This window comes from Acinetobacter sp. YH12105 (assembly GCF_013419095.1).
GTDB lineage: Bacteria > Pseudomonadota > Gammaproteobacteria > Pseudomonadales > Moraxellaceae > Acinetobacter > Acinetobacter pseudolwoffii.
In genome coordinates this window covers 1-98,809 of record NZ_VPAU01000013.1, presented here as the reverse complement: position 1 = coordinate 98,809, position 98,809 = coordinate 1, and the positions used below count along the sequence as shown (strand labels likewise).

92 protein-coding genes and 3 pseudogenes are annotated in these 98,809 nt (G+C 44.3%); 67 read left to right on the top strand and 28 right to left on the bottom strand.

The annotated features are described in order from the left end of the window. Positions 1 to 364: 364 nt before the first annotated feature. The 7 genes from FTU44_RS10650 (at position 365) to hisC (ending at position 7,413) form a co-directional block, all read left to right on the top strand. Complete coding sequence (locus FTU44_RS10650; protein WP_180050651.1) at positions 365 to 1,816, top strand: RNA polymerase factor sigma-54; 1,452 nt, start codon at positions 365 to 367, stop codon at positions 1,814 to 1,816. A 183-nt stretch (positions 1,817 to 1,999) separates the two neighbouring features. Further along, positions 2,000 to 2,332 (top strand): ribosome hibernation-promoting factor, HPF/YfiA family, encoded by a 333-nt coding sequence (gene hpf / locus FTU44_RS10645; RefSeq protein WP_005172527.1) that lies wholly within the window; start codon positions 2,000 to 2,002, stop codon positions 2,330 to 2,332. Between the two features lie 133 nt (positions 2,333 to 2,465). Then, positions 2,466 to 2,717 (top strand): BolA family iron metabolism protein IbaG, encoded by a 252-nt coding sequence (gene ibaG / locus FTU44_RS10640; RefSeq protein WP_004730742.1) that lies wholly within the window; start codon positions 2,466 to 2,468, stop codon positions 2,715 to 2,717. A 7-nt stretch (positions 2,718 to 2,724) separates the two neighbouring features. Further along, complete coding sequence (gene murA, locus FTU44_RS10635) at positions 2,725 to 3,981, top strand: UDP-N-acetylglucosamine 1-carboxyvinyltransferase (protein ID WP_005172524.1); 1,257 nt, start codon at positions 2,725 to 2,727, stop codon at positions 3,979 to 3,981. After that, positions 3,981 to 4,682: an ATP phosphoribosyltransferase gene (hisG, locus tag FTU44_RS10630; RefSeq protein ID WP_004646025.1), complete on the top strand. Its 702-nt coding sequence runs from the start codon at positions 3,981 to 3,983 to the stop codon at positions 4,680 to 4,682. Before murA ends, hisG begins: the two co-directional genes overlap by 1 nt. Before the next feature lie 186 nt (positions 4,683 to 4,868). Continuing rightward, the gene (hisD, locus tag FTU44_RS10625; RefSeq protein WP_081273097.1) at positions 4,869 to 6,170 is read left to right on the top strand and encodes a histidinol dehydrogenase; all 1,302 of its coding nucleotides are present in this window, start codon (positions 4,869 to 4,871) and stop codon (positions 6,168 to 6,170) included. Positions 6,171 to 6,321: 151 nt separating this feature from the next. Next, positions 6,322 to 7,413, top strand: coding sequence for a histidinol-phosphate transaminase (gene hisC, locus FTU44_RS10620; RefSeq protein ID WP_005095854.1), 1,092 nt, complete (start codon positions 6,322 to 6,324; stop codon positions 7,411 to 7,413). Positions 7,414 to 7,532: 119 nt separating this feature from the next. On the opposite strand, the gene FTU44_RS10615 is transcribed toward hisC, so the two are convergent. Further along, on the bottom strand, positions 7,533 to 8,864 hold the full coding sequence (locus FTU44_RS10615; RefSeq protein WP_180050649.1) for an anthranilate synthase component I family protein: 1,332 nt from the start codon (positions 8,862 to 8,864) through the stop codon (positions 7,533 to 7,535). A gap of 260 nt (positions 8,865 to 9,124) precedes the next feature. Here FTU44_RS10615 and FTU44_RS10610 point away from each other — a divergent pair, with 260 nt between their 5' ends. The 6 genes from FTU44_RS10610 (at position 9,125) to FTU44_RS10585 (ending at position 17,294) form a co-directional block, all read left to right on the top strand. Beyond that, positions 9,125 to 10,171, top strand: coding sequence for a DUF6160 family protein (locus FTU44_RS10610; RefSeq protein ID WP_005172505.1), 1,047 nt, complete (start codon positions 9,125 to 9,127; stop codon positions 10,169 to 10,171). A gap of 188 nt (positions 10,172 to 10,359) precedes the next feature. Continuing rightward, the gene (locus tag FTU44_RS10605) at positions 10,360 to 11,193 is read left to right on the top strand and encodes a C39 family peptidase (protein ID WP_005095859.1); all 834 of its coding nucleotides are present in this window, start codon (positions 10,360 to 10,362) and stop codon (positions 11,191 to 11,193) included. Between the two features lie 34 nt (positions 11,194 to 11,227). Beyond that, positions 11,228 to 12,433, top strand: coding sequence for a hypothetical protein (locus FTU44_RS10600; RefSeq protein WP_074384085.1), 1,206 nt, complete (start codon positions 11,228 to 11,230; stop codon positions 12,431 to 12,433). A 12-nt stretch (positions 12,434 to 12,445) separates the two neighbouring features. Then, on the top strand, positions 12,446 to 14,110 hold the full coding sequence (locus FTU44_RS10595; RefSeq protein ID WP_005095864.1) for an OmpP1/FadL family transporter: 1,665 nt from the start codon (positions 12,446 to 12,448) through the stop codon (positions 14,108 to 14,110). Between the two features lie 7 nt (positions 14,111 to 14,117). After that, entirely contained in the window at positions 14,118 to 15,341 is a 1,224-nt protein-coding gene (gene filE / locus FTU44_RS10590) for a putative pilus assembly protein FilE (RefSeq protein ID WP_180050648.1), read from the top strand. Between the two features lie 21 nt (positions 15,342 to 15,362). Next, complete coding sequence (locus tag FTU44_RS10585) at positions 15,363 to 17,294, top strand: hypothetical protein (protein WP_005172495.1); 1,932 nt, start codon at positions 15,363 to 15,365, stop codon at positions 17,292 to 17,294. 66 nt (positions 17,295 to 17,360) lie between these two features. Here FTU44_RS10585 and FTU44_RS10580 read toward each other — a convergent pair whose 3' ends face one another. Further along, positions 17,361 to 17,909: an NUDIX hydrolase gene (locus tag FTU44_RS10580; protein WP_167381261.1), complete on the bottom strand. Its 549-nt coding sequence runs from the start codon at positions 17,907 to 17,909 to the stop codon at positions 17,361 to 17,363. Positions 17,910 to 18,032: 123 nt separating this feature from the next. On the opposite strand from FTU44_RS10580, the gene FTU44_RS10575 reads away from it, so the two are divergent. The 7 genes from FTU44_RS10575 to fghA all read left to right on the top strand — a co-directional run bounded on the left by FTU44_RS10575 (position 18,033) and on the right by fghA (position 24,036). Next, positions 18,033 to 18,641 carry a CoA pyrophosphatase gene (locus FTU44_RS10575; RefSeq protein ID WP_005095870.1) on the top strand — a complete coding sequence of 203 codons (609 nt, stop codon included), beginning with the start codon at positions 18,033 to 18,035 and terminating at the stop codon, positions 18,639 to 18,641. 21 nt (positions 18,642 to 18,662) lie between these two features. Then, positions 18,663 to 19,193 (top strand): gamma carbonic anhydrase family protein, encoded by a 531-nt coding sequence (locus FTU44_RS10570; protein ID WP_180050646.1) that lies wholly within the window; start codon positions 18,663 to 18,665, stop codon positions 19,191 to 19,193. A gap of 136 nt (positions 19,194 to 19,329) precedes the next feature. Continuing rightward, positions 19,330 to 19,995, top strand: coding sequence for a tRNA (adenosine(37)-N6)-threonylcarbamoyltransferase complex dimerization subunit type 1 TsaB (tsaB, locus tag FTU44_RS10565; RefSeq protein ID WP_180050644.1), 666 nt, complete (start codon positions 19,330 to 19,332; stop codon positions 19,993 to 19,995). A 16-nt stretch (positions 19,996 to 20,011) separates the two neighbouring features. After that, complete coding sequence (locus tag FTU44_RS10560) at positions 20,012 to 20,836, top strand: undecaprenyl-diphosphate phosphatase (protein ID WP_005095875.1); 825 nt, start codon at positions 20,012 to 20,014, stop codon at positions 20,834 to 20,836. After that, positions 20,830 to 21,651, top strand: coding sequence for a class I SAM-dependent methyltransferase (locus FTU44_RS10555; protein ID WP_218949991.1), 822 nt, complete (start codon positions 20,830 to 20,832; stop codon positions 21,649 to 21,651). The genes FTU44_RS10560 and FTU44_RS10555 overlap by 7 nt, the downstream gene beginning before the upstream one ends. Positions 21,652 to 21,772: 121 nt before the next feature. Next, positions 21,773 to 23,155 carry a C13 family peptidase gene (locus tag FTU44_RS10550; protein ID WP_180050642.1) on the top strand — a complete coding sequence of 461 codons (1,383 nt, stop codon included), beginning with the start codon at positions 21,773 to 21,775 and terminating at the stop codon, positions 23,153 to 23,155. Positions 23,156 to 23,199: 44 nt separating this feature from the next. After that, entirely contained in the window at positions 23,200 to 24,036 is an 837-nt protein-coding gene (fghA, locus tag FTU44_RS10545) for an S-formylglutathione hydrolase (RefSeq protein WP_100355870.1), read from the top strand. Between the two features lie 62 nt (positions 24,037 to 24,098). Here the strand turns inward: fghA and FTU44_RS10540 are convergent, their stop codons facing one another. Continuing rightward, the gene (locus FTU44_RS10540) at positions 24,099 to 24,377 is read right to left on the bottom strand and encodes a DUF2218 domain-containing protein (RefSeq protein WP_005095882.1); all 279 of its coding nucleotides are present in this window, start codon (positions 24,375 to 24,377) and stop codon (positions 24,099 to 24,101) included. Positions 24,378 to 24,548: 171 nt separating this feature from the next. On the opposite strand from FTU44_RS10540, the gene rpe reads away from it, so the two are divergent. The 4 genes and pseudogenes from rpe to FTU44_RS10520 all read left to right on the top strand — a co-directional run bounded on the left by rpe (position 24,549) and on the right by FTU44_RS10520 (position 27,434). Next, positions 24,549 to 25,235, top strand: coding sequence for a ribulose-phosphate 3-epimerase (rpe, locus tag FTU44_RS10535; RefSeq protein ID WP_180050639.1), 687 nt, complete (start codon positions 24,549 to 24,551; stop codon positions 25,233 to 25,235). Positions 25,236 to 25,864: 629 nt separating this feature from the next. Then, on the top strand, positions 25,865 to 26,182 hold the full coding sequence (gene sugE / locus FTU44_RS10530; protein WP_005095886.1) for a quaternary ammonium compound efflux SMR transporter SugE: 318 nt from the start codon (positions 25,865 to 25,867) through the stop codon (positions 26,180 to 26,182). 74 nt (positions 26,183 to 26,256) lie between these two features. Further along, positions 26,257 to 26,739, top strand: coding sequence for a methylated-DNA--[protein]-cysteine S-methyltransferase (locus tag FTU44_RS10525; protein ID WP_005095887.1), 483 nt, complete (start codon positions 26,257 to 26,259; stop codon positions 26,737 to 26,739). Between the two features lie 33 nt (positions 26,740 to 26,772). After that, a pseudogene (locus tag FTU44_RS10520) lies at positions 26,773 to 27,434 on the top strand (nuclease-related domain-containing protein). 52 nt (positions 27,435 to 27,486) lie between these two features. Here FTU44_RS10520 and FTU44_RS10515 read toward each other — a convergent pair. The 3 genes from FTU44_RS10515 to paaZ all read right to left on the bottom strand — a co-directional run bounded on the left by FTU44_RS10515 (position 27,487) and on the right by paaZ (position 32,355). Next, complete coding sequence (locus FTU44_RS10515; protein ID WP_180050636.1) at positions 27,487 to 28,422, bottom strand: tRNA-dihydrouridine synthase; 936 nt, start codon at positions 28,420 to 28,422, stop codon at positions 27,487 to 27,489. 187 nt (positions 28,423 to 28,609) lie between these two features. Next, a complete protein-coding gene (locus FTU44_RS10510; RefSeq protein ID WP_005172468.1) occupies positions 28,610 to 30,049 on the bottom strand; it encodes an MFS transporter in 1,440 nt (479 codons plus the stop codon). A 194-nt stretch (positions 30,050 to 30,243) separates the two neighbouring features. After that, positions 30,244 to 32,355 (bottom strand): phenylacetic acid degradation bifunctional protein PaaZ, encoded by a 2,112-nt coding sequence (gene paaZ / locus FTU44_RS10505; protein ID WP_180050633.1) that lies wholly within the window; start codon positions 32,353 to 32,355, stop codon positions 30,244 to 30,246. A gap of 261 nt (positions 32,356 to 32,616) precedes the next feature. Between paaZ and paaA the strand changes: the two genes are divergently transcribed. The 12 genes from paaA to FTU44_RS10445 all read left to right on the top strand — a co-directional run bounded on the left by paaA (position 32,617) and on the right by FTU44_RS10445 (position 43,686). Beyond that, positions 32,617 to 33,561, top strand: coding sequence for a 1,2-phenylacetyl-CoA epoxidase subunit PaaA (gene paaA, locus FTU44_RS10500; protein ID WP_100328957.1), 945 nt, complete (start codon positions 32,617 to 32,619; stop codon positions 33,559 to 33,561). A gap of 31 nt (positions 33,562 to 33,592) precedes the next feature. After that, positions 33,593 to 33,883 carry a 1,2-phenylacetyl-CoA epoxidase subunit PaaB gene (gene paaB / locus FTU44_RS10495; RefSeq protein ID WP_004279183.1) on the top strand — a complete coding sequence of 97 codons (291 nt, stop codon included), beginning with the start codon at positions 33,593 to 33,595 and terminating at the stop codon, positions 33,881 to 33,883. Between the two features lie 17 nt (positions 33,884 to 33,900). After that, complete coding sequence (gene paaC, locus FTU44_RS10490; RefSeq protein ID WP_180050631.1) at positions 33,901 to 34,656, top strand: 1,2-phenylacetyl-CoA epoxidase subunit PaaC; 756 nt, start codon at positions 33,901 to 33,903, stop codon at positions 34,654 to 34,656. 28 nt (positions 34,657 to 34,684) lie between these two features. Next, positions 34,685 to 35,185, top strand: a complete 501-nt coding sequence (gene paaD / locus FTU44_RS10485) for a 1,2-phenylacetyl-CoA epoxidase subunit PaaD (protein ID WP_005247163.1) — start codon at positions 34,685 to 34,687, stop codon at positions 35,183 to 35,185. Between the two features lie 75 nt (positions 35,186 to 35,260). After that, a complete protein-coding gene (locus FTU44_RS10480; protein WP_180050628.1) occupies positions 35,261 to 36,319 on the top strand; it encodes a 2Fe-2S iron-sulfur cluster-binding protein in 1,059 nt (352 codons plus the stop codon). A gap of 40 nt (positions 36,320 to 36,359) precedes the next feature. Further along, entirely contained in the window at positions 36,360 to 37,130 is a 771-nt protein-coding gene (locus FTU44_RS10475) for an enoyl-CoA hydratase-related protein (RefSeq protein ID WP_180050625.1), read from the top strand. After that, positions 37,130 to 37,921 (top strand): 2-(1,2-epoxy-1,2-dihydrophenyl)acetyl-CoA isomerase PaaG, encoded by a 792-nt coding sequence (paaG, locus tag FTU44_RS10470; RefSeq protein ID WP_180050622.1) that lies wholly within the window; start codon positions 37,130 to 37,132, stop codon positions 37,919 to 37,921. The genes FTU44_RS10475 and paaG overlap by 1 nt, the downstream gene beginning before the upstream one ends. A gap of 3 nt (positions 37,922 to 37,924) precedes the next feature. Continuing rightward, complete coding sequence (locus FTU44_RS10465) at positions 37,925 to 39,478, top strand: 3-hydroxyacyl-CoA dehydrogenase (protein ID WP_180050619.1); 1,554 nt, start codon at positions 37,925 to 37,927, stop codon at positions 39,476 to 39,478. Positions 39,479 to 39,489: 11 nt separating this feature from the next. Next, positions 39,490 to 40,701 carry a 3-oxoadipyl-CoA thiolase gene (gene pcaF / locus FTU44_RS10460; protein ID WP_180050616.1) on the top strand — a complete coding sequence of 404 codons (1,212 nt, stop codon included), beginning with the start codon at positions 39,490 to 39,492 and terminating at the stop codon, positions 40,699 to 40,701. Between the two features lie 59 nt (positions 40,702 to 40,760). Further along, on the top strand, positions 40,761 to 42,053 hold the full coding sequence (paaK, locus tag FTU44_RS10455; protein ID WP_159138559.1) for a phenylacetate--CoA ligase PaaK: 1,293 nt from the start codon (positions 40,761 to 40,763) through the stop codon (positions 42,051 to 42,053). 63 nt (positions 42,054 to 42,116) lie between these two features. Continuing rightward, positions 42,117 to 43,055, top strand: a complete 939-nt coding sequence (locus tag FTU44_RS10450) for a PaaX family transcriptional regulator C-terminal domain-containing protein (protein WP_180050613.1) — start codon at positions 42,117 to 42,119, stop codon at positions 43,053 to 43,055. A 31-nt stretch (positions 43,056 to 43,086) separates the two neighbouring features. After that, a complete protein-coding gene (locus FTU44_RS10445; RefSeq protein ID WP_180050611.1) occupies positions 43,087 to 43,686 on the top strand; it encodes a DapH/DapD/GlmU-related protein in 600 nt (199 codons plus the stop codon). A 55-nt stretch (positions 43,687 to 43,741) separates the two neighbouring features. On the opposite strand, the gene FTU44_RS10440 is transcribed toward FTU44_RS10445, so the two are convergent. Together FTU44_RS10440 and FTU44_RS10435 are read right to left on the bottom strand one after the other, a co-directional pair. After that, a complete protein-coding gene (locus FTU44_RS10440; RefSeq protein ID WP_180040319.1) occupies positions 43,742 to 44,218 on the bottom strand; it encodes a hypothetical protein in 477 nt (158 codons plus the stop codon). 102 nt (positions 44,219 to 44,320) lie between these two features. After that, positions 44,321 to 44,713: pseudogene (locus tag FTU44_RS10435) on the bottom strand (inner membrane protein YpjD); the annotation flags it as partial. On the opposite strand from FTU44_RS10435, the pseudogene FTU44_RS15300 reads away from it, so the two are divergent. After that, positions 44,702 to 44,968, top strand: a pseudogene (locus FTU44_RS15300) (class I SAM-dependent methyltransferase); the annotation flags it as partial. The pseudogenes FTU44_RS10435 and FTU44_RS15300 sit on opposite strands and share 12 nt — an antisense overlap. Positions 44,969 to 45,028: 60 nt before the next feature. Here the strand turns inward: FTU44_RS15300 and FTU44_RS10425 are convergent. After that, entirely contained in the window at positions 45,029 to 45,838 is an 810-nt protein-coding gene (locus tag FTU44_RS10425; RefSeq protein WP_180050608.1) for an inner membrane protein YpjD, read from the bottom strand. 138 nt (positions 45,839 to 45,976) lie between these two features. Here FTU44_RS10425 and ffh point away from each other — a divergent pair, with 138 nt between their 5' ends. The 3 genes from ffh to FTU44_RS10410 all read left to right on the top strand — a co-directional run bounded on the left by ffh (position 45,977) and on the right by FTU44_RS10410 (position 48,849). After that, positions 45,977 to 47,383 (top strand): signal recognition particle protein, encoded by a 1,407-nt coding sequence (gene ffh, locus FTU44_RS10420; RefSeq protein WP_005095929.1) that lies wholly within the window; start codon positions 45,977 to 45,979, stop codon positions 47,381 to 47,383. 150 nt (positions 47,384 to 47,533) lie between these two features. Then, positions 47,534 to 48,106 carry an alpha/beta hydrolase gene (locus FTU44_RS10415; RefSeq protein ID WP_005095930.1) on the top strand — a complete coding sequence of 191 codons (573 nt, stop codon included), beginning with the start codon at positions 47,534 to 47,536 and terminating at the stop codon, positions 48,104 to 48,106. Between the two features lie 137 nt (positions 48,107 to 48,243). Then, the gene (locus FTU44_RS10410) at positions 48,244 to 48,849 is read left to right on the top strand and encodes an alpha/beta hydrolase (RefSeq protein ID WP_180050605.1); all 606 of its coding nucleotides are present in this window, start codon (positions 48,244 to 48,246) and stop codon (positions 48,847 to 48,849) included. On the opposite strand, the gene FTU44_RS10405 is transcribed toward FTU44_RS10410, so the two are convergent. Continuing rightward, a complete protein-coding gene (locus FTU44_RS10405) occupies positions 48,800 to 49,543 on the bottom strand; it encodes a type III pantothenate kinase (protein WP_180040317.1) in 744 nt (247 codons plus the stop codon). The two genes, FTU44_RS10410 and FTU44_RS10405, sit on opposite strands and share 50 nt — an antisense overlap. Positions 49,544 to 49,556: 13 nt before the next feature. Beyond that, positions 49,557 to 50,312: a biotin--[acetyl-CoA-carboxylase] ligase gene (locus FTU44_RS10400; RefSeq protein ID WP_180050602.1), complete on the bottom strand. Its 756-nt coding sequence runs from the start codon at positions 50,310 to 50,312 to the stop codon at positions 49,557 to 49,559. Between the two features lie 27 nt (positions 50,313 to 50,339). Here FTU44_RS10400 and FTU44_RS10395 point away from each other — a divergent pair, with 27 nt between their 5' ends. The 5 genes from FTU44_RS10395 (at position 50,340) to ligA (ending at position 58,644) form a co-directional block, all read left to right on the top strand. Next, positions 50,340 to 51,143 (top strand): sulfite exporter TauE/SafE family protein, encoded by an 804-nt coding sequence (locus tag FTU44_RS10395; protein WP_005172427.1) that lies wholly within the window; start codon positions 50,340 to 50,342, stop codon positions 51,141 to 51,143. A gap of 199 nt (positions 51,144 to 51,342) precedes the next feature. Then, positions 51,343 to 52,038, top strand: coding sequence for a GntR family transcriptional regulator (locus FTU44_RS10390; RefSeq protein WP_005095938.1), 696 nt, complete (start codon positions 51,343 to 51,345; stop codon positions 52,036 to 52,038). Positions 52,039 to 52,049: 11 nt separating this feature from the next. After that, positions 52,050 to 55,502 carry a chromosome segregation protein SMC gene (smc, locus tag FTU44_RS10385; protein ID WP_180050655.1) on the top strand — a complete coding sequence of 1,151 codons (3,453 nt, stop codon included), beginning with the start codon at positions 52,050 to 52,052 and terminating at the stop codon, positions 55,500 to 55,502. Between the two features lies 1 nt (position 55,503). After that, complete coding sequence (locus FTU44_RS10380) at positions 55,504 to 56,496, top strand: cell division protein ZipA C-terminal FtsZ-binding domain-containing protein (protein ID WP_180050599.1); 993 nt, start codon at positions 55,504 to 55,506, stop codon at positions 56,494 to 56,496. 108 nt (positions 56,497 to 56,604) lie between these two features. Continuing rightward, complete coding sequence (ligA, locus tag FTU44_RS10375) at positions 56,605 to 58,644, top strand: NAD-dependent DNA ligase LigA (protein ID WP_180050596.1); 2,040 nt, start codon at positions 56,605 to 56,607, stop codon at positions 58,642 to 58,644. Positions 58,645 to 59,059: 415 nt separating this feature from the next. On the opposite strand, the gene FTU44_RS10370 is transcribed toward ligA, so the two are convergent. Continuing rightward, entirely contained in the window at positions 59,060 to 60,127 is a 1,068-nt protein-coding gene (locus FTU44_RS10370) for an aldehyde reductase (protein ID WP_180050593.1), read from the bottom strand. 342 nt (positions 60,128 to 60,469) lie between these two features. Between FTU44_RS10370 and bfr the strand changes: the two genes are divergently transcribed. Further along, on the top strand, positions 60,470 to 60,934 hold the full coding sequence (gene bfr, locus FTU44_RS10365; protein WP_180050590.1) for a bacterioferritin: 465 nt from the start codon (positions 60,470 to 60,472) through the stop codon (positions 60,932 to 60,934). A 55-nt stretch (positions 60,935 to 60,989) separates the two neighbouring features. Here bfr and FTU44_RS10360 read toward each other — a convergent pair whose 3' ends face one another. The 5 genes from FTU44_RS10360 to FTU44_RS10340 form a co-directional block, all read right to left on the bottom strand. Then, positions 60,990 to 61,409 carry a biopolymer transporter ExbD gene (locus FTU44_RS10360; RefSeq protein WP_180050586.1) on the bottom strand — a complete coding sequence of 140 codons (420 nt, stop codon included), beginning with the start codon at positions 61,407 to 61,409 and terminating at the stop codon, positions 60,990 to 60,992. Between the two features lie 21 nt (positions 61,410 to 61,430). Beyond that, positions 61,431 to 61,856, bottom strand: a complete 426-nt coding sequence (locus FTU44_RS10355) for a biopolymer transporter ExbD (RefSeq protein WP_180050584.1) — start codon at positions 61,854 to 61,856, stop codon at positions 61,431 to 61,433. A gap of 16 nt (positions 61,857 to 61,872) precedes the next feature. After that, positions 61,873 to 62,772 carry a MotA/TolQ/ExbB proton channel family protein gene (locus FTU44_RS10350; protein ID WP_159516618.1) on the bottom strand — a complete coding sequence of 300 codons (900 nt, stop codon included), beginning with the start codon at positions 62,770 to 62,772 and terminating at the stop codon, positions 61,873 to 61,875. Between the two features lie 36 nt (positions 62,773 to 62,808). Then, positions 62,809 to 63,510: an energy transducer TonB gene (locus FTU44_RS10345; RefSeq protein ID WP_180050581.1), complete on the bottom strand. Its 702-nt coding sequence runs from the start codon at positions 63,508 to 63,510 to the stop codon at positions 62,809 to 62,811. 150 nt (positions 63,511 to 63,660) lie between these two features. Then, positions 63,661 to 66,327, bottom strand: coding sequence for a TonB-dependent receptor (locus tag FTU44_RS10340; protein ID WP_180050578.1), 2,667 nt, complete (start codon positions 66,325 to 66,327; stop codon positions 63,661 to 63,663). A 744-nt stretch (positions 66,328 to 67,071) separates the two neighbouring features. Between FTU44_RS10340 and FTU44_RS10335 the strand changes: the two genes are divergently transcribed. The 6 genes from FTU44_RS10335 to FTU44_RS10310 are packed head-to-tail and all read left to right on the top strand — an operon-like array spanning position 67,072 to position 76,538. Further along, positions 67,072 to 68,829 carry an ABC transporter substrate-binding protein gene (locus tag FTU44_RS10335; RefSeq protein ID WP_180050576.1) on the top strand — a complete coding sequence of 586 codons (1,758 nt, stop codon included), beginning with the start codon at positions 67,072 to 67,074 and terminating at the stop codon, positions 68,827 to 68,829. 22 nt (positions 68,830 to 68,851) lie between these two features. After that, positions 68,852 to 70,654: an ABC transporter substrate-binding protein gene (locus FTU44_RS10330; RefSeq protein ID WP_180050573.1), complete on the top strand. Its 1,803-nt coding sequence runs from the start codon at positions 68,852 to 68,854 to the stop codon at positions 70,652 to 70,654. Between the two features lie 20 nt (positions 70,655 to 70,674). Further along, positions 70,675 to 72,681, top strand: a complete 2,007-nt coding sequence (locus FTU44_RS10325; RefSeq protein WP_064097001.1) for a M3 family metallopeptidase — start codon at positions 70,675 to 70,677, stop codon at positions 72,679 to 72,681. 12 nt (positions 72,682 to 72,693) lie between these two features. Further along, positions 72,694 to 73,632 carry an ABC transporter permease gene (locus tag FTU44_RS10320; RefSeq protein WP_180050570.1) on the top strand — a complete coding sequence of 313 codons (939 nt, stop codon included), beginning with the start codon at positions 72,694 to 72,696 and terminating at the stop codon, positions 73,630 to 73,632. A 7-nt stretch (positions 73,633 to 73,639) separates the two neighbouring features. After that, complete coding sequence (locus FTU44_RS10315; protein ID WP_005172399.1) at positions 73,640 to 74,791, top strand: ABC transporter permease; 1,152 nt, start codon at positions 73,640 to 73,642, stop codon at positions 74,789 to 74,791. 10 nt (positions 74,792 to 74,801) lie between these two features. After that, on the top strand, positions 74,802 to 76,538 hold the full coding sequence (locus FTU44_RS10310) for an ABC transporter ATP-binding protein (RefSeq protein WP_180050568.1): 1,737 nt from the start codon (positions 74,802 to 74,804) through the stop codon (positions 76,536 to 76,538). A 54-nt stretch (positions 76,539 to 76,592) separates the two neighbouring features. On the opposite strand, the gene rluB is transcribed toward FTU44_RS10310, so the two are convergent. The 6 genes from rluB to FTU44_RS10280 all read right to left on the bottom strand — a co-directional run bounded on the left by rluB (position 76,593) and on the right by FTU44_RS10280 (position 81,111). Continuing rightward, positions 76,593 to 77,684, bottom strand: coding sequence for a 23S rRNA pseudouridine(2605) synthase RluB (gene rluB / locus FTU44_RS10305; protein ID WP_074384125.1), 1,092 nt, complete (start codon positions 77,682 to 77,684; stop codon positions 76,593 to 76,595). Between the two features lie 41 nt (positions 77,685 to 77,725). After that, positions 77,726 to 78,316: an SMC-Scp complex subunit ScpB gene (scpB, locus tag FTU44_RS10300; protein ID WP_005095975.1), complete on the bottom strand. Its 591-nt coding sequence runs from the start codon at positions 78,314 to 78,316 to the stop codon at positions 77,726 to 77,728. Continuing rightward, positions 78,313 to 79,107, bottom strand: a complete 795-nt coding sequence (locus tag FTU44_RS10295; RefSeq protein ID WP_180040302.1) for a ScpA family protein — start codon at positions 79,105 to 79,107, stop codon at positions 78,313 to 78,315. The genes scpB and FTU44_RS10295 overlap by 4 nt, the downstream gene beginning before the upstream one ends. Before the next feature lie 310 nt (positions 79,108 to 79,417). Beyond that, entirely contained in the window at positions 79,418 to 79,702 is a 285-nt protein-coding gene (locus FTU44_RS10290) for a hypothetical protein (protein WP_180050566.1), read from the bottom strand. A 41-nt stretch (positions 79,703 to 79,743) separates the two neighbouring features. Beyond that, positions 79,744 to 80,361, bottom strand: coding sequence for an L-threonylcarbamoyladenylate synthase (locus FTU44_RS10285; protein WP_005095982.1), 618 nt, complete (start codon positions 80,359 to 80,361; stop codon positions 79,744 to 79,746). Positions 80,362 to 80,448: 87 nt separating this feature from the next. Next, positions 80,449 to 81,111, bottom strand: coding sequence for an elongation factor P hydroxylase (locus FTU44_RS10280; RefSeq protein ID WP_180050653.1), 663 nt, complete (start codon positions 81,109 to 81,111; stop codon positions 80,449 to 80,451). 97 nt (positions 81,112 to 81,208) lie between these two features. On the opposite strand from FTU44_RS10280, the gene FTU44_RS10275 reads away from it, so the two are divergent. The 6 genes from FTU44_RS10275 to lysM all read left to right on the top strand — a co-directional run bounded on the left by FTU44_RS10275 (position 81,209) and on the right by lysM (position 84,970). Then, complete coding sequence (locus FTU44_RS10275) at positions 81,209 to 81,766, top strand: DUF177 domain-containing protein (RefSeq protein ID WP_005095985.1); 558 nt, start codon at positions 81,209 to 81,211, stop codon at positions 81,764 to 81,766. A 77-nt stretch (positions 81,767 to 81,843) separates the two neighbouring features. After that, entirely contained in the window at positions 81,844 to 82,026 is a 183-nt protein-coding gene (gene rpmF, locus FTU44_RS10270) for a 50S ribosomal protein L32 (RefSeq protein ID WP_004279227.1), read from the top strand. A 223-nt stretch (positions 82,027 to 82,249) separates the two neighbouring features. Continuing rightward, positions 82,250 to 83,236 carry an ACP S-malonyltransferase gene (fabD, locus tag FTU44_RS10265; protein ID WP_180050563.1) on the top strand — a complete coding sequence of 329 codons (987 nt, stop codon included), beginning with the start codon at positions 82,250 to 82,252 and terminating at the stop codon, positions 83,234 to 83,236. Then, complete coding sequence (fabG, locus tag FTU44_RS10260; protein WP_004646100.1) at positions 83,233 to 83,967, top strand: 3-oxoacyl-ACP reductase FabG; 735 nt, start codon at positions 83,233 to 83,235, stop codon at positions 83,965 to 83,967. Before fabD ends, fabG begins: the two co-directional genes overlap by 4 nt. Before the next feature lie 83 nt (positions 83,968 to 84,050). Continuing rightward, the gene (acpP, locus tag FTU44_RS10255) at positions 84,051 to 84,287 is read left to right on the top strand and encodes an acyl carrier protein (RefSeq protein WP_004646101.1); all 237 of its coding nucleotides are present in this window, start codon (positions 84,051 to 84,053) and stop codon (positions 84,285 to 84,287) included. 185 nt (positions 84,288 to 84,472) lie between these two features. Further along, positions 84,473 to 84,970, top strand: a complete 498-nt coding sequence (gene lysM, locus FTU44_RS10250) for a peptidoglycan-binding protein LysM (protein ID WP_005095992.1) — start codon at positions 84,473 to 84,475, stop codon at positions 84,968 to 84,970. A 110-nt stretch (positions 84,971 to 85,080) separates the two neighbouring features. On the opposite strand, the gene FTU44_RS10245 is transcribed toward lysM, so the two are convergent. Next, a complete protein-coding gene (locus FTU44_RS10245) occupies positions 85,081 to 85,548 on the bottom strand; it encodes an Lrp/AsnC ligand binding domain-containing protein (protein WP_180050560.1) in 468 nt (155 codons plus the stop codon). Positions 85,549 to 85,686: 138 nt separating this feature from the next. On the opposite strand from FTU44_RS10245, the gene FTU44_RS10240 reads away from it, so the two are divergent. The 4 genes from FTU44_RS10240 (at position 85,687) to FTU44_RS10225 (ending at position 90,082) form a co-directional block, all read left to right on the top strand. Then, complete coding sequence (locus FTU44_RS10240; RefSeq protein ID WP_100328927.1) at positions 85,687 to 86,946, top strand: D-amino acid dehydrogenase; 1,260 nt, start codon at positions 85,687 to 85,689, stop codon at positions 86,944 to 86,946. 23 nt (positions 86,947 to 86,969) lie between these two features. Continuing rightward, a complete protein-coding gene (gene alr, locus FTU44_RS10235; protein ID WP_180050557.1) occupies positions 86,970 to 88,082 on the top strand; it encodes an alanine racemase in 1,113 nt (370 codons plus the stop codon). A gap of 45 nt (positions 88,083 to 88,127) precedes the next feature. Next, a complete protein-coding gene (locus FTU44_RS10230) occupies positions 88,128 to 88,490 on the top strand; it encodes a RidA family protein (protein WP_159138579.1) in 363 nt (120 codons plus the stop codon). Between the two features lie 152 nt (positions 88,491 to 88,642). Continuing rightward, positions 88,643 to 90,082 (top strand): amino acid permease, encoded by a 1,440-nt coding sequence (locus FTU44_RS10225; protein WP_180050555.1) that lies wholly within the window; start codon positions 88,643 to 88,645, stop codon positions 90,080 to 90,082. A gap of 111 nt (positions 90,083 to 90,193) precedes the next feature. Here FTU44_RS10225 and FTU44_RS10220 read toward each other — a convergent pair whose 3' ends face one another. From FTU44_RS10220 to FTU44_RS10205, 4 genes are all read right to left on the bottom strand, one after another. Then, positions 90,194 to 90,823 (bottom strand): hypothetical protein, encoded by a 630-nt coding sequence (locus tag FTU44_RS10220; RefSeq protein WP_180050552.1) that lies wholly within the window; start codon positions 90,821 to 90,823, stop codon positions 90,194 to 90,196. A 53-nt stretch (positions 90,824 to 90,876) separates the two neighbouring features. Beyond that, complete coding sequence (locus FTU44_RS10215) at positions 90,877 to 91,317, bottom strand: hypothetical protein (protein ID WP_180050550.1); 441 nt, start codon at positions 91,315 to 91,317, stop codon at positions 90,877 to 90,879. 348 nt (positions 91,318 to 91,665) lie between these two features. Beyond that, positions 91,666 to 92,118 carry a protoporphyrinogen oxidase HemJ gene (hemJ, locus tag FTU44_RS10210; protein WP_100328923.1) on the bottom strand — a complete coding sequence of 151 codons (453 nt, stop codon included), beginning with the start codon at positions 92,116 to 92,118 and terminating at the stop codon, positions 91,666 to 91,668. A 23-nt stretch (positions 92,119 to 92,141) separates the two neighbouring features. Next, complete coding sequence (locus FTU44_RS10205; RefSeq protein ID WP_005096011.1) at positions 92,142 to 93,371, bottom strand: beta-ketoacyl synthase N-terminal-like domain-containing protein; 1,230 nt, start codon at positions 93,369 to 93,371, stop codon at positions 92,142 to 92,144. A 275-nt stretch (positions 93,372 to 93,646) separates the two neighbouring features. On the opposite strand from FTU44_RS10205, the gene FTU44_RS10200 reads away from it, so the two are divergent. The 5 genes from FTU44_RS10200 to FTU44_RS10180 form a co-directional block, all read left to right on the top strand. Continuing rightward, a complete protein-coding gene (locus FTU44_RS10200; RefSeq protein WP_100534694.1) occupies positions 93,647 to 95,149 on the top strand; it encodes an EcsC family protein in 1,503 nt (500 codons plus the stop codon). Between the two features lie 154 nt (positions 95,150 to 95,303). After that, positions 95,304 to 95,678 (top strand): 30S ribosomal protein S12, encoded by a 375-nt coding sequence (rpsL, locus tag FTU44_RS10195; RefSeq protein ID WP_002050319.1) that lies wholly within the window; start codon positions 95,304 to 95,306, stop codon positions 95,676 to 95,678. Between the two features lie 178 nt (positions 95,679 to 95,856). Next, positions 95,857 to 96,327 (top strand): 30S ribosomal protein S7, encoded by a 471-nt coding sequence (gene rpsG, locus FTU44_RS10190; RefSeq protein ID WP_004279240.1) that lies wholly within the window; start codon positions 95,857 to 95,859, stop codon positions 96,325 to 96,327. 128 nt (positions 96,328 to 96,455) lie between these two features. Further along, the gene (fusA, locus tag FTU44_RS10185) at positions 96,456 to 98,591 is read left to right on the top strand and encodes an elongation factor G (protein ID WP_005096016.1); all 2,136 of its coding nucleotides are present in this window, start codon (positions 96,456 to 96,458) and stop codon (positions 98,589 to 98,591) included. A gap of 92 nt (positions 98,592 to 98,683) precedes the next feature. After that, positions 98,684 to 98,809, top strand: a 126-nt coding sequence (locus tag FTU44_RS10180) for a GTP-binding protein (protein WP_227518531.1), incomplete at its 3' end; no start/stop codon positions are given.

The window sequence follows — 98,809 nt, the reverse complement described above, 5'->3', positions numbered from 1 at the left end:
CCGAACTCAGAAGTGAAACCTCTTTGCGCTGATGGTAGTGTGGGGTTACCCATGTGAGAGTAAGTCATCGCCAGCTCATTATTCGAAACACCCCCTGCTTATGCAGGGGGTGTTTTTTTGTGTGTGGAATTTATAGCAAAATTAAAAAGTAAAAATAATATTCTGAATTTACTCAAAATACCCCTTAGCGGAATCGTTAATGGGTATTTTTTGTTCTTGTAAATCAAATATTTGAGAATTATTAATTTGGGAAATATAAGAATTTGAAAGCCAGTTCGTATGTTTTTTGGTAAAACTGTGTTATAAAAATTAAAACGGCATAAAAATTGCTTATAGAACAAGATTTTTAATTAAGGGGGTTATAATGAGATTATCAGTGGGCTTAAAAATTGCGAACTCGCTGTCATTAACTCCACAATTGCAGCAAGCAATTCGGCTATTACAATTATCGAGTCTGGAACTGGAACAAGAAGTTCAACTGCAACTTGATAGTAACCCTCTATTAGAAAAAGTTGAAGAACAGATTACCCTTGAACGCTTATCGACACTTGAATCAAATAATGAACACAAAGACCTAACTAATGAACTCAATGCGGATCACCTTCCCGATGACCTACCTGTAGATACCGATTGGGATGATGTCTATACTCATCAACCTACCAGCTTAGGTGCGGCTGAATTCGAAGAGCGCGAAGACAATCGTCAAGGGCATCAGAGCTTACAGGAATATATGCTTGAGCAAATTAACCTGTTAAATTTTTCACAGCTTGATAAATTGATCGCTTATTGCATTGTCGATTCCCTGGATGACAAAGGCTTTTTAGATGCTGAGCTGACTGAAATTACTGCATCGGTACAACATCTTCTATCCTTGATGGGGAGTGAGGAGGAAATTGAAGATGATGAAGTTGCGGTCGTATTAAAGCATATTCAGCGTTTAGATCCGGTGGGTGTAGGGTCTAGAAGTTTGGCAGAATGTCTGTTGGTTCAGCTTGATCATTTACCTGCCTCAACGCCTTGCCGAAATGATGCAATCAAGCTTCTACAACATTATGAATTACTGATTAGTAATGAACTTCCTAAACTGATTAAACAAACCGGGCTAAATCCAGAGCAGTTACGCTATGCGGTAGATTTATTAAAAACTCTGAAACCTCACCCGGGCTTGGAATTTGAAAATAAAGAATCGGATTATCAGATGCCAGATGTTGTGGTCATGAAAAAGAATAACGCTTGGCATGTCAATTTAAATCCGGATGTACTGCCAAAATTACGCGTCAATCCTTTCTATGCCAAAATGATTCGTCGTGCAGATCAAAGTGACGATAATCAATATTTACGTAACCAGATGCTAGAAGCAAAAAATTTCATTAAAAGCGTTGATGAGCGGCATAAAACATTATTAAAAGTGGCAACCTGTATTGTCGAACATCAGAAAATGTTCTTGGAAATTGGCGCTGAAGGGATGAAACCTTTGGTTTTAAGAGATATTGCCGAAGAAGTAGAATTGCATGAATCGACCGTATCTCGTGTGACCACCAATAAATATATGCTGACGCCGCGCGGCTTATTTGAATTAAAATATTTCTTCTCGAGTCATGTGGGTACGACTTCAGGTGGAGAGGCTTCATCTACAGCCATTCGTGCCAAGATCAAAAAACTGGTTTCTGAAGAAAATGCCCGTAAGCCTTTGTCTGATAATGCAATCGCCAATATATTGAAAAATGAAGGGATTGATGTGGCACGACGGACGGTGGCGAAATATCGTGAATCGTTACATATTCCTTCATCTTCTGAGCGAAAGGTCTTGATCTAAAATTTAAAATCTGGCTATTCTAAAGATTCATTATGACAGCATAATGAATCTTTTTTCTTTTGAGGAACAGTGAAAATGATTTGAATCAGTGCTTAAAATACGATTTTTGAGTTATAAGTTTCTGTATTTAAATTATTTTATATTGTGACTCTTCTAATCCTAACGAAGGTGAGGGATAGAACTATGCAAATAACAATTCGTGGACATCATTTATCTATTACGCCAGCAATTGAAGAACGTATAAAAACCAAATTTTCACAAATGACCAAGCATCTTGATCAGGTGAATAGTATGCAAGTAAAACTCTCTAAAGATCATCAAATTGATAAACGCTCCAGAAAAGGCAGTAGTAATCATATCGCAGAAGCGATTATCCGATTGCCGGGCATCGAGTTTTTTGCCCATGCCACAGCAGATGATATGTATACTTCCATTAAACTTCTGACAGAAAAATTAAAACGCCAGATCGATCGATATCGGGAAATACATTTACAGCAGCATGCTTTGGCTTTGTAAAGGACAAATGATGAAAAAGAGGTTTTAAAAGCCTCTTTTTTTTATATATATAATGTATGGATCCATGAATTATTTTTGCTATTTATAGTAAAATGGCTCGTTTTACACCCTTAGTCCTATAAGAGGTCTTGTGATGAATAATGAACAGCTCGCTGAAATTTTAGAAGCCGCTTTTCCCGAGGCGGATGTTGCTGTGAGTGGTCAGGGCGGAAAATTTGATCTCCGTATTGTGGATGATCAATTTGAAGGTAAGCGTCCAGTTGCACGTCAACAAGCTGTTTATGCTCCTCTCAATGCCCATATTGCCAGTGGTGCAGTTCACGCAGTGACAATTCGAGCAATGACAAAAGAAGAATGGCGCAAAGCAAGCTTATTTGGAGCTTAATAAATTAATGGATAAATTTTTAATTCAGGGCGGTATCAAGCTCGAAGGTGAAGTGCGTATTTCTGGTGCTAAGAATGCCGCGCTTCCATTATTAGCAGCAATGATTCTTGCCGATACGCCAATTACGCTCAAAAATGTTCCTGATCTGAAAGATGTGAATACATTGGTGAAGCTGATTGCCGGTCTTGGGATCACCATGACTTATGAAGGCGATACCGTTACTGCGGATACCTCGACATTAGATAACCAGTTTGCACCATATGAGCTCGTGAAAACCATGCGTGCTTCTATTTTAGTGCTTGGTCCTTTATTGGCGCGCTATGGTAGTGCAAAAGTGTCTTTGCCGGGTGGCTGTGCAATTGGTTCACGTCCTGTTGATCAGCATTTAAAAGCGTTGGAAGCTTTGGGTGCAGAAATTGAAGTTGAAGCAGGCTATGTGCATGCCAAAGTCGATGGCCGTCTTAAAGGTGGCGAAGTCGTTTTCGATATGGTGACTGTCGGTGGTACAGAAAATATTCTGATGGCTGCAGTCTTGGCCGATGGTGTGACCACAATTCGCAATGCAGCACGTGAGCCTGAAATCACTGATCTTGCGCAAATGCTGATCAAGATGGGGGCCAAAATTGAAGGTTTGGATACCGATACGTTAATCGTGACTGGTGTTGAAAGTCTGCATGGCTGTGAATATGCAGTGGTGGCTGACCGGATTGAAACGGGTTCATATCTGGCGGCGGCTGCAATCACAGGTGGTCGTATCAAAACCACACACACCGATCCATCTCTCATGGAAGCTGTGCTGGATAAATTTGAAGAAATGGGCGCAGAAGTCACTCGTGGCGACGACTGGATTGAGTTAGATATGCTGGGTAAACGTCCGAAAGCCGTGAGCTTCCAGACCTTGCCACATCCAGAATTTCCAACTGATATGCAAGCCCAGATCATGGCTGTAAATGCCATTGCTGCAGGCTTTGCGACAATTTCAGAAACGATTTTTGAAAACCGTTTTATGCATGTTCCTGAGTTGGCCCGTATGGGGGCAAACATTCAGGTCGAAGGTAATGATGCTGTCGTAACTGGGGTAGAAAAACTTTCTGCCGCACCCGTAATGGCAACAGATTTACGTGCTTCTTTCTCTTTGGTACTGGCAGCACTTGCCGCTGAAGGTGAAACACTGATTGACCGTATTTATCACATTGACCGCGGTTATGAAAATGTAGAAGCAAAGTTACAAAGTTTAGGTGCCCAAATTAAGCGAGTAAATTAATGAGCGATATGAGAAACGATGATCCAAACTTTGACGTAATGGGCAATTTTGATCATGGTTTAACTTTGGCATTAAGTAAGGGTCGTATCTTAAAAGAAACATTGCCACTGCTTGAAACAGCAGGGATTAATTTACTGGAAGATCCGGATAAATCACGTAAACTGATTTTCCCCACTACGCATAAACAGGTTCGTATTTTAATTTTACGTGCTTCTGATGTGCCGACTTATGTAGAAAATGGTGCAGCCGATATTGGTGTAGCGGGTAAAGATGTATTGATGGAACATGGTGCGCAAAATGTCTATGAACCATTAGACCTGAAAATTGCGGTTTGTAAATTGATGACAGCTGGTAAAGTCGGGATGCAGCGTCCTAAAGGTCGTTTGAAAATTGCGACCAAGTACGTGAATTTAACCCGGCAATACTATGCCAGCTTGGGTGAGCAAGTCGATGTGATCAAGTTGTATGGTTCAATGGAACTTGCACCATTGGTCGGTCTGGGCGATTACATTGTCGATGTGGTCGATACTGGTAATACCTTACGTGCCAATGGTTTAGAGCCACTTGAAGAAATCTGTAAAGTCTCTTCACGTTTAATCGTCAATAAAGCCAGCTTCAAACGTAAGCAAGCCTTGTTAAATCCGATTCTGGCTCAGCTTGAAAAAGCAGTCGAAGAACGCGAAAAGGCAAAACAGGCTTAAAATTGATTGCTTAAGAAACCGCCCAATCCGGGCGGTTTCTTATTTCTCTATATATCAGATTCTATTTAAATCCTTTCATCAATTTTACCCAAAGCTATTTTCAATAAAACTCATAGAGCTAGAGCACTATGTCTGCCGACAAAAGCCTAGAAAACAGGTAAACTAAAGCCTTCGAATTCAAACCTGATGGGTAAATTGATGCGACGTTTATCGACCCAAGATCAAAACTTCAAGCAAGCATTTGCTGACTTGTTGGCTTTTGAGACTGTGAATGATCCTGAACTTTTAAAAACTGTAGATCAAATTATTGCTGATGTTCGTCAGCATGGTGATGCACATGTTCTTAAACTCACTCAACAGTTCGATCGACATCCGGCGCATCAATTTTCAGAGCTAGAACTGACACAAGAGCAGCTCAAAGCTGCCTTTGAAGGTTTAACGACTGAAGTTCGTGAAGCACTGGAATTAGCTGCAGCGCGTGTGCGTGAGTTTCACCAGGCCCAAAAACAAGATGGCTGGACTTATGTCGATGCTTTGGGGAATACGCTCGGTCAGAAAGTGACTCCACTGGATCGTGTCGGGATTTATGTGCCGGGTGGTCTGGCATCTTATCCATCCTCAGTACTGATGAATGCAGTGCCTGCACATGTGGCGGGTGTCCCTGAAATTATTATGGTGGTGCCTGCCCCGAATGGTGAACTCAATCCATTGGTATTGGCTGCTGCATATTTGGCTGGCGTAACACGTGTCTTTACGATTGGTGGTGCACAAGCCGTTGCAGCACTCGCATATGGTACAGAAACCGTACCACCTGTCGATAAAATTACTGGTCCAGGTAACCGGTTTGTGGCTGCAGCAAAACGTGCGGTGTTTGGTCAGGTCGGTATCGATATGATTGCAGGCCCTTCTGAGATTCTGGTCTATGCCGAAGGCGAGAATAACGCTGAATGGTTGGCGATGGACTTATTGTCACAGGCTGAACATGACACTGTGGCACAAGCCGTTTTCATTACACCTGATGAAGCACTTTTAGATGCTGTTGAAAAGTGGATTGAAAAACACTTAGAAGCATTACCGAAAGCAGATATTGCACGTACTTCAATTGAGAACCGGGGTGCTTTGGTATTGGTAAAAGACCGTGCTGAAGGTGCTGAGCTGATTAACCAAGTGGCGCCAGAACATCTCATGCTATGTTTAGATGAAGCACAAGAGATGGCAGAAGATATTCGCCATGCAGGCGCGATTTTCATGGGTCGTTACACCCCTGAAGCGATTGGTGATTATTGTGCCGGGCCAAACCATGTCTTGCCAACTTCAGGTACAGCACGTTTTTCATCACCGCTGGGGGTTTATGATTTCCAGAAGCGATCAAGCCTGATCATGTGTTCACAAGAGGGTGTTAAAACCTTGGCGAAAACAGCAGATATTTTGGCACAGCAGGAAAATCTGGATGCGCATGCGAGATCGGCGCGTTATCGTTACCAGTAATTAAAAATATAAAACCTCTCCCTAACTCTCTCCTACTAAGGAGAGGGGAAATATTATAAAGAATGAATATTCCTCTCTCTGAATGAGCTTTAAGCATTGTTTTAAAGTGAATGTAAGAGAGGTTAGGAGAGGGAACTTTGAGAATTTAAAAATGAATATCACCACAGAACAAATGCGTTTTTGGAGTCCTGACGTACGTGAATTAGAACCGTATACGCCGGGTGAACAGCCAAAAATCCAGAATATTTTAAAACTGAATACCAATGAAAATCCGTATCCGCCATCGCCTAAAGTGGTTGCGGCAGTGCAGCAGGTATTGGCCAATTCAGCTGATGTGCTGCGTCTTTATCCTGACCCTGATGCATCTGAACTTAAACAGGCCATTGCGAAACAGCAACATGTGCCTGTAGAGACGGTTTTTGTCGGGAATGGTTCGGATGAAGTTTTAGCGCACATTTTTAAAGCATTCTTTGTTCAAGAACAGCCATTGCTTTATCCAGACATCACCTATAGTTTCTATCCGGTATATAGTCAGTTCTTTGGGGTAAAAACCAAAATTTTACCACTCAATGATGACTTTGAAATTGTGGTAGATGATTATAAACAAGCCAATGGCGGCATTATCATCACTAATCCGAATGCGCCAACCAGTATTGATCTTGGTTTGGTTGCGATTGAAGAAATTCTGCAAGCCAATCCAGATTCAGTGGTGGTGATTGATGAAGCCTATGTCGACTTTGGCGCTGAATCGGCAGTCAAGCTGGTTGAGAAATACGAAAACCTAGTGGTATGTCAAACTACATCGAAGTCGCGTTCTCTTGCAGGATTACGTGTGGGTTTTGCCATTGCTCAGCCACATTTAATTGCAGCACTTGAAGCAGTCAAAAACAGTTTCAACTCTTATCCGATGGATCGTTTTGCGATTGCGGCAGCGGTGGCTTCTTTTGAAGATCAGGAATACTTTGAGGCACAAAATCAGAAAGTCATTGCCAGTCGTGAAAAGTTGGTAGCTCAGCTGAATGAGCTTGGTTTTAAGGTATTACCTTCGAGTGCAAACTTTATTTTTGCCACATTCGTATCTAAAGATGCAGGTGAACTCGCGAGTGAGTTACGTGAGCGTGGTATTATCGTGCGTTATTTCAACAAACCTCGTATTAATCAATTCTTACGTATTACGATTGGTACAGATGAGCAAAATCAGCGTTTAGTAGATACGCTAAAAAATGAGATTTTGTGTAATTAAAATCCTTTCTAGCCTCCCGTTTTAAAGGGAGGCATTCTCACCTTTATTAAAGGTGAGAAGCATTGCTTCGCAAGGGGTGGATTTGTAGTAAAAAGCGAACCTTAAAATTCACTTTTTAGTTATTCAGGCTGATACCAGGTATTTAACAGATCCAGCATCGCTGAAACCTTATCAAAGCATTCTTGATATTCCGCATCACAATCTGAAGAAATGGTAATACCACCACCGGCCCATAAAGAAATATCTTCCTGATACTTTTGAATCGAGCGAATCAGAATATTCCAGGAGCCAGTGCCATCGAAATTGAAATAGCCCATAGAACCACAGTAAGCACCACGTGGTGTACCCTCAAGTTCTTCAATAATCTGCATGGCCCGAATTTTGGGTGCGCCTGTAATCGAGCCACCTGGAAGAGCAGACATGAGTACTTCAAAAGGATTGATATCTGCTTTTAAAGTCGCTTCAACTTCACTGACCATATGATGAACTTGATTGAAGCTTTCAATACTAAATAATTTCGGTGTTTTGACCGAGCCCGTTTCGGCATAAACACTTAAATCATTACGTAATAAATCCACAATCATGACATTTTCTGCCTGATCTTTTTCTGAGGCTTTTAGGGTCTGTCTGGATTGTTCATCGAGCACTGGATCAGTAAAACGGGGCATTGTGCCTTTAATCGGTTTGGTAATAATTTTTCGCTTCGTTTCAAAATCAATGAACAACTCGGGTGAGCAGCTTAATAATTCAAAATCACCAATACGCAAATAACCCGCATAAGGCGCTTCGGTTAATGTCCAGAAGGCTTGGGCGGTTGCTAAGAGGGAACCTTGTGCACGACCATTAAATTCTTGTGTCAGATTAATCTGATAGCAGTCACCTGCAATAATATAATCCTGAATTTTCTGAAATGCCTTGCTGTAGACCGTTTTGGTCCAGCGTGAAGTACAAGGGCTTATTAACTGAAACGTCGGACGAATTTTATTTTGATTAAGTAAGTTCTGAATATAATCGAAGATCTGCTCTGCCTGTGGATCATCACTATAGAACATCCATCCCTCAGAGCTTAGTTTAATATAGGAAGAAAATTGACCGATAAATAAACCAGGTTGAGAGCGGTCCGGATACTGAATATATTGCTGAGCCGCATAATCATAGCCAATAAAACCGACATAACCTCCATGAAATCCATTCTTGTGAGGATTTCTTAATGCATCAATTTCCAAACTAAACTCAGATGATCTGGGTTGATATTGTTCAATTTCCACTCTTTGAAACGACTGAATATGTGATTGCTGCACAATAAAATATTCTTGAGCACAGCAGGCAATAAAAGGCTGACCATTATTATTTAAATACACCAGATGCCCCAATGTCTTTAATGCGGATAATACATCTGCAACCAGAGGTGATTTAAATTTTAAGGGGCGATGATAGAGAGCTTCGGTCATTCAGTTAAGCAGAGTTCAATATGACTCGCTATTTTATATCAAGAAGACAGGAAAATATTTTTAAATCATCAAATACCGTTTATCGGTAAGCATTGGATTGCGACCAACAACAGTTGATCAAATGATTGCTCGGAGATAACTTAGTTCTGCAAGCAAATTACTCAAGGAAAGATGTTTTGCGTTGTCAGAAAATAAAAAATACAGCGTGAACATTGAGTGATTCACAACCAAAAAAAATACTACTCTTGGGAGAGTAAACAATGAAAAAATTCACAAAATTAGTTCTGGCGACTTCAGTTGCATTTAGTGCCAATGCGATGGCGATGCAAGCTATGGATGAAGCATCTCTAAGCGAAACAACGGGTCAAAGCGGCATTACTATCGGGATCGGTATTTCAAAAATCGCTATTGAAAAGTTATTTATTCATGATAATGACGGTTTAGCTGTTGATAAAGGTGGGACAGGTACGGCAGGTGCAATCGTTATTCGCGGTACGACTGATGTAGCTCCTGATGCCGCTGCTCTTGCTAATCCGACTACTGCAACTCATGGTGTAGTAATTGGTGCTAACTATGATGATGGTGGTGCTTACTTACTTCAATCTCGTAATCTTGCTGACTTGGTGATTGATTCAGATGCTGGTGCAGGGGGGGCTAATCCTTTCATTAATATTGCAGCACAAGTATCAGGTCTTGATATCAAGATCGGTCGAATTGGTGTAACTGCATCTGGCGTAAAAGGTGTAGGTGATAATGTAGATACAATTCGTCGAGGTGGAGGTGCGGTTATAAATGATATCCTCAGTGGTTTAGAAGTTAAAACAGGTGTGATGGATGCAAATATCCAATTAGGTGCCGCACCTCAAGGTGCGATGATCAAACTGAATACTAAAATGGTTGGTGGCCTAGAAATTAAAAATCTAGGTATTCTGGATAATTCAACTAAAGGTGTAACTGTGGGACTTTCAGGTACAACTCCAGTAACTACACGTGAATCTGGTGAGATCTTCATTGAAAGTATTAAAATTGCAGATTCGAAGTCTAATGATTTAACGATTAGCCAAAACATTTCAGTATTTAATGATGCTTATGTAGGCACATCTAATACTGTGGGTAAAGCAGCACATATTCGTATTGTAAGTAATGATACGGGTGCTAAAGATCAATACATTCAAGGTATTCATTTAGGTAATCGTAACGCAACGTCATCAATTGGCGATATGGAAGTTCAAGGTTTGCAAACTTTCTACTCTCCAGCTCCGCTTACTTATACAAAAGGTGCAATCATTACCATTTCTGGCCACTAACATTTACTTTATAAAAGCGCGTGTTTACACGCGCTTTTTTTATGACTGAATCATTTATCCAAAAAATAAAAAAAATGCTGTATTTTTTTGAAAAAGAAGGTATCTTTCTAGTTACAAGGAAGTAGAGTGAATGCTCTATAAAAAGAAAAATAGGCGTATCATGCCCATTATAAGAAAAGTTAATAATTATGTTAGAGATCGCGTTGGGCTCGGCATTGATGTATTACGCTGCCAAAGAAGCTCTGGATATCAAAAAACAGCCAAATGGCGCTGTGCACTATACTGAAGTTCTTGATTCAAGAAATGACTCTTTTGTGCGTATGCACCGTGAAGCTGTACAAGTAAAGCCTGCACTTCTGGATCAATTTCAGGGCATTGTACGTCAAGCCTATGACTATAGTTGTGGTTCAGCAGCCCTTACCACCCTACTCAATGGTTATATCGGTACACAGCTAGATGAACAGCAAGTCATGAATGGACTGATGAAATTCGGCGAAACCGATAAAATTATTGAACGCCGCAGTTTCTCTTTACTTGATATGAAGCGCTTTGTCTCGGCTTTAGGGCTAGAAAGCGGAGGCTATCGAGGAGAGTTCAAAGATTTAGTTAATCAAGATCAGCCTGCTATTGTTCCAATTTCTTATGCCGGATTCAAACATTTCGTAGTTTATAAAGGCTATAAAAATGGCCGGGTGTATGTCGCAGATCCAGCACTCGGTAATATCAGTTTTGACGAGCGGCGTTTTCAGGATGTTTGGGAAAATAATACATTATTCCTGATTAATGTCCCTGAACAATATCGTAAAAACTTTCTGGCATTGAAAGAAGCCGACATGCGCCATGTGGAAGATGCCACGATTAATCGTTATGCCTTGGTCGACATGCAGTATCCACAGTTCTATATGGATAAAATTGCCGATAAAGCCTCGACGATCCGTATGGACCGTAATCGTAATATAGAATCAGAAAAATTTGGAGAATATCAATATAATTTCCTGAGATTGTATTACAAGAATAAATAAAATGAAAAATAGTAATAAAAATTAAAATGGTGAAATGGATATGAACAGTAAATGGATGAACAAGACGTTCTTGGCACTGAGCATTCAAATGGTTATGGGCGTTGCATTTGCTGCAGAAGAGCCGACACTGGGTGAATACGAAACGGTTGATGAGGAAGTTATTGTTGAAACTGCTGTACCTGTACAGGCCCAGACTGAGCAAGTGGAAACACAGGCTGCACAAGAGCCGGAACTCGGTGGATATGAAACAGCTGAAGAAGCAGTGAGTGAAACTGCCGCACCGGTAGAGGCTCAGACTAAACAAGTAGCAGATGCATCCCAAGCTTTACAGAAACAGGAAGGTGATGCTACCCAGGCAGCTAATCTGGAAGAAGTATTTACTTCAAATGAACGTCAGTACTCACTCATTAAAAAAGGTGATATTTCATCATATTACGATATCGATTATACCTACTATCGTGACACTCAACTTGATATTGAAATGGCTCAGGGTCAACTATATCAACTTCGTGTACAAGAGAATGCCACGCATAGTTTGACCAATACTTTCACATTCCAATATGGGGTGAAAGATAACCTGACCTTAACTGCATCCTTGCCTTTAGTGGCCAAGACCGACTTGTTAAAAGACACTTCGACTGCCGGACTAGGTGATATCAGTGTTGGGGCACGCTGGGAACCATTTCCATTAAAAGCTGGCCGTTTACCTTTAATTTTATTTGGTAATTTATCAACAAAAACGGGCGACAGTCCTTATGAAATCAATGCAGCGACAGATCTGGCAGCAGGGAAGGGCTATTACTCAGCAGGAGTGGGTGCCAGTACACGTAAATACATCGATCCGGTCGTGCTGTTTGCCTCCGTTTCTGCAAACTATGGTTTTAAAGAATCAGGCCTGAACCAGCGTCGCGGTTATCGCATTATTGAAGAGTTTGAACCGGGGATTAGTGGGGGTTTTGCATTCGGTTTCGCATACTCATTTAACTATGACGTTTCGATGACCATGTCCTATCAGCAAAGCTTTAATACGGGAGCTGAGTTTAGCTATAACACAGGAGAAAGCTACTCTGCCGCGGATCAGACCAGTTCCACCTTGGCAATTTCATTAGGGGTGCGAGTCTCTCCAGAAACGATTGTAAATGGTACCGTCGGCTTAGGGCTGACCGAAGATGCGCCTGATGTTTCGTTGGGGTTGTCATTCCCGCTTGATATTTTAGGTTTTGGTAAAAAAATCAGTTAATAGGGGTGTCGTATGAAAAACATTCGACTTAGCCCGTTATTAACAGGAATTATTCTTGCGGGCTGTTCAAGTTATACCTTTGCACAATTGGGAACCAACCTTTCGGTTGATTTACGTGCATTGTCCATGGGGAATGCAGTTACGGCGGATCCCCCGGGAGTCAATGCCATTCACTTTAACCCGGCTGCTCTAACTAAAATTGATGGTTTGCAAACCGAACAGCAGATTATTGTGGCGAATTTTGATATCCAGCGGGAGTTTACAGTGCCGGCTGGATATAACGTATTTGGCTATTCTGATGACCCTATCGTCTGTAATGATGGACCGGAAGTTTCATCTGATTTATGTACTGATTTTAAAGGGCCGGTCAGTGGTGATGTGGAATATGTCAGCCTGTATGTCCCTTTTCTGAAAAAGATGGTGGATTTAGGCGAAGGTCTCCCTTTGGCTGCGCCCACCATGGGGATTGCTTATAACCCGCCTGGATCTAAAGCGACCTATGCAACAGCGGTATATGCGCCTTTAGTCGCTGGTTTCGGTCATGAAGATGGTAATCCGGCAAACTTTATGGGCCAGCAAGTTGCTTTGGAGCGGATTACTTACCTGTCTCCATCGATTGGTTATGAGGTCAATGACCAACTGTCCATTGGTGCTTCTGTCGGAATGTCCTATCAAGCCATTGGGATGAAAACAGATTTACGTTTCCCGAATGAGCTAATCGGGATGTTGCGTATGATCGATGAAGTTGTCTGTACACCATTTAAAGAAAACTCCGACATTATTACCGATATTCTGTTGCTGGGGATCTGTAATGCGGATGAGGGAATGAACCCATTTGGCAAGTTTGGTCAGATGCAACTGGAGCTTGAACAGAATTTAAGTCCAAGCTATAACCTCGGGATATTGTGGGAGCCACGCGAAGATTTCAGTTTTGGTATGGTCTACCAAAGTGCGGCAAAAATGCGCTTAAAAGGTAAATATCATATTGATAATGCCAAAGCACCACAGGAAATGATCAAGGGTTTAATGACTTCACCGACGGGTCAGATTCTGGCAGCAATTCTTGGGTTTCCTAATTATATTCCATCCAGTGAGTCTGGTTTGGTGTCGATGGATTTTGAATATCCGGCGCATTTTCAGGCAGGTATCAAATATAAAGTCATGCCAGATTTGCAGGTAAATTTTGATATTGGCTGGACAGACTACAAGGTTTGGGATGAGTTTAAGTTCGAGTTTGACCGTACCATTTCAGCCTTAAAAATTGCCAAAATCTTGTCTGCTAATGTCACTGATTCCACGTTGGCTTTGCCGATGGGATTCGAATCGCCGTGGAATTTCGGAATCGGGATGGAGTATTCCGCCACCGACCGTTTAAAACTTCGCGCAGGTTATGAGCCACGAACCAGCGCTATTCCAAAAAATAAGCGCAATACGATGGTTCCTATTAATGGTGCACAGCTATTTGGATTAGGTGTGGGTTATCGTTTTGATGCAGATACTGATTTGGATCTCTCGATTGGTTTCTTGCGCAGTAAAGATCAAATTCCAGCAAATACCAGTAGTTTAGCCAACCAGACCGGCGTGAATAACCTGTTATTAAACCCATATGCAGGTTTAAACGTGAAAACAGATACCAAGATTACCATTTTAGGTTTGAACTATCGCACTCGTTGGTAAGGAAGAAATGATCAAGACAGAAAAAATTGGATTGAAAGTGGTACTGGCATTAAGTCTGGTACCCTTATCTTTTTATACAAGCGCCAGAGAATTTATTACTATTATCGGTCCAGATGGGCGACCATTAGTCGTGCCACGTAATCATAACCCACAGAAAAAAACAGAAGAAAAATCTCTAGCATCGAAAAAAATAGCAGTTGCAGTGGTTCAGTCACCTCCTGTAAAGCAAAACTTAGAAACAGTATCAGCCCTAGAAAATAGACCAGCAGAACTTAAGTCAGACCATAATCTGGTTGTACAACCAGTACAACCAGTACAACCAGTACAACCAGTACAACCAGTACAACCAGTACAACCAGTACAACCAGTACAACCAGTACAACCAGTACAACCAGTACAACCAGTACAACCAGTACAACCGCAGATTGTGAAAGAACTGACAGAATCTAAGCCATTAATAAGATCTGAAACCCAATTGACTCAAATGCCTAAGGCCATGACACCCGCTTCAAGCCCGATGCTACAGAAAACCGGATTCAGTCAGATTGAAGGCGTGGACTATGTAGACAGTGAATATCTTGAGAATAAAGAATTTAATCTAGAAGGCAGGAAACGTTTCTACAGTATGCCCGAGGGCGTGGTAGATAAAAATATCGGCTTTACCCGAATCCAGACCATTGAGCGTGAAAAAGGGCTTGGTCAATCAGTATTAACATCCTTATTTAAAACGCCTACACTGGATACAGGTCCAGTGGTGCTGGCACAAAGTTATTACCGTATTTCACAAGCTGAAACTAGAGAGAGTTTGGGAAAACAGTGCTTTAATGACAAAAAAATCAAAAAAGCCAAACAGATCAGCCTTAAAAAAGAAGTCAATTTATGGCCTCGTGCGCCTTTGAAATCAGACGAGTTTGATTTTGAAGTCGTGCAATTACAGTCTGATATCAAGAATATTCAGATTAACTCTTATGCTTCACGCCAAAAAAATCCTACTTATTATTGGCCTTTTGTGGTCTTTTTAGACAATAGAGGCTGTGTTATGGAAGGAGCGGGTGGTTTTAAAAACCAGGAAGGACAAGCAAATATTATTCAACATGAGCGTATTGAAGGCATTATTCAGATCCCTGCGCAAAGTGAGTATGTGTTATTGACGCCTTTAGCCTCAGCAATCGATGTTGAAGACAAGATGCTCACTAATTATGGACAACTAAAATTAGTCGCCATTCGATAAGGACTATTCGAGTATAACAAGATGAAAAATAAAATATTATATCCATTTGCTTTAACTACACTTTTGGCTGCACTCGCAGGATGTGGTGGGGAGAGTGCCAATGTGATTCCAGAAAAAAATAATGAAGCCACGACCAATGGAACCTGTACAGCAGGGACAGATAATTGTGTGGAATGGGGGCTTGAATATCCGCTGGATGGCTTGAATTTTAATTGTAGTGGCGATAAAGAAAATACCTTCATTACTCTATTTGATAGTAATGCTGGCGTGGCATCCGGAACCTGTCAAAAGACGGATGAGGTTGAATTTTATATTCAGAGTTTTAGTTCAAGCAAAATTACTCTCGGCAAACTTAAGCTGAGCGATTATGCCACCTTTAGTACCCAGACTCAGCTCCCACGTTTAAGTGTGGTCGATATTGCAAAAGGAATTACTGGACGTCAGGTAAATAACTTAGATCAGAATGATCCTACAGTTCAGGTTGCCATGCGTCTGGTGAAAATTCTGCAAGCTCTGGCGATACAAGAAGGCCGTATTGTGAATCCAACGGATGTGCAGCCTTTGTATATTACCGAAGAAATGCGTAAAGACTTGGCTAAAGTGAGTGGAAATATCAGTCTGACGGATGCTAGCTTCGCCACAAAAATTAAGGATTTTATCGATGTTGACCAGATTTCTGATGAAGCTGCTTTTGCTACAGTGAAAAAACTGGTAACCATTGCCAATGCCGCGGTTTATCAGCCGGAATTTTCACTATTTTCAACCTCTGGTGTGATTGGTAGCATCCAGTCGGGTTCAGATGGACTGGTGGGATGCAATAAAACACCTTGTGATATTAAAGATCAGACTACCAAACATCTATTTGGTCATTTTATGCTAATCACAGACCGTCAGGGTTATACCTTTGGCAGTGGCCTGCAATGGCGTGATAGCCAGTTAAAACTGCCCGCAAAAAATCTATCTTCACTGGGTGGAATTAATGCTGAACTCATTCGTAATGTGAAACCTGCACAAATGACGGCCGATCCGCAAAGTTCATGGATTCATCCTACCAGCAAAACGATTACTGCACCTTATCGTTTAAATGTCGCAAATAACGCTACGCCACTTGAACTGTATCGGGGTAGTTTGCTGAATGATTATGTAATTGCGGGTAAAGAAGCTTTCTATAAGATGGTCACTGGAAAAACACAGCTGGATGCATCTGATCAAGCCAGTTTAGGGGCATGGCGTCTGGATGCAGATGGTGATCAATATAATGGAAGTATTGATTTATATAAAATTTTCCCAATCAGCTATCTGGATCGTGCGGTATTTAAAACAGAGCAGAATGTAGCCAGTGGGGAGAAGTATATCTTCCCGATGTATGCCAATCTGGAGTTTAAGTTTAGTGATACAACGGTCAGTCCAGTCACTTTGGGGATTGTGATTGATAGTAATGGTGATGTGCGAACCAATATGCAATCTGAGAATAATCTTGCGACCGACCCAATAACAGGCTGTGAGGGCGATGTGCTTGATAACAATTTATTATTGAATGGCGTACAGCAATACCGGCTTGGAACTTTAGGCCGTGCATTTGTTCGAGATAAATCGGTTTCGATGCGTCTGATTTTGGCCAATGTAAAATTAGGGGATTTGAATGGTGCATTGGTTGGGGTCGATTCACGCATCCAGTCTTCACCAAATTCAAATGATTCGATTGTGATTGGCGGTGCTCTGCTGAATTTGTCCAATGTACTGGATACTGCTGCCGGTCAGAATGGGCGGGTCACCTTCCTGAATTCGGTCGGAGACGGCGTGCAATGGGCCAATACCTATGCCAGTTTCCAGAAAATTTATAACAATAATAATGAGGATGAAACGCCTGACGATATTGGTCTGGCCAAACGAAGCGGTGGGTCTGTTGAGTTTAAACTTGCAGATTGTTATCGCGTCAAAGCTAAAGCGTAATGTCCCATAAATAAAAAAATCCCATCTGCGTATGGGATTTTTTTATGCGCGCTCAATCTATTGGATTTAACCGGTATGATCCAGACGCGAACCTAAGGTTTCTAAATGCATCGGGAAAATATTATTTTTACGGTCTGCAAAATAATGTCTTAGTGTATGTTCTACACTTGGGAAAGCCAGCTCGGTCCACGGAATATCTGCTTCATCGAATAAACGTGCTTCGATGGTTTCCTCACCAGCACCAAATTTTCCATCAATCAGATTGGCTTTGAACAGCACATAAATCTGGCCAATACGCGGAATGTTATACATACAGTACAACTGCTCAATCTCCACTTCGGCTTCAGCTTCTTCACGGGTTTCCCGTGCAGCACCTTGCTCCATGGTTTCAAACAGTTCCATATAGCCGGCAGGTAAAGTCCATAAACCGTAACGCGGTTCAATGGCGCGGCGGCACAGCAGGACTTTATTGTCCCAGAGTACCAGCGCGCCACAAATGACTTTTGGATTAATATAATGAATAGAGCCACATGAATTACACACGCTGCGGATTTGTTGGTCGCCCAAAGGAATTTTTTCGGTCGTTTTATGTCCACAATTCACACAGAAGTTCATATTCATCATCAATGATAAAAGTAAGCTCAGGATAACTGAAAAATCAAAATTTGGCATCATTTCTATCCCGCTGAATCAAAAATCAGCTATGATGAAATTATGATCATGGCTAGGGCTGAAAGAATGGATGCGCGTGAGTTGACACAAAAGTTGCAGCAACGATTACGCTTTTCCAGGCGTATTCGATCTGCGCATGCTGCCGTGTTGATTGCGATCACCGATGAAGCTGATCCCAAAGTATTGCTGACCCGCCGTTCGGCCTATTTGAATAATCATGCCGGAGAGGTTTCGTTTCCGGGTGGCAAGCGCGATCCACAAGATACCAGCAATATTGTCGTGGCTTTAAGAGAAGCCTATGAGGAAACGGCATTAAATCCCTTTGATGTGCAGCTGATGGGGGACTTGCCCATGCAGAAAGCCCGTAATGGCATGCTGGTTAAGCCGATTGTCGGGCTGATTCCGCCGCAAGTGCAGCTGATTCCGCAACCAACGGAAATCGACCGGATTTTCTTTGCCTCATTGCAACATTTGCTTGAAGCCACGCCCACACCTTATGAAGTCCGCTTTGCCCAGCAATCTTTATATTTTCCAAGTATGCGGGTAGAAAATGAAGTGGTCTGGGGATTGACGGCACGTATGCTGATTTCTTTGTTCCAGTATGGATTGGATTATAAAAAAGACTGGCCATTCCTGCTCAATTCACCAAGTTTTAAACGCTCCAAATTTTTTTAACCATTGAACAGGATTTTATCAATGTTGTATAAATTTCAGGGACACACACCGACTGCTACACAGCAGCCATGGGATGGCTGGGTCGCACCAACTGCAACAGTAATTGGACAAGTCGAACTCGGGCAGCAGGTCAGCATCTGGTTTGGTGCCGTGGTACGGGCAGATAACAGTAAAATCAAACTGGGTGATTTCAGCAATGTGCAGGAAAATGCCGTGCTGCATACCGATGCCGGTATTGAGATGCAAATTGGAAATTATGTCACCATCGGACATCAGGCCATGTTACATGGCTGTACCATTGGTGATAACAGCCTGATCGGGATTCAGGCGGTGATTCTGAATCATGCGGTGATTGGTAGGAATTGTATTATTGGTGCCAATGCCCTGATTCCTGAAGGCAAGATCATTCCGGATAATTCGGTGGTGATGGGTTCACCGGGCAAAGTGGTGAAAACGCTGGATCAAGACAGTATTCAAAAGCTGAAAATGAGTGCCCTGCACTATGCCGGGCATTTTCAGAAATTTCAGGATCTGGAACAAATTCAGCTTTAATACGATGTTCTAAAAAATCATGATAAGCCTAGAATTTTCTAGGCATTTTTGTATCTGTTTCGGGAAAATCTCGCGTAGCGGATATGAGTGGAGTATTATATCCGCGTTTTTTATATTCTCTGAATTAAGGTTGTGCATGAAAGTGCTGGCATTGGAGACTGCCAATGAGCAGTGTTCCGTCTCTGTGATCGATGATACTCAAGAACTATTTTTTCAGCTTGATGCGCGCGCCAAGGCACAAACGCAAACGATTCTCCCAATGATTGAACAAGGTCTGCAAGATCTTGGATTGACGATTGGCGATTTAACCGCGATTGCTTTTAGTCGTGGTCCGGGTTCTTTTAGCGGCGTGCGGATTAATGCCGCAGTCACGCAGGCGCTGGCCTGGTCAAATGATGTGCCGGTGATTCCGGTGTCGACTTTACAGGCCTTGGCGCAGGCGGCCTACCGTGTACATGGTTTAAGCGAAGTTTCTGCCGTCTTAGATGCACGCATGAGCGAAGTTTATATCGCGAGCTATCAACTGGATGCAGAGGGGATCATGCAGCCGGTCGATGAAGAACAATTATTAAGTTATGTCGAAGGCAGTCAGGCTGTTCGGTTTACGCCGGTGGGCTCTGGTGCTGAGCTGGTACAAACTGAAGCTTCAATGTATAAAAATGTGCATGCGACCGCACAGGATATTGCCAGCATCGCACGTGCAGCAGCACACACAGAAAACTGGGTCAGTGCAGAATTGGCGCTGCCGGTCTATTTACGTGATAACGCGTGGAAAAAAATTCCTGAACAAGGCAAAGCATAATTAATTAGGATAAAGCATGGATCTTTTACTGCTACTCAAAGCGGCAATCATGGGTATTATCGAAGGTATTACCGAATTTTTGCCGATTTCCAGTACTGGCCATTTAATTTTGGCATCAGAATTAATGAATTTCTGGACCAAGGAAAAGAGTGATGTATTCGTCATTGCCATTCAAATGGGTGCCATTGCAGCGGTAATTTATGAATATTGGGCCCGTCTTTGGGGAGCAGCAACCGGAATTGTCAGCGGTGAGCCACAGGGTCGTCGCTTAGGGATTGGCCTGATTTTGGCCTCGATTCCAATTATATTGATTGGACTGACCTTGGGGCAAACGGTCAAACAGTTTCTGTTTAATGATATTGCCATTGCCATTGGTTTGATTGTGGGTGGCCTGATCATTATCTGGATTGAAAAACATCCGCCTCAAGTTCGTGCACATGAAGTTGAAGATCTCAGTATTAAAGATGCCATCTGGATTGGTTTGATTCAGGTCTTGTCCTTGATTCCGGGAACCTCCCGTTCAGGTGCGACCATTATCGGTGCGATGTTTCTGGGTGTATCACGTAAGGCCGCGACTGAATTCTCATTCTTTCTGGGTATTCCGGTCATTATTGGTGCCGGCCTGCTAGACCTTTATCAAAGTTATGATGTGCTAAATACTACTGAAGACTGGGCCGTGATCGGGGTCGGTCTTCTGGTTTCTTTTATTTCGGCATTGTTACTCATCCGCGCGCTGGTGGCCTATGTCGCTAAACGCGACTTTATGATCTTTGCCTGGTATCGTATTGCTTCGGGTCTGCTGATTTTATTATTTGCCTATACAGGTTGGAAATTATGGTAAGCGCGATTCGCTTATATGCCGAATCTGACGATCAAGAGAAAGCACAGCACTTCGGGGCTGTGCTTTCTTCTCGTGGGGTGCAGGTCGAAATTGAAACGGTTGAAAAACTTAATGCACGTTTCTTTCGTCTGAATCCTGAACTGGCCTTATGTGTAGATGAGAATGGACTTTGGCTTTGTGCCCATGGCATGAAAATGCAACCAGACTGGCAAGCCGAGACCGGACGCTTAAAACGTGCTTCTTTAAAATCTGAAATGATTGCACGTGCCTGTCATTTAGCCGAGAAACCGAGCTTGATCGATGCCACCGCGGGTCTGGGACATGACAGTTTATTGATGGCGCATTTAGGTGCCCAAGTCACGCTGGTCGAACGACATCCCATATTATTTACTTTACTTGAAGATACCCATACCCGTGCACAATCTGATGCATTCCTGAGTCAAGTCGTATCACGGATTCAACTGGTCTTTTCTGATTCAGCCGATTATCTGAAGCAGCAAGCCGAGCAGCATCGAACTGTAGATGTGGTCTATCTGGATCCGATGTTCCCGCAGCGGGATCAGAACCAGCAGGCGGTTAAGAAACAGGCGCAAGTCAAAAAACAGATGCAGCTCTTGCACATGCTTTTGCCTGAAGATGGCGAAATGGATCTGGGAGATAACCTGTTGGAATTGGCGCAAAAAATTGCCAAACGTGTGGTGGTCAAACGTCCACGTCTGGCGGTGTTTTTGGCAGAAAAACAACCTCATCATCAATGGCAGGGTGATGCCTGCCGTTTTGATGCATATTTTCAGCATGAACTTGTGGCTGAATAAGATAATTGTTTCAATATTAAGCAAGGATTTGTTGTATATTTAACAGTTGGCATTGATAAAACCGTTATCAAGCATAAACTTATTCAGCACCTTAGCGAGCCACTGATCTCCTTGAAATTCTATGACCGACTTTAAACCCTCCATTAATTTTTGGCACGATTTTAAGAGCAACCAAATTGCCGGGATGTGGTTATTTCTGGGATCTCGGCGTTCATTGCAACTGGTTCGTCCATCGATCATGCAATTGGTGTTCTGGGGGATTCTGGGTGGTTGTGCCAACAGCCTATTTAGCTGGCTCAGTTCAGGCCGTATGGGAGATTTTAACTCTCAAGGTCTGATTAGTTATGCACTTTGGCCTTTTATTGCGCTGATTGTGGGTATCTTTCTGTCGCAACGGATCAATAACCTGCGTTTGATGCTGGTGCCGGCATTGTTATGGTTGGTTTTAGATACCCATATCATGCTGTTCCAGTGCCTGATTCAATATCTGGGCGATCTGGACTATCTGCCTTATATCCTCTATGACTATATTCCGACCCTGTTTGTCATGTTATTTGTCTGGCAAAGTCTGGCTGTGGTCTGGGTAATTTCACGTGAATTAAAATGGCCGTGGTGGGAACGTGCGCTGATTATGCTGGCGACCTTGTTTACGCTGGTGGTCTGGCAAATTTCAGTCAAAGATCAACCGATCTGGAAAGTCGAAGAAATTCCACCGAGCTTTGCCGAAGATGCATTTTATGCGCAGCCAATTTTGCTGAATAAAGCCCTGGAAAATATCGAATACGGTGAATTTGCCCAATCGCACTGGTATTTTATGGGCGTGGCTGGCGCAAGTTATCAGGATGTATTTCATTCTGAAATCGAGCGGATTAAAGAGCAGTTTGATACCCGTTTTGGCACTTATGGCCGTTCTATTGCTTTGGTCAATCATCCGGCGACACGTACCACCCTGCCGATTGCCTCCAAGACCAGTATGGAACTGGCATTGCGCCGTATGGGCCAGCAGATGAACCGTGAAAGTGATGTGTTATTTTTATATATGACCTCTCATGGTCTGCCAAATGTGTTTGAAATGGAAAATGCGCCGCTGGATTTGGCCCAGGTCGATCCAAAATGGTTACGTGAAACACTGGATGCAGCAGGCATTCGCTGGCGTGTGATTGTGATCTCGGCCTGTTTTTCCGGCAGCTTTGCTTCGGCCCTGCAGAATGACAATACCCTGGTGGTTACGGCTTCGGCAGCTGACCGTCAGTCTTTTGGCTGCTCCAATGAAGCGGATTATACCTATTTTGGCCGTGCATTCTTTGATGAAGCGATGCGTGAAAATAGCAGTCTGCAAGCCGCGTTCGAACAGGCCAGAGATACCGTAGCAAAATGGGAATCAGCGCAAGGCTTCGAGCCTTCAGAACCGCAATGGGTGATTGGCAAGAATATGCAATTGATGTTGCCACAGCTGGAACAACGTTTATTTCCGCAAACCAGTACAATGACACAATCACCTTAGATCAATGTCATCAGCAGATATGCTGCAATCATAAGGAATATGCCATGGAACTCGTACAGAACAATAGGAGCTTTGAAGGTGAACAGCGGATTTATCGCTTTGATTCGAAAGCACTGAAAACATCGACCAAATTTGGCATTTATCTGCCGCCTCAAGCCCTAGAAGGTCATAGCTGTCCGGCATTGTTTTATCTGGCAGGCTTGACCTGTACCGAGGAAACCTTTGCGATTAAGGCACATGCGCAGCGTCTGGCAGCACAATTGGGCCTGATTTTAATCACACCGGATACATCGCCACGCGGTGAAGCTGTGGCAGAAGGCGATCACTGGGATATCGGTCAGGGAGCAGGTTTTTATATCAATGCCACCGAAGCGCCGTGGGCTGAACATTATCAGATGGAAAGCTTCATCGTCGATGAACTCTATGCACTGGTCACAGAAGAGTTTGTGATTCAGCCGGGCAAGATCGGCATATTCGGTCACAGTATGGGCGGACATGGTGCATTGACTCTGGCTTTTAAATATCCAGAAAAATTTAGTTCAGTTTCGGCTTTTGCACCGATCTGTGCACCAAGCCAATGTCCTTGGGGAGACAAAGCTTTCTCGAATTATCTGGGTGAAAACCGTGAAGAATGGCTCAAGCATGATGCGACTGCACTGGTTAAAGAGAAAGGGGCTTTATTCGCTGACATCCTGATTGATCAGGGTTTTTCAGACCAGTTCTATAGCCAGCTGAATCCGGCGCTGTTCCAGCAGGCCTGTGATGCCGTGAACCAGCCGCTGACCTTGCGTGAACATCAGGGTTATGATCATGGCTATTACTTTATTCAAAGTTTTATGGATGACCATCTACAGTTTCATGCGGTACAGCTTCAGCCTTAAATTTAACATTATTCATATAAAAAAGCCCTACTAGATATAAGATCATCAGGGCTTTTTATCGCTTATCTTTGCCAGTCTGCTGTTAAATCTTCCTGTCCCATGCGAATGAGATGATCCAGAACCACATTTTCCAGTTTATCGAAATCGGTAGATTCATCGCTACTTTGGATGGTCACCAGCAAGTGCTCAGTCTGAGGAATTAACATCAGCTCTGCACTCGGAAAATGAATCAGGAACTGCTGGTCTGTTTCTTCGATGGTAAACTTATGCTTCCAGTGATTGGCCAGGCGTTTGGCAAGGCGCTGCGCCTGTTGAGTCTGGATCTGGGCGGTACTTTGCATTCTTACTCCTCTAAACTTTTTATCCTTGTCAGGACTTTAAACCAAATTGAAAGGCATTCATAAGCCTTAAAGCGTTACACAGCGTTTTATTCTTGCAACATCAAGGTCACAGTAGCCGGACTGGATTTGTTATAATGAGAAAAATCCAATTTTAGCTAGCCAGGTTCTCCCATGTCCAAGCCATATTTAATTGCACCTTCAATTTTATCTGCCGATTTCGCCCGATTAGGTGAAGAAGTCGAGAACGTCTTGGCAGCAGGGGCAGATGTTGTTCATTTTGATGTGATGGATAATCATTATGTACCGAATCTGACTTTTGGTGCAGGCGTTTGTAAGGCATTGAAAAACTATGGGATCAAAGCCCCGATTGATGTGCATTTGATGGTGAAACCGGTAGATCGTATGATCGGGGATTTCCTTGAAGCAGGTGCCGATATCATTACCTTCCACCCGGAAGCATCTGACCATATTGACCGTTCTTTACAGTTGATCAAATCGGGTGGTGCAAAAGCCGGTTTAGTCTTTAACCCGGCCACACCGCTGCATTATCTGGATTATGTATTAGATAAAGTAGATCAAATTCTGTTGATGAGTGTAAACCCGGGTTTTGGTGGACAGAAATTCATTCCGATGACTTTGGATAAACTGCGTCAGGCCCGTAAACTGATCGATGCTTCAGGGCGTGATATTCAGCTGGAAATCGATGGCGGTGTTACCCCAAGCAATATTCGTGCAATTGCCGAAGCGGGGGCGGATATGTTTGTCGCTGGATCTGCTATTTTTGGCAAGCCGGATTATAAAGCTGTAATTGATGAAATGCGTGCAGAATTAGCCAAAGTCGGTCAGGTTCAACTCTAATCGCTAAAAAGTAGTATGCACATAAATATGTGGATAACTTTATGGATAAGTGTGTAGATATCCATGTGGGTAACCATATGGATATGTTGTGTAAAATGTAATCATTTGTAGCCAGATTGATTATGCCTTAGACGAAATTTGTATAAAAAGAGCTCAAATCTGGTTCTTTTTATACCTTACAACCCCTCTTGTTTAGGGGTCGTTTATTCATCACAGGTTCATAATCATGTTAAATAAAAAGTGATCAATAGGTCTTAAAATTGTATTTCATTGTGTAATCTCTTTGCTCGTTATTTAAATTTAATGGATGTGTATAACTTGATATGCTGCACTTATTTTTGTGAAATTGTTGTTGCTGAATTTGCCTGATCATAGGGGCTATTTCTGAATGATCATTTTGAATATCTACCATAATAACAGCAGCGACAAATGTCTTGAAGATTTGAGTAAGATCAGGTTAAGTTGCATCTCTAAGAGTCATGTTTTGTAAAAATAATCAGGTGTGCGTAATCTGGTTTTATAAAATTTTTTATAGGTAGGAGGAACGACCTCCCTTGTCTATTTCATGCTGAAATGCACAGGAAAAATCGTCAGGACGGCCTGATTCTTAGATAAAAGAGGAGGGCTGCATGGCCTGGATTGCACTTATATTCGCAGGTGTTTTTGAAATCGTTTGGGCATATTCCATGAAGTTGTCCGAAGGATTTACCCGATTAACGCCAAGTATCATCACCATTTTCTTTATGATTCTCAGCTTTGCCTTACTGGCCTATGCCATGCGTACTTTGCCATTAGGCACAGCTTACGTGATCTGGACCGGAATCGGGGCTGTGGGTTCATTTCTGATCGGGATTTTAGTTCTGGGTGAGCCGACATCGGCCATGCGTATGCTGGCTGCAGTATTGATTATTTCCGGTCTGGTGCTGATGAAAGTATCTTCTTCATAATTTGTTTCAGCCTGTCTCGGTGAACTGAGTTAAAATAGAAAATAAACTCCGCTGATCCGGGACAGGGTGTAAGCATGAACTTAAGTTATCTCTATATGGATTCTCCAGTCGGTCAGTTACGACTGGTCGCGAATGACACCGCACTGGTAGCTGTGCTTTGGGATTGTGAACAGCCGAATCGGGTGAAACTGGCGACCTTGGTGGAAGATCCGCAGCATCCGGTATTGATTGAAACCAGACGCCAGCTTCAGGAGTATTTTGCTGGTCAGCGCAATGTTTTTGACTTGCCTTTGGACTTTGCCGGAACCGATTTTCAGAAAAAAGTCTGGCAGGCTCTGCTGAATATTCCTTATGGCCAGACCCGAAGCTATCGCGATATTGCCGAGCAGGTAGGTAATGTTAAAGCAGTGCGTGCCGTGGGTGCAGCCAACGGGAAAAACCCGATTTCGATTATTGCACCCTGTCACCGGGTGATTGGCAGCAGTGGTAAGCTGGTGGGCTTCGCCGGTGGTTTGGATAAAAAAGAAATTCTGTTAAATATTGAGCGAACGCATTAAGATCGAAGTCTTAAAATAAATGAAAATTAGAATATGGAACATTCTATATTACAGATATTAAGTCCGCTCTGGTTCAGTGTATGGTGGATTTTTCTGCTGTTCTTTGGCATGATTGTTTTTAAATTATTTAAGCCATTTTTAAGAAAAGTTAGGTGAGTTCACGGTCAGTACCCATGTCAAACGGTATTTAAAAGACCCTGAATTACATTCTGCTGAATGATTTGACCCTTCCAGATGGAGCAGGTGCCACCACACAAATCGATCATCTGCTATTAAGTCCTTATGGCATCTTTGTGATTGAAACCAAAAACTATAAGGGCTGGATTTTTGCAAGCGCGCGTCAGAAACAATGGACCCAGAAAATTTATAAAAATAGTTATACATTTCAAAATCCGATTCATCAAAACTATAAACACATCAAAGTTCTGGAACAATTACTGACTGATATTGTGGAGCCAGATCTTTTGCATTCCGTGATTGTATTTATGCCGGATGCGGTATTTAAAACACCAATGCCGAATGAGGTATTTCGGGGCGCAGCTTGGACCGATTATGTGAAAAGTTTTGATCAACAGATGATTTCTGAAACAAAATTAAAACGGATACAACTGCATTTAGAAAAACAGCTTTTAGAAAAATTCTGGAAAACCAATCGGAAACATGTAGAAAGCTTAAAACAGCATAAGCAGCCTTAAAATGATTTATAGAATCAAAAAAATCCTTTGAATCATTCAAAGGATTTTGCATTTACATAGTTGAAGCTTTCAGTTTTTCGGTAATCTCGGCAAGAACTTTAATCCGCTTTACTTCATCCCATAAGGCTTTGGCTTCAGGATAATGTTTCGACATCATGCCCAGCCATTGTTTGTAACGACCGACCATGCCAATTTCAGTTTTGGCGGGACCATTGATAAAGCGAATTTGCAGTTCCAGCAGTTCATTCCAGTTCATCAAAGGTGCATCCGAATTTTGGCGGATACATTGGGTCAGGTCGGGTGTGGTCACTGCACCACGGCCAATCATCAGGTCTTCGCAGCCAGATTCTAGACGACACTGTTTGGCATCGGTATTGTTCCAGATTTCACCATTGGCAATCACATTAATTTTCAATGCTTCACGGATCGGTTGTAACTGGTCCCAAAAAGCAGGTGGGGTATAGCCATCGGCTTTGGTGCGCGCATGAACGGTGACCCAAGACGCTCCCGCATCTTCAATAGCATGGGCATTGTCCAGCATAAAGTTGCGATCCATATAACCCAAACGCATTTTCGCAGACACCGGAATATGCGCCGGTACTGCATCTCGCACGGCTTTGACTAACTCATGTACCACTTCGGGTTCATCCAGTAAAACGGAACCGCCGCGATGACGGTTCACGGTTTTCGCAGGACAACCAAAATTCAGGTCAATCGCCGGTGCGCCCATTGCGGCAACTTTGGCTGCATTTGCTGCCAGCATTTCCGGATTATTTCCCAGAAACTGCACATGTACCGGCGTACCCGCCGCCGTCTTGCCATCATTTAACAGTTCCGGGCAGTAACTGTGATAAACATGATCGGGCAGGATAGAGTCGGTGACACGGATAAACTCGGTCACGCACCAGTCAAAGCTACCTACGGATGTCAGCACATCACGCATAATCGGATCGGTTAAGCCTTCCATGGGAGCAAGCACAAGTTTCAACGGTGCACACCTGTAAATTTAAAACGGTGTTATACGTTTTTTTAGCCAGCCTGTCTAGGTTGGAGGGAGAATTGAAATTTGAGAACTTGAAAATTGAGCTTATGAAATGGATATAAAAAAGGCCTTTAATGTGGATTAAAGGCCTTTCACAGTGAAGCTTAAGATGGCTGATTCATATCCAGCTATTTTAGTCAGCCAGTTTTTCGACTTTCATACTCTCACGATAATACTGACAGCCCTTATACAACAAGAAGAAGCCAATCACTCCGGCAATGGCATTGACGATCGAAATAGAATTACCAACCATCATCGTGTTCTGAAAATATTTATCCGTGATCAACGCCACTGCGGTGGTTCCGATGCCTAAGGCAATCAGATTTGAAATTAGCAGAAACTTGGCAGAGACCTGGGCTCGTAACTGGTTTGGTGTCAGCATTTGCGTAGCAGCAGCGGATGCAGGAATCGGGAAAGTGGAGAAGAACATCGCCACAAAAATCAGCGCAAATGAAAGCTGCATATTATCGACCTGAGTAAACAGCACACTCGGAATAATCAGCGCCGCACAGCCAATGGCACCGGTACGAATTGCAGCATCGCTATAGCCACGCTTTGAAAAGAAGTCGATCAGCCAGCCACAGAACAGGGCACCAGAGGTATTTGCCACTAAAATAATCGTCCCAAGGATATAACCGGTTTGACTCGCATCCAGACCGAAATTACGCATGTAATAGGCAGGTGCCCAGCCCAGCAGCGAATACAGCATCATGGTGTAAAAAGAAAAGCCGATAAAATGACAGAAAAAGGTCTTTTTATGTGTCTTGATAAAACCGATCGAATTTTTGAAAGAGGCTTTAATGACCTGACCATCCTGACCGACTTTCATGCCCTTACGTGCAGGCTCACGCACCGTCAAAACCATCAGCAGGGCCAGCAATACGCCTGGTAGACCCACAATCATAAAGGTAAGTTGCCAGGTTTTTACTTCACCAATGAGCGGTAAAGCCACGAAGCTGACATCTTTTAGCAGGCCAATCACATAGCCGCCAATCAGGAAAGCTAAACCCGAACCAATAAAGGCACCAATCGCATATACCCCGAGTGCACGGCCTAATTTATCTTTGGGAAATAAATCGGCAACGATTGAATAAAAGGCAGGGGAAAGCGCAGCTTCACCGGCACCGACACTCAAACGAGCAATAAACATTTGAATAAAGTTTTTACTGAGACCACAGGCCGCTGTAGCGAGGCTCCAGAATGCAATCCCGGTCGCAATAATTTTAATCCGGGACTTTTGATCCGCCAGCGCAGCAATGGGCAGACCCATAATGGCATAAAACAAGGAGAAGGCTAGACCCTGTAACAGGCTGAACTGGGTATCGCTTAGCATTAAATCGGCTTTAATCGGTTCAATCATTAAGGATAAAATTTGACGGTCTACAAATGACAGAATGTAAGCCACCATACAAATGACCACCACATACCATTGATAGGTGCTGCTTTCCGGTGGTGGTTCAATCTGTTCAGACAGCGGCACGGCCGTTTCTGTCGGTGTAGGCTCAAAACTTTGATTGGGCGGTTGAATCGTCCTTTCAACCATGTCTATGTCTAGCGATTTATCATTCATCATGCAACATCCTGTGCTGATCGTTTGAGATATTTATTTGATACTTTTAATTTATATATTATTTTTATTTTGTATCGTGTTTGATCAATCTAAAGTTTAATTGGATTGACGTCAATCTGTTTTTTAAGAATAGATACAAATAATATTTGAATCAAAAAAAAAGGAATCATAATGATTCCTTTTTTGAGTTTAAATGTTTAGCCACGTTCAACTAGGGTTAAAATATCATATGTTGCGACCAGCTCATTGCGCTGATTTTTGACTTTAATATCCCAGACCACCACACCATGTGGTTTCTGTTCCGGATCGCGCAGTGTTTTAGGGGTTTTCTGCTTACAGGTCAGTTCCACCTGAAGGGTATCACCAATTTTCACAGGTTCCACAAAGCGCAAGTTGTCCATACCATAGTTGGCAATAACCGGACCTGGAGCGGCATCAACGAATAAGCCAGCCGCAGCAGACACGACAAAATAACCATGCGCCACACGCTCACCAAACAGGGATTCTGCCGCAGCAATTTTGTCCATATGCGCATAGAAGAAGTCACCACTCAGACAACCAAAGTTGACCAGATCGGCTTCGGTCACGCTACGTCGTGCAGTCAGTAAACGCTCACCGATACGCAATTCATCAAATGATTTTTTGAATGGATGCACACGGTCTTCAAAGACCTGAGCACCAGCCGTCCAGCTATGACCGACTTGGGTCATGGCATTCGGGGAACCTTGAATTGCAGTCCGTTGCATATAATGTTTCACTGCACGTAAGCCACCGAGCTCCTCACCGCCACCGGCACGTCCCGGTCCGCCATGCACCAGCAAAGGTAGTGGCGAGCCATGTCCGGTACTTTCTTTGGCACTTTCAGCATCCAGAATATGGACACGGCCATGCCATGGCGCAATTTTGCTGAGCAGTTGTTCAATATTTTCATCGGTATTGCGTACGATGGATGCTACCAGACTACCTTCGCCACGTGCCACCAAGTCAGCCAGCTGAGCCAGGTCAGTATATGGCATTAAAGTGACTACAGGTCCAAAGGCTTCAATTTTATGAATATTTTTTGCCTGAGCCGGTGCTTTGCAGACCAAGACTGTTGGTGGATAACATGCAGACTTCTCAGTATTTTGTACTTGAATCTTAAAGTCCTGACGCAAGTGACTACCGAATATAATCTCTGCATCTTGACTCAGCTGTTCAACTTTTGCAGCAACATCGTGTTTCTGTTTGATGCTGGCCAAAGCACCCATACTGACGCCTTCTTGAGCAGGATCACCCACAACGACTTTTTTCAGTTTTTCAATTAGGTGACTCTGTACCGTGTCCAAAAGTTCAGCCGGAATGAACGCACGACGAATTGCGGTACATTTTTGTCCGGCTTTAGAGGTCATTTCACGGAACACTTCACGGACAAATAAATCAATGCTTTCGTCATTGGCTTGTTCAGTCAAAATCGCGCTGTTGACTGAATCTGCCTCCATGGTGAATGGAATAGAGTAGGCATTGAGGTGCGGATGCGAACGGAGTTTTTGTCCTGTTGATGCTGAACCGGTAAAGGTGACCGTATCTTGAGGATTTAAATGATCAAATAAATCATAAATCTGACCGCAAATCAGCTGAAGTGAACCTTCTGGTAAAAAGCCGCTTTCATGAATAGCTTTGACCACGGCGTGGGTCAGCTCGGCACCTTCTGTTGCCGGTTTGACAATACAAGGTACGCCTGCCAGTAACGTCGGTGCTATTTTTTCCAGCATGCCCCAGATTGGAAAGTTAAAGGCATTGATATGCACTGCGACACCGGCTTTAGGACTCAGTATATGTTTGGCGCCAAAGTTGCCTTGCTTGGATAGCGGAATCCATGCGTCTTCAACCCATGCGGTTTCATCACTCAGTTCACGGCGTACCAAACTCGAATAGGCATATAAGGTTCCAATCCCACCTTCAATATCAATCCAGGCATCCTTACGGGTACAGCCCGTTGACTTGGCAAGCTGGTAAAACTCTTCTTTACGTTCTAATAAATACTGTGCCACTTGCTTCAGTGCATTGGCACGTTGATGGAAAGTCCAGGTGGCAATGGTTGAGCCTTTCTGTTTGGCATAATTCACCACGGCTTGGGTATCGATGCCCTGACTGCCGACCTGATAAACGGCTTCACCGGTTATGGCATGGTAAACCGTACGTAAACCGGCTTGCGCTGTGTATTCCTGACCATAAACCAATGAAGCTAAGCTTTTGATGACAATAGGATTATGGGTCAATTCAGCATCTTGATAATCCATTGTGCTTGAGCCGCTATCTAACTCTAACATTGTAAAACTCCATTTATGATACGTTTTGAGAAGTATTTTAATTTTGATGTTTCATAATTTGTCGTTAAAAAGCAAAAAAGTCAATCATAAATCTGTGTTTAAAAATAGTTAACAATAAAATTAAAAGTAATTAATCATATAAAACAATTATTTATTTAAAATAAGCCATAAAAATTAAATGATACAAATAAATATATATTGATTTTAATTACGTATCGTTTTAATTTGAATGTATCAACACTTGGGATAAGTGAGGGAACAATGAATAATCAACAACAAATCTTTGATCAAAAGATTGAAAAGGATATTTCCATAGAGCCGAAGGACTGGATGCCAGATGCTTATCGTAAGACTTTGATTCGTCAGATCGGTCAGCACGCGCACTCTGAAGTGGTGGGCATGTTGCCGGAAGGCAACTGGATTACCCGTGCACCGACCTTGAAACGTAAAGCCGTGCTGATGGCGAAAGTCCAGGATGAAGCCGGTCATGCTTTGTATCTGTACAGTGCTGCAGAAACCCTGGGTGCGGATCGTGACGACATGATGGATAAACTGATTGCCGGTCGCATGAAATATTCATCCATTTTTAACTATCCAACCCTGAGCTGGGCCGATGTTGCAGCGATTGGCTGGCTGGTGGATGGTGCGGCTATTGTCAATCAGGTTGCGCTGTGCCGTACGTCTTACGGTCCTTATGCCCGTGCCATGGTGCGCGTTTGTAAGGAAGAGAGTTTTCATCAGCGTCAGGGCTTTGAAGCCATGATGGAATTGGCCAATGGTACGCCGGAACAAAAGCAGATGGCACAGGATGCGGTGAACCGTTTCTGGTGGCCGGCACTGATGATGTTTGGTCCAAGTGATGATAATTCACCGAATAGTGCACAAAGCATGCAGTGGAAAATTAAATTATTCAGCAACGATGATTTACGTCAGAAATTTGTCGATAACACTGTATCGCAAGTCTTGCAGCTGGGTTTAACCGTTCCCGATCCAGACCTTAAATTCAATGAAGCAACCGGACATTATGAATTTGGTGAAATCAATTGGGATGAGTTCTTTGCGATTCTTGCAGGCAAGGGACCGTGTAACCATGAGCGTATTGAAGCACGCCGCAAAGCTTGGGAAGGCGGTAAGTGGGTACGTGATTCAGCAGCAGTCTATGCGCAAAAACAGCAGCAACAGTCAGCAGCACAAAAAGTTGCTTAAAACAGTTTGATCAATATAGGGAAATTTGCTCATGAATAACAAAAACAACTGGTCACTTTATGAAGTGTTTGTGCGTAGTAAACAGGGTCTGAGTCACCGTCATGTTGGCAGCCTGCGTGCGCCAGATGAGGAGGTCGCACTACAAAATGCCCGCGATGTATATACCCGCCGCAATGAAGGGATCAGTATCTGGGTGGTGAAATCTGAATTGATTACCTCTTCCCAGCCAGATGAAAAAGCAGAATTTTTTGAACCGGCTTTGGACAAGGTCTATCGCCATCCAACCTTTTATAACATTCCAGCTGGCATCGAGCACATGTAAAGGGAAAGGTGAAGATTATGACAAATCAAGTATTGGCAGAATTTCTTTTACATGTGGGCGACAGTCAACTGGTGTTGTCGCATCGTTTGGCAGAGTGGTGTGGTCATGCACCTGAACTGGAGCTGGATATTGCCTTGGCCAATATCGGACTGGATTTATTGGGTCAGGCACGTACTGCACTCAGTCTGGCCGGTGAAGTGGAAAGATTGGGCCGTGATGAAGACAAGCTGGCTTATTTCCGCACCGAGCGTGAATACCGTAATTTGCTGCTGTGCGAACAGCCGAATGGTGATTTTGCCCAGACTTTGGTGCGCCAGTGGTTGATGGATCACTACCACGCTTTATTGTTTAGCGCCTTAAGTCACAGTCAGCATGCTGAACTAGCTGCTTTTGCAGTGAAATCGCTCAAGGAAGTGAAATATCACCAGCGTTTTTCCACCACCTGGATGGAACGCCTAAGTTTAGGTACCGCAGAAGCGCATGAAAAAATCCAGCAAGGTCTAAACCAGTTATGGCGTTTTACCGAAGAGCTTTTCGTCCTGACGGCAGCTGAAAAACAACTAGTCGATACCGGTGTAATTCCGAATATTGAAAACTTAAAAGTCCAGTGGCTGGAGACCATTACAGCCGAGTTAGCGCGATTTGAACTCACCCTGCCAGAGTTGGGTGCTTATCGCAGTGGAGCTAAACAGGGTTTACATACAGAACATCTCGGTTTTGTTTTGGCTGAACTGCAATACATGCAGCGCTCATATCCAAACATGAACTGGTAATTCGGCACAATCACAGGGAGTGAGTCGCATGAATCTGATTCGACACGTAGAAGATCAATGTTGGGACGTTTTGCAGCAGGTTTCTGATCCAGAGATTCCAGTACTATCGGTGATTGATCTGGGCATGATTCGTGGCGTCGAGCTGAATCAGCAGGATGAAATTGTGGTGCGACTCACGCCGACCTATAGCGGCTGTCCGGCCACGGATTTATTAAAAGCAGAAATTACCCAGGCTTTCGAGGCCAATGGTTTGACGCCGGTCAAAGTCATTGTGGACCTGTCTCAAGCCTGGACCACGGACTGGATGAGTGAATCGGGCAAACACAAATTACAGCAATATGGTATTGCCCCGCCGCAAGGCCAGTCACATAGCTGTGGTACGCATGTGGCATTGACCGATGGCATCACCTGTCCACAGTGCTTAAGTAACAACAGCAAATTATTAAGTGAATTCGGTTCGACCGCCTGTAAAGCTTTATATCAATGTCGGGACTGCTTAGAAACTTTTGACTATTTCAAATGTATTTGATTGTAACGATTGCGCGGTGGGCAGGGTAAACCAATAACAAGCCTGAACACCGCCACCTAAAAGAAGGATTTTGCCATGAGCCAATTTATACCATTAACCATTAAATCGATTCAGCCACAAACCGAGCAAGCGATCTGCATTGCCTTTGATCTCGCGCCTGAGCAGTTGGATACTTTTCAATATCAGCCGGGTCAGCACCTCACCATTCGTCATTTAACCGATGACGGCGAGCTGCGCCGCTGCTACTCGATCTGCAGTGATACTCAGGAAGACATGAGCATTGCGATTAAAAAAATTGATCAGGGTCAGTTTTCAACCTGGGCCAATGCGCATCTCAAAGCGGGCGATGTACTAGAAGTCATGCCACCGCAAGGGGTGTTCTTTCAGAAAGCCGCCAAGGCTGGTGGCCAGAATTATCTAGGATTTGCAGCAGGCAGTGGCATTACGCCAATTTTATCGATTGTAAAGTCGGTGTTGAACCGTCAAGCGGAAGCAACATTCACGCTGGTATATGGCAATCGTTCTTGGAAACAGACCATGTTTTCTGAACAGATTATGGATCTGAAAGATCGTTTTAAAGAGCGTCTGCAATTGGTGAATATTTTTTCCCGTGAATTGAATGATAGCGAGATTTTTAACGGGCGTATCAACGTAGATAAATTGCAGCAGCTGTTTCAGGCCAATCTGATTTCAGCCGAAGCAGATCACTGTTTCGCTTGCGGTCCGGAAGAAATGATGGCAGCGGTCGAAACGGTATTACCGACTTGGGGCATTCAACGCAGCAAGATTCATACGGAACGCTTCAATACGGGTACTGCACCGAAAGCAACCGCCCAGCAGATGGAAAGCCGCAGCGAAGAACGCGTCAATATCATCCTCGATGGTCGCGAGCTGATTGTTGAAGTCTCTAAGCAGGATGACAGTATTTTAGATGCTGCGCTACGTGCCGGAGCCGACCTGCCATATGCCTGTAAGGGCGGCGTTTGTGCCACCTGTAAATGTAAGGTGTTAGAGGGACAGGTTGAAATGGCGGTGAATTACAGTCTGGAAGAAGATGAAATTCAGAAAGGCTATGTGCTCAGTTGTCAGGCACGTCCAACCACGGCCAATGTACGTCTGAGTTTTGATGAATAACAGCTGAATTTACAGCACTGAGCACAGCAGGAGTTCAAGGATGACCTATATTAAAACCAGCTCACCAAAACCCGGCGTAGTCCTGATTGAGCTGAATCGCCCAGAAAAGCGCAATGCTTTAAACAATGCCACCTTGCAAAACATTGCAGCTTGTTTACAGGACTTGGAAGCAGATGCTGCCGTGAAAGCCGTGGTCATCACCGGAAATACGCAATGCTTTGCTGCCGGTGCTGATTTAAATGAATTGGCGCAGTTAGATGTGGTCAGCATCCAGCAGGATCAGCGGCCACTGCTTTGGAAAAAAATTGATGAATTTTCCAAGCCTGTAATCATGGCGGTGAATGGTTATGCCTTTGGTGCAGGGTTTGAACTGGCTCTACATGGTGACATGATTTTAACTGGCGACAATGCCCAGTTTGCCTTGCCTGAAATTGGTTTAGGCATGTTGCCGGGCGCCGGTGGAACACAGCGCCTTGCCCGTCTGGTCGGTCAGCAATTGACGATGCGCTGGGCCATGACCGGTGAAATGATTTCGGCACAAACCGCATTGCAACATGGCATAAGCAGCCAGATTTGTCCGGCAGGACTGACCGTGCAATACGCACTGGAACTGGCAGAAAAAATTGCCAAGCAGGCACCGCTGGCCATTCGCGCCATCAAGCAATCTTTAAAGTCGATTCATGAAGTGACATTAAGTCAGGGACTGAAATTGGAACGTCAGCATTTTGTCTGGCTGGCGGCGACCCAAGATCGCCAAGAAGGCATCAATGCATTTTTAGAAAAAAGAAAACCAGAATTTAGAGGTGTGTAATGGAATATCAAACAATTATTGTCGAAGAAAAAAATGCAGTGGGCTACCTGACCTTTAACCGTCCGAAACAGCTCAACAGCTTTAATGAAACCATGCATCAGGAAGTCTCCAGGGTTATCAAGGCCTGGGCCAAAGACAGCCAGATTCGTGCCGTGGTGATTTCAGCTGAAGGCCGTGGTTTCTGTGCCGGCCAGGATTTGAATGATCGTGTGGTCGATCCGAATGCTGATGCACCGGACTTAGGCCTGTCAATTGAAAAATACTATAACCCTTTAATCAAACTGATTACTGAAATGCCAAAACCGGTGATTTGTGCGGTGAATGGTGTGGCGGCAGGGGCCGGTGCCAATATTGCACTGGCCTGTGACATTGTAATTGCTGCAAAATCGGCTTCCTTTATTCAGGCCTTTTGTCGTCTCGGTCTGGTACCGGATTCAGGCGGCACCTGGTTCTTGCCGCGTCTGGTCGGGCGTGCCCAGGCGATGGGCTTAGCGATGCTCGGCGATAAAATTCCGGCTGAGCGCGCAGCACAACTGGGCATGATCTGGCAGGTGGTTGAAGATGAGCAACTGCAAGTGGAAGCGAAAAAACTGGCCGAGCATTTGGCCAAGCAGCCGACTTATGGCCTGTCACTAATCAAAAAAGCCATTCATGCCGCAGCCGACAATAATCTGGATGAGCAGCTCATTCTGGAGCGTGACCTGCAACGTCTGGCTGGACGTTCAAGCGATTATAAAGAAGGTGTACAAGCCTTTATGCAAAAACGTACACCTGAATATAAAGGATGCTAAATCATGCAGCAGATCAATTTGGAACACCTCAAAGTTGCTGTGGTGGGTGCGGGAACCATGGGAATTGGCATTGCGCAACTGGCCGCCATGCACGGGCATCCGACCTATGTGTTTGACCTCGATCGCAGCAAAGTTCAGAGTGCCTTGACTGCTTTAAAGGCGCAGCTTGGCAAGCGGGTACAGAATGGCAAAATGACCCAGCAATTGCTGGAGAGTACCTTCGCCAATCTGATCGTGGCCGAAGATATTCAACAGTTGGCCGATGCGGGCTTGATTATTGAAGCCATTGTCGAAAAGAAAGAAGTGAAACAAAATCTGTTTCAACAGCTGGCTGCCATTTGCCCGGAACAGACGATTTTTGCTTCCAATACCTCATCGATTTCCATTACCGCAATTGCCTCGGTGATTCCGCATCCAGAGCGGGTGATTGGGTTGCATTTCTTTAATCCGGCACCCGTGATGAAGCTGGTCGAGATTATCCGTGGACTGAAAACCTCAGCAGTCCTGGCCGATGCAGTATTTGCCCTGATGGCATCTTGGAACAAAGTTCCGGTACGGGCCAAATCGACTCCCGGTTTTATCGTCAATCGTGTTGCACGACCGTATTATGCCGAAGCCTTTCGCGCCTTACAGGAAAATGCCAGCACACCGGAACAGCTCGATTACATCATGCGCGAATGTGGCCGTTTTGCCATGGGACCGTGTGAACTCACAGACCTGATTGGACAGGATGTAAATTTCTCGGTCACGCAAAGTGTCTATCAGGAGTTTTTCTATGAGCCACGCTACCGCCCATCCTTGATTCAAAAAGAGCTGGTCGATGCGGGCTGTTATGGCCGCAAGTCCGGTCAGGGTTTTTATGATTACACGCAGTCCAAGCCTGTGCCAGTATATGAATTGCCAGTGTGTTATGCCAAGTCGCTGAATAAGCTCAAAGTCACGATAAAAGGTGAATGGCTGCATTCATCAGCACTGATTGCACGTTTAAAACAGGCCTCTCATCTGGAGCTGAGTTTTCAGGCAGCAGAACAGAATGAAATCCTGATTGGAGATCTTTCCCTGCGATTATCGCTCGGCGAATCGGTTGAATTTACCTATCCACATGAGTCTGTGATGTTGATGGACTGGCATGCAGATTGGGCCAATGCTCAAGCAATTCCGGTGGTTGCATCACCCGCTTGTAGTGAAGAACAGCGCCAGGTAGTAGAGCTATTCCTCCTAGGTATGAATGTGATACCTATTTGGTCTAAGGATCATCCAGGTCTTTATGTTATACGTAGTATCGCCATGCTGGTGAATGAAGCCTGTGAAGCGGTATTGCATGATATTGCATCAGAGCAAGATATTGATTCTGCTATGAAATATGGAGTGAATTATCCTTGTGGTCCATTCGAATGGGCAGACAGAATTGGATATTACACAATTTTACAAATTTTAGAAAATATGTATCGTATTTATGGTGAAGATCGCTATAGAACTAGTATATATTTAGCAAAGAAAGCGGTGCAGGGACAGGCACAGCAAACTCAGCAGCACCCATTACGCGTGGCTGGCTAAAAGGAAAAATCATGGAACAGGTTTATATTTTTGATGGAGTTCGTACCCCGATCGGACGCTATGCCGGTGGGCTGAGCAGTATCCGTGCTGATGATCTGGCAGCGCTACCGATTCAATATCTGAAAGAGCAGCATCCGGCATTGCCATGGGCAAAACTGGATGAAGTGATCTTGGGCTGTGCCAATCAGGCCGGTGAAGATAACCGTAACGTTGCGCGTATGGCGGCTTTACTTGCAGGACTGCCTGAATCTGTTCCCGCACTTACCGTGAACCGTTTATGCGCCTCAGGTCTGGATGCGATTGGACTTGCCGCACGTGCCATCAAATCGGGTGAAGCACAATTTATTTTGGCGGGTGGGGTAGAATCCATGAGCCGTGCGCCTTTTGTGCAGTCTAAACCGACCTCAGCGTTTAGCCGTACTCCAGAAATTTATGACACGACGATTGGTTGGCGTTTTATCAACCCAAAATTTAAAGCCCAGTTTGGCGTCGACAGCATGCCGGAAACAGCTGAAAACGTCGCTGAAAAATATCAGATCAGTCGCGCAGATCAGGACCTGTTTGCTTATCAAAGCCAGCAGAAAACTGCAGTAGCCCAGCAGAAGGGTATTTTTGCCGCAGAAATCCTGCCGGTAGAGGTCAATGGTCCGAAGAAAACCACGCTGACCATTTCCGAGGACGAGCACCCGCGTGCCGAGACCACACTGGATAACCTAGCAGCCTTAAAAACCCCATTTCGTAAAGAAGGCGGTTCGGTCACTGCCGGCAATGCTTCGGGGGTCAATGACGGTGCGGCTTGTGTATTGCTCGGCAATCAGCAGTTTGCGGAACAGTATGGTTTGCACCCCAAAGCCAAAGTGATCGGGATGGCCAGTGCCGGTGTTGAAGCCAAATATATGGGCATTGGCCCAGTGCCAGCGGTACAGAAAGTCTTGAAACAAACCGGACTCAGCCTGGAACAGATGGACGTGATTGAGCTGAATGAAGCATTCGCAGCACAGTCACTGGCTGTGATTCGGGAATTGGGCCTGCAAGACGATGATGCAAGAATCAACCCGAATGGCGGTGCCATCGCTTTGGGTCATCCACTGGGTATGAGTGGCACCCGTCTGGTGATTACCGCCATGCATGAATTGAAACGCCGTCAAGGCAAATATGCACTGTGCACCATGTGTGTCGGTGTTGGTCAAGGTGTTGCACTGGTTTTAGAAAATATGGATTAAGACATCATTCAATCAATGAATTAAATCGTGGTCAGGAAGACTGCGTTAGGAGTAAGAATATGAATAACAATGCAATGGAAAAAATTGAAAAAGTATCGGTTGATGAGTTACGCAGTGTCCAGCTACAGCGGATGAAAAAGACCCTGCAGCATGCCTATCAGAATAGCCCGGTTTATAAAAAGAAATTTGATGATGCGGGTGTGCATCCGGATGATTTTAATTCTCTGGAAGACCTGGCCAAATTCCCGTTTACCACCAAACAGGATTTACGCGATAACTATCCGTTTGGCATGTTCGCTGTACCACAGGAACAGATTGTACGTGTGCACGCCTCTTCTGGCACCACCGGTCAGCCGACCGTGGTCGGTTATACCCAGAATGATATTAATGTTTGGTCGGATGTAGTGGCACGTTCATTACGCGCAGCCGGCTTGAGCAGTAAAGATATCATTCAGGTGTCTTATGGTTATGGCCTGTTTACTGGTGGTCTAGGTGCGCATTATGGCGTTGAACGCTTGGGTGCAACTGTGATCCCAATGTCTGGCGGACAAACCGATAAACAGGCGCAACTGATTCATGATTTTAAGCCGACGGCATTAATGGTTACGCCATCTTATTGTCTGAATATTATTGAAGCGCTGGAAAAGAAATTTGGTACAGCCAAAAACTGTTCGATTAAAACCGGCGTCTTTGGTGCAGAGCCATGGACCAATGAAATGCGCAAGGAAATTGAAGAGCGTCTCGGCATTGATGCCTTGGATATTTATGGCCTGTCAGAAGTGATGGGCCCGGGCGTCGCCATGGAGTGTCTGGAATCCAAAGATGGCCCAACCATTTGGGAAGATCATTTTTATCCGGAAATTATCCATCCTGAAACCGGTGAAGTGCTGCCCGATGGCGAACTCGGTGAACTGGTCTTCACCACCATTACCAAAGAAGGCATGCCGGTGATCCGTTACCGTACCCGTGATCTGACCCGTTTATTGCCTGGCACGGCACGTACCATGCGCCGTATGGACAAGATTGTTGGCCGCAGTGATGACATGATGATTATCCGTGGAGTGAATGTGTTTCCGTCGCAGATTGAAGAGCAGATTTTACAGATCCAGCAACTGATTCCGAACTATCAGATCCAGATTTGTAAACAAGGCCATCTGGATACATTGCATATCCGTACCGAAATGCGTAAAGATAGCAGTGATATTATGGCGCACCAGCTGGCCACTCAGCTAAAAAGCCAGATTAAAACCATGGTTGGTATCAGTGTCAGTGTCGAAGTTTTGCCAGAAGGCAGTCTGCCACGTTCTGAAGGCAAGGCACAGCGCGTTTTCGATATCCGCAAGTCTGCATGAAGTCCTACTGGATGATGACTAAATGGTCTATCATCCAGTTTCTACAAGGTAAAGTTAAGCGTAATGAATCCGAAATTAAAACAAATCATTGATGACTTTATTCAAAATGAAGCACTCAGCGGAACCTCATTAATCATGACCATCTTCGGTGACTGTATTTTTCATCGCGGTGGCATTATCAGTCTGGCCAGCCTGATCCAGCTCATGGATGTCTTCGGCTTTAATGAACGTTCAGTAAGAACTGCTGTATTTCGTCTGGTACAAAATGGCTGGCTGTTCTCGGAGAAAATTGGCCGCACCAGTTATTACCGTGTCACCGAAAGCAGCCGCCAGCGTTTTATTATGGCGGATCAAAAAATTTACAGTTTTAGCCATCAGGAATGGGATCAGAAATGGGATCTGGTGCTGCTCAGTTCAGTGGAACTGGAAAATAAACTGGTTCTGAAAAAAGAACTGGAATGGCTGGGTTTTGCCAATATCGCCACCAATGTCATGGCCTATCCGGGCTGTGATCATCAGAAACTGCAAAACCTGCTGCTGAATCTGAAAATGACCGATCAGGTGGTGGTGTTCAAAGCTGAAACCTTGCAACTTTGGCAGGAATCCTATCCAACCGTGAAACGCATGGTGGCCACCAATTGGCCGGTGCAGGAACTGCATCAGCGTTATGAAAAATTCATTGCGGATTTCCGGGAATTCTTTCATCTGGTGGAACAGGAAGATGAACTGGATTCGGTTCAGGCTTTTCAGTTGCGAATTTTGCTGATTCATCAATTCCGCCGGATTTTATTAAAAGATCCGAATCTGCCTTTTGAATTATTGCCATCCAACTGGCTTTCCCTGAATGCCCGTAATCTGAGCAGTAATTTATATCAAACCGTGGTTGCGGCAGGTGATGAATTCTTTATAGAAATCGCGCGGACTTCGGAAGGTTCGATGCCGCCGGTACATCCACAATTTTATAAACGTTTTGGCGGTTTGCGACTAGAAGCCGTCAGTTAATCTAATTCTGCATTTTTAAAGGAATAAAATAATGCCGTGTTATGCCATTGATGGTGTGATTCCTGTGGTCAGCCCTCGCGCTTATGTACATCCACAAGCCGTCTTGATTGGGGATGTGGTGATTGAAGAGGGCGTATATATCGGGCCTTTTGCCACCTTGAGAGCTGACTTTGGCGGGATTCACATCCAGAGAAATGCCAATGTTCAGGATTCCTGTACCATTCATGGCTTTCCCGGCAGTATTACGCTGGTTGAAGAATATGGCCATATCGGACATGGCGCGATTTTACATGGCTGTATCATTCGCAAAAATGTACTGGTGGGCATGAACAGCGTGATTCTGGATGAAGCCGAAATTGGTGAAAATACCATTATCGGTGCTAATAGTACGGTTAAAGCCAAAGCTCAAATTCCGGAAAACTCACTGGTACTCGGTAGTCCAGCGCGGGTGATTCGTCCCTTGGATGTCAAAGAAATCGTCTGGAAAAGCAAAGGGACGCAGGAATATATTCAGCTGACAGAGCGCTGCTTGTCCTCGATGCAGGAAGTTGAACCGTTGTCTGAAGATTCAGCAGATCGCCTGAACTATCAGGCCTTTGATGCAGAATATCAAATTAAAAAGAATCATTAATTTAGCACTTGGCTGATGATTGTATCAGCCAAGTTTTTTATTTCATTTATAAAAATTATAAACGGCGACATTGACCTTCTTTGTCACCATTGACCCGGTTATTGCCACCGATCGGTTGAATGCGGTTGGATTCGCATTGCAAATTACCGTCAACCACATTGTCATTTACAGTAATTTTTTGGGTATTCTTTTTCAGCTGGATGTCACCCTCTACCTGATTGGCAGTGAGCTGAATCGTCTGACCGCCTTCTAGCTGGATATTGCCGTCAATCCGGTTATGTTGTGCCAGAACCGAGCTAAAACGTCCTTTCGATTCCAGATTGCCATCAATCGCAGTATTTGAAATTACTGCTTGAGCACCCTGATACAGCATGACATTGCCTTTAATGGTGGCATTATCAATCTGACAGTTTTGGCTGATACTGACATTATCATCAATCGTGCGATCTTTAATGCTACCGTGACAGTGATAATCTGCGAAACTTGCGCTGGATAAACAAAGTAGTGCTAAACTTGAAAGTAATTTTATCATCATGATCCTTGGTGTATTTTTAATGCACTTTAACCATAATTTTTGAATATGACATTTTGATGACGGCACTCAAACGTAGTGTGGGCTTTAGGTTAGCGTATGTTAACGTACCAAAATCATTTCCAGCACGAATTTAGAACCAATAAAACCCAGTGCCAGCAGACCAAAACCTAAAAGTGTAAAGCGCACGGCTTTCTGGCCACGCCAGCCAAACTTCCAGTGTCCGATTAATAGTGAACCATAAACCAGCCAGGAAATAATACTGAACGCAGTTTTATGTGCCAGATGTTGGGCGAAGAAATTATCGATGGTGAAAAAGCCAAAGCTCAAAGCGAGGGTAAGTAAAACAAAACCGGTCATCAGCATATCAAACAGGAGTGATTCCATGTCTTGATAAGAAGGCAACAAACTGACCCAAACCCGGCGTTTTTGCTTCTTTTTGAGCTCACGATCCTGAAGTCGCAAGATCACGGCCTGAATGGTCGCCATGTAGATGAAGGATATAAAAATCTACCATTTCCCTTTCAGGAAATTACGATTCAGCCACCGGTATTACAGGTTGAATGGAACTTTTATCAGTTAATTGGTTATATGAGTACCTGGTCAGCCGTGAAAGCTGCCACTAAAGCACTTGGACATAATCCATTGGATGTACTGGCAGATGCTTTATTGCCAGAATGGGAAGATCCAGAATTGCCTAGAGTCATTCGCTGGCCATTATCAGTGCGTGCGGGGCGTATAATCCTTTAAAGAATACTCAAGCTAAAGCCTGTTTATTGAACAATGAATTGAATATTTCAAGGCTCAGAATTATCGCCCCAAGATCATTTCCAGCACGAATTTAGAACCAATAAAACCCAGTGCCAGCAAACCAAAACCGAGTAGGGTAAAGCGCACGGCTTTCTGGCCACGCCAGCCAAACTTCCAGTGTCCGATTAATAGTGAACCATAAACCAGCCAGGAAATAATACTGAACGCTGTTTTATGTGCCAGATGCTGGGCAAAGAAATTGTCGATGGTAAAAAAGCCAAAGCCTAAAGCGAGGGTAAGTAAAACAAAACCGGTCATCAGCATATCAAACAGCAGTGATTCCATGTCCTGATAAGACGGTAACAGGCTGACCCAGACCCGGCGTTTTTGCTTTTTCTTGAGTTCACGATCCTGCAAACGCAAAATCACAGCCTGAATGGTGGCCATCAGCAATACGGCATAGGCAGACAAAGACAAAATAATATGAATGTCCAGGCCCAGAGAATTTTGGCTAATGATTTTAGCCGGCTGGGTAAAGACAAAGCCGAGAATTAGACCCGTGGCGGCCACGGGAATACCAATCAGATTCAAGGCGATAATTGGACGATATGTACTGTAAATAATACTGAGTAACAGCATCAAGCCCGAAGTAAAGGAAAACAGGGCAAAGACATCATAATTGATGCCAAGCGGGGTGTGCATATCGCCATATAAAACCAGCGCATGTAAGCCCAGTCCAAGCAGGGCAGTTAGCGAAACAAACCATTGATTAGGAGTACGTTTAGACATTAAATGAATGAACAGATACCAGAAGGAAGCGGTATAAGCGACTAATGCTAAGATCGTATAAACCAAGGGGAGGCTAACCATGTCAAACCTTTTTAAGGGTGATGAATATTCATTTATATAAATTCGCTGCGAACTACAGTATCCTATAGCATTCTATGCATAAATTTTCTATTTTAAGAAACAATTTTTTGCTCATGGCTATTTTAAGCGGATTTTGCAATGTTTGATACCTTAACAGAACGACTCACGCAGAGTTTAAGAAATGTTACTGGCTCAGGGCAGCTAACCGAAGACAATATTAAAGATACGTTACGTGAAGTGCGTATGGCGCTTCTTGAAGCCGATGTTGCGTTACCTGTAACTCGTGAATTCATCGCGAAAGTTAAGGAAGAGGCATTGGGCCAGGAAGTGATGACTCAGTTATCTCCTGGACAGGCTTTTGTCAAAATCGTTCATGACGAATTGACCAAAATGATGGGCGCGGCCAATGAAAGCCTTGACCTTGCCGCAAAACCACCGGTCGTTGTCCTGCTGGCAGGTCTGCAAGGTGCAGGTAAAACCACCACTGCAGCAAAATTGGCACGCTTTTTACAAGAACGTCAAAAGAAAAAAGTGGCAATGGTTTCTGCCGACGTCTATCGTCCCGCAGCGATCAAGCAACTACAAACGGTTGCAGGCGAAGTCGGTGCGATTTTCCTGGAATCTAGCGCAGACGAAAAACCGATTACGATTGTAAATCGTGCGATTGAACAGGCAAAAATCCAGTTTGCTGATGTGTTAATTGTCGATACTGCCGGTCGTTTACATGTCGATAATGACATGATGGACGAAATTAAAGAGCTGCACGCGGCGATTAACCCGACTGAAACCCTGTTCGTGGTCGATGCCATGACCGGTCAGGATGCAGCGAATACGGCCAAAGCTTTTAATGATGCCTTGCCTTTAACCGGTGTGATCCTGACCAAAACCGATGGTGATGCACGCGGTGGTGCGGCATTGTCTGTACGTGCCATTACCGGTAAGCCTATCAAATTCTTGGGGATGGGCGAAAAGCTCGATGCCTTGGAGCCATTCCATCCTGAACGTATCGCGCAGCGTATTTTGGGTATGGGTGACGTCCTTTCTTTGGTCGAAGAACTTGAGCGTAAGGTCGACAAAGAAAAAGCCGAAAAAATGGCGAAAAAACTGCAAAAAGGCGGCAGCTTCAACTTTGAAGATATGCTGATGCAGTTTGAGCAGATGAACAAGATGGGCGGCATGATGGGCTTCCTGGACAAACTTCCTGGCATGAGCAATGCCGGTCTGCAAGATGCGTTGGCCCAGGCCAATCCTGAAAAGCAGGTCAAGAAAATGGAAGCGATTATCCAGTCGATGACCATCAAAGAGCGCCGTAATCCAGACTTGATGAACCCAAGCCGTAAAAAACGTATCGCAGCAGGTTGTGGTATGGAAGTGGCGGAAGTCAACAAGTTGATTAAACAACATGCGCAAATGGCCAAGATGATGAAGAAGTTTGCCAATCCGTCAGGTATGGCAAAAATGATGAAATCACTCGGTGGTTTGCAGAAACAGTTTGGCGGCGGTGGCGGCATGGGCCCACTGTTCGGCGGCAATGACAAGAAATAAGATTCTGATTTAAAAAAGGCGCGAAATGCGCCTTTTTTATTATGTATCAATCAGAAAACCGGTTTAAACAAAACAACATTTACTTACCCAAAATAAAAATCCAATCAGGCAGACTCAGGAATATCAGCACAAAACAAAGAGAAATTTAAAATGGCTCAAGTGATCATCGTTCATGGTTATACTGCAAGCCCTGAAGAAAACTGGTTTCCATGGATTCAGGAAAAAGCCCAACAGGAAAATGTCAGCTTAAAAGTACTGCGACTTGACCCATCGACCACACCCAAGCTGGAGGTGTGGGACCAGCAAATGCGTGAGCAGATTGAGGGGATTGATGAAGACAGTATTTTTATCGGGCATAGCCTGGGAACTGTGGCTGTATTGCATTACTTATCCAGAGAATTAAAACAGCAAAAGATTCAGCAATTGGTATTGATCGCAGGATTTAATGGCCGCTTGGGTCGTTTAGATGAAGTAAACCCATTTATTGATGCCGCTGAGATCGATTTTGATCTGCTTAAACAGCAGGTGGCAGAACGTGTGGTGATTTATTCTGAAGGCGATGATCGGGTGGAGCCTGAATTTAGCCTGGAACAGGCAGACAGTCTGGATGCGATTGTGGTGAGTGCCAAGCATCAGGGACATTTTATCGATTCAGAAGGCTGTACCGACCTGCCAGAACTCTGGAAAGTGATTGAGCCTTATCTGATTAAAGCTGAATCTTAAGCAGGTTGTTGGATTCGTTCAATTTGCAAATTGAGTCTGAGATGGGATGCAAAAAGTTACTTGAATTTCATCTTCAGACTGTTTAATAGTATTTTTTGCCAAAGCACTTTGTGCTCAATTATAATAAGTAAAACACGATGAAAAATATAATCAACAAAGTCTATATCGTGCCTGATTATCAGGCCACCTCAAATGACCATTGGTATCCGTGGCTGAGTCGCCAACTCAAAAATGTCGGTGTTGATTCAAAACGGATTATGCTGGCCAATCCTTTTCAGCCTGATCTAGAAGAATGGCAGCAGAATCTGAAACTGCATATTCCACATCTGGATGAGCATACGTTTTTAGTTGCCCATGGCCTGAGTGGACTCAGTGTTTTAAGTTTTTTACAGCAACATTATCTCCAGCAGCACCGCAAGATCGGCGGGGTCATTCTGGTTTCAGCTTTCGATACACCGCTGGTGGCCTGGTCGGAACTGAATAAAATGCTGCAGGCGACACGACTGGATCTGAACAACCTGCCGTATAGCTATAAACGCGCGGTCATGCTGATCTCCAGTAATGATCCTTTTGTACCTGCACCGGTTTCCTTGCGCTTGGCCCACAGCTTAAATGCTCAAATTTTTGAGATTAAAAAAGCCGGACATTTTAACAAATGTGATGGATTTACCGAATTTCCTCAATTGCTCGAAATCATGAAACTGTGTCTGGCAAATGAGCCGCAAAATGCTGCAAACCTTTAAGCAGAAGATCAGGTTCAATCCTCGGCTGATACGGCTCAAGATGCTGGGCAAACACTGGAGCATCTCCACCGGTTAGTACCAGCTGTGCCGGAAAATCATGCAGCACTTTTTCAATGGTGCTGAGCAGACCGAGCAGAATGCCATGATGTACTGCATCGATGGTATTGCGTCCGGGATTGAGCTCAGAAAATGCGGCATCCGGAATTTTAATGCCTTTGGTATTCTGAATTAGTGCATCACGTTGCAAATATAAATTTGGCAGAATAAAACCGCCTAAATGTTGTTGTCCTTGAATCAGGTCAATGGTCAGCGCTGTACCACAACTAATCACACAATAATTCTCATGAGGCTGGGTCGCGACAGCAAGTACCTGTAGCCAGCGGTCAATCCCCAGTTGTGCGGGTTCATCATAGCCACAAATCAGGCCAGCATATTGGGCCTGCACCTGAGCAAAAATCACTGGAATATGCAGACCATCTAATATACTAAGAATGCGCTCATTATTGGTTTTGTCCTGAACCGAAGACAATCCGACCTGATCCAGATCCAGCGTTTTAAAGTGCTGGATCAGGCCAAGTAACAAATCGGCAGGGGATTGTAAATGTAATTCCGCTGCATGTTCAATGATCTGATCTTGTTCGGTAATCCAGTATTTGAGTCGGGTATTGCCAATATCTAGCCATAGTTTCTTCATGGATTATGCCTGTTCAAGGATTATTTTTGAGCCGTAATTGACCTTGGTAAAAGATGTGGACACCTGTTTCAGTTGCGATTTTAACAGCGCCATCATCCTGAATACCCAGAAATTTTCCTGAATATTGCCCTTGCAGATCGGTAAATTCAACCCTCTCTTGGATAAAAGCGGCATGTCGATTGAAACGACCAGACAGATTCTGGCTGCCATAACTAAACCATTGTCCGGCTTGCTGAATCGCCAGATACAGTTCTGCAATCAGCTGAATGCGTGAACCCTGATGCAGGCCCAACTCATTCAATGAGGTCACTTGCTGCTCGGGAACCTCAGCAGACATTGGACTGAGGTTGATCCCGACCCCGACCACCACTTGCGTAGGTGAAATCGGTTCTACCAGAATGCCGCCCCATTTGCCTTTGACGCTATACAGGTCATTCGGCCATTTTACTTGCAAGTCCAGCCCTTGTAGACTGCGCATTTGCAGGATATTTAACGCAATTTCCAGAGCCAAACGGCCATCGATGGGTTTTTGTGTATGCAGCAATGTGCTTAAATAGATATTCCCTTCAGGTGAAATCCATTGACGCTGGCGCTGCCCACGGCCTTGGGTCTGCACATGGCTACAGACCAGAACCTGCTGTACCCCCTTGGTTGCCAATTCCCGCACATCGTCATTGGTCGATGTGGTAATCGGTTTGATGAGCAATACTTCCGGAAGCTGGCCTGCATCGCTTAATCGTTGTTGCAGTTCACGAGTTTCTACATCCATTTGAATCTAAACGTGGTAAATATCGTTATGGAGTTAATCATATATTTATTGATTGGTGCAATTGCAGGATTTACCGCTGGCCTGTTTGGGGTCGGTGGTGGTTTGATTATTGTGCCGATTCTGTACATTGTTTTTACCCAGCTCCAGTACGATCCCAGCGTGATTATGCACATGGCGGTGGGGACTTCTCTGGCTACCATTATTGTCACCTCGATCAGTTCGGTCATGGCGCATCATCAAAGAGGTGCCGTGTTGTGGTCGGTATTTCGTAATCTGGCACCCGGCTTGATTATTGGTTCCTTCCTGGGCGCAGGGATTGCTGACTATTTATCTGGTCAAGGCTTGCAGCTGTTGATCGGGTTCTTTGCAGTCTGGGTGGCGTTTAGAATGTTTAAAGGCGCCAATGTTCAGGTCGATCCGAATAAAAAATTGCCTTCAACCCCGGTACAACTCGCTGCGGGCGGTGGGATTGGTGTGGCATCGGCGATCTTTGGGATTGGTGGCGGTAGTCTGACAGTCCCGTTTTTGAATCGCTGTGGCATCGTGATGCAAAAAGCCGTGGCGACCTCTGCGGCTTGTGGATTGCCGATTGCCGTGGCAGGCGCACTAGGCTTTATCTGGTTTGGTCAACAGGCCCAGGTCACAGTACCAAATACGATTGGCTATATCCATATTTATGCCTTTATTGGCATCAGTATGATGAGTTTTTTTACCGCCAAACTCGGTGCAAAAGTGGCACATTTACTTTCACCTGCGGTACTGAAAAAATGTTTTGCGGCTTTACTGACCACCGTCGGTCTGTATTTTATTTATCAAGGTTTTATGGCCTGATTTAATTTTTTAGGTTGAACTGATGTATCACCTAAGGAGAATGGTTCACTATTCTCCTTTTTTATGAACTTGAGTTGGCTGTAGAGACACAAGATTGTCTGACAATGTCACAGTATTCATCGAAAAAATTCTGTCTAATAGCAATATAGCCCAAATCATGGGCTGAACCAGTATCCATAAAAATAAAGACAGGAACGGTATGCCATTAGAACAAGCACACAGTTTGTCTGAGCAGATTGCCAAACACATTAGCGAACAGATTATTCGCGGCGAATTGGTCGAAGGCGAACGTATACAGGAACTCAGGATTGCCTCGGAGCTGGATGTCAGTCGAGGGTCGGTTCGTGAAGCCCTGCTGTTGCTGGAACGCACCCAGCTGATTGAAATTTATCCGCGTCGCGGTGCCATTGTCTCGGAAATGTCGGCCTTGCAGGTGCGGGCCTTATTTGATATTACCTCTTTATTGCTGGGGCAGATGGTGCATCGTATGGCTGAAACCTGGCGGAGTCATGAAGCCGAGCGCATTCAGCTATTATTAGAACAATTAGAAGCAGAAACTCGCCAAGGACATACAGAAAAGTTTTATGATCTGATCTTTCAGGGCATGGCCCAGCAACATGAGATGGTCGGAAATCCCTATCTGATGCGCTACTATCAGGAACTGTTACCTTGTTTGCGGCGTAGCTATTTCCTGACCCTGAATATTTCCAGACGCGAGTTACAGGAATCTTTCGACTTATTTAAACTGGTCACTGAAGCAATTTTGATACGAAAAACCCATCAGGCCGCTTTATTTATGGAAGATTTTTGTCGACACTTACGCAACCTTGTGTTGGAATCTCTGACACGGATGAAACAAATTGAACTCGCGTGGGCCAGACGCTCACGACGTTAAATCAGGACATTATGCGTTTAAGCAGTTTAAAACTTTCAGGCTTTAAATCTTTTGCCGACAGTACCACTTTACATTTTAAAGATAATCGTACTGCAGTCGTGGGACCGAACGGGTGTGGTAAATCTAACGTCATTGATGCCATACGCTGGGTCATGGGCGAGTCCAGTGCGCGCCAGCTGCGTGGTGGCAGCATGCAGGACGTGATTTTTACCGGAACTGCCAAGCGTAAACCGGTGGGTATGGCCAGTGTAGAACTGCGCTTTGACAATACCTATGGCAAACTGGGCGGTGCTTATAATGCCTATAATGAACTGGCAGTCCGCCGTCAGGTCAACCGCGATGGCAAGTCTGAATATTTCCTGAATGGCAGCAAATGCCGTCGTCGTGACATTACCGATATTTTTCTGGGCACCGGTCTGGGGCCACGTTCTTACGCGATTATTGAACAGGGCATGATCAACCGTCTGGTCGATGCCAAACCGGATGAAATGCGGGTCTATATTGAAGAAGCTGCCGGGGTTTCGCGTTATCAGGCACGGCGCCGTGAAACCATGCTGCATCTGGATCACACCACGCAAAACCTGTCGCGTCTGGAAGATATTGCCTCTGAACTGAAATCTCAGTTAAAAACCCTGAAACGTCAGGCTGAAAGCGCGATTCAATATAAGCAACTGGAAGAACAGATTCGCAGCATCAAGATTGAAATCCTGTCTTTCCAGTGTGAACAAAGCCAGCGCTTGCAAGAAGAATATACCGTGGAGATGAATACTCTCGGAGATAATTTTAAGCTGGTGCGTTCCGAGCTGACTACGGTTGAACATGATTTAGGTCGTACCAGTGAACTGTTTCAGCGTCTGATTCAGCAATCGACACCTTTGCAAAGTGAATGGCAACAGGCCGAGAAAAAACTGGCCGAACTGGAAATGACCTTGCAGCAAAAACAGTCTTTGCTCGAGCAAAATTCCACCAGTCTGGTCAAGCTGGAACAGCAAAAAGCTCAGACCAAAGAGCGTTTGCAATTGATTGAACTGCAACTCGATACCTTGCAGCAGCAAGCTGAAGATCAGCAAGCACAATTGCAGCAGCAAGATGGCCAGAATCAGGCGCAGAGCCAAAATCTGGCTGATCTCAAATCACAACATACAACAGTCGCGGCACAATTTGCCCAGATCAAAACTCAGGTCGAACAGCAGCAGCAGCGTAAATTACAAATGTTGGCTCAAAGTGAACAACTAGCCAAGAATATTGAGCGGATTGAACAGCAAAAACAGACCGTACAGCAACAGAGCATACAGATTCAGCATCAAGCGCAACAAGATGAGCTAGAGCAATATCAACAAGACAAGACTGAGATCGAACAGCAGCTATTCACATGTGAAGCGCAACGCACTGTATTGCAAGATCGATTGGCCCAAGTTCAGACCGAGCAGGCAGAACAGCAGCAGTGCTTGATGCAGTTAAAATCTGAAATTCAGGTGCTGCATTCAGAACAGAAAAACCTCAGTCAATTGCTGACCAAAGCCAATCCACATGCCAAGGCCGATGCACTACAGCTGATGCATGTACTTAAGCTCAACGATGCAGGCAAAGACCATGCAAAGCTGATCGAAAAGTTTCTGGCAAAATGGCTGTCTGCCCAGATTCTGGCAGAGGGTGAAAACTTTCTTGAAGATCGGGCGCGTCAGTTAAAACCATATGCTGTACAGGATAAAATTCAGATTGCCAATACGGTGTGTCTGGCCGACTGGATTGAATCTCCACAGTATTCACTGTGGCAGCAGGTTGCAGTTGTAGATTCATTAGCGCAAGCCTTGAAACTTCAAACTGGGCTTTTGCAAGGTCAGACCCTACTCAGTCTGGATGGCTATCAGGTTGGGCCTGATTGGGTGATTGCGCTGGATTATGATGAATCGAGCCAAGCCGCTCAGGGCGCATTGAGTCATCGTATCCGTCTGGAGGAAATCCAGCTTCAGTTATCAGCACTGAATACCCAACTTAGTCAGGCTGAAGAGCAACTGCCTGAACTGAATACTCGGGTGAAGGATTTACAAACCCAGATTCAAACGATCAGTGAGCAGCACAAGCACACACAAAAGCAACTGCAACAACTCGATGTCAATATTGCCAAAGTACAAAGCAGTGCTCAGGCTTTCGCATTACAGAAGCAGCAATTACAGCATCAGCTGCAACAACTCGATGAGCAGCTAGAAGAAGATGCCATGCAGAAAGACGATCTGGAAATTGATCTGCATGCTCTGAATATTAAGCTGGAACAAGCGCTACCAAATTATAAAACCCTGCAATTCCAGCTGGAAGCATTGAGCACTCAGTTAGATGACTCGCAGCAGCTTAGCCAGCAAGCGCAGCAGGAACTGGAACTGCTGCGCCGTCAAAGCGTACAGAGTCAGCAGCAGATTGAATTGCTGGAAAAAGATCAGGTATTTTTAATAGAACAGTATCAACAAATTACTGCACAAATCGAGCAGGCCAAGAAATTTGTCGATCCGGTACAGCTAGAATTGCCTGCTTTACAGAGCCAGTTTAATGAACAGGCGCAGATCACTGAAAAGCTGCAAAAAACCTGGACCGACTGGCAGATCGAATTAAATCAGGTGCAGAGCAAACAGCAGCAGCTGACTGAACAGCGTCACAGTTTCCAGCAGCAGGATGAAAAACTGCGTACAGCACTGGAAGCCAAACGTCTGGCCTGGCAGGCAGCCAAATCTGATTTGCAGCATTATTCAGAACAATTAAAAGAACTGAATCATGAAGTCATCAGCGGTTTAACTATTGATGTCAAAACCCATCAGGCGAAACTGGAAAAAGCTCAGGCGCAGTTCGATAAGCTCGGTGCAGTGAATCTGGCGGCTTCTGAAGAATATGAAGAAGTCTCGAAACGCTATGAGGAACTGAGCCACCAGATGCAGGATCTGGAAAATACTGTGGAACAGCTACAAGCTGCGATGAAAAGTATTGATCAGGAAACCCGCAAACTGTTTATGCACACTTTTGATCAAGTCAATGCCGAACTGCAAAACCTGTTCCCGAAAGTATTTGAAGGGGGCGAGGCGAGTTTAAGTCTTGAAGATGGATGGCAATCGGGTGTAAAACTGATGGCCCGACCACCGGGTAAACGTAATAGCTCCTTGGCATTACTCTCCGGTGGGGAGAAGGCTTTAACTGCATTGGCACTGGTATTCGCGATTTTTCGCTTAAATCCGGCACCTTTTTGTGTACTCGATGAAGTCGATGCACCACTAGATGATGCCAATGTGGGACGTTTTTGTAATTTAGTCAAAGAGCTTTCTGAACACGTGCAATTTATTTATATTACCCATAACAAACTTGCAATGATGATGGCGACTGATCTTTTAGGTGTAACCATGCCTGAACCGGGAACCTCAAAATTAGTGACAGTAAATTTGGAACAGGCAAAAGAATACGGCTTAGCTGCGGAGGTATAATATGGAAATCACCACCATTATCGGGATTGTTATTGCAATTATCATCATGCTGTTGGGCATTAGAATGCTGCTCAAAAAACCTGTAGAGGCAGTCCCTTCACTGGATGCTAACCTGCATATCGATCCGGATAGCCAGACCCCTGTCATTCCTCGGCATGTACGATCGCAACTGGCAAAGCAGAACGCAGATCCGGCACAACGTATAGAGCCGAGCCTGAGCGTAGAAGAAAAGGCTCCTGAAAAACCTTCGGCATTTCGCAAGCCTGAACCGACCTTGGCTGAGCCAGCAGTGCTTGAGACAGCTGCAGCGGTCGAGCCGAGTCCAATGACCGAAGCTGAAGTGGTGGCAAGCTCTGCAACTACAGAACCAGCCGAAACATCACTGGAGCAAAAGCCGGCCGAAGTAGAACCGGAAAATAACCAGCCTGAAAATAAAGATACAGCTACCGAATTTAGTCTGAACAGCAACATCGAAAAAGCAGAAATTTCTGAATTTAATGATGAAAGCAGTATTCTGGATGCCCATCTGCATGAGCAAAAAATAGTGGATGAAGAAAGTGCGTTATCCAGTGCTGAAACCATTATTTCTCTGCATATCTATCCGCAAGGCCGTGTACTTTCAGGTGATAAAACCCTGAAAGTCTTACTCAAATATGGTCTGCGTTATGGCGAACTGGCCTGTTTCCACCGTTATAGTGAAGATGATTCAAAACTGCTATTTTCGGTACTGCAAATGACCGATACGGGTATGGAAGGCTTTGATCTGGAAACATTGTCGACTCAGGAAGTCAAAGGTCTGGCTTTCTTCCTGGCTTTACCGCATAGCGATGTACAAAATGCCTTTGATACCATGGACAGTATTTCACGTCTGATTGCCCGTGAAGTCGATGGTCTGGTCTATGATCAGAACCAGCAGGAATTTACCCCACAATTACGTGAATTCTGGCGCCATCAAGCCATTGATTATCGTGCCGGTCAACCGACAGAAGTTTAAGCGGTTTTGTTTAATCTCCAAGTTGAATCTGGAGACTGCAATTTTTATAATAGCCAAAAGCTGAATATTCTACAGGGCGGATTTTCCGCCCTTTTTTATGGTGAAATTATGACCCAAGATGCCACTGTCATTGCGCAAATGCGTCAACTGATTCAACTGCTTGCCAAGCATAACCATGCTTATTATGTGATGGATCAACCGAGCATTGAAGACAGTGAATATGATCAGCTCTTTCATCAGCTTAAAGCCCTAGAACAACAATATCCCGATCTGATCCAGTCCGATAGCCCGACCGATAAAGTCGGTGGGCAAGCACTTTCAAAATTTGTCACCGTTACGCATGCTGTTCCGATGCTGTCATTAGGCAATGTCTTTCATCAGGACGACCTGTTTGCTTTTGCCCGCCGTATTGAAGAACGTTTACCGAATCAAGAAATTGAATATGATGTTGAACTGAAATTTGACGGACTGGCCATTTCCCTGTGGTATGAGCATGGCGTACTGACGCGTGGGGTGACGCGCGGCGATGGGGAAACCGGTGAAGACATCACCCAGAATGTCAGGACCATTCGTAACCTGCCGAAACTTTTATCTCCGGTGAATGGCATTATTCCCGATTTGTTAGAAGTACGCGGCGAAGTGTTGATGCCAAAATCCGGTTTTGAGAAACTGAATGCAGCCAATGCGGCTAAAGGTGAAAAGACCTTTGCCAATCCGCGTAATGCTGCGGCAGGAAGTTTGCGTCAGCTGGATCCGAACATTGCTGCCTCGCGGCCATTGGCTTTTTATGCTTATGGGATTGCACAGTGTGTACCGCATCATGGTCAAACCACCATGTCCGCCAGTCTGGAATGGTTACATCAGTTCGGTTTTGCGGTTGGCGAGCGTCACTTTATCTGTGACAGTATCCAGGACGTGCAAAAAGTCTATGAACAGATTATTCAGGAACGTGCCAGCCTCAGTGTAGAAATTGATGGCATGGTGATTAAAGTCAATGACCTGAAACAGCAGCAGCAACTCGGTTTTCTGAGTCGGGAGCCGCGTTGGGCCACCGCTTATAAATTCCCCGCAGTTGCAGCCTTGACCACGGTTGAAAATATTAACTGGCAGGTGGGTCGTACCGGAACTCTGACGCCGGTAGCACGTTTGAATCCGGTCGCGGTCGGCGGCGTGACTGTTTCTAATGTGACCTTGCATAATATTGGTGAAATTCACCGTCTCGATGTACGGATTGGCGATACCGTCAGTGTTTACCGAAGTGGCGATGTAATTCCTAAAGTGGAAAAAGTCTGGCCGGAATTCCGCCCGGTGGATGCCGTTGAAGTGCATTTACCTGAGCAATGTCCAGTCTGTGATTCACCGGTGGTGATGCCGGAAGGTGAAGCCTTGGCGCGTTGTTCGGGTGGGCTGTATTGTGCAGCGCAGCGTATTGAGGCGATTCGTCACTTTGTTTCACGTAAAGCCATGGATATTGAGGGTCTGGGGGATCGCTGGGCAGAATCTTTGCTGCATCTAAATCTGCTGAAAGATGTCTCGGATATTTATCACCTGCATGAACATCGTGAGCAGCTGCTACAGATTGAAAAAATGGGTGAAAAATCTGTTCAGAATTTAATAGATTCTATTGAGAACAGTAAGAAAACCACACTGGCCGCTTTTATTTATGCACTCGGTATTCGTGGCGTGGGTGAAACTACAGCGCGCATGCTGGCCAATAATTTCCAGACCTTGGATGCATTACGTATCGCGGATATCGAAGCACTCAAAAAAACGCCAGATGTGGGGGATATTACCGCAGAATGGATTATTGATTTCTTTCAGGCGCCGCATAATCTGGAAGTTCTGGATCGTTTACTGGCTGCCGGCATTCACTGGGATGCACCCATTGCGCCAACACGCCAACCACTCAATGGTGAAAGTTGGGTGGTCACCGGAACATTAAGCACCATGGGGCGTGATGAAGCGACTCAGTTGCTTCAAGCATTAGGCGCGCGAGTCAGCGGCAGTGTATCGAGCAAAACCAAATGTGTGGTGGCGGGTGAAAAAGCCGGTTCCAAACTGGACAAGGCAGAAAAGCTCGGGATAGCTGTGATTAATGAAGAACAGTTTATTGCCTTGATGAAAGACTATGGTCAGCTTGAAGCCTAAATCAGGACTTGATTGAAGCACAGTCATTTAAAAAGCGCCTTTAGAGGTAATGCCAGTCAGTTAAGAAATTGACTGGCATTTTCTTTTTTAAATTCATGATTATATTTGACAAGTAGAAAAGTCATCCGCAACTGTTTGAGGCAAAACTAGATTTAAAAATGATTGTTTCTGCGACAAATTTACTAGTCGATGGTGGCTGACGAGTTTTGCGGTGAGGAGTGTTGCTCCGCAAGATGCCTTCCTTACGAAGCTTCGCTTCTCATTTAGGCGAAACCAAAGTAATAAATTATTTTCAAGTATTTGATTTATAACATTAAGACTCCGTAGTGAACGACTAAAAAGTTAAAGAGTCTATTTCTAAACTCCTTAACTGATCAGCATTACACCTTCAGGTGGCTTTTTAAATCTATAAACTTTAAGGAATATATTTTTTGACTATGCCATCATCCAGCAGTTGCTGGAAATGTTCGACCAGACTTTCTTGTACCGGACGATACTCAATGCCGAGCTCATCTTTACTTTTCTGGGCATTAAAGAAAATTGGATAACCCATATTCAGTTCCACAAACTTAGAGCTAAAGCCTGCCAATGGCCCAAACAGTTTAAAGGCCGCTTTTGGCAACTGATTGCGCGGGAAGGGGAACTTATTGCCAAAATTTTCTCTTAAAATCTGACCCATTTCCAGCAGGCTCAGGCTTTCACTACAAATAATATAACGCCCATGTGCTTCCGGTTTAAATGCAGCACGGAGATGTGCTTCAGCGACATCCTGCACATCGACCACACCATTCCACATGGGTGGAACACCGAGTAGCGTCATGCCATTGGCGAATTGCTGCAAGACCTCGACACTTCCGGACTGGGTATTGGGGGTTAAGGATTGACCAAAAACCAGTGCCGGATTAATACAAACCAGCGTCCAGCGATCCTGTGCGTCTGCCATCTCCCAGGCCTTGCGTTCAGCCATGACTTTAGAATAAGGATAAGGCTGATGCGTTTCCGAGCTGGTGGTATTCCAGTGTGATTCATCAAAACTGTTATTTTCAGTTTGCAGAATATCAATGGCATCGCCATAGGTAGAGGCAATACTCGAGGTAACAATCACACGTTTTACGGATTCTGTCTGATTGACACTATTCAATACATTTTCAGTGCCTAAAACCGCAGGTTCAATAATATCTTTGACCGCATCTTTATAATTGGTGACCACAAAAGGCGAGGCCATATGAAACACAATTTCACAACCTTGCATGGCTGCATCAAAAGAGCCTGGGCTTAATAAATTGGCCTGAAATAACTTTAAAGTGCCTGGACTGTTATCGGCAATTTTTTCTAAATGGGCAAAGCTTTTATTTTTATTCAGGTCACGTACCGTGGCATGTACGGTGTAGCCTTGTGTGAGTAATTTCTGGATGACCCAGCTGGCAATATAACCCGATGCACCGGTAACCAGAACCGGCGCTGTAGTGTGTAGATTTGTCATAGTTAAACCATTGTTGTTTTAAATTTGTCTGAATGATAAGCGAAATTTATGCATTAAGTACGCCAAATCGGTGATGTTTATACAAAAATAAGCAATCTTGCGGGTTTTAATGAATACTTACAAATCTTAACTGATGCATTTATCCGGCAGATTCTGCTTAAAGTGAATAGTCGTGACAGTGCAAAGTATTGTTTTATAAATGGGATTTAGTCTAGCTCGAACTGTAAATGCAAGTACTTCTCATTTTAATTATATAAAAATCATATATTTAACCAATGTTAGGCTTTGCAAAATCCTTTGAGTTTCTCCATAATAGCCAGATAAAGGCAGGGAGTAATTCAAATGCGCGGTAATCCAGAAGTCGTAGATTATTTAAATATGTTGATCGGTGGCGAACTGGCTGCTCGTGACCAATACTTGATTCACTCTCGGATGTATGAAGATTGGGGCTTAACCAAAATCTTTGAACGTATCGACCATGAAATGCAGGAAGAAGCCCAGCATGCGGATGCGATTATCCGTCGTATCTTGTTCCTGGAAGGTACACCAAACATGCAACGCGATGACGTTGAGATTGGTGAAGATGTGGTGAGCTGTCTGAAAGCCGACCTGAAACTTGAATACCATGTGCGGGAAAAACTGGCACAGGGCATCAAGCTGTGCGAAGAAAAAGGGGACTATATCACCCGTGATATGCTGCGCCAGCAAATGTCAGATACCGAAGAAGATCACACCTACTGGCTGGAAAAACAATTGCGTCTGATCGAACTGATTGGCCTGCAAAATTATATTCAATCGCAGATGTAAGATCAGATCAATCAAAAAACCCAGCATATGCTGGGTTTTTTTTCTGGGGTGAAAATTACGGCGTGTTATTGCTCATAATGCCAATTTTTTTGACATCCAGACGCTGTGCAGAAGCCATGACCATCGCAATATGTTTATACTCGGTGGCACGATCCGCTTTGATTTTAATCTGATCCTGATCTGCTTTTCTGGCCACTGTTTGAAACAGAATTTCCAGAGCCTGAGGGCTTTCTACGGGCTGTTCATTCCAGAACATTTTGCCTTGTGCATCCAGACGTAATTCCACCAGCTCAGGCGGTTTTTCATCGGTCACAGGTGGCGTTCCGTTGGGCAGATCGATATTAATAGAATTATTTGGTAATGGAATCGTGATAATAAACATAATCAGCAAGACCAGCATGACATCAATCAGTGGCGTCATGTTGACATCCAACATCACATCATCATCTTGATTCGAACCCACATTCATACCCATAAACTTAATCCTTCTTCGCTTTTAAGGTGTAGCGGGCGGTGTCGTGACAAAAGCAATTTTGCCAATACCGGCTTGTTGGGTGGTACTAATCACCTGATCAATCGCCTCATAAGGGGTTAACTGATCGCCGCGGATATGTACTTCAGGCTGAGGTGTCTTTTGCGCTTCAGCCTGTAAGCGGCTCAGTAAAACGGGTTTATCTGCAATATAAATTTCGTTCCAGAAAATATCTCCAGTTTTATTGACGGCCAGCTGAACATTGTCTGGTTTGGTTTCATAGGGCACATTTCTTTCTTCAGGTAGATCGACAGGGACGGTATGGATTGCGACCGGCACAGTAATCAGGAAGATAATGAGCAGAACCAGCATAATATCAACCAGAGGTGTGGTATTAATGGTTCCAATTACCTCATCATCGCTGTCGTTTGAATTGACCATCATTCCCATGGCTGATGCCTCACTCTTACTTTACGTCACGATTAACAGAATTATTGGTCGTGATTTCACCGCTGAGTAATACTGCGTGCAAATCAGAACCAAAAGTACGCACTTCTTCCATGACCGCTTTATTACGGCGAGTCAACCAGTTGTAACCGAGTACTGCCGGTACTGCGACTGCCAGACCGATTGCAGTCATGATCAGGGCTTCACCTACCGGGCCAGCAACTTTATCGATTGATGCCTGACCTGAAACACCAATGGCAGTCAGTGCATGGTAGATCCCCCAAACTGTACCAAACAGGCCAACAAAGGGTGCAGTCGAACCGACTGTCGCAAGGAAGGCCAGACCACCACTCAGATGGTTCTGAATTTTGTCGATTGCACGCGAAATCGAAATGGTGACCCAGGTATTGAAATCGATACGCTCAAGTAAATTACCACCATGATTTTTGGTTGAATTGATGCCTTTTTCCGCAATAAAACGGTAGACGCTGGCTTCGTCCAGGTTTTCGGTCGCATTATCCAGAGAAGAAGATTCCCAGAAGGTATTTTCAGCTTGTTTGGCCTGTTTGCGTATTTTGCCTTGTTGCAGGCATTTGCTGATCATGATGTACCAGGTACCGATCGACATGACAACCAAAATAAAGAGGGTGATTTTAGAAACGATATCACCTTCTTTCCACATGGCTTCTAAACCATAAGGATTATACGCAGGCTCTTCGGCTACGGGTTCAGCCGGAAGTGGTGGCGGAGTAGGTGTTGCAGGTGTTGCGGGTGTTGTAGCCGTTGTTTCAGTGGTTGCACTCGTATTTGGAGTAGCGGACTGTTCTGCAAAAACAGCTTGCAAAGGTAATAAGGCGCTTATGGCAATCACACCAGCAGCAGTCATATTTTTTAAAGGTTTTAGTGATTTTTTCATCATAGATCTCCTGATTTTTTTCTTTATCTGTTGTATCTGTTAGTCAAGGACAAATTCATAGGGAATGTCATACCAAGATTCTTGCGGCTCACCATTTTTCATGGCCGGCTTAAAGGTACATAAACTGAATGCCTTAGATGCTGCACGATCCAGTGAGCGACTACCGCTCGAACTTTTTACTTTGGCATCTTTGACCTTACCGTCGGTATTTACATAGACAGAGATCAGGACTTCACCTTGTTCTTCATTCATGAGTGCATCGCGTGGATAGTCAGGACGTTTACAACCTACTTCACCTTGTGCCACACCGCGAGTTACACCAGCGGGTGGAGGAGTTGGTGCTGGAGCAGCTGCGACGACTGGAGCCGGTGCTGCCACGGGACTTGGCGAAGGACTGGCGGCAACAGGTGTAGGTACTGCAACAGTCGTTGCTTGTGTGGGTGTAGCAAGCATTTTCTGTACAGGAACCACTTTTTCAACCGGTTTTAGCTCAGGCACTTGTGCCACTTTTTCCACTATTTTCGGTGGTTCTGGCGGGGTTTCTTTTGGTGGTTCAGGTTCAGGTAGCTTAATATCCTGGATAATCATCAGCTCAACCGGCTGTTCGGCCGGTTTAATAATGTCTTTTGCCATACCCGCCATGAGTACCAGGCCAACCAGGATATGCAAAAAAACCACCACCCCAATACCCGTCAGTTTCTTGGCGGAGTTTTTTTCTAAGTCTTCAAACTTTGTGCCCATCATGACTCCTAGAATTTAAGACAAACAGGAAATAGTGCACTGATGAGAAAATTGTTTTTGGTTACAGGCAGCATTATTTTTTTGTTCGACTAAAATTAAACGGGGAAAACTGCAAACACCGCTTGGCAGCAGTGTTTGCGAAAAGATTAATTAAAAGAATTTATAGGTACCACGTAAGAAGTAGGTACGGCCCATTGGGTCACCATGACGAGGATCATAGCCGTATTGGGCATTATTGGTTGCATCAGAAGCAGGTGGTTCTGCATCAAACATGTTACGGATACCAGCAGTTAGCTCCAGATTTTTGAATCCGTTATAGGTTCCTGCAAAGTTATAAAGCGTATAAGCACTTACATCACGTTCTTGTGAAAAGTCTTCATAACCACGGATATATTGTTGTTCTAGTCTCATTTTCCAGTTTTCATAAGACCAGTTGATATTGGCAATATGTCTCCAACGAACGACTGCAGGATCATCATAGATGCCCACCAAACCTTTCCATGAGCCACCCGGTTCTTCTTGCTCATCCATTTTGATGACATAGGTCCCATCAATGCCGAAACCGAAGCGGCCGGTCGCTGTCATTGGGGTTAAATAATTCAGGCTAAGGTCAATCCCTTCAGTTTTTAAGCCACCCATATTTTGTAAGGTGGTGTTTAAATACTGAATACGGCCATCTGGTGCATAAACGATCAGGTTGCCATAGCGATCAAGATCATTGAAAATATCATTAGGTGTAACTGAGCTAACTAGACCTTCAATGTCAATATTGTAGTAATCGGCAGTGAAGACCAGATTCTTGATCGGCTCATACACGAAACCGGCTGTAAAAGAGGTTGACTCTTCCGGCTGTAAGTCCGGATTACCACCCTGTTTACGCTTGAACTGCATACCACACTGATCGGCAAACTCGATGTTGTTCGGTGTGCCGTCTGCATTACAAAAACGCGGGTTATTAAAGTTGGTGCTGGTATTGGTTTCACTTTGTAAGGAGTTAATTTCCCACATACTTGGTGCACGGAATCCGGTGCTATAAGAGCTACGGAACATCAGTTCTTTCATTGGTTCCCAGCGTAGAGATACTTTTGGATTAAAAGTGTCACCAAAGTCACTATAGTCATCATAACGCGCCGCAAGTTGAGCTTCTAAGCTCGGCAAGATTGGAATGTGAAATTCGGTAAATACTGCAGTGATATCACGGTCACCAGAACTTGCAGGCTTGTCCGGATCAATACCACTACCTGGAACCTGTCGAACCAGATCCGCATTGACCTTGGCTTCCCAGTCCTGAGTGGTAAAGCTTCCGCCCAAGGCAAAGCCAACTTCACCCGCAGGTAGTTCGTAGATTGGGCGACTGACAGTGAAATCTAAGGTGGTGGAATCCAAGCTAGCCATATTGGTCGCGCCTGCTACATCAAAGGTCGACCATTTTCCAGCATCTGCAGCTGCCTGAGGACCAAATGGATTTAAGGTGCCATCATTAAGCGCAGCCTGAACCTGACTCTGGTTCAGATAACCACTGACGAAATTGTCAGTTGCTTCACTTTTGGCATAAGTTACGCCACCATTTACATCCCAGCCTAAAACCTCACCTTCGATTCCTGCAAAGAACCGGTTTGATTCATTCACTGATTGAGAAACGCGGTTACCTGACTGTGAACGTAAAAAAAGTGGGACTCTTGTATCTGTAAGACCAGCAATGCCTGGCGTAATACCTTGGCCCGGGTAGTATTTGCTGGTATCTGGAATAGAAAGGGTTCCAGCCCATACATCTGGGGCAATTGAAGTGGTCACTTCACTTTCGGTATAAATATATTCAGCAACGGCATTTAATGAATCGGTGAGTTTAAATGTACCTTTGGCTAAAGCAGAAAAGGTTTCTTCATCTGGAGTAATGCCAATGAGTGCTTGAGTATTTAACAGGCAGCGACTCCCTGAGATGAACATATTTGGAGCATTATTACAGTTCTGATTAATATAAGGGTTAACTATGCCTAGAGTTGAGGATTGCAAGTTAGCAGGAAAGCCCGAACCGGAACCAATTGACATGTTGAGTTCAGGAATCAAGCCACCACGACGGCTGACTTTACGGTCTTTGGCCATAATCATATCGGAAGTACGATAGTCGATTACACCATAAACGTTAAATCCCTGTTCGTCCAAATCCCCATAACCACCGAAAATCGAAACATCATACTTGTCGCCATTTTTTTCTTCCGGTGCTTGCAGTCCGCCCGAAATACCAAAACCTTGGTATTCTTTTTTGATAATAAAGTTAATTACCCCGGCAATTGCATCTGCACCATATACCGCAGAAGCACCATCACGCAGGATCTCGATACGGTCAACCATCGCCAGTGGAATGATATTCAGGTTAACTTCAGAGGTACTGAAAGGGCTATTTGCTAAACGACGGCCATTTAATAAAACTAGAGTCTTATCGGTACCAATACCACGCAGGTTGGCAGCTGAACCCGAAGTATTACTTTTACCGATATTTTGGGAAACAGCGAAGCCGGCTTGGTTAGCACTGACTTTATTAATGGCTTCTTCAACCGTGGTGACCCCCTGATTCACCAGATCTTCAACTTTAAGTACAGTAATTGGTGATGCGCTTTGTGCTGCAACCCCTTTAATCGACGACCCCGTCACTGTCACTTTCTGAACTTTGGTCGGTTGTGCCCCAGAATTTTCTGCTTCATCTGCTGCATGTGCTAAAGAAAAACACATCATACTTAAGGTAAGCGTACTTAACTTGAGTATCGTTTTGCCAACCGTTGGAGCCCCCATAGATCCGACTAGTTTATTTATTTTCATCGTAAAGTTCACCTTTCTTGTTGTGTGAAGATAATGCTGTATTCTTTTTAAGCAAAGCAAGTGCCAACTTAGCTGTAATTCTTGTAAAAATATTCAAAATATTAAGAAGTATTTAATTTATAACGGTTTAGAAAGAAAGAACTTATGCGTCAGGGAAAGCAGATAAAAGGTATTTGAATAAATAAGAAAAAATGATATTGAAAATCAGTATTTATGGCTTAATAGTAAGTATTATGTAAAAAATATGGTAACTGGTTGGCATTTTAAAATTCTGTAATGTCTTTGTAATACGGCTTAGGACTATGATTTAAAACTTTTATAGTAATAAGCTTAATAATTAAAAAATATAGATTTATTTTATTTATAGCGAGAAGTGCTGTACCGCAGGAATGCTATAAAATGACTCACTAGTGAATTATTTCTGTGCAATAAATTGAAAGTCATTGTAGGATTAATGCAACAAATACTCCGAATTGTATCTGAGTGATTTTATAAATGAATATTATTTTAAATAATTAATAAAAATATGTTTTTTGATGTACAAAGAACTTAATTATTACTTAAAGCCTAGAGTGGCATGAAATTAGCTTAGCTTTGAAAGATTAGGTTCATCATATAGGCTGAATGTTGAAAAATAAAAAACATGAAGCAGATAAAAAGTGATAGATACATATAAAAACTTATTCATTTTAATAGCTTAAATAAACAAAAATAGGTATGACTTTGAAATCAGCAATGTTAAAGATGACCGTTTTAGCACTGACCATCGGATCGGGGGAGGCGGTCTTGGCAAAATCGCCTGCGCAGTCAGATAAAGTTTTAAATATTGCATTTGAAGCGCCTGATGACGGTTTTGATATGGTCAAGACCTATAATTTTTATAGTGGCAGTATTGCTGAAGCGATTTTTGAACCCTTATTACGCTATGACTATCTGGCACGACCCGCCACTTTAACCCCGAACACTGCGGAAGCCTTGCCCAAGATCGAGCAGGAGGGCAAAGTCTATACCTTCAAGATTAAGCCTGGAATTTACTTTAGTGCTGATCCGGCATTTAAGGGCAAGAAGCGTGAACTGGTGGCGCGTGATTATATCTACTCCATGCAAAGGATCATGGATCCCAAAAATCATTCGCCGACATTTTCTTTTATCGAGGGAAAAATCCTTGGGGCAGATCAGGTCATCCAGCAGGCTAAAAAAACTGGCAAGTTCAACTACGATGCAGCTATTCCCGGTTTAAAAGCACTAGACAAATATACTTTACAAATTACCCTGACCCGTTCCGACCTGAATTTTCCATATATTCTGGCCTATGTGGCTTTTAGTGGTACCGCACGAGAAGCGATCGAACATTATGGTCATCGGGCAGGTCAGCATCCGGTTGGAACAGGGGCGTATCAATTACACAAATATGTGCCGCGTAGCCGTATTGAACTGACTGCCAACCCGAATTATCGTGGTTTTGTCTGGAACTTTAAGGGTGATGGTTCTGAATGGGATCAACGTATTGTCAAAGCCATGCAAGGCAAGCAGATGCCGCAAATTGGCAAGATCAAAATCAGTATTATTGAAGAGGAACAGTCTCGCTGGCTGGCTTTAAAGTCTGGACAACTGGACTATGACAAACTCACTGCGAGCGGCGCCGAACAGGCCCTGGAAAATAAGCAGCTGAAAAGCGAATACAAGAAAAAAGGCATCCTGCATTATCCGAATAAAGAACCGGAAATTACCTATACCATCATGAATATGCGTGATCCGTTAATTGGTGGGAATTCACTGGAAAAAATTGCCTTACGTCGTGCTCTCGCCTTGTCCTATAACCAGAAAGAAGCTATCCAGCAGTTGTACAAAGGTCATGCCGATAAAGCTGAAATGATTTTGCCAGAGGGAGTGGGTGGACATGACCCGAAGTATAAAAGCAGTATTGCTTATAACCCATTATTGGCCAATAAACTGCTTGACCGCTTTGGCTATAAGAAAGGTGCTGATGGTTACCGAACCTTGCCTGATGGAAAGCCTTTGATACTAAAAATGAATTCGACCAGCTCAAGCTCTTCGGTGATTTCTGCAGAGTTATGGAAAAAGAATCTGGATGCGATCGGGGTACGAATTGAGTTCAAGGTCAGTAATTTTGCTGACAATTTAAAAGAAGCCACCCAATGCAAACATATGATGTGGGGTGGAGCCTGGATTGCGGATTATCCGGAAGGGGAAAACTTTGCCCAGTTACTGTATGGGCCAAATGCGCAGCAAGGCAACCTGAGTTGCTATACCTCAAAAGCCTATGACGCGTTGTACCAGACCGCGATGAAACTGCCGCCGCAGCAGCGGATGCCATATTATGAGCAGATGAACCGTCAGATGGAGGCCGATAATCCATGGATTCTGCACAATACCCGGATACGTAACTGGTTGATTCATCCGCATGTACAGGGCTTTAAAGCCCATCCGGTGACCAGAGCAGTTTGGCAATATATGGATATTGAACCTGTTAAAAAATAACTTGAGAAGATTAAGAACCAGTATGAATGTGAATAAAAATACTTTAAAAAAACTGGCCAGTGGGGTGTTAGTGGCCGGTTTGATGATGGCAGGGAGTGCATCGACATGGGCCAGCAATCCTGCCAACCCGAATAAGGTTTTAAAAACAGTATTTCTGGCAGCTGAAACCGGTTTTGATCCGGGCTATATCCATGACCGTTATTCGGCCAAGATTAACTCGGCGATTTTCGAAACCTTATATACCTATGATTATCTGGCCTCACCGGCAAAATTAGTGCCATTGACTGCAGTCAGTCTGCCTCAAGTGAGTGCGGATGGCCTGACTTATACCATCAAAATCAAAAAGGGTATTTACTTTGCCGATGATCCGGTCTTTGGCGGTAAAAAACGTGAACTGACCTCGTATGACTATGCTTATAGCTTGAAACGTCTACTGGACCCAAAGCTGCATTCACCGAACAGCTGGTTGCTGGATGGCCGAATTAAAGGCTTGGACACATGGGTGGCTTTAGGGAAAAAGAATGGCAAAGCCTATGAAAATCCGTTTGAAGGTATTCAGACCCCAGACCGCTATACCTTGGTATTAAAGCTGAATAATCCGGATCAGAACTTTCCGATGTTGCTGGCACATGGGCCTGCCGCTGCAGTAGCTCGTGAAGTGATTGAAAAATATAAAGACAAGGCGGGTTGGGTCATGAATAGGCCAGTAGGAACTGGTCCTTACGTGCTCAGCCGCTGGACACCAGGCTCACGGATTATCTTAAAACCAAATCCAGCTTATCGTGGTTTTGTCTGGGACTTTAAAGCCAGTGGTGCAGAAGATCAGGCCATTGTAAAAGCCATGCAGGGCAAAAAAATGCCGCAAATTGGCACTATTGATGTGCGTGTTATTGAAGAAGCGCAATCCCGGATGCTGGCATTTAAGAAAAATGAACTGGACCTGCTCGAAATTGAGGGCGATATCGTCGTACAGGCGCTCGATGGCGATAAATTAAAGCCTGAGCTGGCCCAGCAGGGGGTGAAGCTGTCACGTATTTTAGAGCCCTCCATTAGCTACCATTACTGGAATATGCAAAATCCGGTCGTGGGTGGTTTCGCGCCAGAAAAAATTGCCTTACGTCGAGCCATGGCAATGGCATTTTCTGTAGAAAACATGATCAGTATTTTACTCAAAGGAGATGGTGCAAAACTGCACATGCCTATTCCCCCAGGTGTAGCAGGCTATTCACCGTCCTATAAAAGCAGTACGCCATATTCGGTCAAGGCAGCCAATATGTTGCTCGACCGCTATAACTACAAGATCGGTGCAGATGGCTGGCGGAAGACGCCTGAAGGTAAACCTCTGGTAATTGAAATGATTGTTTACAATACCAGTCGGGGCCAGCAGCAGGGTGAATTCTGGAAAAAGACCCTGGACAGTATCCATATTCAGCTGACCAGTAAGGCCATGCCATTTGCTGAAAGTATCAAGCTGGAAAAGCAATGTAAAACCATGTTCAAGAGTTCTGCATGGATTGCCGACTATCCGGATGCTGACAACTTTATGCAGCTGTTCTATGGCAAGAATGTCAATGTCACCAACAATGCCTGCTTTAAACATCCTGAATTTGACCGTCTGTACGAACAAACCCAGAGCATGCCACCAGGTCCGGAGCGTGATCTGCTCTACCGCAAAATGACCCGGATTCTGGAAGTTAACATGCCGACCCTGATGCTCTATAGCAGCTACCGTAACGCCTTGACCCAACCCCAAATTATCGGACATAAGTCCCATCCGATTCTGTCTTCAGAATGGATGTATATCGATATTAATACGAAAAAGTAAGAAAAAATCTGGAGATGAATATGAAGTTAAAGCCTTTAAAATTAAGTACCTTATGTTTAATGATAATGGGGGGGTATCAAGGTGTAGCGGCAGATACCCAAGTACAGCTGCTGCCATTATTCAAGGCTGCAGAAATTCCATCTTTATGTGATGCCAGTCTGGCTTCCATGCAAAAAGATATCCAGATATTTGAAAATAAAAAAATTAAAGATAATGCCAAGGCAGGGCCTTATCTGGCCGAATGGGATGAGTTGCATGCCAAAGCCCGTGATTTCGGTGCTGCAGTAGGACTATATAGTAATGTCGATCCGGATCCTGCATTGCGTCAGGCAGCCGATGACTGTGAACTTAAAATCAGCAAATACCAGACCACCCTGTATCAGAATCCGAAACTGTATGCCCAGTTCAAGAAACTGAAAGCCAGTGATCCGATTGATCAGAAATTTTTAGAAGATATTCTGGAGCAGTTTGAGAACACCGGGGTACAACTCAGTGCAGAAAAACAGAAACGACTGAAAGAAATTATTGAAGAAAGTACTAAACTGGGGCAGGACTTTTCCAAAAATGTGCGGGATAACCCTGAAAAAGTTGAATTTACTCCAGCTGAAATGAAAGGCCTGCCAGAAAGTTACATCGCAAATTTAAAGAAAAATGAAAAGGGCAATTATTTGCTGGGCTTTGATTATCCGGAATACCAGCCGTTTATGGAGCTGGCAGAAAGTGATGAAGCACGCAAACGCTACCAGACCGCTTACACGCGTCGCGGGACCGAACAAAACCTGCAATTCATGAAAAAGGCCATTGATCTACGTTATGAAATGGCACAACTTTTTGACAAGGAAAGCTATGCCCATTCTGCGCTTGAATTCCGCATGGCCAAAACTCCGGAAGCAGTGAACGGTTTTCTGGATGAGGTTTATGCCAAAGTTGCACCTCTAGAAAAGCAGGATGTAGAACAATTACGTCAGTTCAAGGCTGAAACTTTAAAAGTTCCAGTAGAGAAAGCAGAAATTACACGTTGGAATCAGGGTTACTGGAGTGAAAAACTGCGTCAGGCCAAATACAAGGTAGACCAGGAAAAATTACGGGATTATTTCCCGACAGAAGCATCGCAAAAATGGTTATTCGCTATTTCTTCGGAACTCTATGGCATTGAGTTCAAGCCGGTGAAAGTTAAGGCCTGGCATGATGAAGTGGAATATTATGCGGTACATGACAAGGCTACGGGCGAATTCCTGGGCGGATTATATGTCGATAAATACCCGCGTGAAGGCAAATATGGGCATGCAGCTGTTTGGGGAGCTTATGGCGGCAGTACCCTGAATCAGCGTCGTCCGGTATCGGTACTGGTGACCAATTTTAACCGTAAGGGCTTGAATAGCAATGAACTAGAAACCTTTGTGCATGAAATGGGTCATGCCTTGCACGGGATTCTATCGAAAACCCGCTATACAGAACAGTCTGGTACCTCGGTAGAGCGTGACTTTGTAGAAGCACCATCACAGATGTATGAAGAGTGGGCACGCCGTCTGGAAACCTTGTCAAAAGTAGCGGATTACTGTGAGCCGGCATGTCCTCGAGTGGATGCTGCCATGACCGAGCGCTTAAAGAATGTGAAGAATTACGGCCGAGGCCTGCATTACGCCCGTCAGGCTTTATATGCCCAATATGATATGGCCCTGCATGGTAAAGATGCAAAAAATATTGAGCCTTTAAAACTCTGGCAGGATATGGAAGGTAAAACCGCCTTGGGTTATGTCAACGGTCAGCAGTTCCCGGGACAGTTCGGGCATCTGATGGGCGGCTATCAGGCAGGTTACTACAGCTATATGTGGTCTGAGGTCATTGCCCTTGATATGCTTTCCTCCTTTGGTGATCAGCTGATGGACAAGAAAGTCGGTGCGCATTATCGCAATACGGTCCTGGCTCAAGGTGGACAAAAGCATGGCGAGCAAATGGTGAAAGACTTCTTGGGTCGTGATCCGGACAGCAAAGCTTTCTTTAATGAAATCTCTGGAAAAAATTAAGGAAGGCAAGCGATGCTGGCATATATTATTCGACGGCTTTGGCAAATGATCCCGACCATGCTCGGGGTGATTTTGCTGATATTCCTGCTGTTTAACTGGGTAGGTGGAGACCCTGCCTATATTCTGGCCGGTAAAATGGCCAATGCGGAACAGATTGAGAACATCCGTCAGCAACTGGGTGTGGATCAACCGTATTACGTACAACTCTGGATCTTTATCAAGCAGATTTTAACCTTTGATTATGGGGTGAGCTGGAGTACCGGAGAGTCGGTGGCACAGATTATCACCACCCGTTTGGGGCCCTCACTGACCATTCTGATTCCACTGACCATTCTGCAAACTATTATTTCTATCATTCTGGCTTTGGGTGTGGCTTCAGTTCGTGGTTCTTTGACTGATCGCATGATCATGATGCTATGTACGATCGGTATGTCGATCAGTATTCTGGTGTACATCATCGTGTTCCAGTATTTCCTCGCTTATGAGCTGAGCTGGTTTCCGGTGCAGGGCTGGAGTGATAATTTCGCTGACAATCTTTTCAAATACGCCTTATTGCCTGTACTGATTATGCTGGTGGTGAGTATTGCCCCGACCTTACGTCTGTACCGCAGTTTCGTACTGGATGAAGTCAATCAGGACTATGTGCGTACTGCACGGGCCAAAGGTCTGGGCGAGAGCCGGATTCTGGGCGTGCATGTGCTACGCAATGCCTCGATTCCGATTATTACCGATGTGATGGCGGGGCTTCCGGCACTGCTGATCGGTGCTTTCCTGATTGAGCGTTTTTTCGGTATTCCGGGGATTGGTCGTGAAGTGATTATTGCCGTAGAGCGTTCGGATTTCCCGGTGATTAAAGCGATTACGGTCTATGTTGCCGCTGCGACCATGATATTCAACCTGATTGCCGATCTGATCTATAAATGGGTCGATCCACGCGTACAGTTGAAGTAGGTGAATTATGCTGAGTGCGATATTTAAAAAAGAGCAACACGCTCAAGCCGTGCCTGAGTCTACTTCGACAGGATTATGGCAACTGGCCATGCGCCGTTTGAAACGTGACCGGATTGCCATGTTCTCCTTATTGGTGGTGCTGTTTTATCTGCTGCTACTTTTGCTTTCCATGAGCGGTTTTATTGCCAAGGACTGGAATAAAGAAGTGGCGGTCAGTTATGCACCGCCAAGTTTTATCAGTGCAGCGCCGGTGCCGGCTGTTTCCGGTGAAGAACAGGAAGCAGAATCGGTCGTTTTACCGGTCAATCCAGTCGATCCTTTAAAAGAGGTGATTGCAGAACTCAATGCTGAAATTGCTGCAGAGCAAAGTATGGGGGGCAGCATCGATTATTATGGTGTAACAGATCCGCTGGCAGAAGACATGCACGTCATTAACCAGCAGCTCGGTGGTCAGCTGATGGATCAGGACAGCGAATTAAAACAGAGTCTGATCTTTGGTGCGGATAAATGGGGACAGGATGTTTTACAGAAAACCATTAAAGGTGCGGAAACCTCGATTCTGGTCGGACTGGTTGCGGCTTTGGTCGCTGTGATCATTGGCACCGTACTTGGTGCACTTGCCGGTTATTTTGGTGGCTGGGTCGATGATCTCCTTAACTGGTTTTATAATGTCTTTACTTCAATTCCTTATTTACTGCTGGTTCTGGCAATTGCTGCGGTGTTACAACAGAAAGGGATTTTATCAATCATCCTGATTTTAGGTCTGACCGGCTGGACGGGAGTATTCCGTCTGGTTCGTGCCGAGTACATGAAACATACGGCGCGTGAATATGTACTGGCTGCCAAGGCGATTGGGGTGAGTAATTTACGGCGTATGTTTGTACATATTTTTCCAAATGTCAGTCATATTGCCTTGGTACAAATGTCCATTCTGGTGGTGGCTTTTATCAAATCTGAAGTGATTCTCAGCTTCCTTGGTTTTGGCGTGCCAATCGGAGTAGTGTCTTGGGGAAGCATGCTGAATGAAGCGCAAAGCGAGCTGATTTTAGGAAAATGGTGGCAATTGGCCGCAGCCTCGATTGCCATGGCGATACTGGTGACGGCTTTCTCGATGTTTACCGATGCACTCCGTGATGCATTAGATCCGAAACTGAAATAGGAGCGCAACCATGTCTGAAATCAATCCAAGCGCAGCACCTGCGTTACTTCGCGTGGAAAATCTGCGTGTCAGTTTTAAAGGTGAAAATAAACAATATATCGAAACCGTGAAAGGGGTTTCTTTTGAAATTCCGGCCAATACTACGGTGGCATTGGTGGGAGAGTCGGGAAGTGGCAAGTCGGTTACTTCACTGGCGACCATGGGCTTGCTCCCGACGGAAAGCGCGCGTATTTCCGAAGACAGCCGGATTATCTTTGAAGGGAAAAATCTGCTTAAGCTCAAAACCCGTGACATGCGCCAGATGTGTGGTAAAGATATTGCCATGATTTTTCAGGAGCCGATGTCCTCGCTCAATCCGGTATTTACGGTAGGCATGCAGATTGCAGAAATCCTGCAACTCCATTTGGGTATGAATAAAAAACAGGCGCGGCAACGTACTCTGGAATTGCTCAAAGAAGTGGGTATTCCTGCACCTGAAACTAAAATCGATGCTTATCCGGGGCAGCTTTCGGGGGGGCAGCAGCAGCGGGTCATGATTGCCATGGCCATTGCCTGTGAACCCAAGCTGTTGATTGCGGATGAACCGACCACAGCCCTGGATGTCACCATTCAAAAGCAGATTCTGGACTTGCTGGAATCTCTGCGTCAGCGCCGTCAGATGTCGATGCTGTTCATTACTCATGATCTGGCTTTGGTGGGGGAAATTGCCGATCAGGTGATTGTGATGCGACATGGTGAAATTCGTGAACAGGGTTTGGTTCAGGACGTACTGGATCGACCTCAGGATATGTATACCCGGGCTTTATTGCATTGCCGTCCACAATTGTCGCAACGTCCGTTACGTTTGCCAATGATCAGTGATTTTATGAAACAGGATGGTTCAACCTGGCTGGACGATATCCACCTGAATACTCAACTTCCGCAACGCTCACGCGGACTCAAGGGCGGAGAAGAAATTATTCTGGATGTACGTGATCTGAAAAAATCTTTTTATAGCCGCAAAGGTCTGTTTGGCAAAGATGAATTTCAGGCGGTGAAAGGAGTTTCTTTTCAGCTGGCCAAAGGTAAAACCTTGGGGCTGGTCGGAGAATCCGGTTCGGGCAAAACCACCATTGGCTTGTTGTTGATGCGTTTACAACAGGCAACAGGCGGTAAAGCGCTGTTTCAGGGGCGAGACATTTTGGCCATGTCTGAAAAGGAATTTAACCAGTATCAACGTAAAATCCAGATCATTTTCCAGAATCCTTATGCCTCTTTAAATCCGCGTTTTACCGTGGGGCAAATCCTGATGGAACCGATGCAGATTCATAAAATTGGTCAGGATGATGCAGAGCGCAAGCAAATGGCTTTGGATCTGTTGGAGCGGGTCAGCTTGCCTGCTCAGGCTTTTTATCGCTATCCGCATGAGTTTTCCGGTGGTCAGCGTCAGCGTATTGCAATTGCACGTTGTCTGACTTTGAAGCCTGAAATTTTGATCTGTGATGAGTCGGTCTCGGCGCTGGATGTTTCAGTACAGGCGCAGGTCTTGAATTTACTGCAAGATTTGCAGGATGAATTTGGACTCAGTTATATTTTCATTTCACATGATTTATCGGTGGTGAAGTATATTTCAGATCAGATCATGGTGATGAATCATGGGGAACTGGTGGAAATTGCCAATTCAGATGAATTGTATCAGTCACCACAGCATGAATATACCAAGCGTTTACTCAGTGCCATTCCACAAGGGATTCCACAAAGTGCCTGATACATAATGCATAAAAAAGTCAGGCAATTGCCTGACTTTTTTTGTTTATATCAATTAAAACTTTTTAAAGCCTTTATTGACACCGTATGGACGACGCGGCGCATTTTCATCACGTTCTTCACGGCGACCAAAAGCTTGATCGGGACGAGTTTCGCGGCGAGGAAATTGAGTATTGCCATCACGGTTGTCACGACGAACGAACTGCGTACCATTTTGGTTTTCATTTCTGTCACGACGACCATAGGCATTGTCATCACGACGCTCGCGGCCAGGGTTATTCTGTGGTTGTTGTTCATCACTGTCACGACGTTGCTGACGCAAGAAACCGCCACGGCGTGCAGCCATCGGTTTATCCTGCATACGCTCGTTACGACGTTTCGCCATACCAAACAGGCCTGTACCTTGACGTGGTTTCAGTTCCACAGCTTTGGTCAGGTTGTCGATATCGTTTTTATCCAGTTCAATCCAGCGACCGGTACGCAGTTCGCGTGGCAGAATCACAGTACCGTAGCGGGTACGCAGCAGACGGCTCACTTTCAGACCTTGTGATTCGAAGATACGACGTACTTCACGGTTACGCCCTTCTTTTACTACGACCTGGAACCAACGGTTAATACCATCACCGCCGAGTTCAGAGAACGATTCGAATTTTGCTGGGCCGTCATCTAATACCACGCCTTTAAGCATGGTGTTTTTGATTTGTGGTGTCACTTCACCCATGACACGAACTGCGTATTCACGTTCGATTTCATTGGATGGATGCATCAAGCGGTTGGCAAGTTCGCCATCATTGGTGAACAGTAACAGACCGGTCGAGTTAATATCCAGACGGCCGACCATCACCCAGCGATCGCCCGGAATCGCAGGCAACTGTTCAAACACGGTCGGGCGGTTTTCAGGATCGCTACGTGAGCAGATTTCGCCTTCAGGCTTATAATAGATAATCACACGACGACGAATTTCGTCTTCAATCTGAAATGCAACTTTACGACCATCGATGCGAAGCTCATCACCTGGTTCGATTCGTTCACCCACTTGGGCAATTTGCCCATTGACGCTTACACGACCCGCGGCAATGACTTCTTCCATATAACGGCGAGAACCCAAACCAACGCGTGCAAGCACCTTTTGCAATTTTTCACTCATGACAGCATAACCTTAGAAATAATTATCAACAGTTCACCTATTTATGACTTCGGTGCATTTGCATCGAGGGCCATAAAAGCTTCCTTGGCATCCTGCAGGGGAGGCAATTGGCCTAAAGAATTCAAGCCAAACGCATTTAAAAATTGTGGCGTTGTCATTAACAACGCAGGTCTTCCAGGGAGTTCACGAAATCCGGATTCTTTAATCCAGTTCCAGTCAAACAGCGTACGCAAAATCTGACTGTTATTCGTCACACCACGAATTTGTTCAATATCGGCTCGGGTCACCGGCTGGTGATAAGCAATCACTGCAAGTGTTTCAAGTAAGGCTGGCGACAAGCGAGTTGGTCGCTCAGGCCAGGTCTGTGCAATAATATTACGATATTTTGCACGCACTTGAAAACGATAACCTTGTGCTGTTTCAATCAGTTCAATCGAACGGCCATGCATTAACATGGAAAGTTGTTGTAAATACTGACGTAATTCCTGTTTGCTATAGCGATCCTGAAAAGCCTCTTTCAGACGCGCCAGTGAAACCGCAGAGTCGCTGGCGAAAATAATCGCCTCAAGTTGCATCAACACCTCATGCAGATGATCTTCTGCAGAAAACAGCGTATTTGGCTCTAGTGTCATTGACTGGCTCCTTGAACTGCGAGCGGGGCTTCAATACCTGTAGCAATAATCTGAATTCTTTGTTGCCGGGTCAGCTCCAGCACTGCCATAAAGGTCACCACCATGCCCATGCGTCCCTGACTCGGTTTGAGTAAATCGGCAAAAGATAAGACTTCGCCAGATTCCAGACAGCTTTCAATATAGGCAATCCGTTCTTCGAGCAGTACCGGTTCCTGTTGCACCTGATGAATCACCGGTTCAGGACGGTTAAAAATACACAACAAGGCATCACGCAGTAAATCGATCGAATAGCCTTCATTATTCTGCTGAACGTCGCCCAGACTGACATGGGTCAGGAATGTATCACGCTCCAGAATAGGCATTTGCCCCAGACGTTCTGCTGCCCGTTTAATTCTTAAATAATTTTCTAAACGGTCGATCAGTTCTTGTTTTGGATCTTGCTCAATCGCAGACAGGCTTTTCGGTTTAGGCAATAACAGACGCGATTTGAGATCTGCCAATAAAGCAGCCATCACCATATAATCTGCGGTCAGCTCAATATTCAGGGATTTCATTGCATCCATATAGGATAAATATTGCGCTGCAATCGGCGCGATATCGACTTGCAACAGGTCAAAACCGTTTTTTTGAATCAGGTAAATTAAAAAGTCGAGTGGGCCTTCAAAATGTTCTAACAAGATTTCAAATGCGGCGGGAGGAATATACAGATCCTCTGGAATAGTATCCTGCCATTCATCCAGAACCCGAATGTGCGGAGCAGATTCCATTGTGTTATGGATAATTTGAGTCATTACAATTATAGGCCACGCGAATTTTCAAAGGCATGCAAAGGCTTAATCTTCGGTATCTCATCGAAAGAAAAAGCATAGAATTAAGTGCCGTCATTGTACTGGAAAAGTAACTCTAAATAAATTAAATAAGGAGTCAAAGGCATAAAAACTTGAAAAAATAATGGAATTTATCTGCAATTTAAAAGAAGGCCCCAAAAAAACAGCCAGATAAGCGGGGCAAAGAGTCAATGTGTTACGGGTGGAAGCTATGACCATATCCATGTTTTAGTATCCTGCGATATGATTAATACCTATCTGAGTGCTAAGAACTTCAGCGCGGTGAGGAAGGATATTCACTCAGTGCAAACTCAATCATACGTTGGCAAGTCTCTGCCAGGCATAGGTTCTGGCTTGAATAGATCTGTAATAGCTGTCGAAGCAAAGCCAAATTCATGAAAAACTGATATTCAGTAGCATCAATGTTTAGAGTGGGACTGGGCGAAGGATATGCTTCGATCATGATGGCCCTGGATTGAAGTGTCCAAGGCAGTTCTGCATAGATACAATGTTGGGCAGAGAATTCATGCTGATTCAGCAGGATATAAAATAAATCCATAGACTGACTCCTACAGTCGGCTGGAAATAAGATGGCACTCTTTATTCAAATGCGCTGACATCACCCACGCCACGACGAATAATTTCTGGATGATCACCAGATAAATCAATAATCGAGGTGGTGCTTAATGTACCTAAACCGCTATCGATAAACACATCAATGCGTTTGCCCAATTGCATTTCAATCTCAAAAGGATCATCCAGCGGATCGGTCTGGTCCGGCAAAATCAGGGTGGAGGTCAAGAGAGGCTCACCCAGTTCTTTGAGCAGCATCTGACACACCGGATTGCTCGGAATGCGCAGGCCAATGGTTTTCTTTTTGGGATGCATCAAGCGTTTCGGCACTTCACTGGTGGCCGGTAAAATAAAAGTGGTGACTGCTGGTGTATTGTTTTTGAGTAAGCGATACATGGCATTGTCCACTTTGGCATAGGTGGCAATATCGGATAAATCACAGCACAAAATTGCATATTGATGTTTTGGGCCAAGTCCGCGAATCTGTGCAATGCGTTCCATGGCACTTTTATTCCCAATCTGGCAACCAATCGCATAGGCAGCATCCGTGGGATAGACCACCACATCGCCAGCACGGATTCGTTCTACCGCCTGACTGATTAAGCGCGGTTGCGGGTTATCGGGGTGTACGCGTAAATGCAGCATAGAGGCTACTCCAAGCTTGGGCTGATGGCTTATTATGTGGCGCTCAGGCAGCGTCTGGCAATCACCAAAAAGGTAGATTTGTGTAATTTAATCAAGCATTTCACGTATAAATTCATTAGATTGTAAACTTTTGCCACCTCTGCTACAGGCACAGATACCTTGAATAAAGCGTTGTGCATCCCGTGGCAATTTTGCCTCACCACGAAAATAAGCCTGCACTTGTGCATAGACATGATCTTTAAAGCGGGTTCCGTCACCACCGTCACCAGTCAGGTTATCCAGCGACACCCTGAATTTACGCCCAAAGGCCTGGGCAAACATCCACTCGATTGCCTGCGGTTTAATTTCCACCTGTTCAAACAGCGCTTGTTGCTCGGCTGTACGCCCATCTGGGGCATACCAGTAGCCAAGATCCGGAAGTTCCCGGCGTTTATCCCCGGCAATCGTCCAATGGCTGATTTCATGCAAGGCACTATTAAAGAAACCATGTGCAAACTGAATCCGGGCAGGAGTATCGGCATCGGCAGGAAAATATTCAGGTTCAAATTCGCCACGGACTAAAGTCACATTTAAATGGGAAAACCAGTGATTAAAGTGTAAGATGAGCCAGTCCACCTGCTGCGCTTCTGACGATAAATTCGTCCATGGTGAGAGTTGCACTTGTTGTGTTGAACTGTCAGAATCAAGGCTTGGAATTGTGCTAACGAGTGATGAAACATTCACTTCTGTTTGCGGCTGCAACAGATGCATGACTTGAGTTACCCAAATGGTCTGTCGAAATAAGTACAAAATTGTATCTTAATCTTTGACAGAGTACTGATGAATTTGTAGAATTGCCGCCTTAATTATGTCAGCAAATACCTTTCCGGCACAGATTGAGCCGTTTAAATGGGCTGAACAGGGCTTTAAATGGTCAGGTCAACTGCCTTTATCCCGCTTTGTTCGTATCGCTCGTGAAGCTGTTGGATCAATTGATGATCAATTGATTAACATAGACTGTAAGCTATCAATGGATGCCTATCATCGTATTGCATGGCTAGATGGTCACGTTGAAACAAAAGTTCCTATGGAATGCCAGCGTTGTCTGGAAACTGTAGAGATTGAACTGGTTTCATCGTTCCATTTGGCACTTGTGGATGATGAGTCACTGATAGAGCGCTTGGATGAGGATGCTGATTTCATCGTCCTAGGTGAAAGTGAAGCAACGACCAAAGGTGACTATGATGCACCTGCGACCGCTGATTTGCTCGCGCTGATAGAAGATGAACTGTTATTGTTGATGCCGTTGTCGCCTAAACATGAGTTTTGCGAACATAAGCATCAGCCTGCCATAGAAGAAGTTGTCGAAGAAAAACGAGATAATCCGTTTGATGTTTTGGCAGCTCTGAAGGGTAAACTTAACTAATTTTTGTGTTATACTCTTGTGTATAAGACAATCGAATTTGTTCTGATCCATTTTTTCGATCTTTGTAAGGAGCCATCATGGCCGTTCAGCAAAACCGTAAAAGTCGCTCTCGCCGTGACATGCGCCGTTCACATGACGCTTTAACCGAGAATGCATTAACTGTAGACCAAGCTACTGGCGAGACTCACCGTCGTCACCACGTATCTAAAGATGGTATCTACCGTGGTCGTCAATTATTCGCTAAAGCATCTGCTGAATAATTGGTGATGTATTAAGCGTCAAGCTTAGTAGAAAAAATGGGAGCATTTAGCTCCCTTTTTTTTGTCTTTGATTTTTAGGTGTATCGGTTTTTTGTTGTATTTGGCAATTACCGCCAGCAAAATTACATGCTAAATTGCGCTCCACAATGATTTAGGTGGTCTTATTGGTCAGTCTTCTTGTTAGGATTGAAGAAGCACACCTCTTGAATGAAAGGATTTTATTATGTCTGCTACACCACTCGAACAAGCAGCGCCAGCAACAAAAACTGCATTTGTGTTTCCGGGTCAGGGTTCCCAAAAAGCTGGTATGCTGGCTGAGCTTGCAGAACAGTTTGCGAGTATTCGCGAGACATTTGCAGAAGCATCTGAAGCCGTCGGTTTTGATCTGTGGCAGATTGCGCAAACTGGCGAAAACTTAAATCAAACTGAATTTACCCAGCCGGTATTGCTGACTGCAAGTATTGCCTTATGGCGCGTGTGGTTGGAATCTGGCGGTGTAGCACCGAAATATCTGGCAGGCCATTCACTGGGTGAATATAGCGCACTGGTCGCATCGGGTGCTTTAAGCCTAGGTGATGCTGCGAAGCTGGTGAACCTGCGTGGCAAATTGATGCAAACTGCTGTACCTCAGGGTGTGGGTGCAATGGCTGCCATTTTGGGTCTGGACGATGCCAAAGTGATTGAGCTGTGTGCACAAGCAACTGCAGCAGGCGAAGGCTCTGTCGAAGCAGCGAACTATAATGCGCAAGGGCAAGTAGTCGTTGCAGGCAATAAAGATCGCGTTGAAGCAGTGATGGCATTGGCCAAAGAAAACGGCGGAAAAGCCATTGCATTGCCAGTATCGGTTCCATCGCATTGTTCATTAATGAAACCTGCTGCTGAACAGTTTGCTCCGGCATTGGAACAAACCGCCATTGAGCTACCACGCATTCCTGTATTACAAAATGTAGGCGCGCAAGCGGCAACCAGTGTAGATGAATTGCGTCAGGCGTTGACCGCGCAACTTTATGAGTCGGTACAATGGACTAAAACCTTACAATTCCTTCAAGATGAAGGTGTTGAGTACATCGTAGAATGTGGTCCGGGTAATGTATTGACCAACTTGGCGAAACGCTTGCCGAATATTCAAAAAGCACTTCCACTGGACAGTCAATCTCGTCTGGAAGATGCATTAAACACCGTATTGGCGGCAGAAGGGAAAAGTGCATGACACAGGAACGTAAAGTTGCTCTGGTAACAGGTGCAAGTCGTGGTATTGGTGCTGCGATCGCACAGCAATTGATTCAAGACGGTTATTTTGTCGTAGGTACTGCAACGTCTGAAGCAGGTGCGGAAAAATTATCGGCAGAATTTGCTGAAAATGGCGCTGGAAAAGTACTAGATGTACGTGATGGTGCTGCGATTGATGCGCTGGTAACGGACATCGAACAGAACTATGGTCCAGTCCTTGCGTTGGTCAATAATGCAGGTATTACCAAAGACAATTTGCTGCTGCGTATGTCTGAAGATGACTGGGATGATATTTTAAATATTCACCTGAAAGCAGTTTACCGTTTGTCTAAGCGTGTACTCAAAGGCATGACCAAGGCGCGTTTCGGCCGCATTATCAATATCAGTTCTGTGGTGGCACACTTTGCCAACCCGGGTCAGGCCAATTATTCTGCTGCCAAAGCAGGTATTGAGGCATTTAGCCGTAGCCTTGCCAAAGAAATGGGTAGCCGTCAAATTACCGTAAACTCGGTAGCACCAGGTTTTATTGCGACTGAAATGACGGAACAGCTAAGCGAAGAAATTCGTAAAAAGATGACTGAGCAGGTGGCATTAAACCGTTTAGGTGATCCACAAGATATCGCAAATGCCGTAAGTTTCTTGGCTTCGGATAAAGCCAGTTACATTACTGGTACAGTTATGCATGTAAATGGGGGCTTATACATGAGCTAAGCTCAAGTATAAACTTTCCAAATTTTTTAGATTCAATTAAACTAACGGCATTAAAAACGCCACAAGCAATGAGGAGAATTCCTGTGAGCGATATCGAACAACGTGTTAAGCAAGCAGTTGCAGAACAACTTGGTATCAAAATCGAAGAGATTAAAAACGAAGCGTCTTTCATGGATGACTTAGGTGCAGATTCTCTAGATCTAGTTGAACTGGTTATGTCTTTCGAAAATGATTTCGACATCACGATTCCTGATGAAGATTCTAACGAAATCACAACTGTTCAATCTGCAATTGACTATGTTTCTAAGAAACTGGGTTAATCGCCGATTTCAGCTTTGCTGAGCATAAAGACCACCCTCTCGGTGGTTTTTTTGTGTCTGCTTTTCACCTAAATGGAAATTTTACAATCGATTACCTTTCTGTCACCAATGACTAACTATGCCTTGGCTATTTTCATTATAAAAATAAGAGTGATATGACATTAACGACAAGAATGGAGTTCCATATGGGTCTTTTTGATTTTGTAAAAGGTATCGGTAAGAAAAATACAGCTGCCGCAGAGCCGCAGGCCGCACCAGCAAATACTACTCCAGCCGCAGCAGCACAGCCCGCAGAGCCTTCTGCCCAAGAAGTCGCAAATAAATTACTTGGTCATGTAAAAGGTCTGGGTCTTCCGATCACTGGTTTATCCATCAGTTATAATTCAACCTCGGATCTGGCCACGGTCAGAGGTCAGGTGCAAAGTCAGGCCGATCGTGAAAAAATTATTCTGGCGGTGGGGAATATTGATCATGTGGCCAAAGTGGATGATCAGCTTACGGTCAGCAGCCCTGAACCGGAAAGCAAATTCTATACGGTAAAATCGGGGGATAGCTTGTCAAAAATCTCGAAAGAATTTTATGGTGATGCCAATCAGTACAATAAGATCTTTGAGGCCAATCGCCCATTGCTCAAAGATGCTGATGATATTTTCCCGGGACAGGTATTGCGTATTCCGGCCTGATTTTTAAGTCGAAAATAAATATCTAAATATCTTGTTCACCATAATGCCCCATTTGGGGCATTATTTTTTTGGAAACAGCTTGAGCGCTGAATGTTGAAAGATAAAAATAATTACCCGCCAAGATCCAGATAGAGACTTTCTTTTACTTCCTCCATGACCACATAACTATGTGAGGAAGCAGAAGCAGGTAATTTTTTTAGCAAATCGCCTAACAGACGCCGATAGGCACTCATCTCTTTGAGACGTGCCTTGACCAGATAATCAAAGTCACCGGAAATCAAATGACATTCCAGTACTTCTGGAATTTCGGTCAGATTCCGCGCCACCTGATCAAATACATCACCCGATTTTGCAGAAAGCTTAATCTCCAGAAAGACCAGCAAATTGCGTTCTAGCAGTTCCGGATTTAAGCGCGCGTAATAACCCATGATAATGCCTTCGCGCTCCAACCGTTTTACCCGTTCTGAACAGGGTGTGGTTGACAGGTTCACACGTGCTGCCAGCTCACTAATGGCAATCCGGCCATCGCGTTGCAAGATAGCCAGAATCATGCGATCAATGCGGTCTAATTTACGCATCAATATTTCCCTCTTTTTTTTAATTCTGCCCGAAAAAAATGTTTATTTCACTAAATATATCGTCTCAATATAGTTAAATTCACTATTGATCCAAAAATATACTAGTTAAATTAACTAGAAAAATTTGAGGGTAGTAAGATGCGCGTTTTGGTCTTAGGCAGTGGTGTAATCGGTGTGGCGAGTGCCTACTATCTGGCGCAGCAGGGTGCAGAAGTTAAAGTGCTCGACCGTCAAACCGGGCCGGCTGAAGAAACCAGTTTTGGCAATGCCGGACAAATTTCTCCGGGCTATTCGACGCCATGGGCAGCACCGGGCATTCCATTTAAAGCAGTGAAATGGATGTTCCAGCATCATGCACCTTTGGCCATTAATTTAGATGGCAGTATGTGGCAGTTGAACTGGATGGCACAAATGCTGAAAAACTGTAATCCAGCCAGCTATGCGATTAACAAAGAACGTATGACTCGTGTGGCTGAATATAGCCGTGACTGTTTACGTGAATTGCGTAAAGAAACCGGGATCAGCTATGAGCACCGTTCTAAAGGTACTTTGCAAGTCTTTCGTAACGAAGCGCAATTAGAGATGGTGCAACGTGATATTGCGGTATTGCGAGAATGCGGCGTACCGCATGAATTGTTGTTGGGCGCTGATCTGGCCAAAGTTGAGCCAGCCCTAGCACATGCCCAGGATAAACTGGTGGGCGGCTTGCATTTACCCAATGATGAGACAGGCGACTGTTATTTATTTACCAATGCCTTAGCCAATGTTGCCAAAGAATTGGGCGTGCAGTTTAAATTTAACCAAAATGTTGAGCGTTTGGTGATTGAAGGCGATGAAATTAAGGGTGTCGTGGTCAATGGTGAAGTGCTGACGGCTGATAAATATGTATTGGCATTCGGTAGTTATTCGCGTGATTTCTTAAAACCTTTGAATCTGGATTTGCCGGTTTATCCAGTCAAAGGCTATTCACTGACCATTCCAATTGTTGATGCCAACTTTGCACCACAATCTACGGTGCTGGATGAAACCTATAAAATTGCCATTACGCGTTTTGATCAGCGGATCCGTGTTGGCGGCATGGCCGAACTAAGTGGATTTAACCACAATTTGAAAGACAATCGCCGTGCCACTCTGGAAATGGTCACTCAGGAATTGTTCCCAGGCGGGGATCTGGCAGAAGCGAGTTTCTGGACCGGTTTACGTCCAATGACCCCAGACAGTACCCCGATTATTGGTGTAACGCGTTTTAAAAATCTGTTCCTGAATACTGGACATGGCACCCTGGGTTGGACCATGGCCTGTGGTTCGGGCAAGTTAATCAGTGACATGGTGTTGAATCATAAAACCGAAATCAGCACTGAAGGACTTTCACTCGGACGTTATTCACACGCGGCCTAAATTGCTGTTTCAAGGAAGAAGCTATGCCACGCCCAATTCAAGCTGTAGTGCACTTAGATGCATTGCAGCATAACCTGAAGATCGCCAAAGCCGCAGCGCCCAGTGCCGAAGTCTATGCTGTGGTTAAAGCCAATGCCTATGGTCATGGTATTGAGCGAGTCTATTCAGCATTTCAATCAGCCGATGGTTTTGCCTTGCTGGATTTGGCTGAAGCGCAACGTCTGCGTGCGCTCGGTTGGCAGGGCAAAATTTTACTGCTCGAAGGAATTTTTGCTGTAGACGATTTAGACGTCTGTGCTGCATTAGATTTAAGTTTTAGTCTACATAGCCAGCATCAAATCGCTTGGTTAACGCAGTTTCAGCAGATCAATCCAGACGCAAAATTTGATGTGTACTTAAAACTTAACAGCGGTATGAACCGTTTGGGTTTTCAGGCCCACGAATATACGGATATTTTTAAGCAAGTCCAGGCACTGGGCAATGTACGCTCAGTTAGCCATATGACGCATTTTTCCGATGCAGATGGTCAGCGCTTTGGCCAGAACGGCATTGATTATCAATATTCAATGTTCACGCAAATCACTGGGTCTTTAGCCGGAAAAACTTCTGTCAGTAATAGTGCAGCCATCCTGCGCCATCATCACTATATTCAATCCGACATTGTGCGTAGTGGCATCATGCTGTATGGCAGTTCGCCTGACTATCCTGACCATACTATTGATGACTGGAATCTGCAGCCCGGCATGAGCCTGCGCAGTGAAATCATTGCGATTCAGTATATTCAGGCTGATGAAAGTGTGGGTTATGGTTCTAACTTCGTTGCGGAGCAGGCGATGCGCATTGGTGTAGTGGCATGTGGATATGCCGATGGGTATCAGCGCATTTCAGCAACAGGTACACCAGTTCTGGTGGATTCAGTGCAGACTCAAGTTCTTGGTCGGGTCAGTATGGATATGCTTACCGTCGATCTGACCGCTGTCCCTCAGGCGACTGTGGGGAGTGAAGTGGTGCTTTGGGGGAAATCTTCGCAAGGTGAAATTTTATCAATTGATGAGGTCGCGGCCGGTTCAGGAACCGTAGGCTATGAATTGATGTGTGCGATTACGGCTCGTGTACCGGTTCGGATCGAAAGCTAAAACTAAATATTGACCAAATAACGGAAGAAATTGAGAGGACATATGATGATGGAACACACCGATATCCAGCGTATTAACAGCAATCAGGTCATGAGTGCTGTCACCATTCACAACCAGACCGTGTATTTATCCGGGCAGGTGCCGGATAGCACCCGTCAGGATATTAGCGGTCAAACGCAGGAAGTGCTGACGAAAATTGATCAGCTGCTCAAGCTGGCAGGAACAGACAAAAGCCGACTGCTGTCGGCACAACTATTTGTGAAAAATCTGGAAGATTTTCAAACCGTGAACCAGATCTGGATTCACTGGTTGCAAGGACAGGGAACTCCGGCACGTGCCACCATTCAGGCAGATCTGGTCAATCCTGACTGGCTGATTGAAATTGCAGTGATTGCAGCACAGGCTTGAGTTGTTTTGGTTTTTATATCTCCCAACTTAATTTTGTAAGGACATCAGCTCCGGTCATTTAGCTTTTTAAATGGAACTTCATCTGCATTCAGGATTTCAGGAAGAAATCCGATCAGATGAGCAAGGGTCTGATGCAAAAAAAGGAACTAAACATGAATACAACATCCGCTAAAGATGACGCAGCGCCGTCGCAACATGAGCTACAACGCAAGCTCTCCAATCGGCATCTGCAGTTAATTGCCATTGGTGGTGCAATTGGTACCGGTTTATTTATGGGATCGGGTAAAACTATCTCTTTGGCCGGCCCTTCAATTTTATTTATTTATATGATTATTGGCTTTATGTTTTTTTTCCTGATGCGCGCATTGGGTGAGATATTGTTGGCTAATTTACATTACAAATCATTTATTGATATGGCGCGCGACCTGATAGGTCCGGGCGCGGCCTATTATATTGGCTGGTCTTATTGGCTCGGTTGGGTTCTGGTCGGGATTGCCGATTTAGCAGCGATTATTAATTATCTAAGTTTCTGGTTGCCCGAGGATGTGGCCTTTACCCCCATCGGGCAGGCACTGATCAGTGTCGGCTGTGTATTGCTGGTTCTGGGTTTGAACTTGCTGACGGTCAAACTGTTTGGTGAAATTGAATTCTGGTTTGCCCTGATTAAGATTTTAGCCATTTTAGGCCTGATCTTTATTGGCGGCTTTATGGTGTTGAACCAGTTTCAGGCACCAGATGGCAGTACTGCAAGCTTTAGCCATGTCTGGTCGGGTGGTATGTTCCCCAAAGGTGCGGATGGCTTCCTGGCAGGCTTCCAGATTGCCTTATTCGCCTTTGTGGGTGTGGAATTGCTCGGTACGATGGCAGCTGAAACCAAAGATCCTGAGAAAAATTTACCCAAAGCCGTCAATGCAATTCCAACGCGTATTATCTTGTTCTATGTGTTGTCATTGTTTGTAGTGATGTCAGTGACTCCATGGGCTAAAATTCCTGCGGATCAAAGTCCTTTTGTCAGCTTATTCATGCATGCCGGTATTGGTGCGGCGGCGATCATCATGAATCTGGTGGTCTTGTCATCCGTCATGTCTTCCATGAATAGTGGTGTATTCTCCACCAGTCGTATGCTTTTCGGATTGGCGCGTGGTCAACAGGCACCTGCCGCTTTGGCGCATCTATCGAAACGTTCTGTACCAGCCAAGGGTTTAATGTTCTCATGTGCCTTTATTATGGCTGGTGCAGCTTTGCAGTACTTCGTGCCCAATACCTTGGAAGCTTTTACTTTAGCGACGTCACTGTGCGTGATTTTGTTTATTAGTATTTGGAGCTTAATTATGGTGTGTTATTTACGCTACCGTAAATTACGCCCTGAACAGCATGCCAACTCCACCTTTAAAATGCCGGGCGGGGTATGGATGAGCTATATCGTACTAACTTTTCTGGCTTTCGCTCTGGTCATTTTAAGTTTGGAGCCAGATACATTCAATGCATTAAAAATCAGTCCATTATGGTTGATTATTTTGGCAGTAACTTATTATGTACTGTATCGGCCGCGTGTCGCAGCCGCGAGAAAAGCGGCATTAGAAACACAATGAAATAGCTCAAAAAAATCCCCGCCTGATCGGGGATTTTTTTATTGTAAGCAGAATAATTTGTGAATCATCCTTCCTCTATTTTCTAAAAAAGCCAAATCATCATTCAGATAATTAAAGTTGAGGAACACAGCGCTGATAAAATTTACTTTGATTGGATGTATATTCGAAATAAATTAAACAGGTATAAATACATAGAATAAATAATGCAACCCTTGCTACTGGCGAAACAAACAAAGATGATAAAAGGATGATGAGCAAACACGGGATTATCCATACCAATACACGTTTCTTTTTTTGTTTTACAACGACTTGAATTTCCTGATTTGACATTGGTTTAGTCTGATTTTTCCACAATTCGATTTTTATTGGCTCATTGCTAAACTTAAGTTGTCGGTATTCACTATAAGCGGGCTGTAAGGCATCATGCTTCATAAAAAAATCCGAATATGAGGCAAAAATATAATTTTCGATCTGCTCTAAACTTGGTGATGCTGTGCTAACACTAAAATCCTGATTCAAATCTTGAAAGACAAGCTGAAAATTTCCAGCGTATTCATTGCGGATAAAATGAATCGATAACATGGATTCTGGATAAAAATAACTTGGGTGCAGTAGATAATTTTCATGCCGTTGCCACAGTGGGTGTTTGTGGAAATTATGGGTGAAAATTGGCAGTTCGTCAGGGTTGGGATGATAAGCACGTATTTGTAAAATAAGAGCTAAATCAGGTGTAAGGCACACTTCAACTGATTGACCTACAAGTTGTTCAGGTTTAACTTCTATGGGTTGTAAAATTAAGAAATCGGGATAGCGAATATTAAAAGTCTTTTATGGGTTTCATTTTTTAAATCATAAAATTTAAGTTCAATATTAAGCTGCTTTAATTTGGGATCATATTTTGAAACTTTGGTGATCTTGCCAAATGTCTTGAGGTATTGGTCGGAATATTGTTTTCGTGTTTTTCGAGCATATAGCCATAGATACAAACCCTCTATTTCATTTAATGTAAACAGCCCAAGAAAAAGTACAGAAATAGTCAGTTGTGGATTATTAGAATTCCATACAAGATAAATCGCGCCAATAGCAAAAATCCAATGAAAGCGAGCTTTTATTTTTTGATGAAGCTTAAGCTTTGGGCCATGCAATTTTTTAAAGTTTTTCACAGCATCTGAATATAATTTTTGAGCTTCAGGTGTTGAGGCTGTTTTAATTTCTGCGGATGAAAAGTTCTGCATAATTGACCTTTTATTTTTCATGATCTTGTTTTTGTGTTAGCTAAAGGAAAGAGTCCGTTCAGAAATATCCAGATTACTCTTTTTTTGTTGTGTACATGAGTCTGATTTCATTTTTATAGTATTTTGATTTTTAAGATATTATATTAAAAATTGAATAAAAATAAAGTAATCAAGTTTTCAAAATACAGGTAATTTTCTCAAAAAGAGGAAGAGTTATGTATAGTGCAGTCATTTCCAAGACACAAACTTTCTGAATTGAATCTTAAAACGGACAGCTGTGTGCAGATTTAAATATTCAGACATAAAAAATCCCCGACTGATCGGGGATTTTTTTATTGCGCAAATGAATTAGAAAGTCGGTTTAACCACGACTAAAATCACCACGGCAAATAAAATCAAGGTTGGCATCTCATTAAAATAACGCCAGAACTTGTGTGACTTGTAATGGGCATTTTCCATCAGTTTTTTGCGGTAATGGCCACATACCAGATGATAAATCACCAATAAACCCACCAGACCCACTTTCAGGTAAAACCATAAAGCTTCATGATAGTGACGTGTTGCATCACCCCAATCGACCAGAAAGTGCGCTGTAATGAGGGTGGCCAGCATGGCAGGCCACATGATGCCACGATACAGCTTGCGTTCCATCACCTGAAAACGCGCGTGGCTTACGGCATCTTCGCTCATGGCATGGTAAACATACAGCCGTGGCAAGTAGAACAACGCAGCGAACCAGCACACCACAGCAATAATATGTAATGCTTTTACCCAAAGGAAAGCATCAGAAGGAGCATCCATCAAGTCACCCTAAAATGGGCGGCTTAGCCTTCCCATTTTTTGAAGATGAGACAAGCATTTACGCCGCCGAAACCGAAACTGTTACTCATCACAGTATTCAATTTTGCGTCACGTTTTTCAAGCACGATATCAAATGGTTTTGCGCCTTCATCCAGCTCGGTCACGTTAATGTTTGGAGCAATAAAGTCATTTTGCATCATCAGGATCGAGTAAATTGCTTCCTGAACGCCAGCAGCACCCAGGCTGTGACCAGTCATAGACTTGGTTGAGCTCAGTGGTGGAACTTTATCTTCACCAAATGCACGTGCCATCGCTTGAAGCTCGGTCACGTCACCAGCAGGTGTAGATGTACCATGAGTATTCACATAATCAATCGATTCAACACCATGTTGTTTGGCTTCTTCAAGTGCCATCAGGATACAGCGTGTAGCCCCTTCGCCACTTGGTGCAACCATATCTGCACCATCCGAGTTGGCCGCATAGCCCACCACTTCAGCCAAGATGTTTGCACCACGTGCTTGTGCATGCTCAAGTGACTCAAGCACCACAAAACCGCCACCACCGGCAATCACGAAGCCGTCACGGTCAGCAGAGTACGGACGAGATGCAGTTTCAGGCGTGTCGTTGTATTTAGAGCAAAGCGCACCCATCGCATCAAACAATAAGCTTTGTGACCAGTGATCCTCTTCACCGCCACCAGCCAGCATCAAATCTTGTTTGCCCAGTTGGATCAGGTTATAAGCATAACCAATGGCATCGGCAGAGGTTGCACATGCACTGGTAATGGTATGTGCTACGCCTTGTAGTTTAAAAGCGACACCGACGTTTGCAGTAATGGTGTTGGTCATATTGCGTGGTACAAAGAAAGGACCAATTTTACGCGCACCTTTGGTATCTAGAAGTTCTTTCATTTCAACCACTGAGGCAGTTGAACCACCACCTGAACCACCGGCAATACCATAGCGTGGATTATTTGCCAGATCTTCTTGTTTTAAACCGGCATGTTCAACTGCAGCAAGTGCCGAATTGTAGGCATACATTGCGCATACGCCCATAAAGCGTTTGAGTTTACGGTCAATACCGTCGAAATCCTGTTCGGCCGCAGCACTCACATGGCTTTTGAAATTGAGTTCAGCATAAGTCGGATTAAAACGTGTTCCTGAAATCCCATTTTGTAAAGAATGGTTTACATCCTCTAATGTATTACCAATACACGAGTTAATACCCATGCCAGTGATGACAACACGTTTCATCTACAGATCCTTATAGTTTAGCTCTACGTCCAGTGGCAGAAAGTGGGCTATATAAAATCGCCAAATCCGGCCTCTAGCCTTATTTCATGATGGAGAACATGATAGCAGAAAGACTTTTGAAATCTTATGGCAAATGTTATGCCGTGTGACAGTCGGTTGGGTTTGTGAGTCGGCATGTAGGGATTTTACTAAATGACACAGAATAAAGTTGAGATAAATGCTGACTACACCTAGTATTTATATCAAATACAAGCACGTGAATGCTGAGGTAAAAAATGGTAAATGCTAATAATAAACAATCTAATGGTCTGATTTCGAATGCCTTTGGAGTGGCGAAAAAGTTCAGTTCAACCGGATTGGATTTATTGAATCATGTTGCACCAGACTCGGTGACGAAAGCACTTAAGCCGTCAAATTCCGGTCAGGTGATTGACGGTTCGGCGAAGACAAAAAGCGTTTTTTCGGCTAAAAAATATGATAATCCACAGCAAATGCTTCGTGAACATCTGCCAAATGTATCTCGCCAACTTCTAGGACACCGTTTTAATACCGTCAATAACGTGGCACATTTTGTTTCTCCTGAACTGACGGAGAAAGTATCAGACTATTTTTATGACCGCCTTAACCAGTTTAGTAACCAGAGCAGTTCGGTCGATGCCATTCTGAATGAAGCGGGAGCAAAAGACTTGGAAGAGTTGACTCAGGATGTCAATCGTTCTAAACGAATTTCACAGGCTTTGGGTGAGCAAAACAAATGGATTGCAACGGTACAGGGTGCAATCAGCGGTGCTTCTGGGGTGCTTGGTACAGCGATTGATATTCCGGCTTCTTTGTTAATGGCGCTACGTACCATTTATCAGGTCGGTCGCTCTTATGGTTTTGACCTGAGCAAAGAAGATGATCAGGAAATCGTACAACATATTTTTAGACAGCTAGACCTTGGCCTGATTGCTGAAAAGCAGACCTTATTATTGGGCTTAAAAGCGCTGAGTAATACGATTAAAACCCACGATATTTCCCAGCTTCAGACCATGCTAGGTTCTGATAATGATATGACTGCCATAAAGCAATGGTTAAACAACCATGAAGGCGAGGCGAAATGGGAATGGGTGAACAATCTGCCAAAAATTTCTATTTTAGAAAAATTAACGAAATTGACACCATTGGCAAGTGCTGGAATCGGAGCAGTTTATAGTCACCGTTTTGTTGATGATGTAAATCAGAAAGCTCAAGAAGCTTTCTCACATGCTCGACAATATCTGATTCAGCATCAAGATTCGCAATTGTCTCCCTATGCGGCCTATGAAAAAGCAGTCAATTTATTGCAACAGGCTGCACCTAAATTATTAGACAGTTCATCTCAGTCGATCGAGGCGCCAAAAGACGAGCCAATTCTGGATCAGGATATTGCAATTGAAGGCAATGATACAATTACTCAGGTCAAACTGGTTAAGAAAGAAAAGAATGATCTCAGTTCTGAAGAAGCTGAAGTGAAAAAAGATGAAAAAGTCAGTGAAGGTCTAGATGCCCTCAGTGATGAATTGGTTGAACCTGTGGCAGATAAACAATCGCAACAGCCTGCTTTAACCAAAACTTCTTTTGATCCTGACGTGGAAGCAGAGATACAAGCAGATAATACTGCTGAAAATGAATCGGAGACCGTGGAAAATGAGGGGCTAGAGGGGCAGGAGGATCCTGATTCTGCATCTGAAACAGCCTCAACAACATCTAAAGCTCAAGATGTTACAAAAAAAACTGCGAAGAATCCGAAAAAGTAAATGAATTCTGAGAGAAAATAGCAGCATAGCGTATAGTTGTTATTATATTTGGTCGACCTGAGCAGGTTGACCAATTTTACATCTTGAATTACAATTGCATGCCCTCAAAAAGCAGTATGTTTTTGGGGCTTTTTATTAACGGGAGAATTGCCAAATGGCAACAACAAATCAGTTGATCCGTAAGGGTCGTACGACTTTAGTTGAAAAATCTAAAGTTCCTGCGTTGAAGGCTTGTCCACAGCGCCGTGGTGTTTGTACACGTGTTTACACAACTACACCTAAAAAACCTAACTCAGCAATGCGTAAAGTTTGCCGTGTTCGCTTAACTTCAGGTTTTGAAGTTTCTAGCTACATCGGTGGTGAAGGCCATAACCTGCAAGAGCACAGTGTTGTTCTTATCCGTGGTGGTCGTGTTAAAGACTTACCAGGTGTACGTTACCATACCGTTCGTGGTTCTTTAGACTGTGCTGGTGTTAAAGATCGTAACCAGTCTCGTTCTAAATACGGTACTAAACGTCCTAAGAAATAATTCGTCGAGAATTAAATTTTAAGAACGTAGAACCGCAATCCTTTATCGTCTCGCTTGTCTGATTTCTGCATTTAATTTTGTGAAATTCAAGCGACGTGTAGTAAGGCCAGCGAATGCACATGACACTTTGTGCTCATGCTGGATAAACCTGAAGTGTCATCTTTATAGGTAGTTTAAAATGCCAAGACGTCGCGTAGTCGCTGCTCGTGAAATCCTTCCGGATCCTAAGTTCAGCAGCCAAACAATCGCTAAATTCATGAACCACGTAATGCAAGATGGTAAAAAATCTATTGCTGAAAGTATCGTTTACGGTGCTTTAGACCGCGTTCAAGAAAAATCTAAAGTAGACCCAGTTGAATTTTTCGAGACTACTCTTGAAAAAGTTCGTCCTATGGTCGAAGTAAAAGCACGCCGTGTTGGTGGTGCTACATACCAAGTACCTATGGAAGTACGCCCATCCCGTCGTACTGCCCTAGCTATGCGTTGGTTAGTAGATGCTGCTGCTAAGCGTTCTGAAAAAACTATGGCTTTACGTCTTGCTGGCGAGTTGCTTGATGCATCTGAAGGCAAAGGCGCTGCGGTTAAGAAACGTGAAGATGTGCACCGTATGGCTGAAGCCAACAAAGCATTCTCTCACTACCGTTTCTAAGCAGATAAAACAGGCCCTATTCAGGAAAGTGCTAAAACCGTCATGGTTTTGTCACCAAAGCGCTTTAAGTTGCTATGCAGCTTAAAGCGTCCTGTTTTAAACAACAAAATTTAGGAATGCTAGAAATCATGGCACGTCAAACCCCAATTTCTCGTTACCGTAACATTGGTATTTCTGCGCACATTGACGCAGGTAAGACAACCACTTCTGAACGTATTTTGTTCTACACAGGTGAGAGCCATAAACTTGGTGAAACTCACGAAGGTTCGGCAACTACGGACTGGATGGAACAAGAGCAAGAACGCGGTATTACCATTACCTCAGCAGCTGTAACATGCTTCTGGAAAGGTATGGCGAACCAGTTCGAACAACACCGTATTAACGTAATTGACACCCCGGGACACGTTGACTTCACGATTGAAGTTGAGCGTTCTATGCGTGTTCTTGACGGTGCGTGCATGGTTTACTGTGCTGTAGGTGGTGTTCAGCCTCAGTCAGAAACGGTATGGCGTCAAGCAAATAAATATAAAGTTCCACGTATTGCGTTCGTTAATAAAATGGACCGTACTGGCGCGAACTTCTTCCGTGCAGTTGAACAAGTTAAAACACGTCTTGGCGGTAATCCAGTGCCAATCGTTGTTCCAATCGGCGCAGAAGAAAACTTCCAGGGTGTTGTTGACCTGATCGAAATGAAAGCAATCATTTGGGATGAAGCATCTCAAGGTATGCAATTCGAATATGGCGACATCCCTGCTGACTTAGTTGCTACTGCTGAAGAATGGCGTACTAACATGGTTGAAGCTGCTGCGGAAGCATCAGAAGAACTCATGGACAAGTACCTAGAAGGCGAAGAGCTAACTAAAGAAGAAATCGTTGCTGGTATCCGTAAGCGTACATTGGCAAACGAAATTCAACCGATGCTTTGTGGTTCGGCATTCAAAAACAAAGGTGTTCAACGTATGTTGGATGCTGTAATTGAATTCTTGCCAGCACCGACTGACGTTGAAGCGATCAAGGGTATCCTTGACGACAAAGACGAATCTGAAGGTTCTCGTGAAGCGTCTGACGAAGCTCCGTTCTCTGCACTTGCATTCAAAATTATGAATGACAAATTCGTAGGTAACTTGACTTTCGTTCGTGTTTACTCAGGTGTTCTTAAAGCGGGTAGCCCGTGTTATAACCCAGTAAAAATGAAGCGTGAGCGTGTTGGCCGTATCGTACAGATGCATGCGAATGACCGTAAAGATATCGAAGAAATTCGTGCGGGCGACATCGCGGCATGTGTAGGTCTTAAAGACACAACGACTGGTGATACATTATGTGATGAAAACCACGTAATTACACTAGAGCGTATGGAATTCCCTGAGCCAGTAATTGCACTTGCAGTTGAGCCTAAAACTAAAGCTGACCAAGAAAAAATGTCAGTTGCTTTAGGTCGTTTGGCGAAAGAAGATCCATCATTCCGCGTACGTACTGATGAAGAATCAGGTCAAACCATTATTGCTGGTATGGGTGAACTTCACCTTGACATCATTGTTGACCGTATGAAGCGTGAATTCGGTGTTGAAGCCAACATTGGTAAACCAATGGTTTCTTACCGTGAAACGATCAAAAAGTCAGTTGAACAAGAAGGTAAATTCGTACGTCAAACTGGTGGTAAAGGTAAGTTCGGTCACGTATACGTACGTCTAGAACCGCTTGCTGAAGACGCTGGTAAAGACTACGAATTCGTTGAAGAAGTTGTAGGTGGTGTAGTACCTAAAGAATTCTTTGGCGCGGTTGACAAGGGTATCCAAGAACGTATGAAGAATGGTGTACTTGCTGGTTATCCAGTAGTGGGCATCAAAGCGACATTGTTCGACGGTTCTTACCATGATGTCGATTCTGACGAATTATCGTTCAAAATGGCAGGTTCTTACGCATTCCGTGATGGTTTCATGAAAGCAGATCCAATCTTGCTTGAACCAATCATGAAAGTTGAAGTAGAAACTCCAGAAGACTACATGGGCGATATCATGGGTGACTTAAACCGTCGTCGTGGTATGGTTCAAGGTATGGACGATCTTCCTGGTGGTACTAAAGCCATTCGTGCTGAAGTTCCATTGGCTGAGATGTTTGGTTACGCAACTCATATGCGTTCTATGTCTCAAGGTCGTGCGACTTACTCTATGGAATTTGCTAAATATGCTGAAACTCCACGTAACGTGGCTGAAGGCATCATTTCTAAGTTCCAGTCTGGCGGTAAAAAAGGTGACGACGAGTAATCTTTCGATTACTATAAGCCCAAACTAATTCATAGTTAAACCCAAGTGCTCATGCAGTGATCCTGCATGAGTAGTTTAAAAAGGAAGATCTCATGGCTAAGGCTAAGTTTGAACGTAATAAGCCACACGTTAACGTGGGCACAATTGGTCACGTCGACCATGGTAAAACAACTTTAACAGCTGCGATTGCAACTGTATGTGCAAAGAAATTCGGTGGC

What these genes read in the sequence shown, in the direction of transcription:
- FTU44_RS10650 (WP_180050651.1), top strand. Translation starts at nt 365, where the DNA reads ATGAGATTATCAGTGGGCTTAAAAATTGCGAACTCGCTGTCATTAACT.
- hpf (WP_005172527.1), top strand. Translation starts at nt 2,000, where the DNA reads ATGCAAATAACAATTCGTGGACATCATTTATCTATTACGCCAGCAATT.
- ibaG (WP_004730742.1), top strand. Translation starts at nt 2,466, where the DNA reads ATGAATAATGAACAGCTCGCTGAAATTTTAGAAGCCGCTTTTCCCGAG.
- murA (WP_005172524.1), top strand. Translation starts at nt 2,725, where the DNA reads ATGGATAAATTTTTAATTCAGGGCGGTATCAAGCTCGAAGGTGAAGTG.
- hisG (WP_004646025.1), top strand. Translation starts at nt 3,981, where the DNA reads ATGAGCGATATGAGAAACGATGATCCAAACTTTGACGTAATGGGCAAT.
- hisD (WP_081273097.1), top strand. Translation starts at nt 4,869, where the DNA reads ATGGGTAAATTGATGCGACGTTTATCGACCCAAGATCAAAACTTCAAG.
- hisC (WP_005095854.1), top strand. Translation starts at nt 6,322, where the DNA reads ATGAATATCACCACAGAACAAATGCGTTTTTGGAGTCCTGACGTACGT.
- FTU44_RS10615 (WP_180050649.1), bottom strand. Translation starts at nt 8,864, where the DNA reads ATGACCGAAGCTCTCTATCATCGCCCCTTAAAATTTAAATCACCTCTG.
- FTU44_RS10610 (WP_005172505.1), top strand. Translation starts at nt 9,125, where the DNA reads ATGAAAAAATTCACAAAATTAGTTCTGGCGACTTCAGTTGCATTTAGT.
- FTU44_RS10605 (WP_005095859.1), top strand. Translation starts at nt 10,360, where the DNA reads ATGTTAGAGATCGCGTTGGGCTCGGCATTGATGTATTACGCTGCCAAA.
- FTU44_RS10600 (WP_074384085.1), top strand. Translation starts at nt 11,228, where the DNA reads ATGGATATGAACAGTAAATGGATGAACAAGACGTTCTTGGCACTGAGC.
- FTU44_RS10595 (WP_005095864.1), top strand. Translation starts at nt 12,446, where the DNA reads ATGAAAAACATTCGACTTAGCCCGTTATTAACAGGAATTATTCTTGCG.
- filE (WP_180050648.1), top strand. Translation starts at nt 14,118, where the DNA reads ATGATCAAGACAGAAAAAATTGGATTGAAAGTGGTACTGGCATTAAGT.
- FTU44_RS10585 (WP_005172495.1), top strand. Translation starts at nt 15,363, where the DNA reads ATGAAAAATAAAATATTATATCCATTTGCTTTAACTACACTTTTGGCT.
- FTU44_RS10580 (WP_167381261.1), bottom strand. Translation starts at nt 17,909, where the DNA reads ATGAACTTCTGTGTGAATTGTGGACATAAAACGACCGAAAAAATTCCT.
- FTU44_RS10575 (WP_005095870.1), top strand. Translation starts at nt 18,033, where the DNA reads ATGGATGCGCGTGAGTTGACACAAAAGTTGCAGCAACGATTACGCTTT.
- FTU44_RS10570 (WP_180050646.1), top strand. Translation starts at nt 18,663, where the DNA reads ATGTTGTATAAATTTCAGGGACACACACCGACTGCTACACAGCAGCCA.
- tsaB (WP_180050644.1), top strand. Translation starts at nt 19,330, where the DNA reads ATGAAAGTGCTGGCATTGGAGACTGCCAATGAGCAGTGTTCCGTCTCT.
- FTU44_RS10560 (WP_005095875.1), top strand. Translation starts at nt 20,012, where the DNA reads ATGGATCTTTTACTGCTACTCAAAGCGGCAATCATGGGTATTATCGAA.
- FTU44_RS10555 (WP_218949991.1), top strand. Translation starts at nt 20,830, where the DNA reads ATGGTAAGCGCGATTCGCTTATATGCCGAATCTGACGATCAAGAGAAA.
- FTU44_RS10550 (WP_180050642.1), top strand. Translation starts at nt 21,773, where the DNA reads ATGACCGACTTTAAACCCTCCATTAATTTTTGGCACGATTTTAAGAGC.
- fghA (WP_100355870.1), top strand. Translation starts at nt 23,200, where the DNA reads ATGGAACTCGTACAGAACAATAGGAGCTTTGAAGGTGAACAGCGGATT.
- FTU44_RS10540 (WP_005095882.1), bottom strand. Translation starts at nt 24,377, where the DNA reads ATGCAAAGTACCGCCCAGATCCAGACTCAACAGGCGCAGCGCCTTGCC.
- rpe (WP_180050639.1), top strand. Translation starts at nt 24,549, where the DNA reads ATGTCCAAGCCATATTTAATTGCACCTTCAATTTTATCTGCCGATTTC.
- sugE (WP_005095886.1), top strand. Translation starts at nt 25,865, where the DNA reads ATGGCCTGGATTGCACTTATATTCGCAGGTGTTTTTGAAATCGTTTGG.
- FTU44_RS10525 (WP_005095887.1), top strand. Translation starts at nt 26,257, where the DNA reads ATGAACTTAAGTTATCTCTATATGGATTCTCCAGTCGGTCAGTTACGA.
- FTU44_RS10510 (WP_005172468.1), bottom strand. Translation starts at nt 30,049, where the DNA reads ATGATGAATGATAAATCGCTAGACATAGACATGGTTGAAAGGACGATT.
- paaZ (WP_180050633.1), bottom strand. Translation starts at nt 32,355, where the DNA reads ATGTTAGAGTTAGATAGCGGCTCAAGCACAATGGATTATCAAGATGCT.
- paaA (WP_100328957.1), top strand. Translation starts at nt 32,617, where the DNA reads ATGAATAATCAACAACAAATCTTTGATCAAAAGATTGAAAAGGATATT.
- paaB (WP_004279183.1), top strand. Translation starts at nt 33,593, where the DNA reads ATGAATAACAAAAACAACTGGTCACTTTATGAAGTGTTTGTGCGTAGT.
- paaC (WP_180050631.1), top strand. Translation starts at nt 33,901, where the DNA reads ATGACAAATCAAGTATTGGCAGAATTTCTTTTACATGTGGGCGACAGT.
- paaD (WP_005247163.1), top strand. Translation starts at nt 34,685, where the DNA reads ATGAATCTGATTCGACACGTAGAAGATCAATGTTGGGACGTTTTGCAG.
- FTU44_RS10480 (WP_180050628.1), top strand. Translation starts at nt 35,261, where the DNA reads ATGAGCCAATTTATACCATTAACCATTAAATCGATTCAGCCACAAACC.
- FTU44_RS10475 (WP_180050625.1), top strand. Translation starts at nt 36,360, where the DNA reads ATGACCTATATTAAAACCAGCTCACCAAAACCCGGCGTAGTCCTGATT.
- paaG (WP_180050622.1), top strand. Translation starts at nt 37,130, where the DNA reads ATGGAATATCAAACAATTATTGTCGAAGAAAAAAATGCAGTGGGCTAC.
- FTU44_RS10465 (WP_180050619.1), top strand. Translation starts at nt 37,925, where the DNA reads ATGCAGCAGATCAATTTGGAACACCTCAAAGTTGCTGTGGTGGGTGCG.
- pcaF (WP_180050616.1), top strand. Translation starts at nt 39,490, where the DNA reads ATGGAACAGGTTTATATTTTTGATGGAGTTCGTACCCCGATCGGACGC.
- paaK (WP_159138559.1), top strand. Translation starts at nt 40,761, where the DNA reads ATGAATAACAATGCAATGGAAAAAATTGAAAAAGTATCGGTTGATGAG.
- FTU44_RS10450 (WP_180050613.1), top strand. Translation starts at nt 42,117, where the DNA reads ATGAATCCGAAATTAAAACAAATCATTGATGACTTTATTCAAAATGAA.
- FTU44_RS10445 (WP_180050611.1), top strand. Translation starts at nt 43,087, where the DNA reads ATGCCGTGTTATGCCATTGATGGTGTGATTCCTGTGGTCAGCCCTCGC.
- FTU44_RS10440 (WP_180040319.1), bottom strand. Translation starts at nt 44,218, where the DNA reads ATGATAAAATTACTTTCAAGTTTAGCACTACTTTGTTTATCCAGCGCA.
- FTU44_RS10425 (WP_180050608.1), bottom strand. Translation starts at nt 45,838, where the DNA reads ATGGTTAGCCTCCCCTTGGTTTATACGATCTTAGCATTAGTCGCTTAT.
- ffh (WP_005095929.1), top strand. Translation starts at nt 45,977, where the DNA reads ATGTTTGATACCTTAACAGAACGACTCACGCAGAGTTTAAGAAATGTT.
- FTU44_RS10415 (WP_005095930.1), top strand. Translation starts at nt 47,534, where the DNA reads ATGGCTCAAGTGATCATCGTTCATGGTTATACTGCAAGCCCTGAAGAA.
- FTU44_RS10410 (WP_180050605.1), top strand. Translation starts at nt 48,244, where the DNA reads ATGAAAAATATAATCAACAAAGTCTATATCGTGCCTGATTATCAGGCC.
- FTU44_RS10405 (WP_180040317.1), bottom strand. Translation starts at nt 49,543, where the DNA reads ATGAAGAAACTATGGCTAGATATTGGCAATACCCGACTCAAATACTGG.
- FTU44_RS10400 (WP_180050602.1), bottom strand. Translation starts at nt 50,312, where the DNA reads ATGGATGTAGAAACTCGTGAACTGCAACAACGATTAAGCGATGCAGGC.
- FTU44_RS10395 (WP_005172427.1), top strand. Translation starts at nt 50,340, where the DNA reads ATGGAGTTAATCATATATTTATTGATTGGTGCAATTGCAGGATTTACC.
- FTU44_RS10390 (WP_005095938.1), top strand. Translation starts at nt 51,343, where the DNA reads ATGCCATTAGAACAAGCACACAGTTTGTCTGAGCAGATTGCCAAACAC.
- smc (WP_180050655.1), top strand. Translation starts at nt 52,050, where the DNA reads ATGCGTTTAAGCAGTTTAAAACTTTCAGGCTTTAAATCTTTTGCCGAC.
- FTU44_RS10380 (WP_180050599.1), top strand. Translation starts at nt 55,504, where the DNA reads ATGGAAATCACCACCATTATCGGGATTGTTATTGCAATTATCATCATG.
- ligA (WP_180050596.1), top strand. Translation starts at nt 56,605, where the DNA reads ATGACCCAAGATGCCACTGTCATTGCGCAAATGCGTCAACTGATTCAA.
- FTU44_RS10370 (WP_180050593.1), bottom strand. Translation starts at nt 60,127, where the DNA reads ATGACAAATCTACACACTACAGCGCCGGTTCTGGTTACCGGTGCATCG.
- bfr (WP_180050590.1), top strand. Translation starts at nt 60,470, where the DNA reads ATGCGCGGTAATCCAGAAGTCGTAGATTATTTAAATATGTTGATCGGT.
- FTU44_RS10360 (WP_180050586.1), bottom strand. Translation starts at nt 61,409, where the DNA reads ATGGGTATGAATGTGGGTTCGAATCAAGATGATGATGTGATGTTGGAT.
- FTU44_RS10355 (WP_180050584.1), bottom strand. Translation starts at nt 61,856, where the DNA reads ATGGGAATGATGGTCAATTCAAACGACAGCGATGATGAGGTAATTGGA.
- FTU44_RS10350 (WP_159516618.1), bottom strand. Translation starts at nt 62,772, where the DNA reads ATGATGAAAAAATCACTAAAACCTTTAAAAAATATGACTGCTGCTGGT.
- FTU44_RS10345 (WP_180050581.1), bottom strand. Translation starts at nt 63,510, where the DNA reads ATGGGCACAAAGTTTGAAGACTTAGAAAAAAACTCCGCCAAGAAACTG.
- FTU44_RS10340 (WP_180050578.1), bottom strand. Translation starts at nt 66,327, where the DNA reads ATGAAAATAAATAAACTAGTCGGATCTATGGGGGCTCCAACGGTTGGC.
- FTU44_RS10335 (WP_180050576.1), top strand. Translation starts at nt 67,072, where the DNA reads ATGACCGTTTTAGCACTGACCATCGGATCGGGGGAGGCGGTCTTGGCA.
- FTU44_RS10330 (WP_180050573.1), top strand. Translation starts at nt 68,852, where the DNA reads ATGAATGTGAATAAAAATACTTTAAAAAAACTGGCCAGTGGGGTGTTA.
- FTU44_RS10325 (WP_064097001.1), top strand. Translation starts at nt 70,675, where the DNA reads ATGAAGTTAAAGCCTTTAAAATTAAGTACCTTATGTTTAATGATAATG.
- FTU44_RS10320 (WP_180050570.1), top strand. Translation starts at nt 72,694, where the DNA reads ATGCTGGCATATATTATTCGACGGCTTTGGCAAATGATCCCGACCATG.
- FTU44_RS10315 (WP_005172399.1), top strand. Translation starts at nt 73,640, where the DNA reads ATGCTGAGTGCGATATTTAAAAAAGAGCAACACGCTCAAGCCGTGCCT.
- FTU44_RS10310 (WP_180050568.1), top strand. Translation starts at nt 74,802, where the DNA reads ATGTCTGAAATCAATCCAAGCGCAGCACCTGCGTTACTTCGCGTGGAA.
- rluB (WP_074384125.1), bottom strand. Translation starts at nt 77,684, where the DNA reads ATGAGTGAAAAATTGCAAAAGGTGCTTGCACGCGTTGGTTTGGGTTCT.
- scpB (WP_005095975.1), bottom strand. Translation starts at nt 78,316, where the DNA reads ATGACACTAGAGCCAAATACGCTGTTTTCTGCAGAAGATCATCTGCAT.
- FTU44_RS10295 (WP_180040302.1), bottom strand. Translation starts at nt 79,107, where the DNA reads ATGACTCAAATTATCCATAACACAATGGAATCTGCTCCGCACATTCGG.
- FTU44_RS10290 (WP_180050566.1), bottom strand. Translation starts at nt 79,702, where the DNA reads ATGGATTTATTTTATATCCTGCTGAATCAGCATGAATTCTCTGCCCAA.
- FTU44_RS10285 (WP_005095982.1), bottom strand. Translation starts at nt 80,361, where the DNA reads ATGCTGCATTTACGCGTACACCCCGATAACCCGCAACCGCGCTTAATC.
- FTU44_RS10280 (WP_180050653.1), bottom strand. Translation starts at nt 81,111, where the DNA reads ATGCATCTGTTGCAGCCGCAAACAGAAGTGAATGTTTCATCACTCGTT.
- FTU44_RS10275 (WP_005095985.1), top strand. Translation starts at nt 81,209, where the DNA reads ATGTCAGCAAATACCTTTCCGGCACAGATTGAGCCGTTTAAATGGGCT.
- rpmF (WP_004279227.1), top strand. Translation starts at nt 81,844, where the DNA reads ATGGCCGTTCAGCAAAACCGTAAAAGTCGCTCTCGCCGTGACATGCGC.
- fabD (WP_180050563.1), top strand. Translation starts at nt 82,250, where the DNA reads ATGTCTGCTACACCACTCGAACAAGCAGCGCCAGCAACAAAAACTGCA.
- fabG (WP_004646100.1), top strand. Translation starts at nt 83,233, where the DNA reads ATGACACAGGAACGTAAAGTTGCTCTGGTAACAGGTGCAAGTCGTGGT.
- lysM (WP_005095992.1), top strand. Translation starts at nt 84,473, where the DNA reads ATGGGTCTTTTTGATTTTGTAAAAGGTATCGGTAAGAAAAATACAGCT.
- FTU44_RS10245 (WP_180050560.1), bottom strand. Translation starts at nt 85,548, where the DNA reads ATGCGTAAATTAGACCGCATTGATCGCATGATTCTGGCTATCTTGCAA.
- FTU44_RS10240 (WP_100328927.1), top strand. Translation starts at nt 85,687, where the DNA reads ATGCGCGTTTTGGTCTTAGGCAGTGGTGTAATCGGTGTGGCGAGTGCC.
- alr (WP_180050557.1), top strand. Translation starts at nt 86,970, where the DNA reads ATGCCACGCCCAATTCAAGCTGTAGTGCACTTAGATGCATTGCAGCAT.
- FTU44_RS10230 (WP_159138579.1), top strand. Translation starts at nt 88,128, where the DNA reads ATGATGGAACACACCGATATCCAGCGTATTAACAGCAATCAGGTCATG.
- FTU44_RS10225 (WP_180050555.1), top strand. Translation starts at nt 88,643, where the DNA reads ATGAATACAACATCCGCTAAAGATGACGCAGCGCCGTCGCAACATGAG.
- FTU44_RS10215 (WP_180050550.1), bottom strand. Translation starts at nt 91,317, where the DNA reads ATGCAGAACTTTTCATCCGCAGAAATTAAAACAGCCTCAACACCTGAA.
- hemJ (WP_100328923.1), bottom strand. Translation starts at nt 92,118, where the DNA reads ATGGATGCTCCTTCTGATGCTTTCCTTTGGGTAAAAGCATTACATATT.
- FTU44_RS10205 (WP_005096011.1), bottom strand. Translation starts at nt 93,371, where the DNA reads ATGAAACGTGTTGTCATCACTGGCATGGGTATTAACTCGTGTATTGGT.
- FTU44_RS10200 (WP_100534694.1), top strand. Translation starts at nt 93,647, where the DNA reads ATGGTAAATGCTAATAATAAACAATCTAATGGTCTGATTTCGAATGCC.
- rpsL (WP_002050319.1), top strand. Translation starts at nt 95,304, where the DNA reads ATGGCAACAACAAATCAGTTGATCCGTAAGGGTCGTACGACTTTAGTT.
- rpsG (WP_004279240.1), top strand. Translation starts at nt 95,857, where the DNA reads ATGCCAAGACGTCGCGTAGTCGCTGCTCGTGAAATCCTTCCGGATCCT.
- fusA (WP_005096016.1), top strand. Translation starts at nt 96,456, where the DNA reads ATGGCACGTCAAACCCCAATTTCTCGTTACCGTAACATTGGTATTTCT.